Raw genomic sequence first — 115,343 nt, 5'->3', positions numbered from 1 at the left:
TTCGACCCCTTTTCGTCTCCCACGTAAAACGCCGTTTGGCATTGGTGAAAACGTTGCTGAATGGGCAACCGGTTTAAACCAACTTGATAAGTTCTACGCCCAACGCCCCGTTAATGCCGATACCAAAACTTTTCTCCGCTTCACGCTGGATGTCTTAGGTATCGACTATCGTATTGCTCATGGTTCACTCGATTCAGTTCCCAAACAAGGTGCTACCGTCATTGTGGCGAACCATCCGCTTGGTTGTGTGGAAGGCGTGATCTTGGCTGAATTACTGTTGATGGTCAGAGACGATATCCAAATCCTAGCCAATCAATACCTGAAAACCGTGCCGGAGTTAGATCAGCTCTTTATTGGTGTCGATGTATTTGAAGGCAAAGACGCCGTCAAATCGAATATGAAAGCCCTGAGAGCGGCCAATAAACACCTCGCAAGTGGCGGCTTATTGCTTGTCTTTCCTGCCGGCGAGGTTTCCCAGTTAGTCGATGCCAAACAGCAACGCTTGGAAGACAAAGCGTGGAGTCGAAGCGTAAGCAGCCTAATCCGAAAAAACAAAGCAACAACAGTTCCAGTGTTCATCAGTGGTCAGAACTCGAAACGCTTCTATATGGCAGGGAAAATCCATCCACTTTTGCGTACCCTACTGCTTGGTCGAGAGTTGCTAAACAAACATGCGCAAACCATTGATTTATCTTTTGGCCAAGTGATCAAATTCAAAGAGATCAACACACTTAACGATGATCAAGTGGTGAACTATTTGCGGCTCAACACTTACTTGCTCAATCGTGAAACCCATTCAGTGAAGCCTTCTTCTTCATCAGAAATGCTCTCTCCAATAGCGGCAGGGTTACCCGTAGGCGAATTGCTTGAAGAGCTGAACAACTTACCAAAAGAGTCCAAGCTGCTAACAAGTGGTGAGTTCGATGTTTACTGCACGGAGTCGCAGAACATCCCTTCCCTACTGCATGAAATTGGTCGCCTACGTGAGCTCAATTTTCGACAGGTTGGCGAAGGGACAGGACTAGCAATAGACATTGACCATTTCGATCATGATTACCTGCATCTGTTTGTGTGGGACAGAGAAAACCAATGCTTGGTGGGCGCGTATCGTTTAGGTCTAGTTGATCAACTGATTGAAAAGCGCGGCGTAGCAGGTCTGTATTCACGAACGTTGTTTAACTATGACCAACGCTTTATAGACCAAATGGGTAAATCCATCGAAATGGGGCGCTCAGTGATTGCACAGCAATATCAGAAGAGCATGAGCGCGCTACTGTTGCTGTGGAAAGGCATCGCAACCTTCGTTCATCAAAATCCTGATTACACTCACCTATTTGGTCCGGTAAGCATTAGCAACGATTATAGCGATACTGCACGTCAATTACTGGCTCAATCAATGACACTGCACCACTACGACAACAACTGTGCAGAATACGTCACGCCTTCTAACCCACTTCCTGAGCACCACCGTGACTGGAATACCAGCATGCTCACCGCTCTGGGTGATTTACAGCTATTGTCACGTGTCATTGCCAGAATCGATGAAGGGAAAGGAGTGCCCGTTTTGCTGCGTCAGTACTTAAGCCTCAATGGCAAGCTGGTATGCTTCAACATCGACCCTGCATTCAATAACGCTCTAGATGGATTGATTATGGTGGATTTGCGCGATGTTCAAGAAAAGACGTTGGCAAGGTATATGGGACGCGAGCAAGCTCATGACTACCTCGTCTATCATACTAATAGCAACGATGATTAAGAACAGTGATTAAGTAGAGAGTTGGGAATCACAAGAAGAACCGTGTGGCGACTCTCTTTATTTACCCTTTCATCAACTAATTAGGCGTGCTCCGTGAAGTGCGCCGAAAAGACTCTCATAGATACAATCTATCGAAAGATCTAGATAGCATTTATCTCACCAATTCCGTCACAAACTTTCACAAAAAACAAAAACAAATCCAGGTCACACTTTAAATCCACCACAACTCAATACAAAACGTGACATTGATCATTACAAGTATTTAATTCGAATTTCAAAAAAAATCAAAAGTGATCAAAGTCACAAAGTATTTTAATTTTAAATTTGTCAGAAGATCGGATTGATCACTAAGATTTTTATTGACAGATTTGAAAGTGGCTTTTTGTTATTAAGTTACAAGTTAATAAGTTGAACTTGGTCACTTAAAAACCGTTTCTCAGCCTAAGAAATGCGGGCGTAGATCACGAAAAACCCGTTGTCAGTTCCAATTGGAAAATGTGTGGTAAATTGATTGGGTACTAAGCAATCAAACAAACGGTTTTGGCGAACCGTTTACTACAACAAGATTCATCAGAACATCGAACGGGGAATTGTTATGATATCACCAGATGCCAAGATCAAGATACAAAATTTTGGTCGTTTTCTGTCAAACATGGTAATGCCAAACATCGGCGCGTTTATCGCGTGGGGCTTTATCACTGCTCTATTTATCCCAACTGGATGGCTACCAAACGAAACGTTAGCCTCTATGGTTGGCCCAATGATTACCTACTTGCTGCCACTACTTATCGGTTACACCGGTGGTAAATTAGTTGGCGGCGATCGTGGTGCGGTAGTCGGTGCAATCACAACAATGGGTGTGATTGTCGGCACAGACATCCCAATGTTTATGGGGGCAATGATGGTCGGCCCAATGGGCGGCTGGGCTATCAAGAAATTCGATAACTACATCGATGGTAAAGTAAAAAGTGGCTTCGAGATGTTGGTTAACAACTTCTCTGCGGGCATCATCGGCATGCTATGTGCGATCCTTGCCTTCATCTTTATCGGTCCATTCGTAAAAATTCTTTCTGGTGGCTTGGCGGCTGGCGTTAACTTCCTAGTTTCTGCTCACCTACTACCACTGACTTCAATCTTCGTTGAACCTGCGAAGATCCTGTTCCTAAATAACGCGATCAACCACGGTATCTTCTCTCCACTGGGTATCCAACAAGCGTCTGAGACAGGTCAATCGATCTTCTTCCTAATCGAAGCAAACCCTGGTCCTGGTCTAGGTATCCTGCTAGCTTACATGGTGTTTGGTAAAGGTACGGCTCGTCAAACTGCAGGTGGTGCATCAATCATCCACTTCTTCGGCGGTATCCACGAGATTTACTTCCCATACATCCTAATGAACCCTCGCCTAATCCTTGCGGCTATCGCAGGTGGTATGACTGGCGTATTCGTTCTAACTATCTTTAACGCAGGTATCGTTTCTCCAGCATCACCAGGTTCAATCTTTGCAATCTTGTTGATGACTCAGAAAGGCTCAATCGTTGGTGTTCTAGCGTCTATCGCAGCAGCAACAGGCGTGTCATTCGCCGTAGCAGCACTGCTAATGAAGACTCAAACGTCAACAGAAGAAGACGGTGATGAAGCAGCACTAGAAAAAGCAACATCACAAATGAAAGACATGAAATCTGCATCTAAAAACGATGCGGTGGTAAACAACCAAAGCAAAGGTGACGTAGACCTAGCGACAGTACAAAGCATCATTGTCGCTTGTGATGCGGGCATGGGCTCGAGTGCAATGGGCGCGAGCATGCTACGCAAAAAGGTTCAAGACGCAGGTCTGAACATCCACGTAACCAACCTTGCCATTAACAGCTTACCAGAGAGTGCAGATATCGTGATTACTCATAAAGACTTAACGGATCGTGCACGTAAGCATGCTCCAAACGCACACCACATTTCATTGACTAACTTCCTAGACAGCGAGATGTACAACCAGCTAGTCACCAAACTACTAGCAGCGCAAAACCAATCCGCAGCCAATGACGACCAAATGGTAAAAGTTTCGCTCGTGGCAGCAAACGACGACAACTTCGAGCCACAGCAAACGTCGGTGTTCCAAATCCAGCGTGAAAACATTCACCTAGGTTTGAAAGCTGCCAACAAAGAAGAAGCGATTCGCTTCGCGGGCAACAAGTTGGTCGAACTTGGCTACGCAGAACCAGAATACGTAGACGCGATGTTTGAGCGTGAAGCATTGGTTTCTACTTACCTAGGCGAATCTATCGCAGTACCTCACGGCACGGTAGAAGCGAAAGACCGCGTGAAGAAAACCGGCATTGTAATCTGCCAATACCCATCGGGTATCCAATTTACTGAAGACGACGATGATGTAGCGAAACTGGTTATCGGCATTGCCGCTAAGAACGATGAGCACATCCAGGTGATTACCACCATTACGAACGCGCTCGATGAGCCGGAGGCAATTGAGAAGCTAACCAGCACCAACGATGTGGAAGAGATTCTGAACATCCTTGGCGGTCAACAAGCGGCTTAATTACCCCTTTAATTTGCTCCTGAGGCAAATGAGGTCAGCTGTCACCCCCTATGCGGTTGGCCTCCCCCTAGTTTCGTAAGTCAACATTTTAGACATTGGTAGGTAAGAATTATGAAAAACGCAGTTCATTTTGGCGCAGGTAACATTGGTCGTGGCTTCATCGGAAAACTCTTAGCAGATGCAGAAGTCGAGGTCACATTTGCAGACGTTGACGCTCCACTCGTAGACCAACTGAGTCACAAGCAAGAATACAAAGTAAAAGTGGTCGGTACTGAGTGCCAAATCGACACAGTAACTCACGTCACCGCGGTAAACTCAGCCAGTGAAGATGTCATCGACCGCATTGTAAAAACCGACTTGGTAACAACAGCGGTTGGCCCTAACGTACTGGACATCATTGCAAAAACCATCGCTACCGGCATTGCTAAACGCTTTGCAGCAGGTAACGATAAACCATTGAACATCATCGCGTGCGAAAACATGGTTCGTGGCACAACTCACCTAAAAGGTGAAGTGTACAAACATTTGGATGAATCATTACACGCGAAAGCAGACGAGCTAGTTGGCTTCGTCGACTCCGCAGTGGACCGCATCGTACCACCAGCAGAAGCGGCGAACGATGACCCACTAGAAGTCACTGTAGAGAGCTTTAGCGAATGGATTGTGGATGAGCAGCAATTCAAGGGCGAAATCCCTGACATCGCAGGCATGGAAAAAACCAACAACCTAATGGCGTTTGTAGAGCGTAAGCTGTTCACTCTCAATACAGGTCACTGCATTACCGCTTACCTAGGTTGCTTAAAAGGCCATCGCACTATTCGTGAAGCGATCGAAGACCCAAGTATTCATTCTGAAGTAAAACAGGCGATGCAAGAGAGTGGTGAAGTGCTGATCAAACGTTACGGCTTCGACCGTGACATGCACAACGCCTACATCGAGAAGATTCTGGGACGCTTTGCCAACCCATACTTAGTGGATGAGGTGGATCGCGTAGGTCGTCAACCAATTCGAAAATTGGGTGCAAACGATAGATTAGTGAAGCCTTTACTCGGTACAATTGAGTATGGCACTGAAAATCAAACACTTTTGAAAGGCATTGCCGCTGCGTTGAAGTACACTAACGACACTGACCCACAAGCCGTAGAGCTACAAAACTCATTAAAAGAAGTGGGTGTGAAGAAGACGCTAGCGACATACACAGGTCTTGCAGAAGACAGTGCTGAAGTGGCTCAAATCGAGACACTTTACAACCAACTTTGATTTACCTAGGGGAGCTCGGCTCCCCTTCTATGTCCTTCTCTGCTTGAAGAGTTGGGATAGCTAATAATTAGAAATGTATTCAGTATATGGCAGATAACATCAACGAAACCGAGATCATTGAGCGATTAAACAGCGCCCCATCGGTACGAGGCTTTTTCATTGCAGCAGTCGACGTTTTTAACGATTCGATCGACGGGTTGGTGCAAAGAATCTTTCGTAAAGATAACTTCGCTGTTCAATCGGTTGTCGGTCCGCTGCTACAAGACTCTGGACCGCTGGGCGATCTATCTGTTCGTTTGAAGTTATTGTTTGGCTTGGGAGTGCTCCCCGATGACATTTACCACGACATCGAAGACATCATCAAACTCAAAAACCAACTCAATAGTGACGCTTCAGATTACGAATTCACTGACCCGAATATTCTAGAACCAATTAAGAAACTGCACTTGGTGAAGAAAATGGGCATGGTGCAACTGGAAGTCAGCGAACCAGATGACGACATCGACCTTGAGTTTTATCAGCTACAGCTGCAACGTCAACAACAAATCATTAAGTCAGGGCTCTCACTTGCCATTGTCGAGATTTGCAATGAGCTCGGCAAAGACAGCCCTTTTTAATCGAAAAACTGGCAAGGAAGCCTCCTCAACTCGCCCCTCTTTTTGCACATTCTTCTATACAACGTGCGTGAAAGCCATCACAGTCCATATTCCGATGTCTCTGTAACATCAGACCAATCTATCGCTAGTATTGAAACGGTATCGCATGCTTTCAATCGAAGACACTAAAACTAAGTGGGAGTTTTTCCAGAAACACCACTGGGTATCTCCAGAATTTTCCCGCACTCCCGTCCTCGAGTCGTGGGAGCGTTGCATAAAGCAATGCAGCCCTTACACTTGGTCAAAACCACATATTGCCTCTGGATTTACCTTCTCATCTCTAATGAAGCGCAACGAACATCTCATCGAATGCGCCACGACCGTACTTGAAGACACTTACGACATGCTAGGGGACGAAGACCTGGTATTGATGGTGACTGACGGCAACGGCTGCGTTCTATCTGTTGTGGGACATAACTCAATGCAACAAGAGATGCAGGCGCTCGGTATTAAACAAGGCTGCTTTCTCTCCGAAGGAAAGATAGGCACAAATGCAGTCAATCTCTGTATCAATACTCATATCCCGTGTGAAGTTTTTGCTGCCGAACATTTCAATCGCCACTTGCACTCTTATGCCTCTGTAGCGGCGCCTGTTTTTGACCAATTTGGCAAATTACGCGGTACAACATGCCTTTTCAGAAAAGCGGAAAGCTATAAGAAAGAAGACTTAGTCATCATCGCGTCGAGCGCGAAAGAAGTCAGCTTGCAAATCCACATTCAGTCGGAACAAGAAAACATGAACCGCCTTACTTGTGCGCACAACGCAACGTTAGAATGCATGGATGACGGCCTTCTGGCCTGGGATGAAGAAAGCCGTATAACCATGGTAAATCACCAGTCCGAGCGTTTGTTAAACATTGAAGCCAGTCAGGTCTTGGATAAAGAAGTCTTTGCTGTTTTGCGCTTCCCACCGAATGTCCTTACTAGTATTGAGTCAGGTGCGAGCATAAACCGTAAACTCACAACGGTAGAGGTTCGTGGCGAGTTTGTTGAAGCGATCATCACCTTGCGTCCACTCAACGACGGCACACACTTATTGTTCTTGCACCCTATCGATAAAATTCGCGAACTTGCTCAACAACAAATAGGTGGCAGTGCGCGCTATACGTTCAGCACTTTGCCTGTCATTTCACGAAAAATGAAGCATGTCATTACCGTTGCAAAACGGGCCATAAAGTCCAAATCACCGATTCTAATTACGGGTGAAGAAGGTGTAGGAAAAGCCACTCTCGCCATGGCGATCCATAACGAAAGCACTTACAAAGAAGGGCCGTTCATTACGCTCAACTGCCGCTCCATCAATACAGAGCAACTGGTCAAAGAAACCCTAGGCTACGACGAAGGGCAAGGCATGCCTTCTAAGTTTGAACTCGCCCATGGCGGTACGCTCTTTTTAGAAAAGGTGGAATATCTGTCGCCCGATTTACAAGCCGTGCTACTTAAGTTGTTAAAAACTGGACTCGTCAGCCGCAGCGACAGTTTGCGATTGATCCCCGTAGACTTTCAACTTATTACCAGCACCGCTTCAGAGATCAGCGAGTATGTCACTCAGCGCTCATTTGGTCGGCAACTTTATTATGAAATCTCCTCGAACGAGCTGCATATTCCGCCACTACGAAAGCGTAAAGAAGACATTGAATTTCTCGTCCAGCAGCTTATCAGCCATTATGAACGCCGCCACAATGTGACGATCTCGATAGAGCCAGTCGCACTGGAAGCGTTGATGAATTTTCGTTGGTCAGGCAACAATTCTGAATTAAGAAACCGAACTGAGCGAATTTTGCTGAACCGCAGTTCCAACTTAATCAAGCTGAACGATATTCCTGAAGACATTAAACTGAATTCTCGCCATACCGCAGAAAATACGCCAGTAATCACGTTAGAAGAAGCCGAGAGAAGAGCGATTGTTCAGGCTTGGAATCAGTGTGATGGCAAAATGCATGATATGGCGAAAGCATTGCAAATTGGCCGCACGACCTTATGGAGAAAAATTAATAAGTTTGGGCTGCAGGAGCAAATGAAGCTGTATTAAGTCGTGAATTGGCGTTCCTATAACAAAAGTAAAACCGGCGTAAGCACGCCGGTATAGATGAACTAACGATACGGTTTCGATTAAACATCGACAGACAGCTGACGAATCTGCGCTTTTAGTCCCGGGAGCATACTCGAACTGGCGCTGAATTTTCGCAACCCCACGCGAAGCAATGTTTCTGTGGCATTTGGATCGCCAGCCATCTCACCACACATACTAACCGGTATGCCCGCGCGATCGCCTGCTGCACACGTGAGCTCAATGGCTTTTAGTACCGATGGTTCAAAGTAGTTCACCAATTCAGCAACAGCGGCGTTACCTCGATCGGCAGCCATAACATATTGAGTCAAATCATTGGTGCCAATAGAGAAAAAGTCGACTTCTTGGGCTAACGCATCAGCATTTAACACCGCGGCTGGTACCTCAATCATAATACCAACGGGCAAATGAGTCACATCCAAGCCGAGTTGGTTTGCTTGATGCGCCAACAGCACTTTTACTTTTCTCACTTCTTCAACCTGAGCCACCATCGGTATCATCAATTGAATATTCGGTTGCTCGTGAAAGGCTCTCAGAATGGCTCGAAGTTGAGCGGTAAACAATGACTCATGTTGAAGGCACAACCGCACCCCTCTCAAACCTAAAAATGGATTATCTTCCGCTGGCATAGGATAAGCGGCTAAAGGCTTATCACCGCCAACATCTAGACTACGAATCGTAAGTGGCTTATCACCAAGTGCGGCGGCAATATCACGATACACTTGGTATTGCGCTTCCTCAGTTGGCAACTCATCACTGTTTTGAAATAGAAACTCAGTCCGAAATAGACCAACGCCCTCAGCTCCTGATGTTAGTGCATCATCAATATCTTTCGGTCCACCAATATTGGCGAGTACTGGAATATGGACACCATCACAGGTGACTGCGGCTTGCTGAGCACTCGCTAGTGCACTTTGTCGGGTGCTTTGCCACTCAATTTGTTGCGCTTCTAATTCCTGCTGTATGGCATCTGAAGGAGAGAACCATAAATGCCCTCGAAAGCCATCAATAGTCACCACTTGACCAGCACGCACAGCATCAAGGCAGCCCTGAGCTTTAACGATGGCAGGAATCCCCATCGCACGGGCAAGAATCGCACTGTGAGAGGTTTTCCCTCCCTCACTCAAACAGATACCAAGCACTTTCGATTTATCAAGCCCGGCCACATCAGAAGGCATCAGGTCGCGGGCCAACAAAATACTCGGTTCCTGAATGTCGATGGCATTAGGCGTTACGCCTGTCATTTCGACCATAACTTGGCGTGCGATATCATGCACATCTGCTTCGCGCTCCCGCATGTACTGACTTTCTGCCTGGCGAAACTCTTCGGCCAACGTTTGTAGTGATTCTATCCAAGCTTGCTCGGCTATCATGCCCGTTTGAATTCGCGACTCGACCGATGCCCATAATTCTGGGTCACTGAGCATCATGCTATGAGCGGAAAATATTTCCCCTTTCGGCTGCTTCGCTTGCTCCTGCAAATGTTGAACAACCACACCTATCGCACGCTTAACCCGTTCAATTTCATCTTGTTCACTTTGGAAATCACGTTCAGGCACTGCTGGCATTTCATGAGTAAAAAGGACAGCAGGAGCAGTAGCGATACCGTCATTGACTCGAATACCAACAACAGCACCTTCAATCTGACTTGAGGCCATGCCATCGAGCAGAGTATCTGAACTTTCTTCAGGTTCGACAATGCCTTGCTCAACCGCCTCTTTTTCTCCGAAGTGCTCACTAGCTAAGGCCTCAAATGCCTTGATTGCTTCACTGGATTGAGAGCCGAGTGCGCACAGCGTGATCGTCTCTTGGCTACGAACGCCAAGTTTCGCAATGCTGTTTAAGCTTTTCGCGTTCACATGGCGCTCGCCTTTTTTCAACCATAATTGGCAGTCAAAAGGCGCGAGTGCACCAACAATGGCCGCAGCGGGACGAGCATGTAACCCATGCGGATTTTGCACTACCCAATCAAATGTCCGCTCTTGCTCAAAGTTCTCTGATACTGGCACTATCTCCGCGGATGTTAGTGGCTGCTCACCAAGGTGCTCTCGTTTTACGCTTAACGCATTCTGTGCCTCTTCGACTACCGTCGATAAAGGTAGTCCGGCAACAGCAGCCACCGACGCCGCCATGGTTCCTTCAACAATAGGTGCCGAGATAAGGGTGACATTTTCCCTCACATGATCATCAATCAGGTCCAGAGCCATTTCCGTGCTAAGCAACGCGCTGCCAAGATCCATCAACACAACAACCCCTTGTTGATCTTGTACCTGCTCAATCGCTTCCATCACGGCAATGGCATCGGTTCCGATCGGGTTCTCTGGATCATCAATCCCAGCAGCAATCGCAAGCTTGGCTTTGCCTTGCGTCATTTGGGTGGCAAGTTCTGCCACCCCTTCTGCAAGTCGACGACTATGAGATACAACTACAATTCCCACCATCTTAATTACCTGCTATTGCCTGCTGGAGTGCTTTAATCATTAACAAAGAAGAGGTTGCACCGGGATCTTGGTGACCAATACTACGTTCCCCCAGATAGCTTGCTCGCCCTTTTTTCGCCAACATTTCAATCGTGGCAACCGCGCTCGTTTCTGCTAGTTCAACCATTTCATTCAGTAAGTGATCGGCGCTCATGCCATTTTCTAACGACGCCTTCACGCTAACTAAAACGGGTAACCAAACATCACACATGGTTTTATCACCCAGTTCCGCTTTACCACGAGACACTACGCCATCTACACCGCTTTTTAGTGCATCCACTAACTCTTCAAATGTTAATTGCTCTCGAGTTCCGACAGCGGCAGCCGTGCGAATAAACAGCGTGCCATACAGCGGGCCACTTGCCCCACCAACACTAGAAAGTAAGGTCATGCCCGTATTCTTGAGAATGCTGCCGATATTTTGGTCCGCAAATTGCGGCAGTTTTTCAGCAACTTTTTTAAAGCCACGGTTCATATTGAGACCATGGTCTGCGTCACCAATATCACGATCAAGGTCGGTCAGAAAATCTTGATTCTCTTGATACGTTTTTGCACATAACTCTAACCAGTGAACGATATGTTGTTTTTCAATTTGCATGTTTGCTCCCCCCTCTTACCACTTGATCGCGGCCGTATCGACAGGAGCATCAAACAGCTCCAACATCTCTTTGTCTGCCTTCAGCAACGTAATCGAAACGCCTTCCATATCGAGTGACGTACAGAAGTTACCAACCATATTACGCACGATACGGAACCCTGCTTGCTCGCAGTTATGAGCCAGACGGCGGTACACTCCGTAAAGCTCTGAAGTTGGCGTACCACCCATACCATTCACCATCACGATGTAGTCGTGTTCAGCGGCGAAAGGCTCAATGCTGGATTCCACTTCATCCCATTCACCTTCGTCACGATTCCAAATACGCAATGTGCGCTGATAAGGTGTGTTTTCAGCAACTTCAGCAAACATTTCATCCACTAACGTATCGACATCGGTGTATTTCACTCGCTTGATACCTGGCTCACCATGGATACCAACACCAAACTCCACTTCATCATCTTCCAGAACAAAAGATGGTTTACCTGCTGCGGGTACAACACAAGCATTAAGCGCCACGCCAAATGAACGACAGTGATTATTAACGCGACGAGCCAGTGCTTCACATTGCTCCAACGAATAACCTTTGCTCGCGGCAGCCCCAACTAACTTTTCAACCAATACCGTTCCAGCTACGCCACGGCGACCAGCGGTATACAGGCTGTCTTTGACTGCAACATCGTCATCCACCAACACCGACCCAACTTTGATGCCATCGGTATGAAGCAGCTCCACAGCCGTTTCAAAGTTCAACACATCGCCGGTGTAGTTTTTAATGATAAACAGCACGCCCTCACCGGTATTCACTTGGTTGCCACATTCGTACATTTGATCTGGCGTTGGTGAAGTAAATACCTCTCCAGGGCAGGCGCCTGTCAGCATGCCTTTACCAATAAAACCTGCGTGCAAAGGTTCATGACCACAGCCACCACCAGAAACCACTGCCACTTGCCCCGGTGTTTCCTCGTGCCACATGTAACGAGGTTCGTAGTTCACTTTTAGCTCTGGGCGAGATAAAGCCAGACCTTCCATTTGCTGCAATACAACATCATCAACTTGGTTAATTAACTTTTTCATCGTTCTATCTCATTCCATTTATATTTTTATGTAGGGTATGAATTCATCTTAAACAGAGAAAAAGCGTGCTCAACAAAAATCAATCCGTTTCATATTGAAACAAAAACTTCGGCATTATTGTTTCAATATGAAACGAAAAACGACAAATTTTCCTGAATAGTGATCGTCGCCATAAAGCATGCTGATGCTTATTACTTCTGACAGTCGGTTTGACACAGAGGTCATAAAAGCATGGAACAAAACCAGAGATATCCTTCACCACCTACCACACCAAACCTAATATAAACCTTATCCCTACAATGGATATTCATTGCAGTCCAAAACACACATAAAAAGGTTAAAGGTTTGAATTATGGACAAAATTATTATCAGCCCAAGCAAATACGTCCAAGGTGAACAAGTACTTACATCTATCGCTCACTATGTGAAAACATTGGGTGAACGTCCGTTAGTAATTGCCGATGAGTTCGTGACTAACCTGGTTGGTGATGACGTCAAGCAAAGTTTTGCTGACGAAAAGCTTCCACTCACTATGAACATTTTTGGTGGCGAATGTTCGCGCGTTGAGATTGAACGCATCACGGACATTTGTGCGACTCAAAAACACGATGTCATTGTCGGTATTGGTGGCGGTAAAACGTTAGATACAGCAAAGGCTGTTGCGTTTTACACCAAAATTCCTGTCGTGGTGGTTCCTACGATTGCCTCGACTGATGCGCCAACCTCAGCGCTTGCGGTGATATACACACCTGAAGGTGAATTTGCAGAATATTTGATGATCCCTAAAAACCCAGACATGGTCATCATGGATACGTCAGTCATCGCCAAAGCCCCTGTTCGCTTGCTTGTATCGGGGATGGGCGACGCGCTTTCCACCTACTTTGAAGCTCGTGCCAACATGACTTCTGGTAAGGCAACAATGGCTGGTGGGTTAGCGACGCGTTCAGCACAAGCGCTTGCGAAACTTTGCTATGAAACCTTGCTTGAAGATGGTGTAAAAGCAAAAGCTGCGGTAGAAAATGGTGTGAGCACCAAAGCGGTAGAAAACATTATTGAAGCCAATACATACCTAAGCGGTATCGGTTTTGAAAGCAGTGGCCTAGCAGGCGCTCACGCTATTCATAACGGCCTAACCAAGCTCGAAGAGTGTCACCATCTCTATCATGGTGAGAAAGTCGCGTTCGGCACACTTGTTCAGCTGGTACTAGAAAACGCAGCGATGGAAGAGATTAATACGGTTCTTGCATTCTGCCGCTCTGTAGGTCTACCAACCAACTTATTTGATATGGGCGTTAAAGAGCTTAACCACGCTAAGTTGCGCGAGGTCGCCGAAGCCTCAACGGCCGAGGGAGAAACCATCCACAATATGCCATTCCCAGTGACGGCAGAAAATGTCTACTCTGCAATTCTAACCGCTCACCAGTTGGGTCAATAACTCACAAACCTTAAATGGGTTTAAATAAAAAAGCGGCACATACTCTCGCATGTGCCGCTCAGGATCTTTGCTGTTAAGCGTAATTACTCAACCGTTACCGCTTTCGCTAGGTTACGTGGTTGGTCTACGTCCGTACCTTTGATCAGTGCTACGTAGTAAGACAGCAACTGCATTGGGATGGTGTAGTAGATCGCCGCCGTGATTTCACTAACGTGAGGCATAGTGATGATCTTCATTGTTTCATCGCCTTCGAAGCCTGCGTCTGCATCTGCGAATACGTATAGAAGGCCGCCACGCGCACGCACTTCTTCAACGTTTGATTTTAGCTTTTCAAGTAGGTCGTTGCTTGGTGCAACCACAACAACTGGCATGTCAGCATCAATTAGAGCCAGAGGACCGTGTTTCAGTTCACCCGCCGCGTACGCTTCTGCGTGGATGTACGAGATCTCTTTCAGTTTTAGAGACGCTTCCATCGCGATTGGGTAGAACTCGCCACGGCCTAGGAACAATGTGTGGTGCTTGTCTGCAAAATCCGTTGCTAGTGCTTCAATTTCTTTCTCGAAAGAAAGTGCCGCGTTTATTTGCTTAGGAAGTGCCTGCAGCGCTTCAACGATCTCTTTTTCTTTCTCTTTGCTGATGCGGCCTTGCTCTTTACCTAGTGCCGTTACCAGCATAAGTAGTGCAGAAAGTTGAGTCGTGAACGCTTTGGTTGAAGCCACACCGATTTCAACACCAGCGCGAGTCATGAACGCAAAATCTGATTCACGAACCAGAGAAGAGCCAGCTACGTTACAAATGGTCATCGCCGCCATGTAACCTTTCTCTTTTGCTAGGCGAAGTGCTGCTAGCGTATCAGCGGTTTCACCAGACTGAGACAACGTGATCAATAGGCTGTTTGGGCGAGTCACAAACTTGCGGTAACGGAACTCAGACGCGATTTCTACATCACAGCTAACGCCAGCAATGTCTTCAAACCAGTAACGCGCTGTCATACCTGCGTTGTAAGACGTACCACACGCCACGATTTGTACGTGTTCTACTTTGCTTAGAATGTCTGCCGCGTGCACACCGATCGCGTCTGTCACAACAGAATCTGACGTGATACGACCTTCCATTGTGTTGATCAACGCTTTAGGTTGCTCATAGATTTCTTTTTGCATGAAGTGACGGTATTGACCTTTATCACCTGCATCATGCTCTGCATTAGATTCAACAATTTCACGCTCAACTGGCTCACCCGTTGCATCAAACACAGTGACTTCACGGCGAGTAATTTCTGCTACGTCCCCTTCTTCTAGGTACATGAAACGGCGCGTAACGTTAAGTAATGCAAGTTGGTCAGACGCTAGGAAGTTTTCACCCACACCAAAACCGATCACGATCGGGCTGCCTGAACGCGCTACTACGATGCGTGAAGGATCTTTGCGATCCAACGCTACGGTGCCGTATGCGCCTTCAAGTTGTTTTGCTGTTTTTTGTACCGCTTCTAATAGCGTTTCTGAAGTACGAAGTTCCCACTCAACCATGTGTGCGATAACTTCTGTATCCGTTTGCGATTCAAACACGTAGCCACGAGATTGAAGCAACTCACGCAGCTCTTCATGGTTTTCGATGATGCCGTTATGGACCACTGCGATATCACCAGACATGTGTGGGTGAGCGTTGATTTCAGAAGGTTCACCGTGCGTCGCCCAACGAGTGTGCGCAATACCAGTTCCGCCGATCACTTTTGCTTCTTCTACTGCATCAGCCAATTCTTGTACTTTACCCAAGCGACGAACGCGCGTTAGGTTTGATTCGCCATCAACAACCGCAACGCCAGCAGAGTCGTAACCGCGGTACTCTAAGCGGCGTAGACCTTCAACCAAAATTTCTGCAACATCTCGTTGTGCTACTGCACCTACGATTCCACACATGTGTTTATCTCCGTTTGTAGTTTTGTTCTTCCCTAGCCATGATTTCAAATAGAGGCAGCAAGCAAAGGCCTTTATCCAGAGGGAAGTAAAATATGAAACTGATTACATTATTAGGCGCAAATGACTTTCACGCCATGTTGTTCAATCTGTACTTTATGCTCTGCTTGGATATCTGCATCGGTCACCAACACATCAACTTGATGCCAAGCGAGCTCTAAGTTTGGGATCTTACGGCCGATTTTTTCGGACTCGATCATTACGATCACTTCACGTGACGCTTCTGCCATTACCTTACTTAAGCCAACCAACTCATTAAATGTCGTGGTTCCACGCTCGAGATCAATGCCATCCGCACCGATGAATAGTTGGTCAAAGTCGTAAGCTCGTAATACAGATTCGGCCACTTTGCCTTGAAAGGACTCTGAGTGCGTATCCCAAGTACCGCCAGTCATCAGCAGTGTCGGTTCGCTCTCTAATTCATTTAGGGCGTTAGCAACATGCAACGAGTTGGTCATGACCACTAAGCCACGTTTGTCATTCAACTGTTGAATCAGCGCGGCAGTCGTGCTGCCACTGTCGATCACGATGCGATTATGATCGCGAATCAATGATGCAGCTGCTTTTGCTAAGCTTAACTTTCGAGTCGAAACATTAGCGCCCAATTCTTCGTGAATGACTTCCTTTGGGATAGCAATCGCACCGCCATAGCGGCGTAGAAGTTGGCCGTTTTTCTCTAAAGAAGCTAAATCCTTTCTAATCGTGACCTCTGAGGTTTCGAATTTCTGAGCAAGTTCATCAACGCTGACTTCTCCTAGTTCAGAAACCAAGTTAGAAATGGCGTGTCTTCTTAATTGAGTATTTCGTTTCGACATTTAAGTTTTGATTTTAAGTTTCGATGTGAAACTTATTATAGTCAAACCGAAACTTTTAAGTCCATTTATTTCGATCCAAAAAATTAATATTTCTCGATAAAACCTTGTCCTAAGACAATTCTTAAACAGTGATATTGGATTCATTCAGTGGTAGAATTCGCCACCGAAAAGAAAAAAAATTACAGAATTGAAGGCTATTTTTTTGCAACTTTCTGCATATAAAGTGGGATTGGTCACAAAAAGGTAACCAAAATCGCCGATCTTTTAGTCATAAAATGACTAAACTTGGTGAAAGACTTTCAGAATCTGAAGTTCTAATAATGAGACGAAAAATCGGTGGGTGACAGGTACTAAATGTCATCAAAAACGTCCTGACTTCAGAGTAAATAACCGACTTTCAAATTGTAACTATACTTACCGGAGAGTATCTTCCATGAAAAAGACCAAAATCGTATGTACGATTGGCCCTAAAACAGAATCTGTAGAGAAGCTAACTGAACTAGTTAACGCAGGCATGAACGTAATGCGCCTTAACTTCTCTCACGGTGACTACGAAGAACACGGCACTCGTATCGCGAACTTCCGTAAAGTAATGGAAGCTACTGGCAAACCACTAGCAATTCTTCTAGATACTAAAGGTCCAGAAATCCGCACTATCAAGCTAGAAGGCGGTAACGATGTTGATCTAGTAGCAGGTCAAGAATTCACTTTCACAACTGACACTTCAGTTGTAGGTAACAAAGATAAAGTTGCAGTAACTTACGCTGGTTTCGCAGCCGACCTAAACGTAGGTAACACTATCCTAGTAGACGACGGTCTAATCGAGATGGAAGTTATCTCTAAGACTGAAACTGAAGTTAAATGTAAAGTTCTTAACAACGGTGCACTAGGCGAAAACAAAGGTGTTAACCTTCCTGGCGTTTCTGTAAACCTACCTGCACTATCTGAAAAAGATAAGAACGACCTTAAATTTGGTTGTGAGCAAGGCGTTGACTTCGTAGCAGCTTCTTTCATCCGTAAAGCGTCTGACGTTCAAGAAATCCGTGAAGTACTTGCTGCAAACGGCGGCGAGAACATCCACATCATCTCTAAGATCGAAAACCAAGAAGGTGTTGATAACTTCGACGAGATCCTAGAGCTTTCTGACGGCATCATGGTTGCTCGTGGTGACCTAGGTGTTGAAATCCCAGCTGAAGAAGTAATCTTCGCTCAGAAAATGATGATCGAGAAGTGTAACCGTGCACGTAAGATGGTTATCACTGCAACTCAAATGCTTGATTCTATGATCAACAACCCACGTCCTACTCGTGCGGAAGCAGGCGACGTTGCTAACGCAGTAATGGACGGTACTGACGCAGTAATGCTTTCTGGTGAAACGGCGAAAGGTAAATACCCTGTTGAAGCGGTAACTATCATGGCTCAAATCGCGAACCGTACTGACTCAGCGCTAAAAGCTGAACTAGGTTCTCGTCTAGACAGCCCACGTCTTCGCATCACTGAAGCAGTATGTAAAGGCGCTGTAGACACAGCTGAGAAACTAGCTGCTCCACTTATCGTTGTTGCAACTGAAGGCGGTAAGTCTGCACGTTCAGTACGTAAGTACTTCCCAACTGCAAACATTCTAGCGCTAACAACTAACAAGAAAACTGCTGCACAGCTAGTTCTAACTAAAGGTGTTACTCCTGTAGTTGTTGATTCAATCGAAAGCACTGACGCATTCTACGTAGCGGGTAAAGAACTTGCTCTAGAATCAGGTCTAGGTAACAAAGGCGATATCGTTGTTATGGTTTCTGGCGCTCTAGTTGCTTCAGGTACTACGAACACAGCTTCTGTACACGTGCTATAAGACTGAACTTTTAACACTTCAGTTTCTTGAGAAGGAGGGCTTATGCCCTCCTTTTTTATATGGCTTTCTTGCTCTCATAATAGGCTAATTGTATTATTTACCTCTATCAGAATTTCGTACTGTTTAATTTTATCGTCACGATTAAAGTTTCTATGAGGTGTATGTGTCTAGTCCCACTCTTACCGACAAAGTATTAAGAATGATCCGTCAGGATATTCTCGATGGCGAGCTTAAACCAGGTCAAAAACTCGTGGTTGCCGAACTCAAAGAGAAGTACAACGTAGGAGCGTCACCCATTCGAGAAGCATTGGTGCAATTATCTTGGAGCAAATACGTCAAACTCGAGCCGCAAAAAGGCTGCTGGGTTGCACCTGTATGTAAAGATGAGTTACATGACTTGTACGAAAGCCTGCAAATGGTCTCCGCATGCTTACTCAGTAAGGCAATTATGATTGGCGATGAAAAATGGGAACTGGATGTACTAACTGCTTATCACAAGTTATCCCGAGTAAAACCTGGCGAAAGCTTTTGTTGGAGGGAATGGGAAGAGCGCCAAAATCAGTTTCTTACTGCGCTGTTTGAAGGTGCTGGCTCTGTCAATATGTTTGGTTTTTTCCGCGATCTACTCACGCAAATTAAACGCTACCAATACTTCGCGATGCAGATTTTAGGCACAGGGAACCCTGGGCACTGTAATCTCGATGAGCAAGAAATACTGATGAAGGCATCGCTAGACAAAAAGAGTCAGGATGCTTTAGGTTATCTAGAGCGTTATTTGAGACAGTCAATACAGTGTATCGAAGCCGCCATCGACAACCAATGTCGCATACTGGCTAGCGAATAACGCTGAGACTAAAAAGCGGGGGTCTATCCCCGTTTTTTCGTTTTTGTAAAAGCACTAAGCAATATCATCATAACTATGACATAGCGATACGCAGTTACGCCCTGCACTTTTTGACTCATACAAAGCAATATCAGCACATTTATACGTTCTTGTACGATCAGAGGTTAAATCACTATACCCAGCACTGACAGTAATGCCTCTATCACTACGCATTTGAACCGCGACACGTAGCCTGTTCAATACAATTTCAGCCTCTTCTAGTGTTGTATGCGGCATAATCACTGCAAATTCCTCACCACCGACACGAGATACAAAGTCTGTGCTGCGGACTTCTTCTAGGAGGGTTTCTGCGACACTACAAATCACCTTGTCTCCTTCGTCGTGGCCAAGCTCGTCATTAATACGTTTAAAATGGTCAATATCAAACAACGCCAAACAAGCAGGAGGGCTATCAGGATAGCGTTCAATAATCCCCGCATATTGCGCCAATTGCTCTTCAAATTTTCGGCGGTTCCACAACCCCGTCAAGCCATCTTTTTCGCTTAGGTTTCGTAATTTTTCTTCTAACTCTTTTTGCCCAGAGATATCCACTAGCGACGTAATGTAATAACTCACTTTACCTGATTTGGTTAAATTCGCCTGAATACGCATTATTGCAGTAAAGACTTGATTAAACTTAGTTCGACAACGAATCTCCCCTTCCCATACGTGTTCACTCTTCAGTGTTTTCCAGATACTCAGGTTTGCTTCGAGATCTTCAGGTAGAAAAATTAAATGATGTGCACTCCAACCTTGGGCATGCTTGGTTGAGTAACCCATCATGTTTTCAAACTCTTGATTAACCATGATGATTCTATGTGAAGCATCCGAGATCATCACCGCAGTCATACCATCAAGAGCAGCTCGAGCCAACTTCGATTCCATACTATGACGCCGATAATGCAGAGCAAGGGCTGCCGTCGGCAAAGTGAAGCCGAGCACCAAACTTAGAACAAAAAACGCTTCTTGGATTAAGTCATCAATATCCCTCTGAGCTCGGGATAATAACTGCTCATTGGTAAGATCAATAACCAGATGAAGAGGTTCGCTAGAAACAAACTGGATGGTGCGATACGCGACCAAATTCGAACCATTGTAAGCATAGCCCGAATCTTTTGAATTTAAACTACGCCAAATGTTTGGGTACATCCGGCCAAAATTAAATTGAGAGCGAGCGGGAATTATATGGCCATACAAACGAGCTGATTTAGGGCTATCAATGTAAAATCCGTCACTCTTAATCAGCTCAATATGGAAATCAAGCACTGACGAATAGTTGAGTCGAGAGGATAAATAGTCAATATCAACATTAAGCACAAGATACCCTTCGCGCTTTCCGTTAAGCGAAATAGGCATCAAAATACGCAGTGACGGGCTATAGGGATAGACTAACTCGCCATACTCTCGTTCTAAACCTATCCCCCACGAAGCGATTTCGCCATCGTCTAAGTTCTTAGCGAATTGAAAGTAATCTCGCTCTGACTTATTTTGCAATTTGATCGCGGGCAACGCAGCGCCTGTTTCAATCTCATAATTAATCCTCACTTTTTCTCGACCAGAAACATCAAGAAAGCGAATTTGCTTATACAACTTTTGATTGATTGCGACCGAGATCCACATGTCTTCTAAGATGGAACGGTTCACCCGGTTAGGTTGGCGCAGATATTCATACAGACTTTGGCTGTGACCAAGTAGGTCACTGATCGTTTCGATTTGATCCTGAATATTGCTGTATTCACGGCCAGTATAGGCCAATTGATGTAACGCTTCTTGAGCGGTGTTCTCAACATTGTTTTCTAACAACGTCAGATATTTCTGATAGTAGTAAGCGGCAGTGAGTGCACTAAAAAATAGTGCTGTCGCCAATAAGGTGCCGACTCGCTTAGGTACTTTCACACGTCTAATGCCTATCATGCTTACTAAAACGACAATTATATCATTAATTGTTATTTTCTAAACAAAAAAGCCACTTAGATTAAGTGGCTTTTCTATATGCAATCAGAGAGTTAAGGTTTGAGGGCTCGCTCTCCTCGCGCAATGCCAACGACACCACTACGAGCAACTTCGACAACTTCGGTCACTTCGGATATCGCTTGAATGAAGGCATCTAGCTTTTCACTCGTACCCGCAAGTTGTACGGTGTATTGGGAAGCCGTGACATCCACGATCTGGCCACGGAAGATGTCTGCCGTCCGCTTCACTTCTGCTCGCGCAAAACCACTGGCTTTCACTTTCACCATCATCAGTTCACGCTCAATGTGCTCATACTCGGTGACTTCTTGTACTTTCAGCACATCGATCAATTTGTGTAACTGCTTCTGAATTTGTTCCAACTGCATCTCATCAGATGTCGTGGTAATGTTCATTCGCGACAAGGTTTCATCATCAGTCGGTGACACCGTCAAAGATTCAATGTTGTAACCACGTTGAGAGAACAAACCAACAACACGAGACAACGCACCTGGTTGGTTTTCCAATAGCAATGAAATAATGTGTCTCATATTAAGTTCTCTCCGTTTTGCTTAGCCACATTTTATCCATACCCTCACCTTTGATTTGCATCGGGTATACGTGTTCGGTTTCGTCTACGTTGATGTCCACAAACACCAGACGATCTTTCATATCCAACGCTTTTTGTAGCCCTTCTTCGAGCTGATCAGGCGTTTCGATACGAATACCGACGTGACCATAAGCTTCTGCAATCGCTGCAAAATCAGGAACAGAACTCATGTAAGAATTAGAGTGACGGCCTTGATAAATAATGTCTTGCCACTGTTTTACCATGCCTAAGAATCGGTTGTTCAGGTTGATGATCTTCACTGGAATGTCGTATTGCATGGCTGTCGACAATTCTTGAATATTCATCTGAATACTGCCGTCACCAGTCACAACCACGACCTCTTCTTGTGGCATGGCAAACTTCACGCCCATGCCAGCCGGAAGACCAAATCCCATGGTGCCAAGACCACCAGAGTTTATCCAACGGCGCGGCTTATTGAATGGGTAGTACAGTGCCGCAAACATCTGATGCTGGCCCACATCAGACGCCACATACGCGTCGCCATTAGTTAGCTTGTGCAGCGTTTCAATTACTTGCTGTGGCTTGATTCGTTCTGGAGACGTTTCATAAGACAAGCAGTTGCGATCACGCCACACTTGAATGTCATCCCACCATGCGGTGATAGCATCTTGATCATTTTCACTACCTTGCTCTGCAAGCAGCCCGAGCATGGTTGTCAGCACTTTTTCCGCAGAACCTACGATCGGCAAATCCACTTTCACGTTTTTCGAGATCGATGACGGATCGATATCAATATGCATCACTTTTGCGTTTGGGCAGTACTTTTCAAGGTTGTTGGTTGTACGGTCATCAAAACGCACACCGATACCAAAAATAAGATCCGCTTCATGCATTGCCATATTAGCTTCGTAAGTGCCGTGCATACCCAACATGCCCAGTGAGTTTTTATGTGTACCCGGGAATGCCCCCAAGCCCATCAAAGTACTCACTACTGGTAGGTTCAGTTTGTCGGAAAGCTCTAAAATATGTTCATGGGCGCCAGAAATCACTGCACCACCACCGATATAAAGCACTGGTTTTTTCGCTTCTAATAGCGATTTAAGCGCTTTTTTAATCTGGCCTTTATGGCCCGAAGTTGTCGGCTTGTAAGAACGCATTGAAAGCGTTTCTGGATATTGATAAGGCAGTTTGATTTGCGGGTTCATCACATCTTTTGGCAAATCAATCACAACTGGACCAGGTCGACCCGTAGTCGCAATATAAAACGCTTTTTTGATTGTTTCAGGAATATCTTCCGCTTTTTTTACTAAAAAGCTGTGTTTGACCACTGGGCGGGAGACACCGACGATGTCACACTCTTGGAAAGCATCATTACCAATTAGGCTATTCGGTACGTTACCCGAGATAACGATCATTGGGATAGAGTCCATATATGCTGTTGCAATACCCGTAATGGTATTGGTCGCGCCCGGCCCCGAGCACACAAGTACGACACCCGGTTTACCGGTAGCTCGAGCGTAACCATCTGCCATATGAGTGGCGGCTTGCTCATGCCTTACAAGTACGTGTTTGATTTGATCGGTTTTGGCATGCAGTGCATCGTAGATATCCAAAACAGAGCCACCTGGGTAGCCAAAGATCTGCTCTACGTGCTCTTCTATCAGAGATTGAACCACCATCTCTGCGCCTGACAACATTGCTGTCATAATTGCTCTCCTTAGCCAGTTTCCTCACCGTAAGGTCAACGGATTGGTCTGGTTTTACATAGTCTAGGTCTTATTCGTAGCCTAATCGAAATACTTCCACGTTTTCGGCTATGTCTTGCGTTCGTCATAACATCCCGCAAGGTTACCCAACAAATGTAACGTTTTATTATCAAAGGGTCTAATGAGAGATTGGTCTACTTTTTAAACAAGATACTAGTAATTAGAATGTTAGTAGGAATAGCAGCCACACATCTCCTATTTCACAGTACAACCTAAAAAATTAACGCTTAAAAAAAGAACATTATTTCATAAGCTTTTAGCTACAGGGTGCTAAATAGCGTTATTTGACGAGCAGAACAGAAAAAATCAATACAAACAAAAATCCCCAGCAATGCGCGATCACATCACTGGGGATTTTTTCATCAATATAAAATCTAAGTCAGCTTAAGTTACTTTTTATCCGACTTTTCCTTATACATTTCTTCAATTTCATCTTGGTATTTGTCATTGATGACTTTACGACGAAGTTTTTGAGTTGGCGTTAACTCACCATCATCCATAGAGAAAGCTCTTGGTAACAGTTTAAACTTCTTCACTTGTTCAAACTTTGCCAACTCTTTTTGAAGATCGTTCACACGCTTCTCAAGCATTTCGACCACCTGGTGGTGCTTAATCAACTCAACGCGATCGTGATATTTGATATTCAGCTCTTTCGCGTACTCTTCTAGCGAGTCATAACAAGGCACGATAAGCGCAGAAACAAACTTACGAGTATCCGCAATGACTGCGATTTGCTCGATAAAGTGGTCTTTACCAATCGCACCTTCAATCATTTGTGGAGCGATGTATTTACCACCTGAAGTTTTCATCAACTCTTTGATACGATCGGTGATGAACAAATTGCCATTTTCATCAATGTAACCAGCGTCGCCCGTTTTTAGGAAACCGTGCTCATCAAAGGTCTTTTCCGTCTCTTCTGGCATTTTGTAATAGCCACGCATCACCATTGGACCACGAACCAGAATCTCGTTGTTTTCGCCGATCTTAACCTGTGCGCCAGGCATCGACATACCAATAGAGTCGGGGTTAAAACATTTATCATCCCAACACGATACTGTCGCAGTGGTTTCAGTCATGCCGTAGCCCAACTTAACGTTGATACCAATCGCATGGAAGAATCGACCGATGGTTTCATCCAACTTTGCACCGCCACAAGGCATAAAGTTGATTTGCCCGCCAAGTAGCGCACGCAGTTTGCTCAGAACCAACTTATCCGCCAAAGCGTATGACTTACGCAGCAAGAGCGATGGCTGACGTTTTTCTTGATGACAAGCGGCCATTTTTGCGCCCATGTTGACTGCCCAAGTAAACATGATCTTACGGTGAATCGGCGCGCGAGACACTTTCTCGTGAATCGCAGAGAAGATCTTCTCATAGAAACGCGGTACGGCACACATCACGGTAGGTCGCACCTGGCTCAGTGCATCACGTACTTGCATGGTGTCTTGCAAATAGCAGTTGGTCGCCCCTTTGTACAATACATAAAAGGTCCAAGCGCGCTCAAATACGTGTGACAACGGAAGGAAACATAATGACACGTCACTTTGAGAAAGGCTCAAGCGCTGATCGTGCCCTTCCAATTGCGCCGCAATGTTTGCGTAGTCCAACATAACGCCTTTTGGCTGTCCTGTTGTACCCGAGGTGTAGATGAGCGTGAGTAGATCATCTTCTTTTGCCTGATCTAAACGCGCGTCCAATTCAACTTGATATGTAGTGTCGCCTTTGGCAACAAATGCTTGCCAAGAGATAACGAAATCATGATCGCCAAGTTCTATATCATCAGACATCGCAACAATGAGCTCTAACTGTTCGCACTGGTCGAAAATGCTCACTGCTGCATCAAATTGAGGCTGTTCACCAACAAACAGAACTTTGACGTCTGCATTGTTAATGATGTACGCCGACTGAGCGGCAGTATTGGTTGGGTAAATAGGTACTGTCACGCTGCGTAATTGCAGTGCTGCGATATCAGCGATCGTCCATTGCGGCATGTTGTTCGAGAAAATGCCGATCTTATCTTGGACTCCTAATCCCTGAGCCAAAAGTGCAAGTGATAAAGCATCAACTTGCTGACCAAATTGCGTCCACGTAATACCTTGCCACTCCTCACCCACTTTATGCTTGAGTGCAACGCGTGTACCACCGTTCGCAATTTGTTCACGAATACGTTTAACGATATGAAAATCTAACTTGGCCATTCTTTTACTTACCTTTTGGCTTACAGGCGTAAGCTAATTGAGCGAACAAGTGTACTCACGGCTTGCTAAAACGCAACTGACCAGTATCAAACTTATCACTAATAAGAGACAACTATCACTTATACGTCGCGAACGTACCTCAAATTGCTGAATGATTACTCTATTTAACTTACTGTTTCGATTGTTGATTACGAAAACAAAAAGCCCCGAGAGACAAAAATCGCTCGGGGACCAATGAATTGTAAAAATTGATGATTACCAATATGGTCTAATCGAGAAGACCAAACGTCATCTTATTTTGCGGCAACGACTTCACCACAAGTGATCATCAGTTGATCGCGTAGCCAAATGTGGCCTTTATCTTTTTCACTTGATTCATGCCAGCTTAAGAAGCCGCTGATTTCTTTGTTCGCAAATGGGAAATCAAGAATTTGCAGTTGATCGCTGTTTACCGCATTTTCCGCCATCCAACGTGGTGCAATAGTCACAAGCTCAGATTGACCCACCACGTATAGTAGGTTGCTTAAACTAGAACCTTCATACGCCGCTTGGCAATCCAGTTCACGGTACGCTTGCTCTGAGAAACTACGTTGGCCATGCACTTTCGATAACTTCGCATGCTTTTCGTTAAGCAGTTGCTCAGCCGTCACACCACCTTGAATGCGTGGGTGGGTTTTTGATGCGATAACCACTAATTCATCTTTGAAGATTTCAGTACTTGAGAAACCTTGCTCATCAAAACGAGCGTAGTCGATCACGAAATCAATTTCTTGGTAGCGCATACGCTCAGACAACAAACGGTCAAATTCTGCATCTAGATGAAGCTGAACGTTTGGTGCTTGTTGATTCACTTTTGCCATGATCTTCGGAGCAAAACGCATGTCACAAGGGCTGCAAATCGCAAGCTTGAATAAGCGAGTCGAAGATTCTGGCTGGAATACGGAGCTAGGAAGTTCATTGCGAATCAGCTGCAGTGCTTGGCGAATAGGACCAAACAGTTGACGTGCTCGTTGCGTAGGCTGAATACCACGGCCTTGGCGCATGAATAGCTCGTCGTTAAACATCACTTTTAAGCGTGCCACGGCGTTACTTACCGCCGGTTGAGACATGCCTAGGTTATGTGCTGCACGAGTAATATTTTGCTCTTGCATTACAGCATCAAATACTGTCAGTAGGTTTAAATCTACACCACGCAAAGTGCTTTCCATACGGTAGCTAGCAATTGCGCTCATCGCGTCTTTCTTCTCTAACATTGAGTGCGCCTCTTTTGTAATCGTCAACTTTGTTCATTAAATTCATAACGAATAGAATCCCATCTCGCACAAAAGACGGCGGCTGGATTCGAATCATTTTACGAATAGATAACCTAACTTTTTATTATATTTATCGTCCGGATACTTCCGGCTCGAACTGTACTATCAACTAATCGATTGCGGTTTCGCAACTAGATTGATATTTAATCAGTAAATTTTAGCCAATTAGGTATTTATTTGTTAAATAACAAAGGCTTGATAAAAACATAAAAAACTATAAAACACGTAAAAATGCATTCTTTGAGGACGTATTTAGCAAATTGATAGGACAGGCGGTCAACACAAGCATGCATTTAGCTCAGTTATTAGTTGAAATAAGAACAACAGATGACAGCTATATCTCTGATTGAATTTTGCACTTATCAGTCAAATTATCAGCAAATACACACTGAATAGAAATGAGAGAGGAAGAATAAAAATGCAGCCTTCCAAACAGAAAGGCTGCAACAAAATCGTGTCAAAAATGGAAGGAACAATGTACTTAGAACAACGTACTTAAATGTTCGACACGTAACTTGGAAAATCAACCTGCTCCCACAGTTGTCTGGATAACTCTGCTTTTGAATCCCATGCACCTTGCAGTACCCAATGAACAATAGCCTGAGCAACATCTGGGTATTTCACACTTTCGGCTTGTTGCTCCTTTAGCCACTGGCGTACTGCGGAAATGTCTAAGCTCTCCATCGACATCGCAAGCCCTAAGTCTTCTAAGGTCGCAACATTGCTCTGCTGCTCGAATTGACCCGCGAGTGGCTTTAGTAACAATTTTTTCCCCAAAGACAAGGCTTCTGAAGGAAGCTCAAACCCACCATTAGCAATGACACCACTACAGCGATGCAAATGATGCTGGAAGTTGCTGTGGCATAAAGGGCGCAGTTCTATGTTTTCTACCTGCTCACATTCGATCACACCCGGGTGATAACAGATAAACGCTTGTTGATTAAAGTGGAACAATAAGTCCGAGATATCTTCAATCGATTCGAACGGTAGATACACCAACACGAAGTCGTCGTTTTCTGCTTGGCTATCGACGGTATGCACTATTGGTGGTAACAAAGGTTGATCAAAATGATGCCAATGCAAACCAAGGTGGTGTTGAGAAGGCGCAAAGTATTCAATGACGGATTTATCTAACCAACTTGCTCCCTTTAGTGGCACCGGATAACGGAAAGCATTTTGGTGGCTGATACCAATAGAAGGCTTATTTTGTTGTCTCGCTGCCCACGCAGTCACAGGTTCGAAATCATTAATGATAAGATCGTAGGACGACAGATCGAGTTGCTTAACTTCTTTGAAAAACTGCACCAAATTGTTATTCAATGCTGTTTTCGCGTAGTTTACAGAGCCTTTTTCGGTAATAAAGGTGAAGCCTCGGCGAGTCTGGTAATCGCCAAATGCTTCCATTGAAAAGTATTTTTCCGGCGCTCGCCCAGAAAACAAAAAGTCGACCTCAACATCGTGCTCTTTAAACGCATGACTCATCGCCCTTGCGCGTGCAATATGTCCGTTTCCTGTCCCTTGAACACCGTACAAGATTTTCATCAATTAGCCTCCTAACATCGCAATCGCTAATCCACCACAAAGACTGCCAAGCAGTGCACCAATGATGACATCGGTAAAAAAGTGCACACCCAATAAGATTCGCGCGGTTCCGATTAAACTTGCCCAAAAGAATGCAGCAACGCCTAGGCTCGGATAGAAATGGTCAATCAGCGTCGCCATGACAAACGCAGCGGCAGTGTGTCCTGAAGGAAGACTATAGCGATCAGAGGGGGTAATAAAAGCAGGAAGGAGTGCATTAAGCTCTTCAGGGCGACGACGCTTAAAACTATTTTTCAGCGTCCAATAAATTGGTAGCTCGATAGCAAAAGCAAGTAAACCCGCCAGTAAAAACCAGACTCCTTGCTCCTTATCTAAATACCAAGCTAATAACCCCAACACCAAGTAAAGATGCCCGTCACCACTGTGGGAAACTCCTTTACTGATATTGGCGACTTGTTGATTAAAACGGTGCTTAAGACAAACACTAGAGAGCGCTAAATCAAACTTAGCAATGGTTGCAATTGGCTGTGTAATTGTCTCTATGGTTCGCATGTGACCTTTCCTTACTTTGACAACGCCTTTGTGTGAAAAGTAGGAGGTTTAGGTGACAACAGCATGACGGGAGTTTGGACAATTAATGACAAAGGCCAAATTAAGGTGCGCCCAACAATTTATCTATTGGGCATAACCATAAAAATAGAACATTAAGAAGGGTTTGATAGTTGCGGTTGAGGGGTGTCTATATACCAGACTTTTCTCTTCTTGCGGCAGGCGCGCAAAGAGCCCGTCGTCATGTCGCCATCTTTTGTAAGCTCATAGCTCAGTGAGCGGCAAGTATAGTTTCCCGACAGTTCATGCTCTATACTCGTTTGCTCCGTTTTACTCGAGTTAGGCTCTAGTAAAGGGTTAGGCTGTGTAGATAAAATGTCACGATTTATCACATTGCTGCGCGCATAATCCTTATGGACATAACCTTTTATCACTCCTTTCTGTTCAACGAGAAACCAAGGTTGATCAACTACTTTTGCTAGCACATTAAAGACTTCCCCTTTCGATAATACGCCAAGCTTTTCCCCTTCAAGACTCGGTTTGGAGCGTAGGTTTAATGTGGTCTTAGAGCGGTAAGAGACATCCATAAACTCTACTGGGTTTGAGGTATCGACACCTTCAGTGGTTGGTCGGAAAACTTCCGCTTGCTGTTTCTCACTAGGTTGAACACGGATCTTCCACCAAGAATACGTTTCCGGATCTTTACCTTTAAACTTATTTCGGCTGTCAGACTCAAGGGCAACAAGCATCTGATTCAAGAACGATTCGCGTCCTTCATAACTCAAAAATCGATCCATTTGATCATTGATGACCATGACGCTCTGTGAGTGATCATTCATAACAACGGGGGAAGCCACTTCCACATAGGTCTGCGATTGAAACAGCTGACAACCCGACAAGCTGACCAGAGTAAGTACTATGGCTGAACGTCCAAATTGTTTTGTTAACCTCATTCTTTCCCTAACCCTTATATTTCTTTTACCTAGTGCAACTGCACTACTATAAATGGTCATTCAAAACTTTTGCCAAACAATTCGGACCTTTGTGTGACAAGTCGCAATCCCGATGCTTGTTTTGGTAATGAAACGTCGCAAACTTGATGAGAACTTACTTCTTCTAGCACGTTTCTATCGCATCATGTCGTTTCACTTAGTGCATCATTTTTTTCAAGCAAACGAAAAGACTCATCCGATATGAATAAAAAATCGACTTTAGGGTTGACGCGCTTCATGGAGTGCGGTACTAATTTGTTAACTTAATTATGTGGAAAGCTTAACAACTATGTCAGCTCATTTTTCTATCCTGCTTAGCCTCCTCCTGATCGTGACCAGTTCGCGCGGGTAGGCTGTGGAAGAAAAATAACCACACCAATTTCTAAGAACCCGCATGAGAATGCGGGTTTTTTTATATCTAAATACTGGAAGTAAACGATTCACTTGCGCGAAAGTGCAGAAATCAGGAAGGAAGCAAACATGAACGATCAGGTCATTATATTCGACACCACATTGCGTGATGGCGAGCAAGCGTTGTCAGCAAGCTTGACGGTTAAAGAAAAACTGCAGATTGCCTATGCGCTGGAAAGACTCGGCGTTGATGTTATCGAAGCTGGCTTCCCAATCTCTTCACCAGGTGATTTCGAGTCTGTACAAACCATCGCAAAAAACATAAAAAACAGTCGAGTTTGTGCCCTTTCGCGTGCCGTTGCGAAAGACATTGATGCTGCCGCTGAAGCATTAAAAGTGGCTGACCAATTCCGTATTCACACGTTTTTAGCCACTTCCACCATTCACGTAGAAGACAAACTACGCCGCAGCTACGACGATGTACTAGAAATGGCAGTCAACGCCGTTAAACATGCACGTAACTACACTGATGATGTCGAGTTTTCTTGTGAAGATGCTGGTCGTACTCCAATCGACAACCTATGTCGCATGGTAGAAGCCGCCATCAATGCAGGTGCGAGTACAATCAACATTCCAGATACCGTTGGCTACACCGTACCAAGTGAGTTTGGTGGGATTATTGAAACCCTATTTAACCGCGTTCCGAACATTGATAAAGCGATCATCTCCGTTCACTGTCACGACGATTTGGGGATGTCAGTTGCCAACTCTATTGCCGCCGTTCAAGCTGGCGCACGTCAGATAGAAGGCACGATCAATGGCATTGGAGAGCGAGCGGGTAACTGTTCACTTGAAGAGATCGCAATGATCATCAAGACTCGTCAAGAGTTTTTGGGCGTTCACACTGGCATTAAGCATGATGAAATTCACCGCACCAGTAAGTTGGTTAGCCAGCTATGCAATATGCCTATTCAAAGCAACAAAGCAATTGTGGGTGCAAATGCGTTTAGCCACTCTTCAGGCATCCACCAAGATGGCATGTTGAAGAATAAGAATACCTACGAAATCATGACCCCTGAGTCTATTGGCCTAAAAAACCAAGCTCTGAACCTAACCAGCCGCAGCGGTCGCGCTGCCGTGAAGAGCCATATGGATACCATGGGTTACAACGAAGACGAGTACAACCTAGACGCGCTGTATGCGGATTTCTTGAAACTTGCTGATCGCAAAGGCCAAGTGTTCGATTACGACCTAGAAGCCCTAATGCACTTCTCGAACTTGCGTGAAGAAGATGACTTCTACAAATTGAGCTACCTAAGCGTGCAGTCTGGCAGCGTAATGGCTACCACCAGCATCAAAATGCAATGCGGTGATGAAGAAATGTGTGAAGCAGCGGTCGGTAATGGCCCAGTTGATGCGCTATACCAATGTATCTACCGCGTGACAGGCTACGACATCGTTCTGGATAAATTCGACCTAACCGCGAAAGGTGAAGGTGAAGATGGTTTGGGTCAAGCAGACATCATTGCCAACTACAAAGGTCGCAAATACCACGGTACGGGTGTTTCCACCGACATCGTTGAGGCTTCCGGCCAAGCATTATTGCACGTTATTAACAGCATTCATCGTGCAGATAAAATCGAAGAAATGAAGCAGAAAAAGATTGCGACTGTGTAATAACAACCGGGCTACACGGCTCAGGAAAGAACACGCTCGTTGAAATAATTAAGCTCAAAATTAGAAAACTTAAAGGATTAACATGACAGACAAATCGTACAAAATTGCCGTCCTACCCGGTGACGGCATTGGCCCGGAAGTAATGGCGCAGGCACATAAAGTATTGGATGCAATCGAAAAGAAACATGGTATTGCGTTTGAGCGTGACGAGCATGATGTCGGTGGTATCGCGATCGACAATCACGGTTGCCCACTTCCAGAGAGCACAATAAAAGCATGTGAAGAGTCTGATGCAGTCCTATTCGGCTCGGTTGGCGGCCCTAAGTGGGAGCACTTACCACCAAATGACCAACCTGAACGCGGTGCCCTACTGCCACTACGCAAACACTTCCAACTGTTCTGTAACTTACGTCCAGCGCAAATTCACTCAGGTCTTGAAGCTTTCTCACCGCTACGTGCAGACATCTCGGGTCGCGGCTTTGACATCGTGGTAGTCCGTGAACTGACGGGTGGTATCTACTTCGGCCAACCGAAAGGTCGTGAAGGTGAAGGCGCAACAGAAAAAGCATTTGATACTGAGGTGTACCACCGCTTTGAGATCGAACGTATTGCAAAAATCGCTTTTGAATCTGCTCGTCTACGTCGCAAGAAAGTGTGCTCTATCGACAAAGCGAACGTTCTACAAAGCTCTATCTTATGGCGTGAAGTAGTCGAAGAAATCGCAAAAGACTACCCAGATGTCGAGTTGTCACATATGTACATTGATAACGCGACTATGCAGCTTATCAAAGACCCTGCTCAGTTCGACGTAATGCTGTGTTCAAACATCTTCGGCGACATCATTTCTGATGAATGCGCGATGATCACAGGCTCTATGGGTATGTTGCCATCAGCAAGTCTAAACGAAAGCAAATTCGGTCTGTACGAGCCAGCAGGTGGCAGTGCACCAGATATCGCAGGTAAGAACATCGCTAACCCTGTGGCACAAATCCTGTCTGCGGCACTGATGCTACGTTATAGCCTAGGTGAGGAAACGGCGGCACAAGACATTGAAGCGGCAGTTTCAAAAGCACTATCAGCGGGTGAGCTTACGGGTGACCTTGCTGGTGACAACCCAGCACTTTCGACGTCTGAGATGGGCGATAAGATCGCTGAGTACATCTTAAACTCTTAATACAGAACAGATTCATAATAAATACTAAATCCTCTATCCACCAATGACTTACCTCTAAGTCATTGGTGCTAAAACAAAGCAACAAGGATAACGAGGAAAGGAAGCAAACAATGGGCAAAACATTATACGAAAAAGTCTACGACGCACACGTTGCCGTCGCAGCAGAAGGGGAAAACCCAATCTTGTACATCGACCGTCACTTGGTACATGAAGTGACGTCTCCGCAAGCATTTGACGGCTTGCGTGAAAAAGGTCGCAAAGTGCGTCAGGTCAGCAAAACTTTTGCCACCATGGACCACAACGTCTCCACAACAACCAAAGACATCAACGCATCCGGTGAGATGGCACGTATCCAGATGGAAACGCTATCGAAAAACTGTGAAGAATTTGGCGTTACGCTTTACGACATTAACCACAAATACCAAGGTATTGTGCACGTTATGGGCCCAGAGCTTGGTATTACCCTACCGGGAATGACCATTGTTTGTGGTGACTCGCACACGGCTACACACGGTGCGTTCGGTTCTCTCGCTTTTGGTATTGGTACATCTGAAGTTGAGCACGTATTAGCAACTCAAACGCTAAAACAAGCGCGCGCTAAAACGATGAAGATCGAAGTAAAAGGCAAAGTGGCTCCGGGTATCACGGCTAAAGATATCGTGCTAGCCATCATCGGTGAAACCACAGCTGCTGGCGGTACAGGTTACGTAGTTGAATTCTGCGGTGAAGCGATCACAGACCTTTCAATGGAAGGCCGCATGACCGTATGTAACATGGCGATTGAGCTAGGAGCGAAAGCCGGTTTGATTGCACCAGATGAAACCACGTTCGAATACATCAAAGGCCGTAAATTCTCACCTCAAGGTGCGGATTTTGATGCAGCAGTAGAGTACTGGAAGACATTAAAAACGGACGATGATGCTCAGTTTGATGCAGTCGTGACACTAAACGCAGCGGATATCAAACCACAAGTCACTTGGGGTACTAACCCAGGCCAAGTGATCGCAGTAGATCAACCTATCCCAGCACCAGAAAGCTTTGCCGACCCAGTAGAAAAAGCATCGGCAGAAAAAGCATTGGCTTACATGGGCCTAGAGGCAGGCAAGTCATTGTCTGATTACAACGTCGATAAAGTCTTCGTTGGTTCTTGTACTAACTCACGTATCGAAGACATGCGCGCAGCCGCTGAAGTAGCGAAAGGTCGCAAAGTCGCGCCTCACGTTCAAGCGCTAATCGTTCCTGGCTCTGAGCAAGTAAAAGCGCAAGCAGAAGCGGAAGGCTTGGACGTTATCTTTAAAGAAGCGGGCTTTGAGTGGCGCCTGCCAGGTTGCTCGATGTGTCTAGCAATGAACAATGACCGTTTGGGTCCACATGAACGTTGTGCGTCTACTTCAAACCGTAACTTTGAAGGCCGCCAAGGTCGTGATGGCCGTACCCACCTAGTGAGCCCTGCGATGGCAGCGGCGGCAGCAATTGCTGGTCACTTTGTAGATATTCGTGAACTAGACTAAGGAGCAAACCAATGTCAGGCTTTAAACAACACACAGGCTTAGTTGTTCCTCTAGATGCAGCGAACGTTGATACTGATGCCATCATTCCAAAGCAGTTCCTACAAAAGGTCTCCCGCCTAGGGTTTGGTAAGCACCTATTCCATGACTGGCGCTTCCTAGACGATGCTGGCGAACAGCCAAATCCAGAGTTCGTGATGAACGCACCTCGCTACCAAGGCGCGTCTATCTTGCTGGCTCGTGAGAACTTCGGCTGTGGCTCATCTCGTGAGCACGCACCGTGGGCACTAGCGGATTACGGCATCAAAGCGATGATCGCACCAAGCTTTGCCGATATTTTTTACGGCAACTCGATCAACAACCAAATGGTACCAGTTCGCTTGACTGAGCAAGAAGTGGATGAAATCTTCCATTTTGTTGAGGCGAATGAAGGCGCAGAAGTGGAAGTAGACCTAGAAGCGAATGTGGTTCGCGCCAACGGCAAAGAGTACAGCTTTGAAATCGATTCGTTCCGTCGTCATTGCTTGCTAAACGGTTTGGACAACATTGGTCTAACCCTTCAGCACGAAGATAAGATTGCCGAGTACGAAGCGAATATTCCAAGCTTCTTGCGTTAAGACGCGTTAGTAAATACACAAATCAAGGGCTGGCAATTGTCGGCCCTTTTAATGTTTTGGGTAACTGTTCTCATATCGCTTTGCTTACAGAATACCGAACGCCTCTGTTGAAATTCGTCATCCTGAGCAGCGACGAAGGAGTGTAATTCAGGATCTACTGCCAGAGCGCACTGTGCAGATTCATACTGTCTTTACTCAAGAGTTTGTGGGTATTAGATTCCTGATATCGCTTATGCTCCTCAGAATGACGGCGAATAAAGACCACTGATTACTGAAAGAAAACAAGCACTAAACTGGTCTACACTATCAACAATATCTCATTCAAAGGTATCTCTATGAAGCGTCTGTTATTGCTGTTGTGTGCTCTGGTTTCTTTCTCGACATTTTCCGCTCCAAAATCCGACTTATGGCCATATTGGAAACAATCGAATCAAGCCAACCAAACCCAAATTTCTCATCAAGAATGGCAACAACTACTCGATACTTATTTAGTTGAACAAGGCGAGAATACCTTGTTTCGTTACAGCCAAGTCTCCTCTGTCGATAAAACCAAGCTGAAACAATACATCCAGCGTTTGGCAAAACTAGACCCTCTACAATACAGCCAAGCAGAGCAATATGCCTATTGGGTAAATCTTTACAACGCCATCACGGTAGATCTTATTTTGGATAACTATCCAGTCGAATCAATCACCAAGCTAGGTGGTTTATTTAGCTTTGGTCCTTGGGGAGACGATGTGGTCGTGGTCAACGGGAAGGATCTAACTTTAAACGATATTGAACATCGAATTTTGCGTCCAATTTGGAATGACCCAAGAACGCATTACGCCGTAAATTGTGCAAGTTTGGGATGCCCTAACCTACAAGCTCAAGCATTCACTGCTGACAACACGCAAGCTCTACTGGATAGTGCCGCCAAAACATTTATCAACAGCAGCAAAGGCGTATCTATCCAAGGTAACACGGCACAGCTGTCTTCTATTTATGATTGGTTTGCAACGGACTTTGGTGGAGAAAAACAAATCTTCAAACACATCGCAAAGTACGCACCGCAATACAAAAACTTCTCTGGCAAAGTGAAATACGAATACGATTGGGACTTGAATCAAGCCAACTAAACTGGGGGATGTGAGGTCAATTAGCATTAGGGACATAATAGGCCAAAAGCTAAAGACACCGGCAACTCAAAGACTAAGACATGAAAAAAAAAGGGCACTGAGTGCCCTTTTTTACATCCAAATGTTTGATAGAAAACGTCCGACTACTTAAAGCCTTTGACTTTCTTAATCAGATCGTAAGCGTTTTGAATCTCTTGAGATTTCTCTTTCGCAACGTTCATCATCTCTGGTGGCAAACCTTTTGCCATCAATTTATCTGGGTGATGCTCGTTCATTAGTTTACGATAAGCACGCTTAACGGTTTTACTGTCTGCATCTGAAGACACATCCAGAATTTTGTACGCGTCGGCCAACTGATCCGCTTGTGAAGCTTGTTGCCAGCTACCACCTGAAGATTGGCCTTGATGCTGACCATGAAAACCGCCCTGGCTTTGGAAACGAAATGCGGCTTCTTGCATTTGCAAACGACGCTCTAATTGCTCAGAAGAGAAACCCAAACCACGTGCAATCTTGTGTAGTACATTTCGTTCACTCGGGTGGATCGAGCCATCTGCAAAGGCCGCCGAGATTTGCAGCTCTAAGAAAAATTGCAACAAGTCAAAGCGACCAGCTGTCGAAATTTTCACACGAACAAGAACATCTTCTAACGGAAAGTCGCTGTCTTTACCTTCACGAAACGCGTCTTGCGCTGCGCGACGCTGTTCGCCATGCAAATTCATGCGGTCCATCATGGCAGAAGCCAGTTGGATTTCCTCTTTGGTGACTTGGCCTTTCGCTTTTGCCACATGTCCCATTACCGCAAACGCCGCTTTAAAAAACTCTTCTTGGCGCTGAGCTTGACTTGGCCCTTTTCCAAAGCCGCCAGTAGAGAACCCGGCTTGACTCAAGCGACGTGCTTTATCGAATTGATGGCCAATAAATAAGCCAAAGAGTAAACCTAGCGGCCCGCCAAGTAACAAGCCAAAAAAGGCACCCAGAATTTTGCCAAAAATATGCATTATGTGTTCTCTATCAATGAATTTTTATCGACGACGGCGGTCTTATAGTGCCGGATGCAACGATTTCCTTTATGATAATGGAATTAGTTTTATTTCGGCTAGGCCATTTCGCCTGCTTATCTTTGCAGCTATTTTGTCGTCATTATGCCACAGTGAATCAATACGCTGGGATAAATGCGACTATAGTTGATTCATTTGGCTATTACGCTAGGGTACAACAAGCCCTATAGCCATCGAGTAGTAGTGACACAGGAAAGTTCAATTCAATGCAACATTTCTCCCGCACATTTTTAGCGGCCTCTATCAGCACCGCCTTGTTTGTACCCACCACTCAAGCTGAAGCGAATATCCATGATAGTGTGCAGGAAATGCCCGCCACAGATCAATGTTTGGTCGATACAAGTGGCGAGGAGGACGCTCTTAATACCCCAGTAGTGGTAGAAGCTGACACCCTGCAAGCCATCAATGGTGACAAAGCTCAGTACTCAGGTAATGTACAAGTCACCCAAGGCCAGAAGAAAATTACCGCAGATAGCGTAACGCTGCACCAACAAGACAACGTCGTGGTTGCCGAAGGCAACGTGACTTTCAATGACGGCCAAGTCAAAGCTCGATCTGATCGTGTTACTAACGACATTAATCAAGATACGTTTTCACTTGAGAACACCGATTATCAGTTCCTTTGCCAACAAGGCCGAGGCACTGCAGCCTATATCGCTCGCACAGGTCAGTCGGTTTATGAACTCGAAGACGGCTCTATCACATCGTGCCCTCAAGGCGATAATTCATGGCGATTGGTTGCGTCAGGCATCGATGTTGACCAAGATGAAGAGACAGCGACGCTGCACCACCCTCGATTTGAAGTGTTAGATGTGCCTGTTTTCTATGTGCCGTATCTAACCATGCCAATTGGAGATACGCGTAAAACGGGTTTCCTCTTCCCTTCTTTATCGTACGGTTCTAGTGATGGTATGGAAGTCGAGGTGCCATTCTATTGGAACATCGCGCCTCAATATGACATGACACTCACCACGCTCTATATGCAGCAACGTGGTACAAAACTCGATACTGATTTCCGCTACCTAACAGATGGTTGGGGAAATGGGGAAATCAAAGGCGAATACCTCAATAGTGATCGCAAATATCAGGACGAGTCTCGTTGGGGCTACCAAGTTAAACACGACGGTATCATCAATAAACAGTGGATAGTCAAAGTCGATTACTCAAAAGTGAGTGATATTGATTACTTCCTCGATCTCGACTCCGACATTGGTAACCGTGAAGATGGTCAACTGGTTCAAGAAGGACAAGTACAATATCGTTCTGACTTCTGGGATGCCTCGTTAACCGTTCGTGACTTCCAAATCTTATTGAAAGAAGAGAACCGCCCTTATCGCCTGCTTCCTCAGTTAGACTTGAACTACTACACGCCGTTGTGGGGAGATTACCTTAACTTTGACGTGAAGAGCCAAGTCAGCCGCTTCGATACGAGCGATGCTGCGCGACCAAATGCGACCCGTGTTCACATTGAACCAGGGCTTACATTACCACTCTCAAACTCATGGGCAACGTGGACAACAGAAGCGCGTGTGCTCTCTACGTATTACTCTCAAGACTTAACGGGTTTGACAGATGTAAACTTGCAAAACCAGTTGGATGATGAAGTTTCTCGTGTTATTCCTGAGTTCCGTACGCATGCGCAACTTTACTTAGAGCGAGATACAAGCTGGATCAAGGGCTACACACAAACACTGGAGCCTCAGCTGCAGTACTTGTACGTACCTGAAGAAGATCAAACCAACATCTACAACTACGATACCACCTTGCTACAAACCGACTACTACGGGCTATTCCGCAGTCGTAAGTACAGTGGCATTGATAAAATCGCCTCGGCGAACCAGTTAAGCTACGGTGCGAGTACTCGCTTCTTTGATGATGACTATAAAGAGCGTCTTAACGTTTCATTTGGTCAGATTTACTACTTCGATAAAAAGACCAAACTGAGCAACAGCCCAAATCTTCCGGATGAGACAACCAATTACTCATCATGGGCAATTGAAGCTGATTTCAACTACAACGATTACTTGTTCTATCACGGTGGAATTCAATACGATATTGATTTGAGCTCCATGCAGTTGGCAAACAGTACCTTGGAATACCAATTCAACGGCGGCTTTATTCAGGGTAACTATCGCTACGTTACGCGTGAATACATCGAAGATACGATCATTCTCGAAAACCTAGACACAATTACTCGTAAAGGTATTTCTCAAGCAGGTATTGTAGCGGCCTACGAGTTCAACCCGAACTGGTCTGCGAGTGGTCAATACTACTACGACCTCAATGAAAATGCGGACCTAGAATGGTTAGCGAGCCTACGTTACCAATCTGACTGTTGGTACATTGGCGTCACTTACTCAAACCAATTGCTTGGTTGGGAAGACCAAGCTATCGGCAGCACCGGGGCATCACCTGAATACGAAAATAACTTCAGCGTTAACTTCGGTATTCAAGGCTTTGCGACCAACCAGCGTGAAGACACTGCTGTCAAAGAACTGGATGGTTCTGACAACGCGATTAAGTACGGCCGCCCATTCTATCTGAACAATTAATCAAAATAGGCGTCTTAAATGAATAAGACGCCTATTCAAAAATACTGACGGAATTTTAAATGAAAATTTGGAAATCAATCTTATTCACGACCCTACTCTCTTGCGGAGCGGTTGCAGCACCAGTAGAGATCGATAAGGTTGCGGTCATCGTGAACGACGGTGTAGTTCTACAAAGCGACATCGAAACAGCGATGAAAACGCTGCAAGCCAACGCACGTCAAAGTGGAAAGAGCTTACCTTCTACCAGCGTATTAAAAGAACAAGTTGTTGAAAAACTTATTATTGACACGTTGCAAGGCCAAGAAGCAGACCGTATTGGTGTGCGTATTGACGACAACCGTTTAAACCAAGCGATTGCAGAGATCGCACGTAATAATGAGCAAACAGTAGAACAACTCGCCGCTTCTGTAGAAAGTGAAGGTTTAAGTTACCCAGAATTCCGCGAACAAATTCGTAAGGAAATCGCCGCATCAGAAGCCCGCAATGCACTGGTTCGTCGCCGTATTAATATCCTTCCAGCAGAGGTAGATAGCCTTGCTGAGCAACTATCACAAGAAACCAATGCGACTGTTCAATACAAAATTGGACACATTCAACTGCGCTTCTCTGACGATAAAGAAAAATCTGCTGTAGAAGCAGAAGCTAAAGCGCTCGCGAAAAAGCTAAACGAAGGTGCAGATTTTACGGAGATGGCCTACACCTACTCTAAAGGTCCTAAAGCTTTACAAGGTGGTGATTGGGGCTGGATGCGTAAAGAAGAGATGCCAACCATCTTTGCTGATCAGATCAAGATGCAAAACAAAGGCAGCATTATTGGTCCATTCCGTAGTGGCGTTGGTTTCCACATCCTAAAAATAGAGGATGTCAAAGGCCTAGAAACGGTTGCGGTAACGGAAGTAAATGCGCGTCATATTTTGATTAAACCAACCGTGATTCTGAGCGACGAAGGGGCGAAGAAGCAACTGAATGAATTTGTACGCCGCATCAAAGCCGGTGAAGCAACGTTCGCTCAATTGGCAACACAATACAGTCAAGATCCTGGCTCGGCAGCACAAGACGGTGAACTAGGTTATCAAACACCAGATCTTTACGTGCCAGAATTCAAGCACCAAGTAGAAACTCTGCCAGTTGGCTCAATCAGCGAACCGTTCAAAACCGTTCACGGCTGGCATATCGTTGAAGTGTTGGATCGTCGCCAAGTTGACCGTACTGACTCAGCGATGAAGAATAAAGCTTACCGCATTCTATTTAACCGTAAATTTAATGAAGAAGCGGGCGCATGGATGCAAGAGCTACGCGCAAGTGCGTTTGTTGAAATCGTGGATGACAACAATGACAACTAATACAATTCGTAGAATTGTCGTAACCGCAGGGGAACCTGCGGGTATCGGCCCAGACTTAGTGCTTGCCCTATCGAAAGAAGATTGGGCGCACCAAATTGTCGTCTGTGCCGATAAGAATATGCTGACGGAGCGAGCCAAGCAGCTTGGCATCGAAGTCCAACTGTCTGATTACAATCCAGAAGAAGCACCTAAAGCACAAAAAGCGGGCACGCTTATCGTTGACCATATCCAAATATCGGAACCTGCGGTCGCAGGTGAGCTCAATGAAGCGAATGGCCACTATGTACTAAAAACGCTAGAAAGAGCGGCTTTAGGCTGTATGAATGATGAATTTGATGCTATTGTCACCGGCCCTGTTCATAAGGGGGTGATTAATCGCGCAGGTGTTGCATTCAGTGGTCATACTGAATTTTTCGCCGAGAAGTCACAAACGCCGCTAGTTGTAATGATGCTAGCAACGGAAGGACTACGCGTGGCGCTGGTTACAACACATATTCCTTTAGCTTATGTGTCCAAAGCTGTCACCGAAGAGCGATTAGAAAAAATCATCGATATTCTTCATAAAGACCTTGTAGAAAAGTTTGCTATCGCACAACCAAACATCTACGTTTGCGGGCTTAACCCTCATGCTGGCGAAGATGGCTGCTTAGGTCGTGAAGAGATCGAAACCATCACTCCAACACTGGAAAAAATTCGACAAGAAAAAGGTATCAACCTGATCGGCCCTCTGCCGGCTGATACCATTTTCAATGAAAAATATTTAAATGATGCTGATGCTGTTTTAGGCATGTACCATGATCAAGTATTGCCAGTATTAAAATACAAAGGCTTTGGTCGTTCAGTAAACATTACTCTTGGTCTACCTTTTATTAGAACATCGGTGGACCACGGTACTGCATTAGATCTGGCAGGGACAGGTCAAGCGGATACAGGGAGTTTCCGAACAGCGCTCACGCATGCGATAGATTTGGTAGAGAAGAAACAATGAGAAATGATGTCCATTTAGGACACAAAGCGCGTAAACGTTTTGGTCAAAACTTCCTGAACGATCCATACATTATTGATGGGATCGTATCAGCGATTAACCCAAAACCAGGTCAAAACCTGGTTGAAATCGGTCCTGGTCTTGGTGCAATCACTGAGCCGGTAGGTCGTGAAGTAGATAAGTTCACAGTTATCGAATTAGACCGCGATCTGGCGGAACGCCTACGTACTCACCCTGAACTGGCAGATAAGTTGACCATCCATGAGGGTGACGCTATGCGTTTTGACTTCACTCAACTAGTGAAGCCAAACAACAAGCTGCGCATTTTTGGTAACTTGCCATACAACATCTCTACACCATTGATGTTCCACCTTTTTGAGTTCCATAAAGACATTCAAGACATGCACTTTATGCTGCAAAAAGAAGTGGTAAACCGCTTAGCCGCCGGCCCTGGCAGCAAAGCTTACGGCCGTTTAACGGTAATGGCTCAGTACTACTGTAAAGTGGTACCGGTACTGGAAGTACCGCCAACGGCATTCGTTCCACCACCGAAAGTGGATTCTGCCGTTGTTCGTTTAGTGCCTTACGAAGAGCTGCCATGCCCGGCAAAAGATCTGCGTTTGCTCGATCGCGTTTGTCGTGAAGGCTTTAACCAACGTCGTAAAACCGTTCGTAACTGCTACAAATCGTTGTTAAGCACAGAAGTACTAGAAGAGCTAGGTGTTAATCCAAGCATGCGTCCAGAGAACCTGACGCTAGAACAATTCGTCGCAATGGCGAACTGGCTTGCGGATAACCCGCAGCACTAAGAACTCAAACAATGAGCCAAACCCTTGTAGGTTTGGCTTATTATTATTGGGATATTACGTTTCTGAGGAGTGCACATGGACGTCATTCAACCTTGCATCAAAATTCAAGTTCACACCAAATACATCGAAGAACAGTCCAACCCAGAGCTACAACGCTACGTTTTCGCTTATATCATCACCATCAAAAACCTTAGCCAGCAAACCGTACAGTTAGTGAGCCGCCGCTGGCTAATCACAGACTCGAACGGCAAGCAAATGACGGTTGAAGGTGACGGAGTTGTAGGCCAGCAGCCCTTTATTCCAAGCAATGATGAATACACGTACAGTAGCGGAACCGCGTTAGAAACCCCTGTCGGCGTTATGCAAGGACACTACAAAATGCTGGATGAGAAAGGGCAAGAGTTCATCACCGAAATCGAACCATTTCGCTTGGCTGTTCCAAATGTTTTAAATTAGTAAATTGGAGATTCAGTGGCTACCTATATTGTTGGTGACATCCAAGGCTGTTTTGATGAATTGCAGCGACTACTAGAAAAAGTATCTTTCTCTGCGAAAAAAGACCAACTTTGGCTTGCTGGTGATTTGGTCGCCAGAGGGCCTAAATCACTAGAAACGTTACGCTTTGTGAAGTCACTTGGCGCAAGCGCAATCGTCGTGCTTGGTAATCACGACCTTCACCTTCTTGCAGTGGCTCACGGGATAAAAAAGGTCAAAGACAAAGATAGAACCGCACCTATTTTCACGGCCCCTGACAAAGAGGAACTACTGACATGGCTAGCTCAGCAACCTCTAATGGCCGAGCATGACGAGTTCGTGATGTGTCACGCTGGCATATCACCGCAGTGGAATCTAAAAACAGCGAGAAAGTGTGCCCGTGAAGTTGAGCGCATCATCCAAAGTGAAGAGCTGCCTTGGCTATTAAAAAACATGTACAGCAATCAACCTGATTCCTGGGATGACTCTCTACAGGGTTTGGACCGATACCGTTATATTATCAATGCTTTTACGCGGATGCGCTTTTGTTTCCCTGATGGTCGTTTGGATATGGATTGTAAATTGCCACCGCAACAAGTTTCCGGTAACGAACTTATTCCATGGTTTGAGGTGCCTAAACGTATCCACTTAAACAAAGCGGTGCTCTTTGGGCACTGGGCTGCACTGCAAGGTTATATGAACAACGAAGTCATCGGGCTAGATACTGGCTGCGTTTGGGGCGGAAGCCTGACCATGATCCGTTGGGAAGATAAGAAAATTTTTACTCAGGATGCACTCAGTTAACGGCTCTGATTGCCGGACTAGAAAACAAAAAGCACCGCATTTGCGGTGCTTTTCTTATTCGGCTCAATTTGATTATTTTTCTAAAATCGTAAAACGCATGTTATAAGCGTTTTTCTCATCAGCTTGATATTCTCTAGTGTACGTTTCTTGGAATTCATCATCCCATTGAGGAAATTGAGTATCTCCCTCAACATCAGCATCAATAAAAGTTAGATACAACTTATCAGCTTTATCAAGAAATGCTTCATAGATACTACCACCGCCGATAATCATAACCTCATTATGACCTTTGGCAGCTTCTAGAGCCTCTAAAGTAGAGCTCACTACTATTACGTCTTCTGCTGCATAAGATCGGTCTCTGGTAATGACTATATTGAGTCTATTTGGTAGAGCTTTACCAATTGACTCAAAAGTCTTACGCCCCATGACCACAGGCTTACCTAGTGTATGTTCTTTGAACCAAGCAAAGTCTGCAGGAAGGTGCCAAGGCATTGAGTTATTGTTACCGATGATCATTGGCTTTTCTTTATCAATAGCACCGTTATGTGCCATTGCCGCAATCATGCTAATCATAGAAATACTTTACCTTGAAGAAATTTGAGCGCAAATTATACCTAAATAACACTTTAGAACAAACGATCGCCTAAACAATTGGTCTTCTTCGATAAAAAAGTAACCCAGGAACCGCAAGACCAACTGCTAAACCTGCAATAATAAACATGGCCTTAAGAAAGTTTTCCATACAGGTTGCGACAAGCTCGGGTGAGTAGCCAACATGATTGATTTCTACCATAGCGATCATTGCTTTGTACGCAAACACACCCGGCACCATCGGGATCAAAGCAGCCACAGTAAACACTTTTGGATGCGCGAGAAAACAGTGAGACCAGTACACACCAATCATCCCAACTAACGTCGCAGCAAAAAAGGTTGCCCACTCAATAGGAATGCCAAACTGCATCATCAAGTAGCGGCTACCATGACCAATCGCGCCACCAACAGCGCAATACACTAAAGCTCTTTGTGGTACGTTAAAAACCAATGCAAATCCTACGGCGGGAATCGCCGCAAAAAACATGTCATTCAACAGGCCAAACATCAAATCAAATAAACTCATTAGATAGCCCACCCCCAAATTCCAGTTACACTCATCGCAGCAACGATCCCCAAACATGTCGCCAACGTTAGTAAACTAGCCATCACAAATCGAGCAATGCCCATATTAATGTGGCCTTTCAACATATCTGCGACAGAGTTAATGAGTGGGAAACCAGGTACAAGCATTAATACCGACGATGCCATTGCTACGGTAGGTAGATTACCGATTTGGTAAATTTCCGCCTGTGCTGAAATTAAGGTAGTCACAAAAGCGGTCGCAGCAAAGTTCAATAGAGGGTTGAAATGACGATGACCAATTTCTTGGCGAACGATCATGCCACCAGCTGAAGCTAAAAAGGTCATGATGAAGACTCCCCAATCACCACCAGCTAGATGACTGAATGCCGCACAAGACAAGCCAATCATAAACACCACCAACCAGCGGTTATAACGCTCTGGACTGATAGCGTTCAGCTTTTTCTGCGCCATGGTTGAATCGAGCAAACCACGTTCCATCATGATACAGATTCGTTGAATTTGCGTAATAACGCGCATATTGATGCCACGATCAGCGCAGCTTCGGGTGGTGGTGATGCAATGCCCATCCATTACCGTCGTCACAACCAATGCATTAGCTGATAGTGCTACCGCAACTTCATTCACCCCACAAGCAAGGCCAATACGACGCATAATATCGCTCACAAGAGTACTTTCAGCACCATGAGCAAGTAGCATTTGTCCGGCTTGGGCGACAAGACGAGAAATCGATCGTTGAGTAGATACCGCCAACTCTCTAGGCGGTATGGTTTCTAGAGTCATAAATAAGTCTAATTCCTTTTAGGGTGTTACTCATTCATACGCGCGAGGGCCAAACTAACCCTCAAAAAACACGACGTATCGGTTATTGTGCCGTAAATCACATCACCTAAATATGATTTAGATACAAAAAAAGCCGCAATAGATAATTGCGGCTTAATGAATTATAGGCAAACAGGCATTGTTTGACCGTTCTGATTAGTCACGAACGTAGACAACGTGACCGTCATCTTCTTCATCGTCCCAGTCATCCCAATCGTCGTCGTCATCTTCAGTGATAACGTCTTTACCCGCCATCGCATCTTTATGGTAATCATCCCACATGAAGTTAACTTTATCTTCTTCAGCCACTTCTTCCTCTTCGCGAGGTAGGTTATCCATAAAGTCAGCCAGTTTGTAACAAAGCTCTTTAGTACCGTTACGATTGATCGCCGAGATCTTAAAGTACTCGTCTTCCCAACCTAGTGCGTCTAAGATTTCTTGGATCTTCTCATTCGCTTCTTCTTCAGGCATTAGATCAACTTTGTTGAACACTAACCAGCGCGGCTTACTTGCCAGTTTTTCGCTGTATTGTTCTAGTTCATCAATGATCGTCAATGCATTTTGCACCGGATCGGACTGATCAATTGGCATAATATCGATCATGTGCAGCAACACTCGACAACGCTCTAAGTGCTTCAAGAATCGAATACCAAGGCCAGCGCCATCTGCTGCACCCTCGATCAAACCAGGGATGTCTGCAACAACAAAACTTTTCTCTGGTACGACACTTACGACACCCAAGCTTGGGATCAAAGTCGTGAATGGGTAATCAGCGACTTTCGGTTTTGCTGCTGATACTGCGCGGATAAAGGTTGATTTACCAGCATTAGGTAGACCAAGCATACCCACATCAGCAAGAAGCAATAGCTCAAGGCGAATTTCGCGTACTTCACCCTTTGTACCCAATGTTCTCTGACGAGGCGCGCGGTTTACTGAAGATTTGAAACGCGTGTTACCTAGACCGTGCCAACCGCCTTTTGCGATCATCACTTTCTTACCGTGTTCAGCAACTTCCGCCACGATTTCATTTGTGTGGATATCCACAGCGCGCGTACCCACAGGTACACGAAGAACGATGTCTTTACCACGCTTACCTGTACAGTTACCACCGCGACCGTTTTCACCACGCTCAGCTTCGTAGAAGCGCTGGAAACGGTAATCAATCAGAGTATTTAGGTTTTCATCGGCTTGGATATAAACATCACCACCGTCACCGCCATCACCGCCATCAGGGCCACCTTTAGTGATGAATTTTTCACGCCAGAAACTGACAACGCCACTACCGCCATCACCAGCCTGAACTTTTACTACCGCTTCATCTACGAACTTCATCTTTTACTCCGACTACTTCGTGCGTGGATTAAATCTTACTATGTCATCCGACAATTTTAGCAGATGACAGATCTAAGCTCCCAGATTCAAATCGCTTAGGATCTTAGCGAGAAACTTCGATATGTCGACTGCCACAAATAAAAAACCCCGCCGATTCGGCAGGGCTTTTGAATTCAGCTTAAAGCTATTAAATAATTTGGTTAAAAACCTAATTACTCAGCTTCGATGCTTACAAACTTACGGTTCTTAGGACCTTTCACTTCGAACTTCACTTTACCTTCAGTAAGAGCGAATAGAGTGTGGTCTTTACCGATACCTACGTTGTTACCAGCGTGGAACTTAGTACCACGTTGACGAACGATGATGTTACCTGCAAGTACAGATTCACCACCGAAACGCTTAACACCTAGACGTTTGCTTTCTGAATCGCGGCCGTTACGAGTAGAACCACCAGCTTTTTTGTGTGCCATTGTTAAACTCTCCTAATAGATTAAGCGTTGATACCAGTGATCTTCACTTCAGTGAACCACTGACGGTGACCCTGTTGCTTACGAGAGTGCTTACGACGACGGAACTTAACGATTTTAACTTTATCGCCACGACCGTGTTGTACAACTTCAGCAACAATTTTGCCGCCCTCTACAAGAGGAGCACCAACTTTGATGTCTTCGCCGTTAGCAACAAGAAGAACTTTATCAAATTCTACAGTTGCACCAGTTTCAACGTCTAATTTCTCTAAACGAAGAGTTTGACCTTCGCTTACACGGTGTTGTTTACCACCAGATTGGAAAACAGCGTACATATTTTACTCCGCTTTTTCCGCACAGCCTTTCTTGAGGGTGTGCGCTAAACTAATCATCAATAGGGCGCAGATTCTACAGAATAGATGCTCCTATGACAAGCCATATTTTGAAAAAATTGGCGAAAAGCTAATCGCCAAAGAAAAGTGCGGCAATCATGCCCTTTAGTAATGTATTAATCAACGTTTTTTAGTGTATTATTCGACAATTATATAAATCGAATAAGCCTTGCAGGGTCTAACTTCAGCCGGATATACGATGGATTTTAAAACTATCCAAGCGCTTACTGCCGATGACATGGCAAAAGTGAATGAAACAATTCAAGCCCAACTTAATTCTGATGTCTCTTTAATCAACCAGCTCGGTTTTTATATCGTGAGTGGTGGAGGCAAACGTCTAAGACCGCTTTTAGCGATACTGTCAGCCCGTGCACTTGGTTACCAAGGCAATGGTCATACAATGGCAGCTGCGTTTATTGAGTTCATCCATACAGCGACTTTGCTGCATGATGACGTGGTAGATGAATCAGACATGCGCCGTGGTAAAGCCACTGCGAATGCAGCATTTGGCAATGCGGCTAGCGTATTAGTTGGGGACTTTATCTATACACGCTCATTTCAGATGATGACGGAACTAGGATCCATGAAGATCCTTAAACTAATGAGCAATGCCGTAAACGTGATCGCCGAAGGTGAAGTACAGCAGTTGATGAACTGTAACGACCCTGACACGACAGAAGAAAGCTACATGCAAGTCATCTACTCTAAGACTGCGCGCTTATTTGAATCCGCAACTCAAATCGGTGCAATCTTAAATGATGCTCCTGAGCATGTGGAAATCGCAATGCAAAATTACGGTAAGTATCTAGGCACTGCGTTTCAGCTCATTGATGACGTCATGGATTACACTTCTGATGGCGAAGACATGGGTAAAAATGTGGGTGATGACTTGGCCGAAGGCAAGCCAACTTTACCTCTACTCCATGCTATGCGTAATACCACACCAGAAAACGCCATCATGATTCGTGAAGCGATTGAGAAAGCGAATGGCATGGATCGCTTAGAAGAAATTCTTGCGGTCATGAAAGAAGCAGGCTCTCTGGAATACACAACGCAAAAAGCTCTAGAAGAAGCAGACAAAGCAATCGCAGAACTATCAGTGTTGCCAGAGTCTGAATACAAACAAGCGCTTGTTACTCTGGCTCATGTCGCTGTACAACGCACGAAGTAATCAATAGCTACCCATAACGCAAGGCTTATAGCTAAAAGGAAGAGCATGCTCTTCCTTTTTTACGTTTGATACCTAATGACGACGCCCCGAGGCGCTAGTAATATCTGTCACTACCGCCATGCAGTTGTGGATCATCTTCTATTTCATCAAAGCTAACGGCGAGCTGCTGTTCAGTCCCTTGTTTGGACAATAATACTGTCTCTGCTTCATGATCGACCACTAATATCGTACCGACGCCTTGTTGGCACTCAACAACCATGCCTTTACGGATTCGACTCGCTTCCATCATCTTCTCCTTCACTACGTGGTTTTATTCGACCATTTTTACGAAGTTGAGAAATCAAGGATCAAAAAAGCCGATCAAAATGATCGGCTTTCTTCTTATATAGGCTTTCTAGATTACTTTGCGAATTCAACACCAATGTTGATGTCGCCATTTAGTGTTTCTAGCATACCGTCTAATGCAGACTTTTCGTAATCGCTGAGTTTGCCGTAGCTTAGTACTTCTTCAACGCCTTCTTTACCCAGTTTCACAGGTTGCGCGAAGTAAGTCGCGTGTTCGCCGTCGCCTTCAACGTAAGCGCACTCAACTACGCCTTCTTCACCTTGAAGAGCACGAACCAGAGACAGACCAAAGCGACATGCAGCTTGGCCCATTGATAGTGTTGCACTACCACCACCCGCTTTAGCTTCTACAACTTCAGTACCTGCATTTTGAATACGTTTCGTTAATGCTTCTACTTCTTCAGCTGTAAACTCAACACCTTCTACTTGAGACAGTAGAGGTAAGATCGTTACGCCAGAGTGACCACCAATAACTGGCACGCGAACGTCACCTGGATCTTTGTCTTTAAGCTCAGCAACAAACGTTTCTGAACGGATAACATCCAACGTTGTTACACCAAATAGACGACGCTTATCATAAACACCCGCTTTTTTAAGAACTTCAGCAGCAATTGGCACTGTTGTATTTACAGGGTTTGTGATGATACCAACACAAGCTTTCGGACAAACAACCGCAATCTTCTCCGCTAGCGATTTAACGATACCAGCGTTTACATTAAATAGATCCGCACGATCCATACCTGGCTTACGCGCAACACCAGCAGAAATTAGCACAACATCCGCGCCTTCTAGTGCTGGAGTAGGATCTTCACCAGCGTAACCTTTGATAGAAACTGGCGTAGGGATGTGGCTAAGATCAGCGGCCACACCAGGAGTTACTGGAGCAATATCATATAGGGCTAGATCAGAACCAGCAGGAAGACGGTTCTTAAGTAGAAGGGCCAGGGCTTGACCGATGCCACCAGCGGCACCAATAACGGCTACTTTCATGTAGTTCTCCTTGAGAGTATTTCTCTTATAAACGTATTCGTAGGGTAGTTTGTAACCAACTTAAATAAAGCTATCGGAATCACAACTTGATTACAATCAATTAACGCTAGCTTTGCGACCTCGCGCAACTCGCTGTTACCGTGCTACAAATGGGGCTTGGATTATTCTTTTATTCTGTTGAAATGACAAGGAATTCAAGAAAACAGATACAGCCCTACTTCAGCGCGCTAAAGAATTCTATGTGGTATATAGTTTACAGTGACGCATCTAACATAATCCTGGGACTCTTTGGCACCGCCTGAATATATATGCGAGAATATGCAAAATTGCTGACCCGTAATAAGAGATTTGTAATGACTATGCGCAATTCAGAAAAACAAGACAACTTAGTTCGCGCCTTTAAAGCCCTGTTAAAAGAAGAAAGCTTTGGCTCACAGGGCGAGATTGTTGACGCACTCAAACAGCAAGGGTTTGAGAGTATCAACCAATCTAAAGTCTCACGTATGCTGACTAAATTTGGCGCCGTCCGTACGCGCAATGCAAAAATGGAAATGGTTTACTGTCTTCCTGCTGAGCTAGGTGTCCCAACAGTCAGCAGCTCTCTGCGTGAACTGGTACTAGACATCGATCGTAATGCAGCGTTAGTGGTAATTCACACCGGCCCAGGTGCAGCACAGTTGATTGCTCGCTTGCTTGATTCACTCGGTAAATCCGAAGGTATTCTTGGCGTTGTCGCAGGTGACGATACCATTTTCATTACGCCAACCATGGCAATTACGACTGAGCAACTCTTCAAATCAGTGTGCGAGCTGTTCGAATATACTGGTTAAGTTCTATAAAGCTTCAATCAGCTAACTCATTGTGGGTTATAAAAGAAGTCTCATTTTGTAGCCCATAATTTATGTAAATTTTTTGCTTACTCCGCTCATTATTTAACCGCCCATTTTGTGATTAACATCACGCAATTGATCTTTTTCATTTCAGTCACTAAACGTCAATTAAGTAATTGTTATAAAAAGAATTAAATCACAAATTGAATCCTATCCCCTGATACAAAATTCAGACTTATCAACTATAACATTTAACAATTGGATAATTTTCTGCCAAATTTTTGTTATGATTCGCTCGCTTTTTCAAACGATTGGATTGAAAAAGGTGCCGTTTCCAAATAGGAAACTCCAGAAGTGATTTATGGTTATTTCCGGGTAAATAATGAATATAAGGAAGGGAAATTCATGGCATTTAACAAACTTCTCAAAGTAGGCGCTATCGCTGCAGCCGTAATGGGCGCAGGCGCAGTTAACGCTCAAGAGTTTATTACCATCGGTACTGGCTCTGTGACTGGTGTTTACTACCCAACTGGTGGTGCTATCTGTAAGTTGGTAAATAAAGGTCGTAAAGACCACAACATCCGTTGTTCAGTAGAATCAACTGGTGGCTCAATTTACAACGTTAACACTATCCGTGCAGGCGAATTAGATTTTGGTATCGTGCAATCGGATTGGCAGTACCACGGCTACAACGGTACGAGCAAGTTTGAAGAACAAGGCCCGTACAAGAAGCTACGCGCAATGTTCTCTCTTCATACAGAACCTTTCAACATCATTGCGCGTGCAGATTCAGGTATTGAAAATGTTGAAGACCTGAAAGGTAAGCGAGTAAACATCGGTAACCCAGGCTCTGGTGACCGTGCAACGATGGGCGTTGTCATGGAAGCGATGGGTTGGACAAACGACAGCTTCAAATTGGCGTCTGAGCTAAAAGGCTCTGAACGCTCTCAGGCACTTTGTGATAACAAAATTGACGCCTTCATTTACATGGTCGGCCACCCGAACGGTTCAATCAAAGAAGCAACCACATCATGTGATGCGAAGCTAGTTTCAGCAACAGGCCCTAAAATCGATAAAATTGTTGCCGACAACCCATACTACGCCTTTAGCTCAGTACCGGCTGGTATGTACCGCGGTACAGACAAAGACGTAAACAGCTTTGGTGTTGCAGCAACAATGGTAACGACCTCTGATGTTTCAGACGATGTCGCTTACAACGTGGCAAAAGCTGTGTTTGAAAACTTTGATACCTTCAAACGTCTACACCCTGCATTCGCAAACTTGAAGAAAGAAGACATGGTGAAAGCTGGTCTTTCTATTCCTCTTCACCCAGGTGCAGAAAAATACTACAAAGAAATGGGTCTAATTAAGTAATTACCTCAGACTCTACATACAGGCAGGAAAGAATATTTTCTGCCTGTTTGAGCATACAGGTTGTAGCACGTTCTAACTGTATGCTTCATTCGCCAGTTTTCTTCTGAAAACTGCGAGCTCATACCCAAGAAAACTTAAACGCCGCCTAACAGAGTATCCAACAATCAACACTTTGAGTTCAGGCAGCAAAATACTCGAAAGCAAACTTCGCTCCATTCACTACACTGATAGAGGCGAAGTGTGGTTCTCGATAAAAATCAGACAGGACCATCAATAATAAGGAAAAAGTACATGGCGACGAATCAAGCTCCGTCACAAGATGTGCAAGAAATGGTGGCTCAGGCAGACACAGGTGCACGTAGCCCTTCGGGAATGCAAGGACGAATCCTTTGGTTTGTTCCTCTGTGTTGGTCACTATTTCAATTATGGTACGCATCCCCGTTACCATTTATTTTCAATTTTGGCGTACTGAACGACACGGAAGCGCGATCTATCCACCTTACTTTCGCGATCTTTTTGGCTTTCACTGCTTATCCAGCGATGAAGAATTCTCCTCGCGATCATATCCCTCTTGTTGATTGGATACTCGCGTTGGCTGGCAGCTTTTCAGCAGCCTATATATACCTTTTTTATACCGAGCTAGCAGGACGCTCAGGCGCACCGACAACGGTTGATATCGTTGTTGCTGTTATCGGTATGATCCTCCTTTTAGAAGCAACACGCCGAGCTCTTGGTCCACCATTAATGGTCGTGGCTGCTGTTTTCCTTACTTACACCTTTGCAGGCCCTTACATGCCTGACGTTATCGCGCACAAAGGGGCAAGCTTGAACAAGGCCATGTCTCACTTGTGGCTAACAACAGAAGGCGTATTTGGGGTTGCGCTAGGTGTTTCTACCTCTTTTGTCTTCTTGTTTGTATTGTTTGGAGCAATGCTGGAACGCGCTGGTGCTGGTGCTTACTTCATTAAAGTTGCCTTCTCGTTGCTTGGCCATATGAAAGGTGGTCCAGCTAAAGCGGCCGTTGTTGCATCAGGTTTATCTGGTCTGGTTTCTGGTTCTTCAATCGCAAACGTAGTAACAACTGGCACCTTTACCATTCCACTGATGAAGCGTGTTGGCTTTCCCGGCACAAAAGCGGGTGCGGTAGAGGTAGCGGCTTCAACCAATGGTCAGTTAACACCGCCAATCATGGGTGCAGCAGCATTTTTGATGGTGGAATACGTCGGTATCTCCTACGTTGAGGTGATTAAAGCTGCCCTACTTCCAGCGCTAATCTCTTATATTGCTTTAATTTACATTGTTCACCTTGAAGCATGTAAAGCAGGCATGACGGGCCTTCCTCGTCGCCACAACCCAACACTAGTACAAAGTCTGCTGTCCTTTACTGGCACAATCTTAGGATTGTGTGTGATCAGCGCATTGGTTTACTACGGAGTGGGTTGGACAAAAGACGTCTTTGGTGATGCCGCGACACCAATTGTTACCGTCGCACTATTAATCGCGTACGTTGGGTTGGTGAAAGTCTCAGCAAATCACGTGCAAGATGGCGCAATTGAGATTGATGCAGAATTAACAGAAGTACCTGATCCTGGCCCAACCGTTAAGTCAGGCTTGCACTACCTACTCCCTATCGTCGTATTAGTTTGGTGTTTGACTGTCGAACGTTTCTCACCTGGCCTTTCGGCATTCTGGGCAACGGTATTCATGATTTTCATTTTGCTTACTCAACGTCCGTTGATTGCACTGCTGTCAAAGCAAGGTGACATGCTTCAGCAAACCAAAGATGGCTTTGTCGATCTTGCCGAGAGCTTAGTTTCTGGTGCGCGCAATATGATTGGTATCGGCGTTGCAACCGCGGCAGCGGGCACCGTTGTTGGTGTTGTTACACTAACGGGTATCGGCCTAGTGATGACCGACTTCGTCGAGTTTATCTCTGGTGGCAGCATCATTCTTATGCTGCTGTTTACCGCCATCATTAGCTTGGTTCTGGGGATGGGTCTGCCAACAACGGCGAACTACATCGTGGTCTCTACGCTAATGGCGCCGGTTATTGTTACGCTCGGCGCGGCGCATGGCTTGATTATTCCGTTGATAGCGGTGCACTTGTTCGTTTTCTACTTTGGTATTTTGGCCGACGATACCCCACCTGTAGGTCTTGCAGCTTTTGCAGCAGCCGCAATTGCGAAATCAGATCCAATTCGTACCGGTATCCAAGGTTTTACTTACGATATTCGAACCGCTATTTTGCCGTTCATGTTTGTGTTCAATACCCAGTTATTGTTAATGGGGATCGACTCTTGGTGGCATTTGGCACTCACGGTCATCTCATCGATCATTGCAATGCTGATTTTCTCTGCGGCAACTCAAGGGTGGTGGTTCACGCGTAACAAGTGGTGGGAAACAGTCCTATTATTAGTACTGACGTTTTCGTTTTTCCGTCCAGGTTTTTGGTGGGACATGCTGTACCCAGCGAAAGTTCTTTCTCCTGGCGTTGAGGTAGCTCAAATCACGGAAACACTAAATGTAGGAGAATCATTGGAGTTACGTGTTGCCGGTGAAAACCTTGAGGGCGACTACATTGAGAAAACGGTTCGTCTTCCATTCGAAGACAGTGCGACAACAGCAGACGCACGTATTTCATCTATGGGTCTGATGCTGACCGAAAGTGACAACAAAATGATTGTCGATATGGTTGAATTTGGTAGTCCAGCAGAGTCCGCAGGTATCGACTTTGATTGGGAAATCAAGTGGGTTATCCTGGATGCAGACCGTCCAATGAAAGAGTGGGTGTTTGTACCATGCTTAATGATTTTGCTGGTGCTTGCAATGAACCAAAAACGTCGTGCTCGTAAGGAACAATTGAGCGCATAACCGATTTGGCCCCGAGGATAAAGGGGCCTTAATGAGAGACATTGAATGTACAAACAAATTCTTGTTCCGGTTGATCTAAATGACCAAGGCTTTTCAGACCGAGCGGTTGAACTAGCGGTTTGGCAGGCAAAGCAAGCAAATGCTCAAATCCATCTTCTGACTGTACTACCTGGTATTCACATGTCGATGGTTGCCACATACTTTCCGAAAGATGCTGCGGCCAAAATGAAGCAAGACGTGAAGCAGCAACTAAAAACTTTCGCTAATGAGCATATTGCTGAAGATGTGGTTTACCAAGTGCATGTTGCTGAAGGCAAGGCCTACGCGACCATTCTTGATTATGCAGAACGTTTAGGCGCTGATCTCATCATTATGCCAAGCCACAAGCGCTCTAAAATCAATAAAGTAATGCTTGGCTCTGTCGCGAGTAAGGTTGTGGAATATTCTCCAATCAATGTGATGGTCGTAAAACCGCAAGGCTAAGTAAATACAGAAACGAAAAAGGACGCTAACATTAGCGTCCTTTTTATATGAAACAAGTAAGGGTTATGCCATCACTGGGTAATCGGTATAACCTTCTGCTCCGCCCAAATAAAAGTGTTCTGGTTTCGCCTCATTAAGAGGTGCATTTTTCTTAAATCGCTCAACTAAATCTGGGTTTGCGATAAAGGGAACGCCAAATGCGACCACATCAACTTTGTTTTCTGCAATTGCTGTTGCCGCTTCTTGTGCACTGTAGCCCACGTTCGCCATTAAGTGACCTTGATAGTTTTCGCGTGCTGGCTTGAGAACATCTGCTTTTTGTACGCCTTTCAGATCCGCACGCATCACGTGCCAATAAGCAAGATCGAAAGAATTAAGTTGCTCTGCTAAGTAACGCACCAAACCAACTGGATCACTGTCTTTCATGTCATTAAATCCATTTAGCGGAGATGTACGCAGACCGACTCTTCCGGGTCCCCACACCTCAACGACTTCTTTCACTATCTCAAGTAAAAATCGAGCACGATTTTCAACCGAGCCACCGTATTCATCGGTACGTAAATTTGAGCCGTCACGAAGGAAGTTATCAATAAGATAACCATTGGCGCCATGTATCTCGACCCCATCAAAGCCGGCTTTCTTGGCGTTTTCTGCACCTTGTTTAAACGCCGCAACAATGGAAGCTATCTCATCCACTTCGAGTGCTCGTGGTACCGTATATGCTTGCTTACCCGAAGGGGTATGGACTAATTCATCACGAATGGCCAATGCGCTCGCCGCTACAGGTGTTTTTCCTTCATTCAGATCAGGATGACAAGCTCGTCCCGCATGCCAAATTTGCAGTACAATCTTACCGCCTCTCTCATGAACCGCATCCGTTACCTTTTTCCAAGCTGCGATTTGCTCTTCGTTGTAAATGCCCGGCTCTGCCATGAAAGCAGACGTACCTTCCATCACCATGGTGCATTCAGCAATGATAAGTCCGGCACTCGCACGTTGAGCGTAGTATTCAACCATAAGGTCATTAGGAATATGGTCCGCACCAGCACGAGCTCGCGTTAAAGGCGCCATAATGGCACGGTTATCTAATGCTAATTGACCGAGTTCGATAGGAGAAAATAAGTCTACAGAGTTGGACATGTTGTTTACCTCAAATGACAATAACTTGATGGCTAAGGATGAGGTGCCAGACTATAATCAGATTAATATTGAAACAATATGGATAATTGAAAGTGATTGTTCGCAATTTAGAAACAATTGACTTTAGAACGCTTTCTATCTTTGTCACAAGCTGTCGACTACTGAGCTTAACCAAGTGCGCGCTGGAGTTAAACCTACCAAAATCTACTGTTAGCAAAGCCATAACCAAACTCGAACAACACTTTGAAGCCAAACTCCTAGAGCGCACAACCCGAAAGTTAGTGATCACCGAAGCTGGCCAAATGGTTTTAGAGCGTGCTGCAAGCTTAGTTGAGGAATTCCACTCAATTGGCCATGACGTACAGGAGATGGAACAACAGATCCAAGGCCGGCTGCGTATTTCCGCGCCACCAGCGTTGGATGCGTATATGGCGGAACACATCTTTTTGCCATTTTTAAAACAATGGCCAAAAGTACAAATTGCGTTAGAAGCATCGAACGATTTTGTTGATCTGTTTTCACACGGCTTTGATATGGCAATTAGAGTCGGTCAGATAGTTGATGATCGATTAATCGCGAAAAAATTAGGCTATACCACTCGAGTCCTGGCTGCTAGCCCTGAGTATTTAGCTGAGTTCGGCGTACCTGAAACGCCAGAAGACCTGACAAAACATAACTGTTTGAGGTATCAATATGTTTCAGAAATAGGACCTTGGACGCTGATCTCACACGATAATACCGTCAATGTTTCAATAACCAGTAACTTCTCAAGTACAACTGTAGAAGCAATATTGAAAGGCGCACTTAAAGGACTAGGCATCGCGAACTTACCTGTGCAGAACATGACGCAAGAGCTAGAAAGTGGCACCTTAGTCAGAGTGTTACCGCAATGGCACACGGTACCAATGCCTATTTATTTAGTGTATCGTCCTGGAGCAAACCGCCCACGGCGTGTACAAGCAATGATTGACCATATCATGAGCTTAAGATCTCAATTTGAATTTGGCCCTCGGCATGGTTTGTGTTGCGGAGAAGCATAACCTAGCAACTATCAGGCACTAGCATGCGGCTCGGATAAATGCCGCAAGCTTCTCACTAGCATGCTGTTCACTCAATGCAGACATATCACCCGCGGCTTCCACTTTACCATCTGCCACAAACACAAAGTGGCTGGCAATCGCTTTGGCATCGCTTAAATGGTGCGTGACCATCAATACAGTTATTCCCCGCTCTGCTGCGAGTTTTTTTACCAAGCTCAGCATCTCTTCACGCAACAGCGGATCAAGCGCCGAGAACGGCTCATCCAATAGCCACATGGGATGAGGCTGAACAAAACAACGCGCTAAGGCAACACGTTGACGCTGGCCACCAGAAAGATGCTCTGGCAAACGGTCGAGGTACTCTGCAACACCAACTTGCTGCGCGGCTTGTTCAATCTGACGATTTTGGTCCACCGTAAGCTTTAGCCCTGGGTGTAAGCCCAAACCGATGTTGTCACGCACCGATAAGTGAGCAAACAAATTGTGCTCTTGGAACAACATAGAGAACGGACGCAGATAAGGCTCTTTACGCACAATGGACTCACCATCAACACAAATATCACCACGGTCAGGATGGATGAATCCTGCCACCAACGCCAGCAAGGTTGACTTCCCTGCCCCACTTGGTCCCATCAGCGACACAATCTGTCCTTGCTCAATCGTTAAGTCAAAACGAAACAGTTCACGTTGGTAGGTGTACTGCACATCATCCAACACTAACATTACGCTCTCTCCTTCGTTTTCAATACTTTCTCAATCAAGGCAAAACAGCCCACACTCAACAACAATAGGGTCACCGATACCACCGCAGCTGCGTCCATCTGATAACTGCCAAGCAACTGGAACAAATACAGAGGTAAGGTACGAAACTCTTGTCCACCAAACAGTGCTATGGCACTTAAATCCCCTATTGCAAACATAAAGCTGATCGCAAACGCATGTGCAAACGGCTTGCGTAGCGCCTGCCACTCCACCACTTTAAACCGTTGCCAGCCACGCATGCCTAAGCTGGCACATACATACTGATACTGTTGTTCAATGTGCAGCATTGGCTGCGCTAGCGTTTTGATCACGTAAGGCAAAGCCATCAAACCGTTCACCAAAATCACGACAAAAAATGCCAAGCTAAAAACATCGGTAAATGCGCGCAGTAGTAAGAATAAACCGGTGCTAATCACCAGACCTGGAGTCACCAAAATAACGGTGCCGATTAACTCAATCTGATCGGCTCGCGTGTTTTTGTACTGCAACCGCCAACGGCGACTGGTCAATAGTATGGACACCCCTGCAGCGACCGCAAGCGCGCTAGCGACACAGGCGACTTTGAGGGAGTTCAATAGCGCAGACCAAAAACGCTCATCGGTTAATACTGTCCAAACTTGTTGGTTGATGCCACTCAGTAACACCATCAATAACGGCGGTATTACCAGTAAAAAGGCACCTATGATCCAAAAGCTATCCCAAGCTTTTGACCACCCATGATCCTTCGTTAAATATTGCTGTACCGATGTGCTTCCAGCACTGATAGAAACAGGCCTTGTTAACTTCTGCACTCCAATAGCAAGCAGTCCACATAACAGCATCTGCCACAGCGCCAATAACGCCCCAGCTTGTAAATCAAAATCAAACTTAATCGCTTGGTAAATGGCCAATTCAATGGTGGTGGATTTTGGCCCGCCCCCCAACGCCATTACAGTGGCAAAACTGGTAAAGCACAACATAAACACCAACCCACAAACGTGGGGAAGCTGCTGCCTTAAACGCGGCCATTCTACCCAACGAAACTTATCCCAATGGCTCATCCCAAGATGCGCGCAAAGCTTATGCTGCTCGGCAGGAATAGACTCCAAGGCTTGCAGAAGCAATCGTGCCGCGTAAGGTAAATTAAAGAACACATGGGCGAGTAAAATGCCGTTCAAACCGTAAATAGAGAATGGCAGTTTAGTGTCGAAACTTTGCAACCACTGCGCCAACAAACCACTGTTGCCATAAATCGCTAACAGCCCAAAAACACCAACCAAAACCGGCAAAACCAGTGTCGATGCAAACAGCTTAAGCAGTAATGATTTACCAATAAATTGGCGACGCGAAAGTGCGTGCGCTACTGGAATGGCAAAGCCAACACTGAGCAATGTGGAAAGAAACGCTTGGTAGAAACTGAACTTGGTGACATGTTGATAGTACGGGTCGCCCCATACCACAGACACATCAAGTGAAGGGGCTTGAACAATCAAAGCACCTAGGGCAGAAATAACAAAGGTCGCGATGATCATCGCGACCCCTAAACCTATTTTTGGAACAGAATTCAAAGGTAAAACCTATCTCATTCAGATGAGGATGGAAACGTCAGCTAAAACGTCAATGCGCTTTGCCATTCGCGAATCCAAGACTTACGCATTTTTGCCACTTCATCAGCACTAAAGCTCAACGACTTGCTTGGAACACTCAAAGTTTCAAAACCTTTAGGTAACTCAACGTCAGTGACTGGGTACATCCAGTTACCCGTTGGCATCGCCGATTGGAACTCATCACTTAAAATGAAACTCATAAATTGATCAGCAAGTTCTGAATTTTTTGCCCCTTTCACTTTGGCGGCTACTTCAACTTGCATGTAGTGGCCTTCAGCAAAATTCGCCGTAGCAAACTTCGAATCGTTTTCCGCAATTAAGTGGTACGCAGGTGAAGTGGTGTAAGAAAGCACTAAATCGGACTCACCATTGAGGAACATAGAATACGCCTCAGACCAACCTTTCGTGACCGTTACGGTTTTGCTCGCTAGCTTCTGCCACGCTTGCGTCACATCGTCGCCATAAATAGATTTCATCCATAGCATTAAGCCTTGGCCCGGCGTTGAAGTCCGCGGATCTTGGTAAATCACTTTCAGATCGTCGCGCGTTTCCACCAGCTCTTTCATGCTTTTCGGCGGATTAGCCAGTTTCTCTTTGTTGTACACAAACGCGAAGTAGCCGTAATCGTACGGTACAAACGTCGTGTCACTCCAACCGTTTGGTAACACTGTGTTAGCCGTATCCACATTGTGCTCGGCAAGCAGACCGGTTTTCTTCGCTTCTGCCATCAGATTGTTATCCAAACCTAACACGATGTCGGCTTTGCTATTACCGCCTTCAAGACGAAGACGATTCAGGATCGACACACCATCGTCTAATGCCACGAAGTTAACGTCACAGCCACATTTTGCTTCAAAAGCTTGCTCGATTTTAGGACCCGGCCCCCAATCTGCGGCAAAAGAGTCGTAGGTATAGATGGTTAATGTGTTTTCAGCGGCAAACGCTGAAGTAGAAGTGATTGCAGCTAGGGCAATCAGATTTAGAGTGGTTTTCACTGCTCGCTCTCCATGAGTATTTCAGAGAAATAAGTTGAGCGGCACAGGGTTTGAGGCGGCTATTAAGGATTTCCAATATCCAGACTCAATTCCTACGCCAGCATTATCTGGTTCAGGTAATACGGGTCCCTAGTTAAACACTTAGGTCTCAGCGCCCCAATGCATTGATTGACTCAATGCTAAATGGGTTTGCTCCCCGATGAGTTGGATGGATTGTAAAGGTATTTGAGTGGTTACACAATCAGCTCACGAGCGCTGGTCATAACCCCAACGAGGCACCAAACCTTGCTCAATACCTAAGTGGTCAAGAATTCTTGCCACCATAAAATCCACTAAGTCTTCAATGCTCTTTGGCTGATGGTAGAAGCCCGGAGCTGCTGGCATGATGGTGACGCCCATTTGCGACAGTTTGTGCATGTTCTCCAGATGTAGCGTTGAAAATGGTGTTTCGCGAACCACGAGCAACAGCTGCCCGCGCTCTTTCATTACTACATCAGCGGCCCGTTCGATCAAGTTGTCCGACATACCGTGTGCTATGGCCGCAACGCTTCCTGCTGAGCATGGGCAAACCACCATTTGCTTAGGTGCAGCAGAACCAGACGCAACCGGTGAGAACCAGTCATCTTTACCGCAAACGGTGATGTTATCGGGATTGCAGTTCAGGTGCTCTACCAACGCTTGCTTTGCGGCTTCTGGCCCACTTGGCAGCTTAAGGTTGTGTTCGGTTGCCATCACGACACGAGCCGCCGAAGAAATCAGAACGTAGACATGATAATCCGCCGCAACCAAGCATTCTAAAAGACGAAGGCCGTAGGGAGCACCAGAAGCCCCCGTTAATGCCAACGTGATGGCTTTTTTGTGAGAGGGTTGTGTTTTGTTTTGCATATCAATCAGGCTTTTTGTTTTAACTGCTCAAGAAGTTTTCCGTGAATACCACCAAAGCCACCGTTGCTCATGACTAGAATTTGGTCACCTGGTCGCGCACGTTCGACGATCTTGGCTACAAAGTTATCTATATCCGCATCGACAAACGCTGGCTGTTTGCATTGGTCGGCAATGTCTTGCACAGACCACTCGATATTATCTGGCTGGAACAAGAAGACTTCATCTGCACTGTGTAGTGACTCTGCAAGTGTGTTTTTGTGTACACCACGCTTCATGGTGGCAGACCGCGGCTCTAACACAGCAAGGATGCGTTTTTCACCTACCTTGTTACGCAAACCACCGACAGTAAGTTCAATTGCCGTTGGGTGATGCGCAAAATCATCGTAAACCGTCACACCTTGTTCTTCACCTTTCAGCTCTAAACGGCGCTTGGTATTGATGAAACGCCCTAATGCCTGGCAAGCAAGATCCGGAGTGACTCCAACATGTCGTGCAGCAGCGATTGCCATCAGCGCATTATCCACATTGTGGTCACCCACCAAATTCCATTCGACGGTACCAACCTTCTCGCCTTGCAACGCAACGTCAAATTTTGAGCCATCAAGCACTAATTTGTGCGCTTGCCAGTCACCATTCTCACCAGAGAACTGTTTTTCAGTCCAGCAGCCACGCTCTAATACATCCGCTAACGCTTGATCTTTCCTCGGCGCTAAGATCAATCCATTGCCCGGTACAGTTCGCACTAAATGATGGAATTGGCGCTTGATCGCTTCTAGATCATCGAAGATATCAGCATGATCGAACTCAAGGTTATTCATGATTAAAGTGCGAGGATGGTAATGCACAAACTTAGAACGCTTATCGAAAAAAGCACTGTCATATTCGTCGGCTTCAACGACAAAAAACATGCTTTCACCCAAACGAGCAGACACTCCGAAGTTACCGAGTACCCCACCGACTAAGAAACCTGGTTGATAACCACAATCTTCAAGTATCCAGGCAAGCATGCTCGACGTGGTCGTTTTCCCATGTGTACCCGATACCGCCAATACCCAACGATCATGCAGCAAAAACTCGTTGAGCCACTGCGGGCCAGAGGTGTAACGCATGTTAGTGTTGAGCACATGCTCGACACAAGGGTTGCCACGGCTCATCGCATTACCAATCACCACAAGATCTGGTTGAGGGTCGAGTTGAGACGGGTCAAAGCCTTCAATAATTTCAATACCTTGAGACTCAAGCAGTGTGCTCATTGGCGGATAAACGTTGGCATCAGAACCAGTGACTTTATGTCCTAATTGGCGCGCTAGAATCGCTGCGCCGCCCATAAATGTGCCACAGATACCCAAGATATGAATGTGCATAAACTAAACCTTGTAATGCGTTTTTTAATGCTTTCATTATCGCGATTACCGCCTGAAAAGCGAGTGACTTTAGCCTTCTTCTTGCAGTCCCTTTCACAAATATGACAAGGTTGAACACAGACTGTACAACCTCTTGCTTACTGATGAATCCCTCAAACAAGTCTACAAATAAATTGAGATCTCAAACAGTTACTTCATTACCATTAAAAAGATCTGCGACTTAAACTTACATCCAGCGCAATCGTTTAACATCCATAAAGAGATGCTCACTTGCGCACTACCCCCAATGAAATGAAAATGTAAGGATTAACCATGTCAGGACTGCGCACCCTAGGCGAGTTCATTGTCGAAAAACAAGCGGATTTCCCCCACGCTAGCGGTGATCTATCATCCCTTTTAGCCTCCATTCGTTTAGCTGCAAAAATCGTTAACCGCGAAATCAATGCAGCGGGTCTCGGTGATATCACTGGTGCTGTAGGCACGGAAAATGTCCAAGGTGAAGATCAGCAAAAGCTCGATGTTTACGCGAACGATAAGTTCAAAGCCGCGCTTGAAGCTCGTGATCAAGTGTGTGGCGTTGCCAGTGAAGAAGAAGACGAAGCAGTTGCGTTCAATAAAGAACTCAACCAAAACGCCAAATATGTAGTACTGATGGACCCACTTGATGGTTCTTCTAACATCGATGTGAACGTCTCTGTTGGTACTATCTTCTCGATTTACCGTCGTGTTTCTCCAATCGGTACTCCACCAACTGAAGAAGACTTCCTACAACCTGGTCACAAACAAGTGGCTGCGGGCTACGTAATTTACGGCTCCTCCACCATGTTGGTATACACAACTGGTAACGGCGTAAACGGCTTTACTTACGACCCATCTATCGGCAGCTTCTGTCTTTCTCATGAAAACATGATGATTCCTGATGATGGTAAGATCTACTCCATCAACGAAGGTAATTACATTCGTTTCCCTCAAGGGGTGAAGAAGTACATCAAGTACTGCCAAGAAAACGTGCCAGAAGACGGTCGCCCATACACTTCTCGCTACATTGGCTCGCTGGTTGCTGATTTCCACCGCAACCTACTGAAAGGTGGTATCTACCTTTACCCAAGCACACAAAGCCACCCACAAGGCAAGCTACGCCTGCTTTACGAATGTAACCCTATGGCATTCCTCATTGAGCAAGCTGGCGGCATTGCATCGGACGGCGTGAATCGCATTATGGACATCAAGCCTACTGAGTTGCACCAGCGTGTACCTTTCTTTGTGGGTTCGAAGAACATGGTTCGCAAAGTTGAAGAGTTCCTTGAACTGCACCGCGACGAAGAATAATTTCAGACCTTTGTCCAACGCGGCAGGTGTTTACCTGCCGCGTTTTTGTCGCTAAAGTGAAACGCGAATTTATCATCAGATGAAGCCGCTTTTGTGTGACTCATCGTTAATGAAAAGGAATATTCTAATGAGCTTAAACCATGTACCAGCAGGCAAGTCGCTGCCTGAAGATATCTATGTCGTTATCGAAATTCCTGCAAATGCAGATCCAATCAAGTACGAAGTAGATAAAGACTCTGGTGCTGTATTTGTCGACCGTTTCATGTCTGCACCAATGTTCTACCCATGCAACTATGGCTATGTGAACAATACCCTGTCTCTTGATGGCGACCCAGTCGACGTATTGGTACCAACACCATACCCACTCATGCCAGGTTCAGTCATTCGCTGCCGTCCTGTTGGCGTTTTGAAGATGACAGATGAATCGGGTGAAGATGCAAAAGTGTTTGCGGTTCCCCACTCAAAAATCTCGAAAGAGTACGAGCACATCCAAGATGTGGACGATATCCCAGAACTACTGAAAGCGCAGATCACGCAATTCTTTGAGCGTTACAAAGAGCTTGAAGCAGGCAAATGGGTGAAAGTGGATGGTTGGGCAGATGTTGCTGCCGCTAAAGCTGAGATCCTAGAATCTTACGAGCGCGCTCAGAAAAAATAAACATCACTGCTGATACAAAATTAAAAAGAGCTGCTCTAGGGCAGCTCTTTTGCTTTCATCTTACCTGTGTCAACTAGATAGGTGCGCCTGCTGAAGACATTCGTCCAGCGTCGTAGTCATGTTGAAAGAAGGGGTCAACATCATCACAAATGCCAAAATACGGACGCCCGATAACACCGAGCATATAAGCACTTTGCTCACAATACTCTTGTTTGCCTTGCTGGTAACCCGCTTGATAAGCCATTATCAGTTCTGGCGTCGCATGGTTAACATCATCCAGCTTCGCAATTCGCTCCTCAGATAACTCCCGTAATCCATCTAAAGCTGACTGCTTACCAAACACTTGCCAATCGGTCACATTATTCGAAATCGGTAGTGTTGTTTGTGCGCATGCAGCAAGAAGCAACGCCATTACTCCAATTACGAATGTTTTCATCGTGACTCCTTAGTGTTTAGCTCGTTGCTATTGATAATGTCAGTATAGCTCACACCTTTTGACACCAATCGCCGGAAGCGATTTCTTCGGTTAACTGCTCAGTATCTTGATATAAGTAGATCCAAGCTTGGCCAAAAGGCGTAACGATGCTCTCTCGGCGATATTCCACTGGCACATCTTCCAACTTATCTAGCTCGGATAAGGTTTCATCATCAATCAGATACACTTCACCTTGAATCGAGCGTTGCCCAACAGACAACGCTGGATAAGGGCCTAAGTCATACATTGCAAATTGAGCATCCGTTTCATGTAAACCAAGAAACTGCGCCGAGCGCAAATACTGATGGTTGTACTCTCCCTTACGTAACGTGCCGTAGACAAAAATCAAATGCTGCATAACCACTCCTTAGTCATGACTGTGTATGCTTAGGTTAAAGCACTTTAATCGAACTCAAACTGATAGAGTAGGTCAACGGCGCTATCTACACCAGATACCGCTTCTAAATACAAGTCTTGCATCAATCGGTAACGCACAGTGAACTCACCTAGGGAGTTAAATATGCCGACACCATATTTCACCTGCAAACCTGGCAGAATATAACCACTCACCGTCACTTGCGAATCATCGCCCGACCCAGCAGTGTCCAGCTGTAAATCCTGTACGCCAAAGGCTTCACCGATTTCACCAACCACACGACCACTCTTCGCCAAGCTTAAACCAATTAAGGTAGTCGTCATTGCATTACCACCGGCTTCACCATCAATATCTTGACCACGAAGTAGATAAGAAAGTGCATTGGCTTGGTTCATCGCGGGCTCTGAGAAAATTTCTATACTCGGATCAGATGCTGGGCCCGACACTTGTACCCCCGCAATGACATCATCTTGGGTATTGTCTGGATTACGAATCGCTTTGATAGACAAGTAAGGTTGATCTGGTGGACCATTCATCAGAATCTTACCTTCTTTAATCAATAAGTCCTGACCAAACGAACGATAAGAACCATCGACAACATTCACTTCACCAACGATGAAAGGACCTTTGTCTTTTTGTGTCACGTTTAGGTTCCCTTTCAACCCACCTTTTAAACCAAAAGCGGCAAGTTGGAAGTCATCACCAATTTTAATGTTGATGTTCGTTTCCACATCAAACGGCATCGCAGCCACATCCTCCACTGGCTGCGAGTTTTTATCAAGAATAACGGTATCACTCGATACGCCTACCGCACTTGGTGGAAGCTCTTCGACGACAATTCTGCCCCATGGCAAATTAATATCACCCTCAATTTTCGCAAGCTGAGGAGTCACATCTATTGTCATGTCAGGCTCCACTTTGATTTTTACCATTGGAGGCACATCAACATTGAGCTCTTTAGCAAATACACGCGCTTTAGTGCGCCAGTTCTGTAAGTCCTGCCAGTCGGCATCACCGGTAACGTTCAACTCACCATCCGGGGTTAAAATTCCGGCATCCAAGTCCGCTTGATGGCCTTTAAAGTTGATGACGACCTGCCCTGAGTTTATATCTATCGGTGTGACTTCACCCTGTAGCTTCATTTGGTCAATCAAGAACTGACCGTTCACCTTCGGATGCATAACGTCACCTGATATCGCTAGGTCAGTATTCATGTTTGCTTTAAACAAGCTGTACTCACCAATCAACGGTGCCAAGAAGTCCAAGTGGAACGTAGAGAGTGAAACCTTACCATCAATAGTGGGCTTTTCAGTCGAGACATTCAGTAAAGAAACCTTACCAGACAAGTCACCGTTATCTTTCACATCAAATAGCCACTCGGCATCAAGCTTGTCTTTCGCTAATGCTGCTTTAAAGTTGAAGCTTTCCCAACCGACTTTAATTGGCTGTTCAAGCGCTTGTTCAACTTGGCCTTTTGGCATATTGACACTTAAGGTTACTTCAGGCTTTTTCTCTGGTGCCCATTTAGCAAAAGCCTGTGCATTAACCGAGCCTTGCAGCTTGGTTTCTGGCGGCAGGAATTGTTTGATTTGGTCAAAATCAAAATCATTGATGGCTAACTTCGCCTGGCCACTCTTACCGACACTAATGTCTTCGGTTAGACATACGCTCGACTCCGCTTGCAACCAACAATGCGCTTGAACGTTCGCGATCTGTTTGTCGATATTGACCTTCACCGCGGTCGATTTTTGCAACGCCCACGGGCCTTGTTGCGAGCTCAGCGTCAAGCGGCGCAGCGCCCCATCCCAAATCATTTCTGGTTTCTGCTGGAATGTCCCTTCAATTTCTAAACTGGTCGACACTAGGTCAGACACTACATCGAGCGTAAGTTGATGCAGTTTTTCATCCCCAGAGACTTCAAGGTCAGCACTATCAACTTTTATGTCGTCATAGGTAATGTTGTTCGCAATAAGGCTTATGTTCGCTTTTGGTGCTGGCAGAGGCTTCACATCACCCTTTAAAGTGATCGTTTCTACGTTCGCCTGTTGCTGCCAGTTTATCTGATTTAAAGCGAGATCAAGATTGATGTCTGGTTCTTTCAAGCTACCACGTAGTGCGACTTTACCTTGCATTTTACCTGCAAGATCCGGAACACTTTTCGCAAAATCAGGGAAGTTAACCTCAACATCCATCAGAATTTGCTTATCGATCTTACCCTTTGCACTGAGTTGGTTCGGGCCATGAGAAAGCGCTAGACCCTGAGTGGTAAGTTGGATGTCTTCGCCTTTGCCGTTCTTATCAGACGCTTCAAGTTGCCCTTCAACATTCAGCGGATACCCTCGCAAAATGCCGTCGATGTCTAACTTAGGCAAACTGACTTGCCAACCGCCTTGTTCTGTTAACGATCCCGAAGTCGAAAGGTTACCGCTGATATCCCCTTCAGCTTCTTTCCATTGTAAACCTGGTTGAATATTTTTCAGGTTCAAGTCAGCTTGCCAGTTGATTGGCGCGGCCCAATTGGCCATGACTTTCCCAGAGAGTTCGCCTCCCAGGGTTTTCACTACAAGGCTTTCGAGGTCAATTTGCTCTAACGTACCTTTGCCGTTTAGTGCGACATCAACGGCGGGAATATCTTTGCCCGAAGCTTTGGTTTCTAATGCGACTTCGTAGCCATCAAGTGAGCCTTTTGCCGCCAAGCTTGGTACAGAAACCTGGTAATCGCTTTGTCCAAATAGCGGCCATTGCGCCTGTACATTTTTAATCGCGACATCAAACGGTAACTGCGTTTTAAGCAGTTGAATATCACCTTTGATCTCCGCTTGTACAAGCTCAGAAAGCGTAGCATTTAGTGACAAATCACCAACCGAACCCGAGACCGAAAGCGACAGTTTTTGTCCCTTCGCATCCGCTTGCTTCACTAACGCGTCCAATTGCGCTTTGATAGGGTAATCAGAAGAAAGCGTCACTTGTGTGCTCAACTTGCCTTCCACTTCTGGCATGTCGAGCTCTAACGTTTTGACATCAACACGTTCACCGCCTGCTCTTGCAACCAAACCAAGATGATTGACGATCACTGGCGTTTCACCCGCCAGTTTGAAGTTGTGAATATCAAGACGACGCGCTTCCACCGTCAGTGGAATCCATACTTCGGGTAACACAATATCTTGCGGCGTAGCATCGGCTTCTTTCGGCTCTTCAACAACCGCTTCTGGGGCCGCTTCACTTGGTGCTAAAGCCACATTAATGTCTTTCAACGCGGTAGGTGCGATCACCAAACGATCGCCTTGCATCGACAAAGCGGTCGAGAATGTTTGCCAATCAATTTGATTGCCCAGCACATTGACATTGATATCATTAAAGCTGACTTTATTAACAAAAATTGGCACTGGCGTACTGATAGAACGCAGTGGTGGTGTTTCCTCTTGCTCCTCGCTTGCTGGCGGTAGCTCTGGCATCTTAAAGTCAAGCCCCTGCAGTCTTAACTCATCGACACAGACCTTAGGGTCAAAGAAACAGCGGAAGTTCACTGCCAATGCTAAACGCTCGACGTTGGCGTCGATATTCAAAGACTCATCGACAAAACTGACGTTATGCAGTTCGAAGCGAGGAAACAATGAACCCTGCACTTTTTCAATCTGCAATTGTGGTAGTGCTTTTTCAGCTCCCCACAAGGCAAATTTGAGGCCTGGGTGGGTAAATAAAACTGTCGCGACAATAATGATGAGCAACAGCAATAGACCAATCAAACTGAGCGACAGCCATTTGGTCCACTTAAACATCATTTTGATCATAGCTCAGGCCCCAATGAAAAGTGGATACGAAACTCTCGTTCTGGTTTTGCATCCAACCCCCATGCAAAATCAAAACTAACAGGGCCCACCGGAGACGCCCAGCGGATACCAACACCAGCACCTGATTTCCAATCTGGTGTTTCATTAAACGCATCACCAATATCGTAAAACGTTGCAGCCCACCAGTTTCCATAAACACGATATTGGTATTCTAATGTACTGCTAACAATGTATTTACCACCCGTCAAAGCACCACTCTCATCCACAGGTGAAATAGATTCATAGCCGTAACCACGAATATTATTGTCACCACCAGCGAAGAAACGCAGCGACGGTGATAGTTTTTCAAGTTCATCGGTAATATTCGCACCACCTTCTAAGCGGAACAAACCACGATGATTCTCTCCAATACCACGAATCCAAGAAGTCGAGCCAATTAAGCGGAGCACTCTAGTTTCAGAAAGCATAGCGGTATCACCATACTCAATAGTGATGCTTTGCTTGTCTCCCCACATTGGCATATTGCCCCCTCGAACCCTAGTCCGAGAAAATGTCGCACCTGGAAGTACGAAGTTGAATTCATCATCTTGTAAACCTTGCGTAAAGCTCTCGTACAAATGACGAACATAAACGGTATTATGCCAACCACCGTCTGCTAACCAATGACGTTCCACTGCAAGGTTAGACTCGATACTCTGCGTGTCACGGTTGTCTAGATTTTTAAGCCCATATTGAACTTGATAATAATCGTTAGCGACATCTTCTAAAGGAATTTTGTAAGAAGCAGTCACGGTTTGCTCTGGCTTAGATAGGGATAAAGCAGTGTTGAAACTGTGTCCTCGGGAGCTCACCCAAGGTTTCTTCCACTTCAACGTTCCTCGAACGCCGACATCCGTTGAGTAACCAATACCCGTCTCGATCTGATTCTTAGAAGCAGGAGATAAAGACACTTTAATTGGCAAGTCTCGGCCATCATCAAGCCTATCCAATTCAGGCTCAACAAAAACTGAGGAAAACCACTCCGTATTTGATAGCTTCTGGTTAAACTCGCCCAGCTTCGAAACGTTGTATGGGTCCCCTTCTTTAAAAGGTTGTAGTGATGCGACACGGTCTTCCCAGATGTGGTTGCCAATAAAAGAAACGTCGCCAAAATTGAAACGTATTCCACTGCTGTAGTGCAAACGGACATTAGCTTCGTTCAGATCAGGGATAACCTCTAATCGGCTTAGCGTAAACTCACCATTGAAGTAACCACGCTGAAGCGCCAAGTTACGAATGCCTGACTTAAGGCTGTCGTATTGGCCTTGATTCAAAACTTGGCCAACTTTGAGCGGAGAGCGCTCAATAAGTTTTGCAAATTCTTCATCGTCCTTGGCCTCTCCAGTGATGACCACATCCATGACTTTCACTTTCACTGGCAAGCCCGGCTTGATGAGCACAATTAACTCATCATTCGCTTCAGGAATAGAGTATGAAATTTTTGCATGATAATACCCAAGCGCGTTAAGCGCTTCAGTGATACTTTGATCTAATCTCGCTTGAAAACGCAGAGAAGTGGAGTAATCCTTCTCTGGAATAGATGATAGATACACACTGACATTCTCTTCTAAAGCGCCATCAATGCCTTTCAAAGTCAAAGAAACATCGGCATAGGCACCATGAGAAAAGGCAAACAGGCCAACAATGGTGGGGAGAGCTTTTTTTATCATGCTTTTATGGCTGAATGAGGTTAAGTAAAAGTAAATAATGATAACGCCAATTAGATTCTAAGTCTGTAATATTAATAGGTTTAACGCGGTCTATGTCATCACAGCATCAGATACAGACGAAATGAAAAAGTTCGCAAATTTAAGACACGTATTGAAGGACAAATACCATGCTCAACAAACAAACATTGATCAGTATAGAAGATGCCTTGCCAGGTAGAGATCAACCAATGCAGATTGACGATCATCATTTTGTAAATAAATCTAACCTAAAGGCGCCTCTGACGTCACACCAACAGCAGATCTTGCTCGGAATGGGCTGTTTTTGGGGCGCTGAGCGCGTATTTTGGCAACTCGACGGCGTTGTATCTACTTCGGTCGGTTACGCTGGGGGTTACACACCCAATCCCACCTATGAAGAAGTCTGTACGGGTAAAACGGGTCATACAGAAGTCGTACGAGTCGTTTTCGATGAACGCGTCATCTCATTAGAAAAGCTACTGGCTGTTTTTTGGGAAAAACACGACCCAACTCAGGGAATGCGTCAAGGTAACGACTTAGGTACTCAATATCGTTCTGCAATTTACACTTATTCGACGGAGCAGCTCGAGAGCGCAGAGAAATCGAAACTCTTGTATCAGCAAGCACTGCAAGAAGAGCAACGCGCGAACATCACCACCGAAATACAACCAGCAGGTCCGTATTACTTTGCGGAAACCTACCACCAGCAATATTTGGCGAAAAACCCTGATGGTTACTGTGGTATCGGAGGAACGGGAGTTTGCTTCCCACCAAGCCTCCAAGGATAAACCTAGCCAGCAACAAAAAGAGCGACCGATATGGTCGCTCTTTTCTAAATCTAAGTGGGTACCAAGCTAACTAAGCCGATAATGATGCTATCACTTGGTTGACTTCTTTAAAGATGGTGAGCCTTTTATGATCGTTGACGTCAGGTAGTAACACTTTGCCATTGTCGAACTGAAAACAGCCAACCCCAACAATAAAAAATTGACCTTTGAACAACGTTTTAACAAAACGGGCCACTTGTAATGGTCGATATACAGCAAACTCACGTAGCATAACTCACCTCAATTCCTTTGAGAAAACACGGATTGCTTATTTTTCCTCTGCAATCTTAATGCGCAATTTGCGACGGAACTCATTTTAGCAAATTCTAAATATAACGCAAGATTACACCACTCCATACGTTAAATAAATGTTATCAACGGTCCTACAAATTTCTAGGATCTGGATATATACTGGAAGCTTCCAAACCTCGTACGGAATATAACAATATGAAAACTAAGACTCTCCTACCTCTACTACTGGCCTTAACGCCAAGCTTGACCTTTGCACACAACTTGTCAGTGGGAAAAAGCGTTCCTCCTGTCAATGTTGCCGCTTACGGCGAGATTGTTTTACAAGGCGAAGGCGTTGCATACCAACCCTGGGCAACTCAACATATGCAAGGCAAAGTTCGTGTCATTCAAGCCATTGCAGGCCGTAGCAGTTCAAAAGAGATGAATGCCCCTTTAATGTCAGCAATAACAGCGGCAAATTTTCCACAAGAAAGCTACCAGACGACGACTATCATCAACCAAGATGATGCAATTTGGGGGACAGGCTCTTTCGTGAAGTCTTCAGCTCAAGACAGTAAAAAAGAGTTTCCTTGGTCATCCATGGTTCTTGATGAAAATGGCGTAGTTGCTAATACTTGGGACCTGAAAGAAGAAAGTTCGGCCATTATTGTTCAAGACAAAACGGGCAAAATTCTGTTCGTCAAAGAGGGCGCACTTGAGCAAGATGAGATAACAAAAGTCATTGAGCTTATTAAACAGAACATCTAGCTTCATTGAATGGCTCCTTGCTCTTGTTGTAAGGAGCTATATGAATTTGATTAGAAGCATGGGCAGTGATAACTCTGCTCTTTATAAGTGCGACACTTCCATCAGAGAGTATTACCAATATTTTTCGGCACGTATGTGTGGAGTTAAATTTTTCTGCTAGCCAACAAAAGAGTGAACTTTTATTCATTATGGGTGTTATATTATAACAGTCGGTAAGAGGAGCTCAGATGTACCACCACCAGCAAAAAACACTAAGATATTGGTATCGCACTGCTTTATTTTTCAGTGTTGCGTTGCTGATCGCTTGGAACTTTGCGGTTGTACTTCATCAAGTCGATCTGACGCCCGACCATCATACCCATCATCATTGCCAATTATTTTCTGGTGTTCAGCACGGTATAGCAAAGGTACAACCTACCCTCTCTACACCGACTTTTACGCGCGCCCAGCATCATCATGTTTTTTTGCATCTCGTGTACGGCGAAGAAGTTCTTGGCGCTGCTCGTGCCCCTCCTTATTTTGCTTAATTTCCAAACTATTCCACACTCAAAATTATTGAGTTCATTTCCGCACCTAGTGTGTCAGGAACAATAACTTAGTGAAACTCGAATCTGAGCAATACCGCCTTTGGTTAATGCCAGTAAAATTAGGAAAAATACAATGTCATCAAAACACGTTTTAGCCCTTGCTATTGGCCTCACTTTATCGACAGCAGCGAATGCAAACGAATACCGCCAGCATGGTGCTCATGTGCATGGTCACGTCGAGTTTAATATCGCCCAAGATGGCAAAGATCTGTTAGTAGAGATCACAGCTCCTGGAGCTGATGTTGTGGGTTTCGAACATGCTCCAGAAAACGCGCAACAAGAGCAAGCGCTTAAACAAGCCGTCGCTACACTCGAAGACAGCAACGCATTGTTCGCTATTAACTCACAAGCTGATTGTAATGTTGAAGAAGCTTACGTGAGCCACAACCTAAGCGAAACTCATGAGGAACATGATCATAGTGAGCACGACCATGATGACCATGCACATCACGATCATGAAGGGCACGAACACCATGATCATAATGAACATCATGATAAACATGACCACCATGACGCTCATGATGAGGCGCACGATCATGGCGGTCACGGTGAATTTTCGGTGCAATATCGCTTCAGTTGCGAACAAGTTAATCAGCTTAGCCAAATCCAAACCGATTGGTTTAACCAGTTCCCAACTACAGAGTCCATCAGCGTCAATATATTCACTGATACCATGCAATCAGCAATTAAATTAAGCAAAGATAACACCCAAATCGTAATCAAATAACACGAGTGGCGTGTAAGTACCTACTTACACGCCAAAGCTTTGGTGATTTAATATGACTGAAACCACACCAAATGTTGTCGAGCTAGAGGATGCCCAATTTTTCTGGCCCGGTTCAATCAACGCAACCATCCACATCCCTAAATTACACATTACACAAGGCGAGCATGTGTTTATCAAAGGTCCAAGTGGCTGCGGTAAATCGACCTTGCTCGCTTTGTTGACGGGGATTAACACATTAACTTCAGGCTCTCTATCTGTACTCGATACTGACCTTGCTAGTTTAAGTGCCAGTCAGAGAGACCGCTTTCGCGCCAATCATATTGGCTATATCTTTCAACAGTTCAATTTATTGCCGTACCTTAATGTACTTGAAAACGTATTATTGCCATGTCAGTTCAGTAAAATACGACGTGACCGTGCCCATTTAGGTGCCTCATCTCAAACGTTAAATGAACAGGCTCAGGCCCTACTAGAACGACTGCACCTGCCAAACGAGCTTCATACACGCCCTGTCTCTGAATTGAGTATTGGTCAACAACAACGTGTGGCTGCGGCTCGAGCTCTGATAGGACATCCAGAGTTAGTGATCGCTGACGAACCAACCTCAGCTTTAGACTATGACAATCGCAAAGCATTTATTGAGCTCCTTATGGAGCAAGCGAATCAAGCCAATGCCACACTGGTATTCGTTAGCCACGACCCAACACTCGAACCCTTATTCGATCGCACGCTCAATCTACCCGACATTAATCAAGTATCTAGCCTAGGAGCCATATCATGAGTGCTGTTGTAAAGCTCGCCTGGAAAAGCTTGATGAACCGCAAAGCGACGGCAATTCTAACCATCATGACCGTTGCGATTTCAGTGGTACTCCTCTTGGGCGTCGAGCGTATCCGAACTCAAGCCAAGGATAGCTTCGCTAATACAATTTCAGGCACTGACCTCATTATTGGTGGACGCTCTGGGCAAGTGAACCTATTGCTCTATTCTGTGTTTCGTATTGGTAATGCGACCAACAACATCGATTGGAAAAGCTACCAAGAGTTTGCCAATCATCGTTCAGTCGATTGGGCTATTCCAATCTCGCTTGGCGACTCGCATAAAGGCTTCCGAGTTATGGGAACCAATCACAGTTACTTTGAGCATTACAAGTTTGGAAGTAAGCAACCACTAACATTTAGCAAGGGTAGAGAATTCAATGGTTTATTTGAAACCGTGCTAGGTTCTGATGTCGCTAAACAACTTGGTTATGATATCGGTAGCGAAATCATCATTGCCCACGGCATTAGCGACGTTGGCTTTAGCCGTCATGACAATCTGCCATTTAAAGTTGTCGGTATCCTTGCACCTACAGGAACACCAGTCGACAAAACTGTCCATGTATCATTGGAAGCCATCGAAGCCATTCACGTCGGATGGGAAAGTGGTGCGCGTTTGGGCCCGACACCCAAGGCACAAGATCTCAAAAACAGAGACTTTCAGCCCAAACAAATTACCGCTATGCTCGTTGGTTTGAAATCTCGTATTCAAACTTTCGCCCTGCAAAGACAAATTAACACCTACCCCAAAGAGCCGCTCAGCGCCATTATGCCCGGCGTTGCGTTGCATGAGTTATGGGGAATGATGTCGGTTGCAGAGCAAGCCCTAATGGCAGTATCTGGTTTTGTCGTGATCGCAGGGTTGTTAGGTATGTTAAGCAGTCTATTAACTAGCCTACAGGAACGCCGCCGTGAAATGGCGATTTTGCGTGCCATGGGAGCAAGGCCTCGTCATGTTTTCTCACTCTTAATTAGTGAAGCCAGCTTGCTTACTGCTGCTGGTATTATTACTGGCGTTACTGGGCTGTATGCCATTCTTGCTATCGCGCAGCCGATCATCCAACAGCACTATGGAATACATCTCACCTTAAGCATCTTATCTACTTATGAGTGGATGCTATTAGGTTTCGTACAATGCGCTGGTATTGTGATTGGTTTCATTCCCGCACTCCGCGCCTACCGACAGTCACTGAGTGACGGAATGACAATAAGGATTTAATAAAATGTGGAAAAAAATACTCGCAAGTTGCTTGCTGGTCGTCGCATTCACAGCGCCTGTTATGGCCAGCGAAGAACCATTGAAGCTTGACTGGATTGACCTTGTTCCAGAAAAAGAGCGTAAATTGTTCGACAGTATAGGCATGCCCGCATCTGATCACAGTGGTGGTGCAGCCCAGCAGTCCAAGATTGGTAACGTTCGACCAGAACTGAACGGAAGCCAAGTTAAAATTCCGGGGTTTGTTATCCCACTTGAAGGTGATGCCGATACCGTCACCGAATTTTTATTGGTGCCATATTTTGGAGCTTGTATTCACGTGCCACCACCGCCTCCAAACCAGATCATTTACGTGAAGTTTCCGAAAGGCGCGCCTGTTCAAGAGTTGTGGGATGTCATATATGTGGTTGGAACGTTGAAAACCGAGACGATAAACCACGAACTGGCAGAAACGGCTTACGTTATTGAGGGATCAGAAATAGAAGCCTACGACGATATGTAATTTAAGTCGTCGATAAGCCTCGCTACACCTAAGGCGTCACACTGGCGCCTTTTTTAGCTTTGTGCTACACGATATAACGAGATAAATACGCTAATACGCCCACATAAATAACCAAAAGAAACGCTATCGACAGGTGCTTTTTGAGTTTACCTGCTTCTGAGAACTTCATAGCCCCTCCAAAATAACGATAACAATTTTAACAACTCATTATCATTTTGAATAGCCCTATTCGTTCAAAAACTGAGAACTCCTGTCTGGTCGCTTGGTCAGATAAGGTGTAAATTTAAACGTGCGAACCGCGCAGTTCTTGGTAGGAAAACGAATGGCAGACCCGACAAAGCAACCTGTTGTCATCGAACATCAGTCAGACACAAAAAAAAATACGCAACAAGAAAAGAAACAAGGCTACATAAAAGACAGTGCTAGTAAGGTAAAAACCATAGCCCAAATACACGGTCTTGACGCCTTACTGCAAACCGAACCGCCAGCCAAATCTGCGTTTGAAAGAGCCCAATTGCGAGAGCAAAGACGCCAAGAACAGCGACAAAAAAACTTAGAACAGATTTTAAAATTAGCGCACAGTTCATGCCGAGATGAGACAGCGGGAGAGCCAGACCAAGATTGGTTGCATCGATTTTTTGAGATGGCTCAAGACATCCATAGCAGCGCGATGCAAAAGCTATGGGCTCAAGTGATGAAGCGTGAAGTGACCAATCCGGGTTCAACGTCCATGAAAGCGTTGAAAACCCTCAAGGATATGTCACCAAAGGAAGCACAAACTCTGCAAAGAGCCGCCTCTTTAGCGTGCAGTTTTGGAGGGGATCACAGCAGAAAACTGCTGATTGGTTACAAAGCGCAAGGAGGCATATTTAGCTTCGGCAAGCGAGACGTCGCTAACAGCCTAAATATGGGAAGTTTTCAACTGCCGTATTCAAGCTTGTTGCTCTTAATTGAATTAGGGCTGCTGCACAGTGCCGAACTTGAATCTGGCGAAATTAGTATCGAGACACCATTGGTCCTCACCTACCAAGGTAAAAACTTGTCACTGAACGTAAACAGTAAAGGTGTCCGCCTTTTATATTACCGCTTCACACCCACAGGCAATGAGCTCTGTACCTTGCTCGGAAACAAACCACATGCCGAATACTACGATCAAATGCTTGCACTGTTAAATCATAGATTTAGTGTCCATAGTGAAGCTAAAAGTACGGTTCATCATACCGTCTAGCCAGCTTGAGAAGCATTTGATCACCTATGATCCAAATACTTCTCCAGCTGCTCAAAGAGCTTTAGGTCACCTATGATCTAAATGCTTTTTTATCGGATCACACCGCGTTGTTTAAGATCGATTAAGCACAAATCCACCAGCTCATCGACACTCTTTTCTCCCGCGGGCAAATCGATTTCAGGGTTCTCTGGCGCTTGATATTCCGAATCAATACCAGTGAAATTAGGAATCTCTCCCGCACGGGCTTTACGGTATAAACCCTTAGGATCTCGACCTTCGCAAACCTCTAGAGATGCATTGACATACACTTCGATAAACTCGCCTTCTGGCAATAAATCGCGCACTAACTTCCGCTCTGCACGATGCGGTGAAATAAACGCCGACAGAACAATTAAACCCGCATCTGCCATCAACTTCGCCAGTTCACCAATACGACGAATGTTCTCGCGACGGTCCTGTTCAGAAAAACCTAAATCGCTACACAAACCATGTCGTACATTGTCACCATCCAATAAATAGGTGTGGTAACCCAATGCTGCAAGGCGATTTTCCAACGCCCCCGCTACGGTTGATTTACCCGCTCCAGATAAGCCAGTGAACCACAATACGGCAGGTTTTTGCTTCTTTAATTCAGCACGAAACTGTTTATCAACCGAATGCTGGTGCCAAACAATGTTTTCATCTTTTACCGTCGTTTCGGCAGTCATAACGTATCCTTGTAAATATCGGAATTAAAACGGGAAAAAGACCGGGATCAAAGTAAGTACTAATACAGAGTACACAATCGAAATTGGCACTCCAATTCTCACGTAGTCGGTCAATTTGTAATTTCCTATGCTGTACACCAGCAGGTTAGTTTGGTAACCGTAGGGAGAGATAAAGCTCGCACTCGCGCCGAACAAAACCGCCATGATGAATGGCATCGGATCCACGCCATAACCCACCGCCATGCTATAGCCGATAGGAAAAGAAAGCGCAGCCGCGGCATTGTTTGTCACCAATTCAGTGAGTACCAATGTCATGATATAAGTCGCCACCAAGGCACCAAATACTCCCCAGCCATTAAACGCTTCAATAAACATCACTCCCATTCTTTCTGACAATCCAGAAGAGATCATCAGTTGAGCAATAGACAAAGCGGAACCGACAATCACGACGATATCGATCGGAAAACGGCGGCGCAGTTCTGAAATCTGCACAATACCAAACGCAATAAGCGCGATAAGGTACGCAGCTAGACCTTTAATAATTGGCACTAACTCTAATAGAGCGCATCCAATTACGGCTGCAAAGCCCAGTAATACAATGGAAGACTTATTGGTATCAAGCCGAGCGCTAGAGTCCAAGTCATGCACTAAGACAAACTCTTTACGATGAGCTCGGCGTTCAGACTCAAAACGCTTGCCTGGAACCAGAACTAACGTGTCCCCTGGCGCTAAGGTAATACTACCCAAGCCACCTTCTAGGCGTTCGTGGCCTCGGCGAATCGCCACAACAACGGCATCGAATCGGTCGCGGAATCGGCTCTCTTTGAGGGTTTTGTAGCAAAATGTCGCCGACGAGCTCACCACAACTTCGATAAAGTTTTGCCCATTTAAGTGCTGCTGACCAAACAACTTGAGGCCCGGAATTTCTTGCAGGGTCGCGACGCTCTCAACATCGCCACAAAATAACAGGCGGTCTTTTGCATTGAGCACAAAATCCGGTCCCACAGAAGAAACAGTAACACCATCGCGCACCACTTCTGCAAGAAACAGTTTGCGCAGAGCACGTAAATTATTCTCGCTGATCGTACGCCCAACTAGCGGTGAGCCTGGCTCAACGCGAGACTCAAGAAAGTAAGGTAAATCTTCTTGGTTTTGATCATCATAATTCGGTAGCAAGTAGCTGAGCGGGATAAGAATCAGCATCCCCCCCACCAGCACAGCCAAACCTATCATCGTAGGTGTAAAAAAGCTCAGGCTCGGTAAGCCTGCGTCTTCGACAAAGCTGTTGATGATTAAGTTAGTCGACGTACCAATCAAAGTTAACGTGCCACCAAAAATGGCGGCGTAAGACAAGGGAATAAGTAATTTCGAAGGTGCATGCTGCTGATTACGCTTAATCGCCCCAATCAATGAGACAACCACAGCGGTATTATTCGTAAATGAAGAAAGCAAGGCGGTCGACACACCGAGCTTAGCAATCACGCTGCCTAACTGGCCCTCAGAGATACTTCGGCTCACCCAACTGATCAGCAGTGTTTTTTCTAGAGCACAGGATGCAAGAATCAATAAAACCAGGGTTAACAATGAAGAGTTGGTAAAATTGGATGCGATAGTGGCTGAATCCATCATCCCAGCCATGAATGCAATAAAAGCGGCACCCGCAAAGACGTAACTAGGCTTAATTTTCGTGACAAGCAAGCAAGTGATAATGCCAAGCAAAATCGCTAACACAAACCCTTGTTCCCACATAGCCTTTCCTTACCAAATAGCCCAAAGGGCACAACAACGACTCATTTATCCATGAAACACCGACAAACGAGTAAACAGACAAAAATCAGCGCAAGCGAAAAGAACATCAGAATGCTCGGTTTTCTTGGGCTCCACCGAAGCATTCTGGTATTAGGAGAATACCTAACGACATTTCGCAATTCAGTTAGGTAGCGACGCCTCAAGTACAACAGCAGACAGAGCCTGAAATTATCGTACTTGGGTAAGCCAGTTACTTTTTCAGAAACTGGCTGACGTCTTTTGCTTCCCAGTGTGGGAAGTGTTTACGGACAAGCGCATTAAGCTCAACTTCAAACGCAGAGATGTCCGTCAAATCGCGCTCAACCACGGCGAGGCTCTCTTTAACCATGCCAGCACCAACCGTCACGTTTGTCAGACGATCGATAATGATAAAGCCACCGGTATCTGCACAGTCTTGATAATTGTCCAGCGCGACTGACTCATTAAGAGACCATTCACACAAACCAATACCATTCAATGGCAGCTCTGCCGAGCTATGAGTCGAGAGATTATTAATGTCATATTGATGACGAATCGCTTCAACATGACCTACGGTTTTCTTACCTGCGATTTTGATGTCATAGTCACGACCCGGTTGCAGGGGTTGCTCTGTCATCCACACCACATCGGCAAGCAAATGGTTTGTGGTTTCCACTTGAGCATTATCTAGAACAATTAAGTCGCCACGGCTAATATCGATCTCATCGCTTAGCGTCAGAGTGACAGCTAATCCGGCACGAGCTTCTTCGATATCACCATCAAAGGTCACAATACGAGCCACAGTTGACGTTTTACCCGATGGCAATGCTTTAATGGCATCACCGACTTTGATCGAACCAGAAGAAATGGTCCCCGCAAAACCACGGAAATCGAGGTTAGGACGATTAACGTATTGCACAGGGAAGCGGAATTCACCCGCGCCTTTTTCTTGATCCACATCGACCGTTTCAAGAAGCTCAAGCAATGATGGGCCTTTAAACCAAGTCAGGTTTTGGCCTTTATCCACCACATTGTCCCCTTCAAGCGCTGAGATCGGGATGATTTGAATATCAATATCCCCTGTCAGATTCTCAGAGAACTTCAAATACTCGTCGCGGATCTCTTCAAAGCGCTCTTGGGAGTAATCCACTAAGTCCATCTTGTTGATCGCCACAACAAAGTGCTTCAAACCCAACAGGTTGGAAATGAAAGAGTGACGACGAGTTTGATCGAGAATGCCCTTACGTGCATCAACCAGAATCACAGCTAAGTCACATGTCGATGCACCTGTAGCCATGTTACGTGTGTACTGCTCGTGTCCAGGAGTATCTGCAATGATGAATTTACGTTTCTGCGTCGAGAAATAGCGGTAAGCCACATCAATCGTGATCCCCTGCTCGCGCTCAGCTTGTAAGCCATCGACCAACAACGCAAGGTCAGGTTTTTCACCCGTGGTGCCCACACGTTGGCTGTCTGAGTGCACTGCCGCTAGCTGATCTTCATAAATTTGTTTTGAGTCATGGAGTAAGCGACCGATTAATGTACTTTTACCGTCATCCACCGAGCCACAAGTCAAGAATCTAAGTAACGACTTGTACTGGTGTTGTGTTAAATAGCCTTCGATACCAAGCTCGGCTAATTGAGCTTCAACTGCACTGTTCATTATCTTTCCTTAGATCCTTTAGAAGTAACCTTGACGTTTCTTAAGCTCCATCGATCCTGACTGATCGTGGTCGATCGCTCGGCCTTGGCGCTCACTCGACGTTGCCACCAGCATCTCTTCGATAATGCCAGTTAAAGTGTTTGCTTCAGACTCGATGGCCCCAGTCAATGGATAACAACCAAGGGTACGGAAGCGCACACTCTTCTCTTCAATCACTTCACCCGGTTGAAGCTCCATACGATCATCATCAACCATGATCAGCATGCCATCGCGTTCAACAACTGGGCGTTTGTCCGCGAGGTAAAGCGGCACGATCTCGATGTTTTCTAAATAGATGTATTGCCAGATATCAAGCTCAGTCCAGTTAGACAGCGGGAATACACGAATGCTCTCACCCTTATTGACCTGGCCGTTGTACGTCTTCCATAGCTCAGGACGTTGGTTTTTAGGATCCCATGTATGGTTCTTATCGCGGAATGAATACACGCGCTCTTTCGCCCGTGATTTCTCTTCGTCGCGGCGCGCACCACCAAAGGCCGCATCAAAACCGTACTTGTTCAGCGCTTGTTTTAAGCCTTGAGTCTTCATGATGTCAGTGTGCTTAGAAGAACCATGAACAAACGGACTACAGCCCATGGCTAGACCTTCTGGATTCTTATGTACCAAAAGCTCAAAACCGTATTTGGCCGCGGTGCGATCACGAAATTCAATCATCTCGCGGAACTTCCAATCGGTGTCAACATGCAGCAATGGAAATGGAATCTTACCTGGGTAAAAAGCTTTACGCGCAAGGTGCAGCATCACTGATGAGTCTTTACCAATCGAATACATCATGACTGGGTTATCAAACTCAGCCGCAACTTCACGGATGATGTGGATACTCTCCGCTTCGAGTTGTTTAAGGTGAGTTAAACGTTGTTGGTCCATGTTTTGTATTTCCTTTTTAAGCTTGAAGGCGCATTACGTCTCTAATCTTTGGTCTGAAATTATATGGAGTTGGCAATAGCACTTTTGTTGAATTCAGTACTAGACAAAAACCAGTCTAACTTTTGAGACAGTCGCACTACCTCTCCGACAACAATCAAAGATGGCGACTGTGCTTCCTTCGATAAATCAGAGAGTTGGGAGAGTTCTCCCGTAAATACTTTTTGTTGAATCTGCGTGCCACGCTCAATAATGGCAATCGGAGTCGACGCTGAACGACCATGCTTAATGAGTTGATTCTGAATATAGTGTGATTTCATCAGCCCCATGTAGATCACTAAAGTCTGATTCCCACGCGCCAACGTGGACCAATCCATCTCATCACTTTCTTCTTTCAAGTGGCCAGTCACAAAGATGGCCGATTGCGCATAATCACGATGAGTCAGTGGAATACCAGCATAAGCGGTTGCGCCAGCTGCTGCGGTAATGCCAGGGACAACTTGAAAACGAACGCCGGCATCAGCAAGCACTTCTAACTCTTCACCACCACGACCGAATACAAACGGATCCCCACCTTTAATGCGCACTACTTTGTAGCCCTGCTTGGCAAAATCCACCAAAAGCTGATTCGTCTTCTCCTGCGGCACACTGTGATGCCCAGCTCGCTTCCCAACGCACACCAAAATCGTATCGCTTGGAATCAATGCCATGATTTCTTCAGACACCAAGTAGTCGTACAAAACCACATCAGCTTGCTGCAAGCAGTTCAGTGCTTTCACCGTCAGAAGTTCAGGATCGCCTGGTCCTGCACCTACTAAGGCGACTTCACCAGGCTGTAGCGATTGCTTTGCAAAACGAGTAACACCAGCGACTGGGTTGTCAGAAACTAACCGGGGCTTTGGTTTAGGAAAAGAAGTGACTGAATCGTTCGTTGCCATGTGCTTGCTCATCGTCCATTGATATCGTTATGCAAGCATTATGGCGGGGCGTTTATATTACCTGAAATTCTAAAATTTCATTTTTTATTCAAAAATCTGCTAAGAAGTTTTTGTTTGGTCTCATTCAAAAGCGTGAAAAAGTCGGCGGTTAATATGAATAAGGTTCAGTAAACTGATTAATGTTCACAGTTTTCTGTATCTTTATCATCGAGTTGCATCTGTGTTTGATACATTACGCAGTACGATTTCCCCTTATCATTGAATTGGAGCACCAAATGAAAGTGGCAGTTCATCCTATTTCCCTCGCAGTATTAAGTGGCATGCTAACGCTTGCTGGCCCAGCAATGGCCGATACCATCAAGCTTCGTATTATCGAAACTACCGACATTCACACCAACGTGATGGATTACGATTACTACAAAGACCAACCATCACAGCAAATCGGTTTAAGTCGCGCAGCGACAATAGTGAAACAAGCTAAGTCCGAGACAGAAAACACGGTACTAGTAGATAACGGTGATTTAATTCAGGGCAGCCCAATGGGCGATTACATGGCGGCAAAGGGGATTAATCCCGGCGACGTGCACCCAGTCTACAAAGCGATGAACCAGCTAGACTACGATGTGGGCAACATTGGCAATCATGAGTTCAACGATGGCTTAGATTTCCTACAAACGACGTTGAAGGGGGCAAACTTCCCTTACATCAATGCAAACGTATTTGATAAACAAACCGGTGAGCATTACTTCAAGCCTTACCTCATCAAAACTCACACATTTACAGACACAAACGGCGAAGCGCATCAAATAAAAGTGGGTTACATCGGCTTTGTACCACCACAAATTATGGTGTGGGATAAGAAGAACCTAGAAGGCAAAGTCTTTGCTAAAGACATTAAGGAAACAGCAGAGAAACTGATTCCTCAAATGAAGAAAGAAGGCGCAGACGTTATTGTGGCGATTCCACACTCAGGCATTTCTACTGATCCATACAAACTAGGCGCTGAAAACTCTGTTTACTACCTCACAGAAGTTGAAGGTATTGATGCGATTGCTTTTGGCCACTCTCACGCCGTCTTCCCAGGGAAAGACTTCGCAAACCTACCTGGTGTTGATATAGATAAAGGGACCATCAATGGTGTAACGTCCGTGATGCCGGGCCGCTGGGGAAGTCACGTAGGTGTGATGGATTTGATGCTGAAAGAGAAAGACGGCAGATGGCAAGTCGTCGAAGGCCAAGTAGAAGCACGCCCTATCTTCGATAAAGTAAATAAGAAGTCATTAGCTAAAGCCGATGCAGATATTGTGAAAGCGTTAGAAGAAGATCACAAAGGCACTCGTGAATTTGTAAACCAACCAATCGGCAAAGCAAATGATGTCATGTACAGCTTCTTGGCATTAGTGCAGGACGACCCCACCATTCAAATCGTTAACCTTGCTCAGAAAGACTACGTAGAACGCTTTATTCAAGGCGACCCAGACCTTTCTGACATTCCAGTACTGAGTGCGGCAGCACCATTTAAAGTCGGCGGTCGTAAGAACGATCCGAATAACTTTACAGAAGTAGAATCCGGTCAGCTCACCTTCCGTAATGCGGCCGATCTTTACTTATATCCAAACACCTTGGTTGCGATGAAAGTGAAAGGTAAAGAAGTTCGCGAATGGCTAGAGTGCAGTGCGGGTCAATTCAACCACATCGACATCAACAATCCTAAACCGCAATCTTTGATTGATTGGGATAATTTCCGTACGTACAACTTCGATGTTATTGATGGGGTTAACTACCAAATCGACGTTACCCAACCGCCGAAGTACGATGCGGATTGTAAAGTGATTAATCCAGATTCTCAGCGCATTGTGAATCTGACGTTCAATGGTAAGCCTGTCAATCCGAAGCAAGATTTCATCATCGCAACCAATAACTACCGTGCTTATAGCAATACTTTCCCTGGTACAGGCCCAGATTTCATTGCATTTGACGCACCAGATGAAAACCGCTCTGTCGTCGCCACTTATATTTCTCGCGTGAGTGAAGAAAAAGGAGAAGTGACACCAAGCGCTGACAACAACTGGTCTTTCGCACCGATTAAGTCCGATAACAAGCTAGATATTCGTTTCGAAACCTCCCCTAGCGATAAAGCGGCGCAGTTCATCAAAGAGAAAGGACAATACCCAATGAAACGCGTGTCAACAGACGACATTGGTTTCGCAATTTATCAAATCGATCTGAATAAATAAGGTTGATTTGACAGCAACACTAAGCGGCTCTCATGAGCCGCTTTTTTGTTATCAATAAAACCCGTTAAAATAAAGAAAACCGTTTCCGAGTTATCACATGCACATCGATCTTTTTTCAGACTTAGTCAATCATGGCTTTTTAGAGACAGAAGCCAACCAACTTATTGAAAATGGTGAGTTGCTCGAACTGCCTACACGCCACATTCTTAATCACCAAGGGGAGTTGAGCTCACACCTTTACTTCATCATTGAGGGGTTATGCCACGCAAGCTATCTCACGGAGCACGGCAAAGAATTCAGTAAAGAATTTTATTGGGAGAAGGACTGGGTTATCGGGTTTGAGAGCATAATAAAGGACCAACCTTCGCCTTACTTATTGGAAACGCTGAGCGCTTGTCAGCTATTTTGCTTGCCAATTGAAACGTTGCATCACTGGCGAGCAGAAAAGCACGCCATTTACTTAAAGCTACTCGAAAACCAACTGGTTAATAAAGAGAATAAAGAACGCTTTATGTTGCTCTACTCTCCAGAGGAACGATATCAATTATTTTGCGCTCATTACCCAGATTTAAAGCAACGTATTACCGATAGTCAAATTGCGGCCTACCTGGGCATTACGCCAATCAGTTTGAGTCGAATCAAAGCACGCTTAACCAAAGATCACACTCTCAAATAAACTCAAAAAAGAAAAAAGCTCTTCAAACGAAGAGCTTTTTCTCTGCTATTTGAGCTATTTAAGAATTCGCGCCCGGAACTGGCGCCCTTTCATCTTGCCGTTACTAATGGTTTGTAGAGCCTTTTTAGCCACAGACTTTTCGACGGCAACATAAGCGCGCACAGGGAATAGGTGAATCTTTCCGACTTGAGAGCCTGGAATACCATTTTTTCCTGTCAAACAACCTAAAATATCACCCGGTCGTACTTTCTGTTTCTTACCGCCATCAATGTTAATCGTCACCATTTTCGCTTGGTATGGCTGCTGATTTGATTTGGCAGGCAATGTTGCTGGTACCACGTCCATCTCTAGGTATTCTTCAATACGAGCTACACGTAAACCGTCTTTCTCACCAAAAAAGCTAAACGCTAAACCTTTACTACCCGCACGACCTGTACGACCAATACGGTGCACATGAACCTCAGGATCGCGTGATAGCTCAAAGTTAAAGACAGCATCAAGATTATCAACGTCTAAGCCACGCGCCGCAACGTCTGTTGCAACAAGGATAGACACACTCTTGTTAGCAAACTGCACCAATGCTTGGTCGCGTTCACGCTGCTCTAAGTCCCCATGGATATCGATAACGCTGAATCCTTTGTGATGCAACTCATCTGCGACACTTTGCACTTCTTTTTTGGTATTACAAAAAACCACCGCGGACTCTGGCTGGTGAGTCAGCAGCAAATTCGCCAACGCTTCATCACGTGCTTCCGAGCCTTCAACTTTATAGAAGTACTGCGCAATGCTTGAGGTATCATGCGTCGATTCCACCTTAATCACTTCCGGTGTCTGCATTATACGCTGCGCAATTTGCTCAATTTTCTCTGGAAAAGTAGCACTGAAAAGTAGAGTTTGGCGCTGCTTTGGCGCTGCATCGATGATTGCATCTAATGCGTCTTGGAAACCCATGTCCAACATGCGATCAGCTTCATCTAGCACCAAGGTATTCAGTTCGCTAAGATCAATTCGGCCTTTCTCAAGGTGATCCAAAATACGACCAGGAGTACCAACTAGGATATGCGCACCATGCTCTAACGAACCAATTTGTGGCCCCATTGGCATCCCACCGCAGAGAGTAAGCACTTTAATATTATGAATGCCGCGACCTAAAGTACGAATTTCCTTCGCTACTTGATCTGCAAGCTCACGTGTTGGACACAATACTAATGACTGGACACGAAAGCGTTTGACGTTGAGGTTCGATAAAACCCCTAAACCAAATGCAGCGGTTTTACCTGAGCCCGTTTTACCCTGCCCGATGACATCACGATGTTTTAGGATTGCAGGCAAGCTCAAAGCTTGAATTGGCGTCATGTGGGTATAGTTCAGGGAATCAAGTGTGGCGAGTAACGCTGGGTTCAGCCCAACTTGATCGAATGTTTGTTTGCTCACGGGGATATCCTCAGGTGAGATGGAAAGAGGGCACATTATCACCAGATTTGGTGGGAAAACCAGTGCTAATTAACCTTTGTTAATGAGTATGAGCTCAAAACAAAGTAAAGTCAGTCACTCTATTCTCATTACGGATAACAACATGCTCACTTGGATTACTTTGCCCTTTGCTCAGCTAACAACCACACAGCTGTATGAAATGATGAAATTGCGTGTGGATGTATTCGTTGTTGAACAAACCTGCCCTTACCCTGAACTTGATGGTAAGGACACACTGGAAGGCGTTTATCATCTAATAGGCTATCACGGTGATGAACTGGTTGCTTGCGCAAGATTACTGCCCGCAGGCACTACGTATGACAATGTGAGTATTGGTCGAGTGGTGACAAAGCAGACCGCGCGAGGCGGTGGCTTAGGTCATAAGTTATTGGACAAGGCCTTGGCACAATGCGAAACATTATGGCCAGGACAGACAATAGATATAGGTGCTCAAGAACACCTCATCCAGTTTTATGCTAGTCATGGATTCAAGGTTATCTCAGAGTGCTATCTTGAAGATGGTATCCCTCATGTGGATATGCGGAAAGAATCCGTAGCGCTATAAGTTTCAATTCGATTGGTTACTATGAAAACTAATCGAATTAAAAAACTAACTAAAAAGACGCGATATATTCGCGTCTTTTCATTTGAAGCGTTTACTTGTTACGCCCAAAGGTCCCATCCGACAAACGGAAAAACATAACGGACCGCCCGCTTTTTTCCAGCTGTAGCATATCTAACTCGCCTTCGTCACTAAGCTTAAAGCGAATCAACTGTCCCTGCTTTATTTGGCTTAGCGGCTTATCACTGCCTTCTATTTTGACCAGAGCGCTAAGATCCGCCATAGAGAGCTGATTACTTCTGAAAACCTGCGCTAATGTATCACCATTTTTAACCGTGTACTCTTTCCAATCTTCAGATTTCGGTCCAGAGTTCTGAGAGGTTCTCTGCTGGCTTAAACTCTGCGCGTTCAGCTCAATCGCTACGCGTTGATGATCGACCTCAGTCTGCTCAACTGGTTGATCTGTTTTATTTGGCAAAGGAATAACAAGGAGTACCAGAATCAATGGCACTAAGACCATCAAAGCACGCTGATGAAATTTAGGCAGACGCAACCAAAACTGCTTAACAGGCTGTATACGCTCCAACCATTGCTCTTTGTTGAACGGCTGCTTCCAGTCGATAGCAGCGAATTTTTGTTTAACCAATTCGACATAGTCGACTTGCTGCTTTTTCTTTCTGCGACGATTCATTGTAATGAGTCCCTTAATACTTCTACGGTCAGTATAAAAATACCGACGCGGAGAGTATATGTTTTTCACCAAACTAAAATGGAATTGGGATTAAATTAGCAGAAATTTCACTTGGAGTAAGAGATAAGTCACAACCTGGCCGCCTCAATTAAGCATTCAGTCGCAATCATTTAAACCTAAGCTCGAAACTGATATCCTGTTACCTTTATCACTCCTAATAAGAGCGACATTCATGTCTGAAATTAAATTTGAAACTGCAGAACAAAAAGCAAGCTACGGCATTGGTCTGCAAATGGGTCAGCAACTTGCAGGCTCTGGTCTTGAAGGTCTTAGCGTTGATGCTATCGCAGCAGGTATTGCAACAGCACTAACTGGTGACATGCCATCAATCGAAATTGATGAAATCAACAAAGCACTACAAGAACTTCACACTCGTGCAGAAACAGCTCGCCAAGAAGCAGCAAAAATTGCGGCAGCAGAAGGCGAAGCGTTCCTAAAAGACAACGCTCTACGACCTGAAGTTAACGTTCTAGACTCTGGTCTTCAGTACGAAATCATTTCTGAAGGTACTGGTGCAGTTCCTACAGCAGAAAGCTCAGTTCGCGTTCACTACCACGGTGAGCTAACTGACGGTACTGTATTCGATAGCTCTGTATCTCGCGGTCAACCTGCTGAATTCCCTGTTACAGGTGTAATCAAAGGTTGGGTAGAGGCACTACAACTAATGCCTGTTGGCTCTAAGTGGAAGCTATACGTACCACAAGATCTTGCGTACGGTGAGCGTGGCGCTGGTGCGGCTATCCCTCCATTTGCAGCTTTAGTTTTCGAAGTAGAACTATTAGATATTATCTAATTGAAACCATTTTCAATTATGATTAAATAAAACGGCGCACTAGCGCCGTTTTTTTGTCTAAACTGAATAGACTTTCTCACCTCTGAACCTTTCACTCTGATAGCCTTTAAAAATAAAATCACTTTTAAAAAACGCTCAACCTTTGGAGGTACTATGCGTAAAACACTCCTAACTCTAGCACTCCTATCAATCAACATTGGTAGTGCGCACGCATTCTTAGATTCAGTCACTCAAAAAAGTAAAGAAAGTGGCCTGATGGACATGGTCGGCAGCAGCTTGAACACCGAGTCGTCTCCATTAACAGACATGCTAACTAGCCAATTACCAGTATCCACTGAGCAAGCAGCCGGAGGCAGTGGTGCACTACTCGCTTTGGCTCAAAGCCAGCTTTCGCAAGAAAATAGTAGTGAGTTACAGTCTTTGATTCCTGGACTTTCAAACTTGCAAGGAGCACAAAGCTTACTAGGAAATATTGAGAATATCAGTGCAGTAAAAAGTGCATTCGATACGTTAGGTTTAGACCCATCTATGATCAGTCAGTTTGCTCCAGTAATCTTGGATTACTTGAACAAGCAAGGCGCTAGCGAAGGGCTTCTAAGTTCGTTGGGCGGGTTGTGGAATACTAGTAAATAAGCGCAAGTGATAGTCACTTTTTAAATTGCCAGTCTGCATGGGTTGAAATAAATGCAGGCTGGATATAAAGGTTTACTGAATTACAGATACAAAAAAGCCGAGCTAATGCTCGGCTTTCTCGTTCTTACGAACTGATTACTCAGCAGCTTCTTCAGCAGCTGGGCGATCTACAAGCTCAATGTAAGCCATTGGAGCTTTATCACCAGCACGGAAGCCAGCTTTTAGGATACGAGTGTAACCGCCCTGACGAGCAGCAAAACGTGGACCTAGTTCGTTAAATAGTTTTGCAACTACTTCGTTGTCACGAGTACGTGCAAATGCTAGACGACGGTTAGCAACACTGTCAGTCTTAGCTAGTGTAATCAAAGGCTCAACTACGCGACGTAGCTCTTTTGCTTTTGGCAAAGTAGTCTTGATAACTTCATGACGTACTAGAGAGCTAGCCATGTTGCTGAACATCGCTTTGCGATGTGAGCTGTTGCGGTTGAGTTGACGACCACTCTTACGATGGCGCATGACCTAATCCTTCTAACTAGTATCGATTAATCTTCAGCGATTGATGCAGGTGGCCAGTTTTCTAGGCGCATGCCCAGAGACAGACCACGTGACGCAAGTACGTCTTTAATCTCAGTAAGAGATTTTTTACCAAGGTTAGGCGTTTTAAGTAGCTCAACCTCAGTACGTTGTACTAGATCACCGATGTAGTGAATCGCTTCTGCTTTCAAACAGTTAGCAGAGCGAACTGTTAGTTCAAGATCGTCTACAGGACGCAGTAGGATCGGATCGAATTCTGGCTTCTCTTCCTTCTCCTCAGGAACTCGTACATCACGAAGATCTACGAATGCATCCAATTGTTCAGCTAGGATTGTAGCTGCACGACGGATTGCTTCCTCAGGTTCTAGAGTACCGTTTGTTTCCATATCGATAACAAGCTTGTCTAGATCAGTACGCTGTTCTACACGAGCTGCTTCTACAGCGTAGGCAATTTTGTCTACTGGGCTGTAAGTAGCATCTACTAGTAGGCGACCGATAGGACGCTCGTCTTCTTCGTTATGGATACGCGCAGAAGCTGGAACATAACCACGACCACGTTCAACTTTGATACGCATTGCGATCTCAGCGTTGTCATCCGTCAGGTGACAAATTACGTGTTCAGGGTTAGCGATCTCTACATCACCATCATGGGTGATGTCACCTGCAACCACAGGGCCCGAGCCTGATTTGTTCAAAGTAATGAACACTTCATCTTTGCCTTCGGCAACGCGCACAGCCAAACCTTTAAGGTTTAGAAGAATTTCAAGAATATCTTCTTGAACGCCTTCTTTCGTGCTGTACTCATGAAGTACGCCTTCAATTTCTACTTCTGTTACAGCACAACCTGGCATAGAAGATAGAAGGATGCGGCGAAGTGCATTACCCAGAGTATGACCAAAGCCACGCTCTAATGGCTCAAGAGTTACTTTTGCGTGAGTCGAGCTGATTTGTTCGATGTCAACTAGACGTGGCTTAAGAAATTCTGTTACAGAACCCTGCATTGTGTCCTCTCTTTAGTTTAAACCTTACTTAGAGTAAAGCTCGACGATCAATTGTTCGTTGATGTCAGCTGATAGATCAGAACGTTCAGGCATACGCTTGAATGTACCTTCCATCTTGCCACCATCTACTTCAATCCAAGTTGGTTTTTCACGTTGTTCAGCAACTTCTAGAGCTGCTTTGATACGAGCTTGCTGTTTAGCTTTCTCGCGAATAGAAACAACGTCATTAGCCGCTACTTTGAAAGAAGGAACGTTTACAACTTTACCGTTTACTAGGATAGCTTTGTGGCTAACTAGCTGACGTGCTTCTGCGCGAGTTGCGCCAAAGCCCATGCGGTAAACTACGTTATCAAGACGACCTTCAAGAAGCTGAAGTAGGTTTTCACCAGTGTTGCCTTTTAGGCGAGCAGCTTCTTTGTAGTAGTTACGGAATTGTTTTTCTAGAACGCCGTACATACGACGTACTTTTTGCTTCTCACGAAGCTGAACGCCATACTCAGATAGACGACCGCGACGAGCGCCGTGTACACCTGGTGCGTTATCAATTTTACACTTGGTATCGATCGCGCGAACACCAGACTTAAGGAATAAGTCAGTGCCTTCACGACGGCTAAGCTTCAGCTTAGGACCCAAATATCTTGCCATGATTCTTCTCCAATTGTCCTAGAAACGTTATACGCGACGTTTCTTAGGTGGACGACAACCGTTATGAGGGATTGGTGTAGCATCAACGATGTTTGTGATGCGGAAACCAGCGGCGTTTAGTGCACGAACAGTAGATTCGCGACCTGGACCAGGACCCTTAACCATAACTTCCAAGTTCTTTAGGCCGTATTCTTTAGCCATTTCAGCACAACGCTCAGCAGCAACCTGTGCAGCGAACGGAGTAGACTTACGAGAACCACGGAAACCAGAACCACCTGCAGTAGCCCATGCAAGAGCGTTACCTTGACGGTCAGTAATGGTTACGATTGTGTTATTGAAAGAAGCATGGATGTGCGCAACGCCATCTGCAACTTGCTTGCGTACGCGCTTACGAGCGCGAGTTGGTTGTTTAGCCATTGTACTCTACCTTCCCGATTATTTCTTGATCGGCTTACGCGGACCCTTGCGGGTGCGAGCGTTGGTTTTAGTACGCTGTCCACGTAGTGGTAGACTGCGACGATGACGAAGACCACGGTAACAGCCAAGGTCCATAAGACGCTTGATGTTCATAGATACTTCACGACGTAGATCACCTTCTACAGTGTACTTAGCTACACCATCACGCAGTTGATCGATCTGCTCTTCAGTTAGTTCACTGATCTTAACATTTTCAGCAATACCCACTTCAGCTAGGATAGCTTGAGAGCGAGTTTTACCGATGCCGTAGATCGCTGTTAGAGCGATTACTGCATGTTTCTGATCAGGAATGTTAATGCCTGCTATACGGGCCATTATTCACTCCTAAGTGTTTCTATAAAAGAATTAGCCGCAGCAAAGCCCGTTATGGATACGCTGCGGAATACTACTTCTTTTGCACGCAAAAGGTAGGCCGAGGAATATACTCGACCCAACCTTCATTTTCAAGTAAAAATTTCTGCTAATTAGCCTTGGCGCTGTTTGTGCTTTGGCTCACTGCAAATCACGCGAACGACACCGTTACGCTTGATTACTTTACAGTTACGGCAGATTTTTTTAACGGAAGCACGAACTTTCATTGCTAAACTCCGTAAATGAAACTGAGTCTACCGCCGGATTAACGGCCGTAGCCTTTCAGATTCGCTTTCTTCAACACAGAATCATACTGTTGAGACATCAGATGAGTCTGTACCTGTGCCATAAAGTCCATAATTACAACAACTACGATTAGTAGCGATGTACCGCCGAAGTAGAAACGTACGTTCCACGCGACCATCATGAACTCGGGAATCAGACAGATAAAGGTAATGTACAGTGCACCAGCAAGGGTTAAACGTGTCATTACTTTATCAATGTATTTCGCTGTCTGCTCACCTGGGCGGATACCGGGTACGAATGCACCAGACTTCTTCAAGTTATCTGCTGTTTCACGCGGGTTGAAAACCAACGCCGTGTAGAAGAAACAGAAGAAGATAATTGCTGCTGCATAAAGCATTACATACAACGGTTGACCTGGGCTAAGAGCCAAAGACACGTCAGTTAACCAACCGAACGCGCTGCTCTCACCGTTTTGACCAAACCACTGAGCCAATGTTCCTGGGAACAAGATAATACTTGATGCAAAAATCGCTGGAATTACACCTGCCATGTTAATTTTAAGAGGCAAGTGCGAGCTTTGCGCAGCAAATACTTTACGACCTTGTTGACGTTTCGCATAGTTAACGACGATTCGGCGTTGACCACGTTCCATGAAAACAACGAAGTAAATTACTGCAAAAGCTAATACCGCGATTAGCAACAGAAGAAGTACATGCAATTCACCTTGACGCGCTTGCTCGATTGTTTGACCGATTGCAGAAGGCAATCCAGCAACAATACCTGCAAAAATCAGTATCGAAATACCGTTACCAATTCCGCGCTCTGTAATTTGTTCACCTAACCACATCAAGAACATGGTACCGGTTACTAAACTTACGGTAGCAATTAGCGTAAACATGGTTTGGTTGATAACAACCAGATTGTCGACCATGTTTGGTAGGCCAGTTGCAATACCTATAGCTTGGAAGGTTGCAAGTACAAGCGTGCCGTAGCGTGTGTATTGGCTTATCTTACGACGGCCTGCTTCACCCTCTTTTTTGAGTTCAGCTAACGCTGGATGAACTACAGTTAGCAATTGGACAACAATAGATGCCGAAATATACGGCATGATGCCCAATGCTAATATAGATGCACGCTCAAGAGCACCACCGGAGAACATGTTAAACATTTCAACGATGGTACCTTTTTGCTGTTCGAACAAATCGGCAAGTACAGCAGCGTCAATACCAGGAATCGGCACAAAAGAGCCGGCTCGGAATACTAAAAGTGCACCAATTACGAATAACAAGCGCGACTTTAGTTCACTTAAGCCGCTCTGAGCACTACGAAAATCTTGTCCTGGTTTCTTAGCCATCTGTACCTCGTTCCTCGAGATTATTCCTCGATTTTACCGCCTGCAGCTTCGATTGCAGCTTTAGCGCCTTTAGTCACACGTAGACCTTTAACAGTCACTGCTTTGTTGATTTCACCAGAAAGAACAACTTTTACAAATTCGATGTTCTTAGTGATGATGTTAGCAGCTTTAAGACTGTTTAGATCAACTACGTCACCAGAAACTTTCGCTAGCTCAGCTAGACGAACTTCAGCAGACACTAGGCTCTTACGAGAAGTGAAACCGAATTTTGGTAGACGTTGTTTCAGAGGCATCTGACCGCCTTCGAAACCTGGACGAACACTGCCGCCAGAACGTGATTTTTGACCTTTGTGACCACGGCCACCAGTTTTACCTAGGCCTGAACCGATACCACGACCTACTCGCTTCGCAGAAGTTTTCGCGCCAGCAGCCGGTGCTAGAGTATTCAAACGCATTCTGATTACTCCTCAACTTTAACCATGTAGTAAACCTTGTTGATCATACCGCGAATACACGGAGTATCTTCAAGTTCTACTGTGTGGTTGATTTTACGAAGACCTAGACCGCGCAAAGTAGCTTTGTGCTTTGGCAGACGACCAATTGAGCTTTTAGTTTGAGTTACTTTAATAGTTGCCATGGTGTTCTTACTCCGAAATAGATTCAACAGTTAGACCACGTTTAGCAGCAACCATTTCTGGTGACTTCATGCTACCTAGTGCATCGATCGTTGCACGAACGATGTTGATAGGGTTCGTAGAACCGTACGCTTTAGATAGTACGTTGTGTACACCAGCAACTTCTAGTACTGCACGCATCGCACCACCTGCGATAACACCAGTACCTTCTGCAGCAGGCTGCATGTAAACTTTAGAGCCCGAATGGCGACCTTTCACTGGGTGGTGAAGAGTGCCTTCGTTTAGAGCGATCGTAGTCATGTTACGACGCGCTTTTTCCATTGCTTTTTGAATCGCTGCAGGTACTTCACGAGCTTTGCCGTAACCGAAACCTACACGACCGTTACCGTCACCAACTACTGTTAGTGCAGTGAAGCTCATGATTCGACCACCTTTAACCGTTTTAGAAACACGGTTAACTGCGATTAGCTTTTCTTGCAAATCATTCGCTTGAACTTGTTGTTCTTTAGCCATCTTCCAACCCTACCTTAGAATTTCAGACCAGCTTCGCGAGCAGATTCTGCTAGCGCCGCTACTCGACCGTGGTATTGGAAACCAGAACGATCAAATGCAACTGCAGTTACGCCCTTCTCTAGAGCGCGCTCAGCAATAGCTTTACCCACTGCTTTAGCTGCATCAACGTTACCAGTGTATTTCACTTGCTCACGGATCGCTTTTTCTACAGTAGAAGCTGCTGCGATAACCTCAGAGCCGTTAGCCGCGATAACCTGTGCGTACACGTGACGAGGAGTACGGTGTACAACTAGGCGAGTCGCACCCAGTTCTGCAATCTTACGACGTGCACGTGTAGCACGACGGATGCGAGATGCTTTCTTATCCATAGTGTTACCTTACTTCTTCTTAGCTTCTTTAGTACGCACATTTTCATCTGCGTAACGAACACCTTTGCCTTTGTATGGCTCAGGCTCACGGTAAGAACGAATGTCAGCCGCAACTTGACCAACTAGTTGCTTGTCAGCACCAGTGATCACGATTTCAGTTTGGCTTGGACATTCAGCTTTAATACCCGCTGGCAACTCGTGCTCAACTGGGTGTGAGAAGCCTAGTGTTAGACCTACAGCGTTGCCTTTGATAGCAGCACGGTAACCTACACCTTTAAGAGTTAGCTTCTTAGTAAAGCCTTCAGTAACACCAACAACCATGTTGTTAACTAGAGCGCGAGCAGTACCTGCTTGAGCCCATGCGTTAGCAACACCTTCTTTAGGACCGAAAGTCAGGTTATTTTCTTCCTGAGCGATTACAACTGCGTTGTTAAGAACGCGAGTTAGTTCGCCTTTCGCACCTTTTACAGTGATTTCTTGGCCGTTTAGTTTCACCTCTACGCCAGCTGGAATAGCGACAGGTGCTTTTGCAACACGAGACATAGTCTACTCCTTATTAAGCTACGTAAGCGATGATTTCACCACCAAGACCTGCTTTACGTGCAGCGCGGTCTGACATAAGACCCTTGGAAGTAGAAACGATAGCAATACCAAGACCACCCATTACAGAAGGAAGTTCATCTTTCTTCTTGTAAACACGTAGACCTGGACGAGAAACACGTTTAAGTTGCTCGATTACTGGTTTAGCTTGGAAGTACTTAAGTGTAACTTCTAGCTCAGGTTTTGCTTCGCCTTCAACAGCGAAGTCAACGATGTAACCTTCAGCTTTTAGTAGTGCAGCAATTGCAACTTTAAGCTTTGAAGAAGGCATTTTTACAGCAACTTTGTTTGCTGCCTGACCGTTACGAACGCGGGTCAGCATATCCGAAATCGGATCTTGCATGCTCATATGATTTACTCCAAATGATTAAGTGGCAATTACCAGCTAGCCTTACGAAGACCCGGAATCTCGCCTTTCATGCAAGCTTCACGAACCTTAATACGGCTTAGACCGAACTTACGTAGGTAACCGTGTGGACGACCAGTTTGGTTGCAACGGTTGCGCTGACGTGATGCACTTGAATCACGTGGAAGAGATTGCAGTGTAAGAACCGCGTTCCAACGATCTTCTTCAGATGCGTTTACATCGCTGATGATAGCTTTTAGCGCTGCACGCTTTTCAGCGAACTTAGCTACTAGCTTCGCACGTTTTGCTTCACGTGCTTTCATTGAATTTTTAGCCATAACAGTAACCCTTCACCTTACTTACGGAATGGGAAGTTAAAGGCAGCCAGCAGAGCACGGCCTTCCTCATCAGTACCAGCAGACGTCGTAATAGTGATGTCTAGACCGCGTACTCGATCAACTTTATCAAAGTCGATTTCCGGGAAGATGATTTGCTCGCGAACGCCCATGCTGTAGTTACCGCGACCGTCAAAAGACTTAGCGCTAACACCACGGAAGTCACGTACACGTGGAAGAGCGATGTTAATTAAACGCTCAAGAAAATCCCACATACGTTCGCCACGCAAGGTTACTTTACAACCGATAGGGTAGCCTTCACGGATTTTGAAACCTGCAACAGATTTGCGCGCTTTTGTGATAAGTGGCTTTTGACCAGAGATCGTTGCCATATCAGACGCTGCATTTTCTAGCAGTTTCTTATCGTTGATTGCTTCACCAACACCCATGTTTAGGGTGATTTTCTCGATTCTAGGGACTTGCATGACGCTTGTGTAACCGAACTGTTTGGTCAGTTCAGCGACTACAGACGACTTGTAGTAATCATGCAGTTTCGCCATAGTAGAACTCCAAATTACTTCTATTAGTTAGAAACGGTTTCGCCGTTAGACTTGAAGAAACGAACTTTTTTGCCGTCTTCAAAACGGAAACCGATACGGTCAGCTTTACCAGTAGCTGCGTTAAAGATAGCCACGTTAGAAACGTCGATAGCTGCTTCTTGCTCTACGATACCGCCTTGGATACCCATAGCTGGAACAGGTTTCTGATGTTTCTTAACTAGGTTGATACCTTCAACGATAACTTTACCAGTTGCTAGAACCTTAGTTACTTTACCTTTCTTGCCTTTGTCTTTACCAGCAAGAACGATTACTTCGTCATTACGACGGATTTTAGCTGCCATTTCTACGTGCTCCTTACAGAACTTCTGGAGCCAGTGAAACGATCTTCATGAACTTATCGCCACGAAGTTCGCGTGTCACAGGACCAAAGATACGTGTACCGATTGGTTGCTCAGTATTGTCGTTTAGCAATACGCAAGCATTTCGGTCGAAGCGAATGACAGAACCGTCAGGACGACGTACGCCTTTACGGGTGCGCACTACCACCGCCTTCAGAACATCACCTTTTTTAACTTTACCGCGAGGGATTGCTTCCTTCACAGTAACTTTGATGACGTCACCGATATGTGCATAACGGCGGTGAGAGCCACCCAGAACCTTAATACACATTACGCTGCGTGCGCCTGAGTTATCAGCTGCGTCCAGCATACTTTGCATTTGGATCATGTTAGTGCTCCGCTAAATATTAATAACTAGACCCATCACGGGTCGGGCTGCCTCTTTAAAAGGGACGCGAATTGTACCACCCTTTTTTGTGATTGGGTAGTCAAAAAATAAACGGCTCCAAAAATATTTTGGAGCCGCTTTAGTTTCATAGAATTAACGAGATTAAATCTTCGCCTTTTCTAGAACTTTTACCAAAGTCCAAGACTTAGTCTTAGACAGTGGACGACACTCTGCGATTTCAACTGTGTCGCCTAGGCCACACTCGTTGTTCTCGTCATGTGCGTGTACTTTAGTCGTACGTTTTACGTATTTACCGTAGATTGGGTGTTTTACGAAACGTTCGATAGCAACAGTGATAGACTTGTCCATCTTGTCGCTAACAACACGACCTTGTTGAGTACGTTTTACTTCGCTCATTATGCGCCTGCCTTCTCAGTCAAAACAGTTTTCACACGTGCGATATCACGGCGTACAGCTTTCAGAGTATGAGTTTGCTGTAGTTGACCAGTCGCAGCTTGCATGCGCAAGTTGAACTGTTCGCGTAGCAAATTCATTAGCTCAGCGTTAAGCTCTTCAACGCTTTTCTCGCGTAGATCTTGTGCTTTCATCACATCACCTGCTTAGTTACAAATGTAGTTTTGAAAGGCAGTTTACGTGCCGCAAGACGGAACGCTTCACGTGCCAATTCTTCAGGTACACCACCCATTTCGTACATAACCTTACCAGGTTGGATTTGGGCTACCCAGTACTCAACGTTACCTTTACCCTTACCTTGACGAACTTCAAGTGGTTTTTCTGTGATTGGTTTGTCTGGGAACACACGGATCCAGATTTTACCTTGACGCTTAACGTGACGTGTCATTGCACGACGTGCCGCTTCGATTTGACGAGCAGTTAGACGACCACGGCCAACAGCTTTAAGACCGAATTCGCCGAAGCTTACATCAGTACCTTTAGCTAGACCACGGTTACGACCAGTCTGAACCTTACGGAACTTAGTACGTTTAGGTTGTAGCATCTGTCGACTCCTTACTTACGGCCTTTACGCTGCTTCTTAGGCTTGTCGCCTTTAGGCTCTACAGCGTTAGCTGCTGGCATACCACCTAGGATTTCACCTTTGAAGATCCAAGTTTTAATGCCGATCACACCGTATTGAGTGTGAGCCGAAGAAGTTGCGTAATCAATGTCAGCACGTAGAGTGTGTAGAGGCACACGGCCTTCACGGTACCACTCTGAACGTGCGATTTCAGCGCCGCCTAGACGACCGCTTACTTCCACTTTGATACCTTTAGCGCCTAGGCGCATTGCGTTTTGTACTGCGCGCTTCATAGCACGACGGAACATAACACGACGCTCTAGCTGAGACGCGATGCTGTCACCAACAAGTTGCGCATCTAGTTCAGGCTTACGTACTTCAGCGATGTTAATTTGCGCTGGTACACCTGCAATTTTAGCTACAGCTGCGCGTAGCTTCTCAACGTCTTCACCTTTCTTACCGATAACAACGCCTGGACGAGCAGTGTGAATAGTCACACGGATGCTCTTAGCAGGACGCTCGATAACGATACGTGATAGAGACGCTTTTTTCAGTTCACTTGTAAGGAACTGACGTACCTTGAAGTCGCCGTCTAGGTTGTCAGCGAAATCTTTGGTGTTAGCAAACCATGTAGCATTCCAAGGCTTAACGATGCCTAGACGAATACCATTTGGATGTACTTTTTGACCCATTGCTTACTCTCCTAGTCTCTAGCGATCTGCTACAACAACAGTGATGTGGCTTGAACGCTTCAAGATACGATCCGCACGACCTTTAGCACGAGGCATAATACGCTTCATGGTTGGGCCTTCATCTACAAAGATTTTTGCGACATTCAGATCGTCAATATCTGCACCTTCGTTGTGCTCCGCGTTAGCGATAGCAGACTCTAGAACTTTCTTAACTAGTGCAGCAGCTTTTTTGTTGCTGAACGTTAGGATTTCTAGAGCTTGGTCAACAGATTTACCACGGATTAGATCCGCAACTAAGCGAGCTTTCTGAGGCGAAATGCGAGCAAAGTTATGTTTAGCAATTGCTTCCATTATCTACTCCTTAGCGCTTCTTAGCTTTCTTATCCGCAGCGTGACCGCGGTAAGTACGTGTTGGTGCGAATTCACCCAGTTTGTGACCGATCATTTCATCAGTTACAAATACTGGTACGTGCTGACGACCATTATGGACAGCGATGGTCAAACCGATCATCGTAGGGATGATCATTGAACGACGGGACCAAGTCTTAATAGGCTTTTTGTCTCCGCTTTCCACCGCTTTCTCTACCTTCTTCAGCAAGTGTAGGTCAATAAAAGGACCTTTCTTGAGAGAACGTGGCATGGCGATTCCTCTTTATATAGATTACTTGTTACGACGACGTACGATGTACTTGTCAGTGCGTTTGTTCTTACGAGTCTTGAAGCCTTTAGTAGGCATACCCCAAGGAGATACTGGGTGACGACCACCAGAAGTACGACCTTCACCACCACCATGTGGGTGGTCAATCGGGTTCATTACAACACCACGAACCGTTGGACGGATACCGCGATGACGTGATGCACCTGCTTTACCAAGTTCACGTAGCATGTGCTCAGAGTTACCAACTTCACCGATTGTTGCACGGCCTTCAGAAAGAACTTTGCGCATCTCGCCAGAACGTAGACGGATAGTTACGTACGCACCGTCGCGAGCAACGATTTGAGCGTAAGCACCAGCCGAACGAGCTAGCTGACCACCTTTACCAGGCTTAAGTTCAACGTTATGTACTGTTGAACCTACTGGGATATTACGCATTGGTAGAGTGTTACCAGCTTTGATTGGTGCATCAACACCAGACTGAATAACATCACCAGCTACAACACCTTTAGGTGCTAGGATGTAGCGACGCTCACCGTCTTTGTAAAGAACTAGAGCAATGTTTGCGCTACGGTTTGGATCGTATTCAAGACGCTCAACTGTCGCTGGAATACCATCTTTAGTACGTTTGAAGTCAACTACACGGTAGTGGTGCTTGTGACCACCGCCGATGTGACGTACTGTGATACGACCCTTGTTGTTACGACCACCGTTCTTAGAGTTTTTCTCTAGAAGAGGTGCGTATGGCTTGCCCTTGTGTAGGTCAGCGTTAACAACTTTAACAACGTGACGACGACCAGGGGAAGTCGGCTTACATTTAACAATAGCCATTTTTAACTACTCCTGTTATTCCGCGCCGCCAACGAAGTCAAGATCTTGACCTTCTTTCAAAGTAACGTACGCTTTCTTAACGTCGCTGCGGCGACCTTGGCGTAGACCTTGACGTTTGGTCTTACCCTTAGTGATAAGAGTATTTACAGACTTAACTTCAACTTCAAATAGCTTTTCTACAGCTGCTTTGATCTCTTTTTTAGTCGCATCTTTAGCGACTTTGAAAACGATAGTGTTCGCTTTCTCAGCTGCCATAGTTGCTTTTTCAGAGATGTGCGGTGCACGTAGAACTTTTAGGATACGCTCTTCAGTGATCATGCTAGCATTTCCTCTACTTGCTTAACTGCTTCTGCAGTCATTACAACTTTGTCAAACGCGATTAGAGATACTGGATCGATACCAGCAACATCACGTGCGTCAACTTTGTATAGGTTACGAGCAGCTAGGAATAGATTCTCATCTACTTCGCTAGTCACGATTAGAGCGTCAGTTAGCTCAAGCTCTTTAAGCTTAGCAACTAGCTCTTTAGTCTTTGGTGCTTCAACTGAGAAGTTATCAACAACGATTAGACGCTCTTGACGAACAAGCTCAGAAAGAATGCTCTTCATAGCACCACGGTACATTTTTTTGTTTACTTTTTGGCTGTGATCTTGTGGTTTCGCAGCAAAAGTAACACCACCTGTACGCCAGATTGGGCTACGGATTGTACCAGCACGCGCACGGCCAGTACCTTTTTGACGCCATGGCTTAGCGCCACCGCCAGAAACTTCTGAACGTGTTTTTTGAGCACGAGTACCTTGACGAGCACCTGCTGCGTACGCAACAACTACTTGGTGTACAAGAGCTTCGTTAAACTCACGTCCGAAAGTAGTTTCGGAAACAGTTAGTGCATCGGCACCTTTAACCATTAGTTCCATTACTTACTCCTGAGACGTTATGCTTTAACAGCTGGTTTAACGATCACGTTGCCGCCAGTTGCGCCTGGGACTGCACCTTTAATAAGAAGCAGGTTGCGCTCAGCGTCAACACGTACGATCTCTAGGTTTTGAGTCGTTACACGCTCAGCACCCATGTGACCTGCCATTTTCTTGCCTTTAAATACGCGACCTGGAGTCTGACATTGACCGATAGAACCAGGAGCACGGTGAGACAATGAGTTACCGTGAGTCATATCTTGAGTACGGAAGTTCCAACGCTTAACAGCGCCTTGGAAACCTTTACCCTTAGATGTACCAGTAACGTCTACTTTCTTAGTTTCGTTGAATAGTTCAACAGTTAGTTCTGAACCAACTTCGAACTCTTCGCCGTTTTCTAAACGGAATTCCCAAAGACCGCGACCAGCTTCAACGCCAGCTTTAGCAAAGTGACCTGCTTCAGCTTTGTTTACACGGTTAGCTTTCTTAGAACCAGCTGTAACCTGGATTGCTGCGTAGCCGTCAGTTTCAAGAGTTTTCACTTGAGAAACACGGTTAGCTTCAACCTCAACAACTGTTACTGGGATAGAAACGCCTTCTTCAGTAAATACGCGGGTCATGCCCACTTTACGACCGATTAGACCAATCATACTTCTAATCTCCCTTAACCTAGGCTAATTTGAACGTCAACGCCCGCAGCAAGGTCTAGACGCATTAGAGCATCAACAGTCTTGTCTGTTGGCTCAACGATGTCGATTAGACGCTTGTGAGTACGGATTTCGTACTGGTCACGTGCTTTCTTGTTAACGTGTGGAGAGATAAGAACTGTGAAACGCTCTTTACGAGTTGGCAGTGGGATTGGACCACGAACCTGTGCGCCAGTGCGCTTAGCTGTTTCAACGATTTCCGCTGTAGAAGCATCGATTAGTTTGTAATCGAAAGCTTTTAGGCGGATACGGATACGTTGGTTCTGCATGAGACAGAGCTCCAAATTTAATAAATTACACAAACAATATCGCCACTCAAACTCGTCAAGACGAGAGAATGCCGATTGATTTATGTGAAACCGTAGCATCCAAGATTAGGACGCATTGTCAGTTAATTTTCGATTAACTATCCCTATATGCCAAAGTCACCTTTGAGGATAGTTTTTCCGAAGAAAAGATAGCTAATTGTATTAACCGCGAACATAAGCTGAGTATACATTACCTCACAAATCCTTAGATTTGCTCGCTCCTCACTGCTCATTGGTTCACAACTGGCTTAACCAGTGCGCTGCATTATACAGATCACACTTTAGGTTGCAAGCGCTGAGTGAAAAATAATCGGGAATATTCCAAACCCCATACATTCCTCTTCGCTTGGTAGCCATTAAAACAAAAAGGACGCCGAAGCGTCCTTTTCTAAACTGTAATCGTAATAGCGGCTGCTATTATTTCTTACCGCTTGATAGTGCACCGAAACGCTTGTTGAAGCGATCAACACGGCCGCCTGTATCAACGATACGTTGCTTACCAGTGTAGAATGGGTGACACTTGTCACATACGTCTAGGTGGATAGACTCTTTACCTAGAGTAGAGTTGAACTCAAAAGAGTTGCCGCAAGAACAAGTCGCTTTTACTGCTTTGTATTCTGGGTGGATACCAGCTTTCATGGGATAACCTCAATAGTAGGCCGTGTCGCTATACGAATCTAAGCCGCACACCACACGCAATTAATAATAAAATGGGATACCGCATCAACTAATTGCCGAAGCCATATCTCAAGGCGCGATATAGTAAAGAATCACATTGCTCGGATCAACACATTTGGCAACTTTTTCGCCACTTTTTTAGCCAGACTAATCATAGAGGCACGATTCACGCTGAATCGCATTGCTTTACTCGAATTTCCATACCGATTTTAATAGACTCTCATTTCCTTTCCCTCTTTTTTAATAGCTAAGAATTTATGCGTCCAACCATTGCTAGAGTGGCATTACCCGTTCCGCTCGACAAACAATTTGATTACGCCATTCCGGGGCACCTGTTTCCGATCATTGGTGGACGCGTTTCCGTACCTTTTGGACGCCAAACGTTAGTTGGCATCGTCACCGCGATGGTTAATCACTCGGACTTTCCCAAAGATCAACTCAAGCCAATCAAAGCAGTTCTTGATTCTCAGCCGATATGGTCTGAAAAGCTTTATTCGTTGCTGACTTGGTGCAGCCAGTTCTACCAATACCCACTTGGAGATACGCTACACAATGCGATGCCAGCAGCTCTACGTAAAGGAAAGCCTGCAGATTTTGCGACGCTACAAGAGTGGCAAATTACCGAATCCGGTAAAGACAAGCTGATGCAAGGGCTTGATCGTCGAGCAGTCAAACAACAGAAGGTCTTGCAAATGTTGGTTAACGGCGCTTTGCCTCACCAGGAATTTGTCGACCAAGAGATAGCCTCAACAGTACTAAAGTCTTTAGAAGAGAAAGGCTGGATTGAACGTATCGAGAAGAAGCCTGTAATCACCCAGTGGGGACAGCACGTTGAATGCGACGTCGAGAAGCCAAAGCTCAACCACGAACAAGCACTCGCTATTGCAAGTGTAAATAGCCAAACAGGCTTTGCTTGCTATTTATTAGAGGGAGTAACTGGCTCTGGTAAAACAGAAGTTTACTTAAACCTTATCAAGCCGGTCTTAGAGAAAGGTAAACAAGCCTTGGTTTTAGTACCAGAGATTGGCTTAACACCACAAACCATCAACCGCTTTAAACGCCGTTTTAATGTGCCAGTTGACGTCATCCACTCCGGGTTAAACGAGACGGAGCGTCTGAATGCGTGGCTTTCTGCACGCGACAAAGCGGCCGGAATCATTATCGGCACACGCTCTGCCCTACTCGCGCCTTTTGCTGATCTCGGGATTATCATTGTGGACGAGGAACATGACACCTCTTACAAACAGCAAGATAGCTTGCGTTATCATGCACGCGATGTTGCTGTAATGCGCGCTCATAAAGAACAAGTTCCGATTGTTCTGGGCTCAGCCACACCTGCACTGGAGACATTGCACAATGCCTTGTCAGGCAAGTATCACCATTTAACACTAACCCAACGAGCTGGCTCTGCCGTGCCAACCACCAATAAAGTGTTAGATGTAAAAGGTCAGTATTTAGAAAGTGGCTTATCTGCCCAACTGATTGCCGAGATGCGCAAGCATTTAAAAGCTGGCAATCAAGTAATGTTGTTTCTTAACCGCCGAGGCTTTTCGCCCGCTTTGATGTGCCATGAATGCGGTTGGATTGCAGAATGTAAACGCTGTGATGCGTACTATACGTTCCACCATTACAGCAACGAAATACGCTGCCATCACTGCGGCTCACAACAACCGGTGATTCATCAATGTCAGGGGTGTGGTTCAACCCAATTGGTTACCGTCGGCGTAGGAACGGAACAACTCGAACAACAATTGGCTCAGTTATTTCCAGAATACAACGCCATTCGCATCGACAGAGACAGCACACGTCGCAAAGGTAGTTTGGAAGATGCCCTTGAATCGATTCGTAAAGGTGAACATCAAATTCTGATTGGCACCCAAATGCTGGCTAAGGGGCACCATTTTCCAAATGTAACGCTCGTTGCTCTTTTGGATGTTGATGGCTCTCTCTATAGTAGTGACTTCCGCGCTTCCGAGCGACTAGCGCAGTTGTTTATTCAAGTCGCAGGTCGTGCCGGCCGCGCAAGTAAACCTGGCGAGGTTATCCTACAAACCCACCATCCTGAGCACAGCTTGCTGCAGGCCCTGCTTCAAAAAGACTATCGCCACTTTGCTATGACTGCTCTGGAAGAACGCAAATTGGCTCAGCTTCCGCCTTATAGTTTCTTGACTCTGTTTAAAGCAGAGGCGAACCAAAGTGAGGTAGTTGAAGACTTCCTGCGTCAGGTTCGCTTTACGTTAGAGTCACACCCTCTGTTCGATGATTCCTGCATGGTGTTAGGCCCTACTCCTTCACCTTTGGCCAAGCGGGCTGGTAAATACCGTTGGCAACTATTACTGCAAACTCAGCATCGTTCATTGATGCAAAAGTTATTAACCAGTGCCAAACCTGCTATTGAGTTGTTGCCAAATGCTAAGAAAGTACGCTGGAATTTAGACATAGAACCACAAGATCTCAGCTAGCAAACGTTTAACTATGTAATGAATTACCATTTAATGTGACCAGAATCACACCAAGATTACAATTTTTGTTAAACAGACCGTAACTTTCACTTTAGAAATGAATAGACTATCCAAATTAGAAAAGTCTAAAGTGACTTGTTTGCACAGGCTTAGATTAAAACAATGACTATTCCCACAAATTGATATCGCGGTGAAGAATCCATTTTCCCACTCGTTAACACGAACTGAGCGAAGAGCAAATACAGCTCTAACTCGGTTTGATTACTCTGATTTCAAACCGGAATAACGTCATCTTGGCAAAAAATAAATGAGAGGTTAAAAACTATGGCGACAATGAAGGATGTTGCCCAGCTTGCGGGAGTGTCTACGGCTACGGTATCTCGAGCCTTAATGAATCCAGAGAAAGTATCTTCTTCTACAAGAAAGAGAGTAGAAGATGCCGTACTTGAAGCGGGTTATTCTCCAAACTCATTAGCGCGTAACTTACGTAGAAACGAATCAAAAACCATTGTTACTATCGTTCCCGACATCTGTGATCCTTATTTTTCTGAAATTATTCGCGGTATTGAAGATGCAGCCATGGAACATGGCTATCTAGTCCTGCTGGGCGATAGCGGACAACAGAAGAAACGCGAAAGCTCTTTCGTTAACCTCGTATTTACTAAGCAGGCAGATGGAATGCTACTGCTTGGTACAGATCTACCATTCGATGTCAGTAAGCCAGAGCAAAAGAACTTACCTCCGATGGTAATGGCGTGTGAATTTGCGCCAGAGCTCGAGCTTCCGACAGTACATATTGATAACCTGACCTCAGCATTTGAAGCGGTGAATTACCTGACTCAATTAGGTCATAAACGCATTGCTCAAATCTCTGGACCAGATACAGCAATATTGTGTCAGTTCCGCCAGCAAGGCTACCAACAAGCCCTGCGCCGTGCCGGCATCAATAAAGATCCACAATATAGTGTCATTACTGAGTTCTCTTTTGATGGCGGAGCAAAAGCCGTTCGTAAACTGCTCGAATTGCCAGAACCACCAACGGCTATTTTCTGTCACTGTGACACAATGGCCATCGGCGCAATTCAAGAAGCGAAAAAGCTTGGCTTACGAGTACCGCAAGATCTCTCTGTTGTGGGCTTTGATGACATTAACTTCGCTCAGTACTGCGATCCACCGTTGACCACCATCTCTCAACCTCGCTATGAGATTGGTCGACAAGCGATGCTAATGATGCTCGAGATGTTAAAAGGCCACGACGTGCATTCAGGCTCGCGTCTGCTTGAAACTAATCTCGTCATTCGTGGAAGTGCAGCGCCACCACAGCGCCCTTAACCTAAAGATTAAGTATTCATCCCCAAAGCGGTGCTAAGGCGCCGCTTTTTTATTTACCCCTCCTGCTTTTTGTGTATCCCTGAATAAATGTAAGTGAGAACGGAAACACACTCTTACACTCGGGCGTTGTCGCGCTTTAGCTATCAAGATTCTATCAATAGGGTGTTTTCTCAACTCGTTCTGGATTAACATATTTGCAAGAATCCTTGATGACCAGAAATAACCGTGGCAAATAGAGATTATGTAAGACGGGGGCGAGGCGCCCCAAAAAAGTCGACAAAAAAACAGCCGCCGAGAAGAAAAAAACCTTGGCGTAGTGGCCTGCTCGCTATCTTGCTTGTGGGCGGTTTTGGCTATGGTCTTTACCTTTTGAGTAGCGACCCAGAACCAAAACAACCTGTCGTAAAACAGCCAACAACCACTGTGAGCAAACCAAAGCCGAAAAAAGATTTGCCGCCACCACCAGAAGAAAAGTGGGAATATGTTGAGTCACTACCGAAACGTGAAGTTGAAGTTGTGGCCAAAGAAATTGAAGTTTCTAAAATTCCTTACATCATGCAATGTGGCGCTTACAAAACCCAGGCGCAAGCAGAAGAGCGTAAACTTGCAATCGCGTTCCAAGGGATGTCGAGCAAGATTCGTAAGAAAGAAGGCAGCTCATGGTATCGCGTGGTGCTAGGTCCGTATAAGTTCAAACGTGATGCAGAACGTGACCGTCACAAGTTGCAACGCGCGAAAATCGAGCCATGTGCGATTTGGAAAGAAAATCTTTAAACTCAGGCCCTAGGAGCTAAGATCCTAGGGCCTTTCTTTTTGCCCCCTTGAATCCCTATTTCCCCTCCCCCATATACTGAATTAAATCCAAAGAGAAATAATCAAGAGGTCGACTGTGACTACCATTGTATCTGTACGTCGAAATAATAAAGTCGTCATCGCGGGTGATGGCCAAGTATCTCTAGGCAATACCGTAATGAAAGGTAATGCGCGCAAAGTTCGCCGCCTATACAACAACCAAGTACTAGCGGGCTTTGCCGGCGGTACTGCGGATGCCTTCACCCTTTTTGAGCGCTTCGAAAGCAAGCTGCAAATGCACCAAGGCCACCTAACTAAGGCTGCGGTTGAGCTAGCCAAAGACTGGCGTAGCGATCGTGCTCTGCGCAAGCTCGAAGCCTTACTTGCCGTTGCCGACGAAACCGCATCGTTAATCATTACTGGTAATGGTGATGTCGTACAGCCAGAACACGACCTGATTGCGATTGGCTCTGGTGGTGCTTACGCACAAGCTGCCGCAACCGCCCTACTAGAAAACACAGATCTAGATGCTCGTGAGATCGCGGAAAAAGCCCTCAATATCGCGGGTGATATTTGTGTCTTCACTAACCATCACCACACGGTAGAAGAGCTAGACTCAACAATAGAGCCTGAAAAACCAACCGCGTAATCGTAACGAAGTAAGGAAAGAATATGTCTGAAATGACGCCTCGCGAAATCGTTCATGAATTGAACCGCCACATTATCGGTCAAGAAAAAGCCAAGCGTTCGGTTGCGATTGCACTTCGTAACCGCTGGCGCCGTATGCAGCTTGAAGAAAGCTTGCGTGCCGAAGTGACGCCAAAAAACATTTTGATGATTGGTCCTACTGGTGTTGGTAAGACTGAAATCGCACGCCGCCTAGCAAAACTGGCAAATGCACCATTCATCAAAGTTGAAGCGACAAAATTCACAGAAGTGGGTTACGTTGGTAAAGAAGTTGAAACCATCATCCGTGACCTGACTGATGTCGCGGTAAAAATGACGCATCAACAAGCGATGGAAAAAGTAAAATTCCGCGCTGAAGAGCAAGCAGAAGAACGCATTCTTGATGCGCTACTGCCACCAGCACGTGATAGCTGGGGTCAAGCAGAACAAACAGAAGAGTCTTCTCACACTCGCCAGATTTTCCGTAAAAAATTGCGTGAAGGCCAACTAGACGATAAAGAAATTGAAATCGACGTAGCCGCACCGCAAATGGGCGTAGAGATCATGGCGCCTCCTGGTATGGAAGAGATGACCAACCAGCTGCAAGGCATGTTCCAAAACCTGGCTGGCGATACTAAGAAAAAGCGTAAGCTGAAAATCAAAGACGCGATGAAAGCGTTAGCGGAAGAAGAAGCGGCGAAATTGGTTAACCAAGAAGAGCTAAAAGAAGCAGCGATTTTCAACGTTGAAAACAACGGCATCGTATTTATCGATGAGATCGACAAGATCTGTAAACGCGGTGAGAGCTCAGGCCCAGACGTTTCACGCGAAGGTGTTCAGCGCGACTTGCTTCCATTGATTGAAGGCAGCACGGTATCAACCAAGCACGGCATGGTAAAAACAGACCACATTCTGTTTGTTGCATCTGGTGCATTCCAAGTGGCAAAACCATCTGACTTGATCCCAGAATTGCAAGGTCGTCTACCAATTCGTGTTGAGCTAGAGGCACTAAGCAGCAACGACTTCAAACGTATTCTGACAGAGCCAAAAGCCTCTCTAACAGAGCAGTACGTTGCGTTGATGAAAACGGAAGATGTGGACATCGAGTTCACAGAAGATGGCATCACGCAAATCGCGGAAGCGGCATGGACGGTCAACGAAAGCACAGAAAACATCGGTGCTCGTCGCTTACACACCGTAATGGAACGCTTGATGGATGAAATCTCTTACGACGCAGCGGAGCAATCTGGCGCTAAATTCGTTATTGATTCCGCTTATGTGAAAGAGCGCCTAGGCGACACGATTGAAGATGAAGATCTAAGCCGCTTTATTCTTTAATCGCAATCTATTTTACCAAAGCCCAGAACCTTGTTTCTGGGCTTTTTTGTTTAGAATGACGGTTACTGTGACAACACCTAGATCAAAAGATCTGGTCATTCTAGCGAGCTCAAGCGAGACTAAGAATCTAGTAACAGCGCACCCTGTTCTTTCCAGCTCACCTTAACCACCGCACAATCGGACGATAGATTCTGAATCACACTCGTTCCTCGTTTTTCAGAATGACGGTTACTTTGACAACATCTAAATCAAAAGATCTCGTCATTCTAAGGGTTCTCATCGAGACTAAGAATCTAGTAACAGCAAACGCCTATTCTTCCGAACTCGCCTTCACCACTACACAATCGGACGATAGATTCTGAATCACACTCGTTCCTCGTTGTTCAGAATGACGGTGGCTTTGACAACATCTAAATCAAAAGATCTGGTCATGCTAGCGAGCTCAAGCGAGACTAAGAATCTAGTAGCAGCACACCCTATTCTTTCCAGCTCACCTTAACCACCGCACAATCGGACGATTGATTCTGAATCACACTCGTTCCTCGTTGTTCAGAATGGCGGTGACTTTGACAACAGCTAAATCAAAAGATCTCGTCATTCTAGCGAGCTCAAGCGAGACTAAGAATCTAATAGCAGCGTTCTCCGTACCCTCCACTTTCCAAAAAGAGGGCTATTTTATCGCCTCAAATATCGAAACTGCTTTCCTTCTACTTCACCCTTTGACTTCTAGTTGAGTTGTTTTAGGTCAATAGCGTATCTGCCTCTTTGTGCTTATACTGGGCACATTGGTTACTAGCACGAAATTTCCATGAAACAATCTCTACAGATCTGGCTTGAAGCCGCTCGCCCAAAAACACTACCTCTGGCGTTAGTCTCTATCTTAACGGGTAGCGTGCTCGCCTACTCGGCGGGTCATTTTTCACTGACAATTGCCATCATGGCTTTCGTAACCGCGACGTTGCTGCAAATTCTGTCCAACCTGGCAAACGACTACGGCGATGCCGTTCAAGGTACAGATAACGACAAACGCCTTGGCCCATTACGAGCGATGCAGTCTGGCGCGGTAAGTGCGAAACAAATGAAACAGGCGATTATCTTTAACATCGTTCTGACCGCCATTTCTGGCTT

Annotated in this window: 115 protein-coding genes and 1 riboswitch (2 of these 116 only partly in view); of the genes, 46 read left to right on the top strand and 69 right to left on the bottom strand. The window is 45.4% G+C overall.

The features are described 5' to 3' along the window. From R7Q41_RS10395 to dhaR, 5 genes are all read left to right on the top strand, one after another. On the top strand, nt 1–1,756 hold the 3' portion of the coding sequence (locus R7Q41_RS10395; protein WP_064377418.1) for a lysophospholipid acyltransferase family protein. 8 nt of this gene lie to the left of the window's left edge; only the last 1,756 of its 1,764 coding nucleotides appear in the window; the start codon falls outside the window, past its left edge; the stop codon is at nt 1,754–1,756. A gap of 595 nt (nt 1,757–2,351) precedes the next feature. Further along, nucleotides 2,352–4,304 (top strand): PTS mannitol transporter subunit IICBA, encoded by a 1,953-nt coding sequence (locus R7Q41_RS10390; RefSeq protein ID WP_213885591.1) that lies wholly within the window; start codon nt 2,352–2,354, stop codon nt 4,302–4,304. Nucleotides 4,305–4,415: 111 nt separating this feature from the next. Beyond that, entirely contained in the window at nt 4,416–5,564 is a 1,149-nt protein-coding gene (locus tag R7Q41_RS10385) for a mannitol-1-phosphate 5-dehydrogenase (RefSeq protein WP_238970181.1), read from the top strand. Nucleotides 5,565–5,650: 86 nt separating this feature from the next. Beyond that, nucleotides 5,651–6,181, top strand: a complete 531-nt coding sequence (locus R7Q41_RS10380; RefSeq protein WP_005379708.1) for an MltR family transcriptional regulator — start codon at nt 5,651–5,653, stop codon at nt 6,179–6,181. Nucleotides 6,182–6,326: 145 nt separating this feature from the next. Continuing rightward, complete coding sequence (dhaR, locus tag R7Q41_RS10375; RefSeq protein WP_238970180.1) at nt 6,327–8,252, top strand: dihydroxyacetone kinase operon transcriptional regulator DhaR; 1,926 nt, start codon at nt 6,327–6,329, stop codon at nt 8,250–8,252. A gap of 80 nt (nt 8,253–8,332) precedes the next feature. Here the strand turns inward: dhaR and ptsP are convergent, their stop codons facing one another. The 3 genes from ptsP to dhaK are packed head-to-tail and all read right to left on the bottom strand — an operon-like array spanning nt 8,333 to nt 12,443. Next, a complete protein-coding gene (gene ptsP, locus R7Q41_RS10370) occupies nt 8,333–10,732 on the bottom strand; it encodes a phosphoenolpyruvate--protein phosphotransferase (RefSeq protein ID WP_258490715.1) in 2,400 nt (799 codons plus the stop codon). Nucleotide 10,733: 1 nt separating this feature from the next. Beyond that, complete coding sequence (gene dhaL / locus R7Q41_RS10365; RefSeq protein ID WP_053304323.1) at nt 10,734–11,369, bottom strand: dihydroxyacetone kinase subunit DhaL; 636 nt, start codon at nt 11,367–11,369, stop codon at nt 10,734–10,736. 15 nt (nt 11,370–11,384) lie between these two features. Continuing rightward, nucleotides 11,385–12,443 carry a dihydroxyacetone kinase subunit DhaK gene (gene dhaK / locus R7Q41_RS10360; RefSeq protein WP_054728463.1) on the bottom strand — a complete coding sequence of 353 codons (1,059 nt, stop codon included), beginning with the start codon at nt 12,441–12,443 and terminating at the stop codon, nt 11,385–11,387. A 352-nt stretch (nt 12,444–12,795) separates the two neighbouring features. Between dhaK and R7Q41_RS10355 the strand changes: the two genes are divergently transcribed. Beyond that, nucleotides 12,796–13,878 (top strand): glycerol dehydrogenase, encoded by a 1,083-nt coding sequence (locus tag R7Q41_RS10355; RefSeq protein ID WP_005379703.1) that lies wholly within the window; start codon nt 12,796–12,798, stop codon nt 13,876–13,878. 83 nt (nt 13,879–13,961) lie between these two features. Here the strand turns inward: R7Q41_RS10355 and glmS are convergent, their stop codons facing one another. Beyond that, nucleotides 13,962–15,794: a glutamine--fructose-6-phosphate transaminase (isomerizing) gene (gene glmS / locus R7Q41_RS10350; RefSeq protein ID WP_318144486.1), complete on the bottom strand. Its 1,833-nt coding sequence runs from the start codon at nt 15,792–15,794 to the stop codon at nt 13,962–13,964. Between the two features lie 110 nt (nt 15,795–15,904). Next, the gene (locus R7Q41_RS10345) at nt 15,905–16,666 is read right to left on the bottom strand and encodes a DeoR/GlpR family DNA-binding transcription regulator (RefSeq protein ID WP_005379701.1); all 762 of its coding nucleotides are present in this window, start codon (nt 16,664–16,666) and stop codon (nt 15,905–15,907) included. A gap of 433 nt (nt 16,667–17,099) precedes the next feature. On the opposite strand from R7Q41_RS10345, the gene pykF reads away from it, so the two are divergent. Then, the gene (gene pykF, locus R7Q41_RS10340; RefSeq protein WP_005392243.1) at nt 17,100–18,512 is read left to right on the top strand and encodes a pyruvate kinase PykF; all 1,413 of its coding nucleotides are present in this window, start codon (nt 17,100–17,102) and stop codon (nt 18,510–18,512) included. 157 nt (nt 18,513–18,669) lie between these two features. Continuing rightward, the gene (locus R7Q41_RS10335; protein WP_080659233.1) at nt 18,670–19,356 is read left to right on the top strand and encodes a GntR family transcriptional regulator; all 687 of its coding nucleotides are present in this window, start codon (nt 18,670–18,672) and stop codon (nt 19,354–19,356) included. Nucleotides 19,357–19,410: 54 nt separating this feature from the next. Here the strand turns inward: R7Q41_RS10335 and R7Q41_RS10330 are convergent, their stop codons facing one another. The 8 genes from R7Q41_RS10330 to R7Q41_RS10295 form a co-directional block, all read right to left on the bottom strand. Continuing rightward, nucleotides 19,411–21,291 (bottom strand): GGDEF domain-containing protein, encoded by a 1,881-nt coding sequence (locus tag R7Q41_RS10330; RefSeq protein ID WP_206953635.1) that lies wholly within the window; start codon nt 21,289–21,291, stop codon nt 19,411–19,413. A 110-nt stretch (nt 21,292–21,401) separates the two neighbouring features. Then, on the bottom strand, nt 21,402–21,896 hold the full coding sequence (gene ilvN, locus R7Q41_RS10325; protein ID WP_005379697.1) for an acetolactate synthase small subunit: 495 nt from the start codon (nt 21,894–21,896) through the stop codon (nt 21,402–21,404). Between the two features lies 1 nt (nt 21,897). Then, complete coding sequence (locus R7Q41_RS10320; RefSeq protein ID WP_005383061.1) at nt 21,898–23,622, bottom strand: acetolactate synthase 3 large subunit; 1,725 nt, start codon at nt 23,620–23,622, stop codon at nt 21,898–21,900. Nucleotides 23,623–24,071: 449 nt separating this feature from the next. Then, nucleotides 24,072–25,880, bottom strand: a complete 1,809-nt coding sequence (locus tag R7Q41_RS10315; RefSeq protein WP_033906039.1) for an AMP-dependent synthetase/ligase — start codon at nt 25,878–25,880, stop codon at nt 24,072–24,074. Nucleotides 25,881–26,173: 293 nt separating this feature from the next. After that, a complete protein-coding gene (calR, locus tag R7Q41_RS10310) occupies nt 26,174–27,133 on the bottom strand; it encodes a LysR family transcriptional regulator CalR (protein WP_005379693.1) in 960 nt (319 codons plus the stop codon). 555 nt (nt 27,134–27,688) lie between these two features. Further along, on the bottom strand, nt 27,689–28,735 hold the full coding sequence (locus R7Q41_RS10305; protein ID WP_318108349.1) for an MJ1255/VC2487 family glycosyltransferase: 1,047 nt from the start codon (nt 28,733–28,735) through the stop codon (nt 27,689–27,691). Between the two features lie 3 nt (nt 28,736–28,738). Then, nucleotides 28,739–29,287 carry a phosphatase PAP2 family protein gene (locus R7Q41_RS10300; protein WP_033906038.1) on the bottom strand — a complete coding sequence of 183 codons (549 nt, stop codon included), beginning with the start codon at nt 29,285–29,287 and terminating at the stop codon, nt 28,739–28,741. Between the two features lie 152 nt (nt 29,288–29,439). Then, complete coding sequence (locus R7Q41_RS10295; RefSeq protein ID WP_053303329.1) at nt 29,440–30,237, bottom strand: SH3 domain-containing protein; 798 nt, start codon at nt 30,235–30,237, stop codon at nt 29,440–29,442. Nucleotides 30,238–30,756: 519 nt separating this feature from the next. Here R7Q41_RS10295 and leuA point away from each other — a divergent pair. The 5 genes from leuA (at nt 30,757) to R7Q41_RS10270 (ending at nt 36,721) form a co-directional block, all read left to right on the top strand. Continuing rightward, complete coding sequence (leuA, locus tag R7Q41_RS10290) at nt 30,757–32,304, top strand: 2-isopropylmalate synthase (protein WP_005379685.1); 1,548 nt, start codon at nt 30,757–30,759, stop codon at nt 32,302–32,304. Between the two features lie 82 nt (nt 32,305–32,386). Further along, complete coding sequence (leuB, locus tag R7Q41_RS10285) at nt 32,387–33,478, top strand: 3-isopropylmalate dehydrogenase (protein ID WP_005379683.1); 1,092 nt, start codon at nt 32,387–32,389, stop codon at nt 33,476–33,478. 110 nt (nt 33,479–33,588) lie between these two features. Next, nucleotides 33,589–34,989 carry a 3-isopropylmalate dehydratase large subunit gene (leuC, locus tag R7Q41_RS10280; protein ID WP_005379681.1) on the top strand — a complete coding sequence of 467 codons (1,401 nt, stop codon included), beginning with the start codon at nt 33,589–33,591 and terminating at the stop codon, nt 34,987–34,989. Nucleotides 34,990–35,000: 11 nt separating this feature from the next. After that, nucleotides 35,001–35,603 (top strand): 3-isopropylmalate dehydratase small subunit, encoded by a 603-nt coding sequence (gene leuD / locus R7Q41_RS10275; RefSeq protein ID WP_042522424.1) that lies wholly within the window; start codon nt 35,001–35,003, stop codon nt 35,601–35,603. A gap of 335 nt (nt 35,604–35,938) precedes the next feature. Continuing rightward, nucleotides 35,939–36,721 carry a DUF547 domain-containing protein gene (locus R7Q41_RS10270; RefSeq protein ID WP_170893667.1) on the top strand — a complete coding sequence of 261 codons (783 nt, stop codon included), beginning with the start codon at nt 35,939–35,941 and terminating at the stop codon, nt 36,719–36,721. Nucleotides 36,722–36,864: 143 nt separating this feature from the next. Here the strand turns inward: R7Q41_RS10270 and djlA are convergent, their stop codons facing one another. Next, nucleotides 36,865–37,719 carry a co-chaperone DjlA gene (gene djlA / locus R7Q41_RS10265; protein ID WP_005383076.1) on the bottom strand — a complete coding sequence of 285 codons (855 nt, stop codon included), beginning with the start codon at nt 37,717–37,719 and terminating at the stop codon, nt 36,865–36,867. 266 nt (nt 37,720–37,985) lie between these two features. Here djlA and lptD point away from each other — a divergent pair, with 266 nt between their 5' ends. The 6 genes from lptD to apaH all read left to right on the top strand — a co-directional run bounded on the left by lptD (nt 37,986) and on the right by apaH (nt 44,746). Beyond that, the gene (gene lptD / locus R7Q41_RS10260) at nt 37,986–40,331 is read left to right on the top strand and encodes an LPS assembly protein LptD (protein WP_005379673.1); all 2,346 of its coding nucleotides are present in this window, start codon (nt 37,986–37,988) and stop codon (nt 40,329–40,331) included. Between the two features lie 59 nt (nt 40,332–40,390). Next, nucleotides 40,391–41,674, top strand: a complete 1,284-nt coding sequence (surA, locus tag R7Q41_RS10255) for a peptidylprolyl isomerase SurA (RefSeq protein ID WP_053306855.1) — start codon at nt 40,391–40,393, stop codon at nt 41,672–41,674. Then, nucleotides 41,664–42,662 carry a 4-hydroxythreonine-4-phosphate dehydrogenase PdxA gene (gene pdxA / locus R7Q41_RS10250; RefSeq protein ID WP_005383085.1) on the top strand — a complete coding sequence of 333 codons (999 nt, stop codon included), beginning with the start codon at nt 41,664–41,666 and terminating at the stop codon, nt 42,660–42,662. The genes surA and pdxA overlap by 11 nt, the downstream gene beginning before the upstream one ends. Further along, entirely contained in the window at nt 42,659–43,468 is an 810-nt protein-coding gene (gene rsmA / locus R7Q41_RS10245; RefSeq protein ID WP_005379669.1) for a 16S rRNA (adenine(1518)-N(6)/adenine(1519)-N(6))-dimethyltransferase RsmA, read from the top strand. The genes pdxA and rsmA overlap by 4 nt, the downstream gene beginning before the upstream one ends. 75 nt (nt 43,469–43,543) lie before the next feature. After that, nucleotides 43,544–43,924 (top strand): Co2+/Mg2+ efflux protein ApaG, encoded by a 381-nt coding sequence (gene apaG / locus R7Q41_RS10240; protein ID WP_005379668.1) that lies wholly within the window; start codon nt 43,544–43,546, stop codon nt 43,922–43,924. Between the two features lie 15 nt (nt 43,925–43,939). Continuing rightward, nucleotides 43,940–44,746 carry a bis(5'-nucleosyl)-tetraphosphatase (symmetrical) ApaH gene (gene apaH, locus R7Q41_RS10235; protein WP_169644226.1) on the top strand — a complete coding sequence of 269 codons (807 nt, stop codon included), beginning with the start codon at nt 43,940–43,942 and terminating at the stop codon, nt 44,744–44,746. A gap of 72 nt (nt 44,747–44,818) precedes the next feature. Here apaH and folA read toward each other — a convergent pair whose 3' ends face one another. From folA to rplU, 6 genes are all read right to left on the bottom strand, one after another. After that, nucleotides 44,819–45,319: a type 3 dihydrofolate reductase gene (folA, locus tag R7Q41_RS10230; RefSeq protein ID WP_017633464.1), complete on the bottom strand. Its 501-nt coding sequence runs from the start codon at nt 45,317–45,319 to the stop codon at nt 44,819–44,821. A 70-nt stretch (nt 45,320–45,389) separates the two neighbouring features. After that, complete coding sequence (locus tag R7Q41_RS10225; RefSeq protein ID WP_318108355.1) at nt 45,390–45,863, bottom strand: threonine/serine exporter family protein; 474 nt, start codon at nt 45,861–45,863, stop codon at nt 45,390–45,392. Next, entirely contained in the window at nt 45,863–46,663 is an 801-nt protein-coding gene (locus R7Q41_RS10220) for a threonine/serine exporter family protein (protein ID WP_005379664.1), read from the bottom strand. Before R7Q41_RS10220 ends, R7Q41_RS10225 begins: the two co-directional genes overlap by 1 nt. 195 nt (nt 46,664–46,858) lie before the next feature. Then, on the bottom strand, nt 46,859–48,034 hold the full coding sequence (gene cgtA, locus R7Q41_RS10215) for an Obg family GTPase CgtA (protein ID WP_005383091.1): 1,176 nt from the start codon (nt 48,032–48,034) through the stop codon (nt 46,859–46,861). 212 nt (nt 48,035–48,246) lie between these two features. Next, a complete protein-coding gene (gene rpmA, locus R7Q41_RS10210; RefSeq protein ID WP_005383095.1) occupies nt 48,247–48,504 on the bottom strand; it encodes a 50S ribosomal protein L27 in 258 nt (85 codons plus the stop codon). A 20-nt stretch (nt 48,505–48,524) separates the two neighbouring features. Further along, the gene (gene rplU, locus R7Q41_RS10205) at nt 48,525–48,836 is read right to left on the bottom strand and encodes a 50S ribosomal protein L21 (RefSeq protein WP_005383096.1); all 312 of its coding nucleotides are present in this window, start codon (nt 48,834–48,836) and stop codon (nt 48,525–48,527) included. 256 nt (nt 48,837–49,092) lie between these two features. Between rplU and ispB the strand changes: the two genes are divergently transcribed. Then, complete coding sequence (gene ispB, locus R7Q41_RS10200; protein ID WP_005383097.1) at nt 49,093–50,064, top strand: octaprenyl diphosphate synthase; 972 nt, start codon at nt 49,093–49,095, stop codon at nt 50,062–50,064. A 94-nt stretch (nt 50,065–50,158) separates the two neighbouring features. On the opposite strand, the gene R7Q41_RS10195 is transcribed toward ispB, so the two are convergent. Together R7Q41_RS10195 and mdh are read right to left on the bottom strand one after the other, a co-directional pair. Next, entirely contained in the window at nt 50,159–50,350 is a 192-nt protein-coding gene (locus tag R7Q41_RS10195; RefSeq protein WP_005379661.1) for a hypothetical protein, read from the bottom strand. Nucleotides 50,351–50,463: 113 nt separating this feature from the next. Beyond that, the gene (gene mdh, locus R7Q41_RS10190) at nt 50,464–51,399 is read right to left on the bottom strand and encodes a malate dehydrogenase (protein ID WP_005379660.1); all 936 of its coding nucleotides are present in this window, start codon (nt 51,397–51,399) and stop codon (nt 50,464–50,466) included. Between the two features lie 359 nt (nt 51,400–51,758). Here mdh and argR point away from each other — a divergent pair, with 359 nt between their 5' ends. The 4 genes from argR (at nt 51,759) to R7Q41_RS10170 (ending at nt 56,957) form a co-directional block, all read left to right on the top strand. After that, nucleotides 51,759–52,229 carry a transcriptional regulator ArgR gene (argR, locus tag R7Q41_RS10185; RefSeq protein ID WP_005379659.1) on the top strand — a complete coding sequence of 157 codons (471 nt, stop codon included), beginning with the start codon at nt 51,759–51,761 and terminating at the stop codon, nt 52,227–52,229. 405 nt (nt 52,230–52,634) lie between these two features. Then, nucleotides 52,635–53,603 (top strand): TAXI family TRAP transporter solute-binding subunit, encoded by a 969-nt coding sequence (locus tag R7Q41_RS10180; RefSeq protein WP_005379657.1) that lies wholly within the window; start codon nt 52,635–52,637, stop codon nt 53,601–53,603. A 291-nt stretch (nt 53,604–53,894) separates the two neighbouring features. Continuing rightward, nucleotides 53,895–56,474, top strand: a complete 2,580-nt coding sequence (locus tag R7Q41_RS10175; protein ID WP_262602493.1) for a TRAP transporter permease — start codon at nt 53,895–53,897, stop codon at nt 56,472–56,474. Between the two features lie 45 nt (nt 56,475–56,519). Continuing rightward, nucleotides 56,520–56,957 (top strand): universal stress protein, encoded by a 438-nt coding sequence (locus tag R7Q41_RS10170; protein WP_005379654.1) that lies wholly within the window; start codon nt 56,520–56,522, stop codon nt 56,955–56,957. Between the two features lie 63 nt (nt 56,958–57,020). Here R7Q41_RS10170 and R7Q41_RS10165 read toward each other — a convergent pair whose 3' ends face one another. Then, on the bottom strand, nt 57,021–58,097 hold the full coding sequence (locus R7Q41_RS10165; RefSeq protein ID WP_025768366.1) for an alkene reductase: 1,077 nt from the start codon (nt 58,095–58,097) through the stop codon (nt 57,021–57,023). 92 nt (nt 58,098–58,189) lie between these two features. On the opposite strand from R7Q41_RS10165, the gene R7Q41_RS10160 reads away from it, so the two are divergent. Further along, nucleotides 58,190–59,137, top strand: coding sequence for a LysR family transcriptional regulator (locus tag R7Q41_RS10160; protein WP_005379650.1), 948 nt, complete (start codon nt 58,190–58,192; stop codon nt 59,135–59,137). An 18-nt stretch (nt 59,138–59,155) separates the two neighbouring features. Here R7Q41_RS10160 and thiQ read toward each other — a convergent pair whose 3' ends face one another. The 5 genes from thiQ to mpl all read right to left on the bottom strand — a co-directional run bounded on the left by thiQ (nt 59,156) and on the right by mpl (nt 64,729). Next, nucleotides 59,156–59,860 carry a thiamine ABC transporter ATP-binding protein gene (gene thiQ / locus R7Q41_RS10155; protein ID WP_318144485.1) on the bottom strand — a complete coding sequence of 235 codons (705 nt, stop codon included), beginning with the start codon at nt 59,858–59,860 and terminating at the stop codon, nt 59,156–59,158. Continuing rightward, entirely contained in the window at nt 59,860–61,446 is a 1,587-nt protein-coding gene (thiP, locus tag R7Q41_RS10150) for a thiamine/thiamine pyrophosphate ABC transporter permease ThiP (RefSeq protein ID WP_017820277.1), read from the bottom strand. Before thiP ends, thiQ begins: the two co-directional genes overlap by 1 nt. Nucleotides 61,447–61,487: 41 nt before the next feature. Then, complete coding sequence (gene thiB, locus R7Q41_RS10145) at nt 61,488–62,480, bottom strand: thiamine ABC transporter substrate binding subunit (protein ID WP_213869771.1); 993 nt, start codon at nt 62,478–62,480, stop codon at nt 61,488–61,490. Nucleotides 62,481–62,552: 72 nt separating this feature from the next. Further along, nucleotides 62,553–62,689, bottom strand: a riboswitch (TPP riboswitch). A gap of 37 nt (nt 62,690–62,726) precedes the next feature. Continuing rightward, nucleotides 62,727–63,365, bottom strand: coding sequence for a flavin prenyltransferase UbiX (locus R7Q41_RS10140; RefSeq protein ID WP_206946787.1), 639 nt, complete (start codon nt 63,363–63,365; stop codon nt 62,727–62,729). Between the two features lie 5 nt (nt 63,366–63,370). Then, nucleotides 63,371–64,729 (bottom strand): UDP-N-acetylmuramate:L-alanyl-gamma-D-glutamyl-meso-diaminopimelate ligase, encoded by a 1,359-nt coding sequence (gene mpl, locus R7Q41_RS10135; RefSeq protein WP_017820280.1) that lies wholly within the window; start codon nt 64,727–64,729, stop codon nt 63,371–63,373. 312 nt (nt 64,730–65,041) lie between these two features. On the opposite strand from mpl, the gene fbp reads away from it, so the two are divergent. Both fbp and ppa read left to right on the top strand, forming a co-directional pair. Next, nucleotides 65,042–66,058: a class 1 fructose-bisphosphatase gene (gene fbp, locus R7Q41_RS10130; RefSeq protein ID WP_005383114.1), complete on the top strand. Its 1,017-nt coding sequence runs from the start codon at nt 65,042–65,044 to the stop codon at nt 66,056–66,058. Nucleotides 66,059–66,185: 127 nt separating this feature from the next. Next, on the top strand, nt 66,186–66,716 hold the full coding sequence (gene ppa, locus R7Q41_RS10125; protein ID WP_005379635.1) for an inorganic diphosphatase: 531 nt from the start codon (nt 66,186–66,188) through the stop codon (nt 66,714–66,716). A gap of 73 nt (nt 66,717–66,789) precedes the next feature. Here the strand turns inward: ppa and R7Q41_RS10120 are convergent, their stop codons facing one another. The 4 genes from R7Q41_RS10120 to R7Q41_RS10105 are packed head-to-tail and all read right to left on the bottom strand — an operon-like array spanning nt 66,790 to nt 73,067. Continuing rightward, nucleotides 66,790–67,152 (bottom strand): DUF2799 domain-containing protein, encoded by a 363-nt coding sequence (locus tag R7Q41_RS10120; protein WP_318144484.1) that lies wholly within the window; start codon nt 67,150–67,152, stop codon nt 66,790–66,792. A 49-nt stretch (nt 67,153–67,201) separates the two neighbouring features. After that, nucleotides 67,202–67,549, bottom strand: coding sequence for a gamma-glutamylcyclotransferase (locus tag R7Q41_RS10115; protein WP_064368958.1), 348 nt, complete (start codon nt 67,547–67,549; stop codon nt 67,202–67,204). Nucleotides 67,550–67,593: 44 nt separating this feature from the next. Then, a complete protein-coding gene (locus R7Q41_RS10110; RefSeq protein ID WP_318144483.1) occupies nt 67,594–71,358 on the bottom strand; it encodes a translocation/assembly module TamB domain-containing protein in 3,765 nt (1,254 codons plus the stop codon). Then, complete coding sequence (locus tag R7Q41_RS10105; RefSeq protein WP_149191998.1) at nt 71,355–73,067, bottom strand: autotransporter assembly complex protein TamA; 1,713 nt, start codon at nt 73,065–73,067, stop codon at nt 71,355–71,357. The genes R7Q41_RS10110 and R7Q41_RS10105 overlap by 4 nt, the downstream gene beginning before the upstream one ends. Before the next feature lie 167 nt (nt 73,068–73,234). On the opposite strand from R7Q41_RS10105, the gene msrA reads away from it, so the two are divergent. After that, complete coding sequence (msrA, locus tag R7Q41_RS10100) at nt 73,235–73,873, top strand: peptide-methionine (S)-S-oxide reductase MsrA (RefSeq protein ID WP_017633451.1); 639 nt, start codon at nt 73,235–73,237, stop codon at nt 73,871–73,873. Nucleotides 73,874–73,943: 70 nt separating this feature from the next. Here msrA and R7Q41_RS10095 read toward each other — a convergent pair whose 3' ends face one another. Further along, nucleotides 73,944–74,144 carry a DUF1107 domain-containing protein gene (locus R7Q41_RS10095; RefSeq protein WP_005379612.1) on the bottom strand — a complete coding sequence of 67 codons (201 nt, stop codon included), beginning with the start codon at nt 74,142–74,144 and terminating at the stop codon, nt 73,944–73,946. Nucleotides 74,145–74,359: 215 nt separating this feature from the next. On the opposite strand from R7Q41_RS10095, the gene R7Q41_RS10090 reads away from it, so the two are divergent. The 7 genes from R7Q41_RS10090 (at nt 74,360) to R7Q41_RS10060 (ending at nt 79,989) form a co-directional block, all read left to right on the top strand. Further along, complete coding sequence (locus tag R7Q41_RS10090; protein WP_005379610.1) at nt 74,360–74,911, top strand: YtfJ family protein; 552 nt, start codon at nt 74,360–74,362, stop codon at nt 74,909–74,911. Nucleotides 74,912–75,138: 227 nt separating this feature from the next. Further along, nucleotides 75,139–75,438 carry a DUF2607 family protein gene (locus tag R7Q41_RS10085; RefSeq protein ID WP_005379608.1) on the top strand — a complete coding sequence of 100 codons (300 nt, stop codon included), beginning with the start codon at nt 75,139–75,141 and terminating at the stop codon, nt 75,436–75,438. Nucleotides 75,439–75,571: 133 nt separating this feature from the next. Further along, nucleotides 75,572–76,225: a zinc uptake protein ZrgA gene (zrgA, locus tag R7Q41_RS10080; protein WP_318144482.1), complete on the top strand. Its 654-nt coding sequence runs from the start codon at nt 75,572–75,574 to the stop codon at nt 76,223–76,225. Nucleotides 76,226–76,277: 52 nt separating this feature from the next. Beyond that, nucleotides 76,278–77,006, top strand: coding sequence for an ABC transporter ATP-binding protein (locus R7Q41_RS10075; RefSeq protein WP_017820286.1), 729 nt, complete (start codon nt 76,278–76,280; stop codon nt 77,004–77,006). Then, nucleotides 77,003–78,262, top strand: coding sequence for an ABC transporter permease (locus tag R7Q41_RS10070; protein WP_005379602.1), 1,260 nt, complete (start codon nt 77,003–77,005; stop codon nt 78,260–78,262). Before R7Q41_RS10075 ends, R7Q41_RS10070 begins: the two co-directional genes overlap by 4 nt. Before the next feature lie 4 nt (nt 78,263–78,266). Next, a complete protein-coding gene (locus R7Q41_RS10065; RefSeq protein WP_005379600.1) occupies nt 78,267–78,761 on the top strand; it encodes a DUF3299 domain-containing protein in 495 nt (164 codons plus the stop codon). A 322-nt stretch (nt 78,762–79,083) separates the two neighbouring features. Continuing rightward, nucleotides 79,084–79,989, top strand: coding sequence for a TIGR03899 family protein (locus R7Q41_RS10060; protein ID WP_318144481.1), 906 nt, complete (start codon nt 79,084–79,086; stop codon nt 79,987–79,989). Nucleotides 79,990–80,078: 89 nt separating this feature from the next. Here R7Q41_RS10060 and cysC read toward each other — a convergent pair whose 3' ends face one another. From cysC to cobA, 5 genes are all read right to left on the bottom strand, one after another. Further along, nucleotides 80,079–80,696, bottom strand: coding sequence for an adenylyl-sulfate kinase (gene cysC / locus R7Q41_RS10055; RefSeq protein ID WP_005379598.1), 618 nt, complete (start codon nt 80,694–80,696; stop codon nt 80,079–80,081). Nucleotides 80,697–80,720: 24 nt separating this feature from the next. Further along, nucleotides 80,721–82,445 carry an SLC13 family permease gene (locus R7Q41_RS10050; protein ID WP_064368953.1) on the bottom strand — a complete coding sequence of 575 codons (1,725 nt, stop codon included), beginning with the start codon at nt 82,443–82,445 and terminating at the stop codon, nt 80,721–80,723. A 250-nt stretch (nt 82,446–82,695) separates the two neighbouring features. Continuing rightward, nucleotides 82,696–84,126 carry a sulfate adenylyltransferase subunit CysN gene (cysN, locus tag R7Q41_RS10045; protein ID WP_017633444.1) on the bottom strand — a complete coding sequence of 477 codons (1,431 nt, stop codon included), beginning with the start codon at nt 84,124–84,126 and terminating at the stop codon, nt 82,696–82,698. Between the two features lie 18 nt (nt 84,127–84,144). Continuing rightward, nucleotides 84,145–85,053, bottom strand: coding sequence for a sulfate adenylyltransferase subunit CysD (gene cysD / locus R7Q41_RS10040; RefSeq protein WP_005379592.1), 909 nt, complete (start codon nt 85,051–85,053; stop codon nt 84,145–84,147). Nucleotides 85,054–85,112: 59 nt separating this feature from the next. Next, the gene (gene cobA, locus R7Q41_RS10035; RefSeq protein WP_031780800.1) at nt 85,113–85,988 is read right to left on the bottom strand and encodes a uroporphyrinogen-III C-methyltransferase; all 876 of its coding nucleotides are present in this window, start codon (nt 85,986–85,988) and stop codon (nt 85,113–85,115) included. Nucleotides 85,989–86,263: 275 nt separating this feature from the next. Here cobA and cpdB point away from each other — a divergent pair, with 275 nt between their 5' ends. Next, complete coding sequence (gene cpdB / locus R7Q41_RS10030) at nt 86,264–88,225, top strand: 2',3'-cyclic-nucleotide 2'-phosphodiesterase (RefSeq protein ID WP_318144480.1); 1,962 nt, start codon at nt 86,264–86,266, stop codon at nt 88,223–88,225. Between the two features lie 97 nt (nt 88,226–88,322). After that, complete coding sequence (locus R7Q41_RS10025) at nt 88,323–88,901, top strand: Crp/Fnr family transcriptional regulator (RefSeq protein ID WP_005379584.1); 579 nt, start codon at nt 88,323–88,325, stop codon at nt 88,899–88,901. Nucleotides 88,902–88,955: 54 nt separating this feature from the next. Here the strand turns inward: R7Q41_RS10025 and dbpA are convergent, their stop codons facing one another. Next, nucleotides 88,956–90,335: an ATP-dependent RNA helicase DbpA gene (dbpA, locus tag R7Q41_RS10020; RefSeq protein ID WP_005379583.1), complete on the bottom strand. Its 1,380-nt coding sequence runs from the start codon at nt 90,333–90,335 to the stop codon at nt 88,956–88,958. Between the two features lie 142 nt (nt 90,336–90,477). Here dbpA and R7Q41_RS10015 point away from each other — a divergent pair, with 142 nt between their 5' ends. Next, entirely contained in the window at nt 90,478–90,939 is a 462-nt protein-coding gene (locus tag R7Q41_RS10015; RefSeq protein WP_017820295.1) for a GNAT family N-acetyltransferase, read from the top strand. Between the two features lie 91 nt (nt 90,940–91,030). Here the strand turns inward: R7Q41_RS10015 and R7Q41_RS10010 are convergent, their stop codons facing one another. Continuing rightward, entirely contained in the window at nt 91,031–91,627 is a 597-nt protein-coding gene (locus tag R7Q41_RS10010; RefSeq protein ID WP_017820296.1) for a LysM-like peptidoglycan-binding domain-containing protein, read from the bottom strand. 232 nt (nt 91,628–91,859) lie between these two features. Between R7Q41_RS10010 and R7Q41_RS10005 the strand changes: the two genes are divergently transcribed. Then, nucleotides 91,860–92,480, top strand: coding sequence for an FKBP-type peptidyl-prolyl cis-trans isomerase (locus tag R7Q41_RS10005; RefSeq protein WP_005383137.1), 621 nt, complete (start codon nt 91,860–91,862; stop codon nt 92,478–92,480). Nucleotides 92,481–92,633: 153 nt separating this feature from the next. Then, nucleotides 92,634–93,113: a DUF2780 domain-containing protein gene (locus R7Q41_RS10000; RefSeq protein WP_017820297.1), complete on the top strand. Its 480-nt coding sequence runs from the start codon at nt 92,634–92,636 to the stop codon at nt 93,111–93,113. 135 nt (nt 93,114–93,248) lie between these two features. On the opposite strand, the gene rplQ is transcribed toward R7Q41_RS10000, so the two are convergent. The 29 genes from rplQ to rpmE form a co-directional block, all read right to left on the bottom strand. Next, nucleotides 93,249–93,629 (bottom strand): 50S ribosomal protein L17, encoded by a 381-nt coding sequence (gene rplQ / locus R7Q41_RS09995; RefSeq protein WP_005383141.1) that lies wholly within the window; start codon nt 93,627–93,629, stop codon nt 93,249–93,251. A 26-nt stretch (nt 93,630–93,655) separates the two neighbouring features. Next, a complete protein-coding gene (locus R7Q41_RS09990; RefSeq protein WP_005383143.1) occupies nt 93,656–94,648 on the bottom strand; it encodes a DNA-directed RNA polymerase subunit alpha in 993 nt (330 codons plus the stop codon). Between the two features lie 24 nt (nt 94,649–94,672). Then, the gene (gene rpsD / locus R7Q41_RS09985) at nt 94,673–95,293 is read right to left on the bottom strand and encodes a 30S ribosomal protein S4 (RefSeq protein WP_005383146.1); all 621 of its coding nucleotides are present in this window, start codon (nt 95,291–95,293) and stop codon (nt 94,673–94,675) included. Nucleotides 95,294–95,320: 27 nt separating this feature from the next. After that, nucleotides 95,321–95,710, bottom strand: coding sequence for a 30S ribosomal protein S11 (gene rpsK, locus R7Q41_RS09980; RefSeq protein ID WP_001118870.1), 390 nt, complete (start codon nt 95,708–95,710; stop codon nt 95,321–95,323). A gap of 18 nt (nt 95,711–95,728) precedes the next feature. Continuing rightward, nucleotides 95,729–96,085 carry a 30S ribosomal protein S13 gene (gene rpsM / locus R7Q41_RS09975; RefSeq protein ID WP_005383154.1) on the bottom strand — a complete coding sequence of 119 codons (357 nt, stop codon included), beginning with the start codon at nt 96,083–96,085 and terminating at the stop codon, nt 95,729–95,731. A gap of 149 nt (nt 96,086–96,234) precedes the next feature. Further along, nucleotides 96,235–96,348 carry a 50S ribosomal protein L36 gene (gene rpmJ / locus R7Q41_RS09970; protein WP_000868186.1) on the bottom strand — a complete coding sequence of 38 codons (114 nt, stop codon included), beginning with the start codon at nt 96,346–96,348 and terminating at the stop codon, nt 96,235–96,237. Nucleotides 96,349–96,386: 38 nt separating this feature from the next. Then, complete coding sequence (gene secY, locus R7Q41_RS09965) at nt 96,387–97,721, bottom strand: preprotein translocase subunit SecY (RefSeq protein WP_005379562.1); 1,335 nt, start codon at nt 97,719–97,721, stop codon at nt 96,387–96,389. Nucleotides 97,722–97,741: 20 nt separating this feature from the next. Continuing rightward, complete coding sequence (rplO, locus tag R7Q41_RS09960; RefSeq protein ID WP_005383155.1) at nt 97,742–98,176, bottom strand: 50S ribosomal protein L15; 435 nt, start codon at nt 98,174–98,176, stop codon at nt 97,742–97,744. 5 nt (nt 98,177–98,181) lie between these two features. Further along, the gene (gene rpmD / locus R7Q41_RS09955) at nt 98,182–98,358 is read right to left on the bottom strand and encodes a 50S ribosomal protein L30 (protein WP_005379565.1); all 177 of its coding nucleotides are present in this window, start codon (nt 98,356–98,358) and stop codon (nt 98,182–98,184) included. 7 nt (nt 98,359–98,365) lie between these two features. Beyond that, on the bottom strand, nt 98,366–98,869 hold the full coding sequence (gene rpsE, locus R7Q41_RS09950; protein ID WP_004745894.1) for a 30S ribosomal protein S5: 504 nt from the start codon (nt 98,867–98,869) through the stop codon (nt 98,366–98,368). 14 nt (nt 98,870–98,883) lie between these two features. Beyond that, complete coding sequence (gene rplR / locus R7Q41_RS09945; RefSeq protein WP_005379568.1) at nt 98,884–99,237, bottom strand: 50S ribosomal protein L18; 354 nt, start codon at nt 99,235–99,237, stop codon at nt 98,884–98,886. Between the two features lie 9 nt (nt 99,238–99,246). Continuing rightward, nucleotides 99,247–99,780, bottom strand: a complete 534-nt coding sequence (gene rplF, locus R7Q41_RS09940) for a 50S ribosomal protein L6 (RefSeq protein ID WP_005379570.1) — start codon at nt 99,778–99,780, stop codon at nt 99,247–99,249. A gap of 13 nt (nt 99,781–99,793) precedes the next feature. Beyond that, nucleotides 99,794–100,186 (bottom strand): 30S ribosomal protein S8, encoded by a 393-nt coding sequence (gene rpsH / locus R7Q41_RS09935; protein ID WP_005379572.1) that lies wholly within the window; start codon nt 100,184–100,186, stop codon nt 99,794–99,796. A gap of 29 nt (nt 100,187–100,215) precedes the next feature. Beyond that, complete coding sequence (gene rpsN / locus R7Q41_RS09930; RefSeq protein WP_004410442.1) at nt 100,216–100,521, bottom strand: 30S ribosomal protein S14; 306 nt, start codon at nt 100,519–100,521, stop codon at nt 100,216–100,218. A 17-nt stretch (nt 100,522–100,538) separates the two neighbouring features. Beyond that, nucleotides 100,539–101,078, bottom strand: coding sequence for a 50S ribosomal protein L5 (gene rplE / locus R7Q41_RS09925; RefSeq protein WP_005379573.1), 540 nt, complete (start codon nt 101,076–101,078; stop codon nt 100,539–100,541). 23 nt (nt 101,079–101,101) lie between these two features. Then, nucleotides 101,102–101,419, bottom strand: a complete 318-nt coding sequence (gene rplX / locus R7Q41_RS09920) for a 50S ribosomal protein L24 (RefSeq protein WP_005379574.1) — start codon at nt 101,417–101,419, stop codon at nt 101,102–101,104. Nucleotides 101,420–101,432: 13 nt separating this feature from the next. Beyond that, entirely contained in the window at nt 101,433–101,804 is a 372-nt protein-coding gene (rplN, locus tag R7Q41_RS09915; protein ID WP_004410450.1) for a 50S ribosomal protein L14, read from the bottom strand. 162 nt (nt 101,805–101,966) lie between these two features. Continuing rightward, nucleotides 101,967–102,221, bottom strand: coding sequence for a 30S ribosomal protein S17 (gene rpsQ, locus R7Q41_RS09910; protein WP_005379575.1), 255 nt, complete (start codon nt 102,219–102,221; stop codon nt 101,967–101,969). After that, nucleotides 102,221–102,412, bottom strand: coding sequence for a 50S ribosomal protein L29 (rpmC, locus tag R7Q41_RS09905; protein WP_005379576.1), 192 nt, complete (start codon nt 102,410–102,412; stop codon nt 102,221–102,223). Before rpmC ends, rpsQ begins: the two co-directional genes overlap by 1 nt. Further along, the gene (gene rplP / locus R7Q41_RS09900) at nt 102,412–102,822 is read right to left on the bottom strand and encodes a 50S ribosomal protein L16 (RefSeq protein WP_005379577.1); all 411 of its coding nucleotides are present in this window, start codon (nt 102,820–102,822) and stop codon (nt 102,412–102,414) included. The genes rpmC and rplP overlap by 1 nt, the downstream gene beginning before the upstream one ends. 11 nt (nt 102,823–102,833) lie before the next feature. Next, nucleotides 102,834–103,532 carry a 30S ribosomal protein S3 gene (gene rpsC, locus R7Q41_RS09895; protein ID WP_005383161.1) on the bottom strand — a complete coding sequence of 233 codons (699 nt, stop codon included), beginning with the start codon at nt 103,530–103,532 and terminating at the stop codon, nt 102,834–102,836. Nucleotides 103,533–103,550: 18 nt separating this feature from the next. Beyond that, nucleotides 103,551–103,883: a 50S ribosomal protein L22 gene (gene rplV / locus R7Q41_RS09890; protein ID WP_005383164.1), complete on the bottom strand. Its 333-nt coding sequence runs from the start codon at nt 103,881–103,883 to the stop codon at nt 103,551–103,553. 10 nt (nt 103,884–103,893) lie between these two features. Beyond that, complete coding sequence (gene rpsS / locus R7Q41_RS09885; RefSeq protein WP_004394525.1) at nt 103,894–104,172, bottom strand: 30S ribosomal protein S19; 279 nt, start codon at nt 104,170–104,172, stop codon at nt 103,894–103,896. Nucleotides 104,173–104,193: 21 nt separating this feature from the next. Continuing rightward, entirely contained in the window at nt 104,194–105,018 is an 825-nt protein-coding gene (rplB, locus tag R7Q41_RS09880) for a 50S ribosomal protein L2 (protein ID WP_005383168.1), read from the bottom strand. Between the two features lie 15 nt (nt 105,019–105,033). Further along, nucleotides 105,034–105,336, bottom strand: coding sequence for a 50S ribosomal protein L23 (gene rplW, locus R7Q41_RS09875; protein WP_004398471.1), 303 nt, complete (start codon nt 105,334–105,336; stop codon nt 105,034–105,036). Continuing rightward, complete coding sequence (gene rplD / locus R7Q41_RS09870) at nt 105,333–105,935, bottom strand: 50S ribosomal protein L4 (RefSeq protein WP_005379556.1); 603 nt, start codon at nt 105,933–105,935, stop codon at nt 105,333–105,335. The genes rplW and rplD overlap by 4 nt, the downstream gene beginning before the upstream one ends. Before the next feature lie 17 nt (nt 105,936–105,952). After that, on the bottom strand, nt 105,953–106,582 hold the full coding sequence (gene rplC, locus R7Q41_RS09865; RefSeq protein WP_005379555.1) for a 50S ribosomal protein L3: 630 nt from the start codon (nt 106,580–106,582) through the stop codon (nt 105,953–105,955). Nucleotides 106,583–106,596: 14 nt separating this feature from the next. After that, on the bottom strand, nt 106,597–106,908 hold the full coding sequence (gene rpsJ / locus R7Q41_RS09860) for a 30S ribosomal protein S10 (protein WP_004410492.1): 312 nt from the start codon (nt 106,906–106,908) through the stop codon (nt 106,597–106,599). Nucleotides 106,909–107,364: 456 nt separating this feature from the next. Then, a complete protein-coding gene (gene rpmE / locus R7Q41_RS09855; RefSeq protein WP_005379546.1) occupies nt 107,365–107,586 on the bottom strand; it encodes a 50S ribosomal protein L31 in 222 nt (73 codons plus the stop codon). 296 nt (nt 107,587–107,882) lie between these two features. Between rpmE and priA the strand changes: the two genes are divergently transcribed. The 6 genes from priA to R7Q41_RS09825 form a co-directional block, all read left to right on the top strand. After that, nucleotides 107,883–110,087, top strand: a complete 2,205-nt coding sequence (gene priA, locus R7Q41_RS09850) for a primosomal protein N' (RefSeq protein WP_186584494.1) — start codon at nt 107,883–107,885, stop codon at nt 110,085–110,087. Between the two features lie 303 nt (nt 110,088–110,390). Then, nucleotides 110,391–111,419, top strand: a complete 1,029-nt coding sequence (gene cytR / locus R7Q41_RS09845) for a DNA-binding transcriptional regulator CytR (RefSeq protein ID WP_254901949.1) — start codon at nt 110,391–110,393, stop codon at nt 111,417–111,419. Nucleotides 111,420–111,644: 225 nt separating this feature from the next. After that, the gene (gene ftsN / locus R7Q41_RS09840; RefSeq protein WP_017820300.1) at nt 111,645–112,193 is read left to right on the top strand and encodes a cell division protein FtsN; all 549 of its coding nucleotides are present in this window, start codon (nt 111,645–111,647) and stop codon (nt 112,191–112,193) included. A 115-nt stretch (nt 112,194–112,308) separates the two neighbouring features. Next, complete coding sequence (gene hslV / locus R7Q41_RS09835; RefSeq protein WP_033905999.1) at nt 112,309–112,860, top strand: ATP-dependent protease subunit HslV; 552 nt, start codon at nt 112,309–112,311, stop codon at nt 112,858–112,860. Between the two features lie 23 nt (nt 112,861–112,883). Continuing rightward, entirely contained in the window at nt 112,884–114,215 is a 1,332-nt protein-coding gene (gene hslU / locus R7Q41_RS09830) for an HslU--HslV peptidase ATPase subunit (protein WP_005397950.1), read from the top strand. Between the two features lie 808 nt (nt 114,216–115,023). Next, nucleotides 115,024–115,343 carry the 5' end (the start) of a 1,4-dihydroxy-2-naphthoate polyprenyltransferase gene (locus R7Q41_RS09825; RefSeq protein WP_005397953.1) on the top strand. 598 nt of this gene lie beyond the right edge of the window, so only the first 320 of its 918 coding nucleotides appear in the window; it begins with the start codon at nt 115,024–115,026; the stop codon falls past the right edge of the window.

Source organism: Vibrio sp. 2096 (assembly GCF_033339595.1).
Classification (GTDB): Bacteria; Pseudomonadota; Gammaproteobacteria; order Enterobacterales; family Vibrionaceae; genus Vibrio; species Vibrio alginolyticus.
This window is presented reverse-complemented; position numbering and strand designations above follow the sequence as displayed.

Bases quoted from the DNA above. Each gene is read 5' to 3' on its own strand.
- R7Q41_RS10390 (WP_213885591.1), top strand. From the start codon at position 2,352: ATGATATCACCAGATGCCAAGATCAAGATACAAAATTTTGGTCGTTTT.
- R7Q41_RS10385 (WP_238970181.1), top strand. From the start codon at position 4,416: ATGAAAAACGCAGTTCATTTTGGCGCAGGTAACATTGGTCGTGGCTTC.
- R7Q41_RS10380 (WP_005379708.1), top strand. From the start codon at position 5,651: ATGGCAGATAACATCAACGAAACCGAGATCATTGAGCGATTAAACAGC.
- dhaR (WP_238970180.1), top strand. From the start codon at position 6,327: ATGCTTTCAATCGAAGACACTAAAACTAAGTGGGAGTTTTTCCAGAAA.
- ptsP (WP_258490715.1), bottom strand. From the start codon at position 10,732: ATGGTGGGAATTGTAGTTGTATCTCATAGTCGTCGACTTGCAGAAGGG.
- dhaL (WP_053304323.1), bottom strand. From the start codon at position 11,369: ATGCAAATTGAAAAACAACATATCGTTCACTGGTTAGAGTTATGTGCA.
- dhaK (WP_054728463.1), bottom strand. From the start codon at position 12,443: ATGAAAAAGTTAATTAACCAAGTTGATGATGTTGTATTGCAGCAAATG.
- R7Q41_RS10355 (WP_005379703.1), top strand. From the start codon at position 12,796: ATGGACAAAATTATTATCAGCCCAAGCAAATACGTCCAAGGTGAACAA.
- glmS (WP_318144486.1), bottom strand. From the start codon at position 15,794: ATGTGTGGAATCGTAGGTGCAGTAGCACAACGAGATGTTGCAGAAATT.
- R7Q41_RS10345 (WP_005379701.1), bottom strand. From the start codon at position 16,666: ATGTCGAAACGAAATACTCAATTAAGAAGACACGCCATTTCTAACTTG.
- pykF (WP_005392243.1), top strand. From the start codon at position 17,100: ATGAAAAAGACCAAAATCGTATGTACGATTGGCCCTAAAACAGAATCT.
- ilvN (WP_005379697.1), bottom strand. From the start codon at position 21,896: ATGAGACACATTATTTCATTGCTATTGGAAAACCAACCAGGTGCGTTG.
- R7Q41_RS10320 (WP_005383061.1), bottom strand. From the start codon at position 23,622: ATGACAGCAATGTTGTCAGGCGCAGAGATGGTGGTTCAATCTCTGATA.
- R7Q41_RS10315 (WP_033906039.1), bottom strand. From the start codon at position 25,880: ATGGCCAAGTTAGATTTTCATATCGTTAAACGTATTCGTGAACAAATT.
- calR (WP_005379693.1), bottom strand. From the start codon at position 27,133: ATGTTAGAGAAGAAAGACGCGATGAGCGCAATTGCTAGCTACCGTATG.
- R7Q41_RS10305 (WP_318108349.1), bottom strand. From the start codon at position 28,735: ATGAAAATCTTGTACGGTGTTCAAGGGACAGGAAACGGACATATTGCA.
- R7Q41_RS10300 (WP_033906038.1), bottom strand. From the start codon at position 29,287: ATGCGAACCATAGAGACAATTACACAGCCAATTGCAACCATTGCTAAG.
- R7Q41_RS10295 (WP_053303329.1), bottom strand. From the start codon at position 30,237: ATGAGGTTAACAAAACAATTTGGACGTTCAGCCATAGTACTTACTCTG.
- leuA (WP_005379685.1), top strand. From the start codon at position 30,757: ATGAACGATCAGGTCATTATATTCGACACCACATTGCGTGATGGCGAG.
- leuB (WP_005379683.1), top strand. From the start codon at position 32,387: ATGACAGACAAATCGTACAAAATTGCCGTCCTACCCGGTGACGGCATT.
- leuC (WP_005379681.1), top strand. From the start codon at position 33,589: ATGGGCAAAACATTATACGAAAAAGTCTACGACGCACACGTTGCCGTC.
- leuD (WP_042522424.1), top strand. From the start codon at position 35,001: ATGTCAGGCTTTAAACAACACACAGGCTTAGTTGTTCCTCTAGATGCA.
- R7Q41_RS10270 (WP_170893667.1), top strand. From the start codon at position 35,939: ATGAAGCGTCTGTTATTGCTGTTGTGTGCTCTGGTTTCTTTCTCGACA.
- djlA (WP_005383076.1), bottom strand. From the start codon at position 37,719: ATGCATATTTTTGGCAAAATTCTGGGTGCCTTTTTTGGCTTGTTACTT.
- lptD (WP_005379673.1), top strand. From the start codon at position 37,986: ATGCAACATTTCTCCCGCACATTTTTAGCGGCCTCTATCAGCACCGCC.
- surA (WP_053306855.1), top strand. From the start codon at position 40,391: ATGAAAATTTGGAAATCAATCTTATTCACGACCCTACTCTCTTGCGGA.
- pdxA (WP_005383085.1), top strand. From the start codon at position 41,664: ATGACAACTAATACAATTCGTAGAATTGTCGTAACCGCAGGGGAACCT.
- rsmA (WP_005379669.1), top strand. From the start codon at position 42,659: ATGAGAAATGATGTCCATTTAGGACACAAAGCGCGTAAACGTTTTGGT.
- apaG (WP_005379668.1), top strand. From the start codon at position 43,544: ATGGACGTCATTCAACCTTGCATCAAAATTCAAGTTCACACCAAATAC.
- folA (WP_017633464.1), bottom strand. From the start codon at position 45,319: ATGATTAGCATGATTGCGGCAATGGCACATAACGGTGCTATTGATAAA.
- R7Q41_RS10225 (WP_318108355.1), bottom strand. From the start codon at position 45,863: ATGAGTTTATTTGATTTGATGTTTGGCCTGTTGAATGACATGTTTTTT.
- R7Q41_RS10220 (WP_005379664.1), bottom strand. From the start codon at position 46,663: ATGACTCTAGAAACCATACCGCCTAGAGAGTTGGCGGTATCTACTCAA.
- cgtA (WP_005383091.1), bottom strand. From the start codon at position 48,034: ATGAAGTTCGTAGATGAAGCGGTAGTAAAAGTTCAGGCTGGTGATGGC.
- rpmA (WP_005383095.1), bottom strand. From the start codon at position 48,504: ATGGCACACAAAAAAGCTGGTGGTTCTACTCGTAACGGCCGCGATTCA.
- rplU (WP_005383096.1), bottom strand. From the start codon at position 48,836: ATGTACGCTGTTTTCCAATCTGGTGGTAAACAACACCGTGTAAGCGAA.
- ispB (WP_005383097.1), top strand. From the start codon at position 49,093: ATGGATTTTAAAACTATCCAAGCGCTTACTGCCGATGACATGGCAAAA.
- R7Q41_RS10195 (WP_005379661.1), bottom strand. From the start codon at position 50,350: ATGGAAGCGAGTCGAATCCGTAAAGGCATGGTTGTTGAGTGCCAACAA.
- mdh (WP_005379660.1), bottom strand. From the start codon at position 51,399: ATGAAAGTAGCCGTTATTGGTGCCGCTGGTGGCATCGGTCAAGCCCTG.
- argR (WP_005379659.1), top strand. From the start codon at position 51,759: ATGCGCAATTCAGAAAAACAAGACAACTTAGTTCGCGCCTTTAAAGCC.
- R7Q41_RS10180 (WP_005379657.1), top strand. From the start codon at position 52,635: ATGGCATTTAACAAACTTCTCAAAGTAGGCGCTATCGCTGCAGCCGTA.
- R7Q41_RS10175 (WP_262602493.1), top strand. From the start codon at position 53,895: ATGGCGACGAATCAAGCTCCGTCACAAGATGTGCAAGAAATGGTGGCT.
- R7Q41_RS10170 (WP_005379654.1), top strand. From the start codon at position 56,520: ATGTACAAACAAATTCTTGTTCCGGTTGATCTAAATGACCAAGGCTTT.
- R7Q41_RS10165 (WP_025768366.1), bottom strand. From the start codon at position 58,097: ATGTCCAACTCTGTAGACTTATTTTCTCCTATCGAACTCGGTCAATTA.
- thiQ (WP_318144485.1), bottom strand. From the start codon at position 59,860: ATGTTAGTGTTGGATGATGTGCAGTACACCTACCAACGTGAACTGTTT.
- R7Q41_RS10140 (WP_206946787.1), bottom strand. From the start codon at position 63,365: ATGCAAAACAAAACACAACCCTCTCACAAAAAAGCCATCACGTTGGCA.
- mpl (WP_017820280.1), bottom strand. From the start codon at position 64,729: ATGCACATTCATATCTTGGGTATCTGTGGCACATTTATGGGCGGCGCA.
- fbp (WP_005383114.1), top strand. From the start codon at position 65,042: ATGTCAGGACTGCGCACCCTAGGCGAGTTCATTGTCGAAAAACAAGCG.
- ppa (WP_005379635.1), top strand. From the start codon at position 66,186: ATGAGCTTAAACCATGTACCAGCAGGCAAGTCGCTGCCTGAAGATATC.
- R7Q41_RS10120 (WP_318144484.1), bottom strand. From the start codon at position 67,152: ATGAAAACATTCGTAATTGGAGTAATGGCGTTGCTTCTTGCTGCATGC.
- R7Q41_RS10115 (WP_064368958.1), bottom strand. From the start codon at position 67,549: ATGCAGCATTTGATTTTTGTCTACGGCACGTTACGTAAGGGAGAGTAC.
- R7Q41_RS10110 (WP_318144483.1), bottom strand. From the start codon at position 71,358: ATGATCAAAATGATGTTTAAGTGGACCAAATGGCTGTCGCTCAGTTTG.
- R7Q41_RS10105 (WP_149191998.1), bottom strand. From the start codon at position 73,067: ATGATAAAAAAAGCTCTCCCCACCATTGTTGGCCTGTTTGCCTTTTCT.
- msrA (WP_017633451.1), top strand. From the start codon at position 73,235: ATGCTCAACAAACAAACATTGATCAGTATAGAAGATGCCTTGCCAGGT.
- R7Q41_RS10095 (WP_005379612.1), bottom strand. From the start codon at position 74,144: ATGCTACGTGAGTTTGCTGTATATCGACCATTACAAGTGGCCCGTTTT.
- R7Q41_RS10090 (WP_005379610.1), top strand. From the start codon at position 74,360: ATGAAAACTAAGACTCTCCTACCTCTACTACTGGCCTTAACGCCAAGC.
- R7Q41_RS10085 (WP_005379608.1), top strand. From the start codon at position 75,139: ATGTACCACCACCAGCAAAAAACACTAAGATATTGGTATCGCACTGCT.
- zrgA (WP_318144482.1), top strand. From the start codon at position 75,572: ATGTCATCAAAACACGTTTTAGCCCTTGCTATTGGCCTCACTTTATCG.
- R7Q41_RS10075 (WP_017820286.1), top strand. From the start codon at position 76,278: ATGACTGAAACCACACCAAATGTTGTCGAGCTAGAGGATGCCCAATTT.
- R7Q41_RS10070 (WP_005379602.1), top strand. From the start codon at position 77,003: ATGAGTGCTGTTGTAAAGCTCGCCTGGAAAAGCTTGATGAACCGCAAA.
- R7Q41_RS10065 (WP_005379600.1), top strand. From the start codon at position 78,267: ATGTGGAAAAAAATACTCGCAAGTTGCTTGCTGGTCGTCGCATTCACA.
- R7Q41_RS10060 (WP_318144481.1), top strand. From the start codon at position 79,084: ATGGCAGACCCGACAAAGCAACCTGTTGTCATCGAACATCAGTCAGAC.
- cysC (WP_005379598.1), bottom strand. From the start codon at position 80,696: ATGACTGCCGAAACGACGGTAAAAGATGAAAACATTGTTTGGCACCAG.
- R7Q41_RS10050 (WP_064368953.1), bottom strand. From the start codon at position 82,445: ATGTGGGAACAAGGGTTTGTGTTAGCGATTTTGCTTGGCATTATCACT.
- cysN (WP_017633444.1), bottom strand. From the start codon at position 84,126: ATGAACAGTGCAGTTGAAGCTCAATTAGCCGAGCTTGGTATCGAAGGC.
- cysD (WP_005379592.1), bottom strand. From the start codon at position 85,053: ATGGACCAACAACGTTTAACTCACCTTAAACAACTCGAAGCGGAGAGT.
- cobA (WP_031780800.1), bottom strand. From the start codon at position 85,988: ATGGCAACGAACGATTCAGTCACTTCTTTTCCTAAACCAAAGCCCCGG.
- cpdB (WP_318144480.1), top strand. From the start codon at position 86,264: ATGAAAGTGGCAGTTCATCCTATTTCCCTCGCAGTATTAAGTGGCATG.
- R7Q41_RS10025 (WP_005379584.1), top strand. From the start codon at position 88,323: ATGCACATCGATCTTTTTTCAGACTTAGTCAATCATGGCTTTTTAGAG.
- R7Q41_RS10015 (WP_017820295.1), top strand. From the start codon at position 90,478: ATGCTCACTTGGATTACTTTGCCCTTTGCTCAGCTAACAACCACACAG.
- R7Q41_RS10010 (WP_017820296.1), bottom strand. From the start codon at position 91,627: ATGAATCGTCGCAGAAAGAAAAAGCAGCAAGTCGACTATGTCGAATTG.
- R7Q41_RS10005 (WP_005383137.1), top strand. From the start codon at position 91,860: ATGTCTGAAATTAAATTTGAAACTGCAGAACAAAAAGCAAGCTACGGC.
- R7Q41_RS10000 (WP_017820297.1), top strand. From the start codon at position 92,634: ATGCGTAAAACACTCCTAACTCTAGCACTCCTATCAATCAACATTGGT.
- rplQ (WP_005383141.1), bottom strand. From the start codon at position 93,629: ATGCGCCATCGTAAGAGTGGTCGTCAACTCAACCGCAACAGCTCACAT.
- R7Q41_RS09990 (WP_005383143.1), bottom strand. From the start codon at position 94,648: ATGCAGGGTTCTGTAACAGAATTTCTTAAGCCACGTCTAGTTGACATC.
- rpsD (WP_005383146.1), bottom strand. From the start codon at position 95,293: ATGGCAAGATATTTGGGTCCTAAGCTGAAGCTTAGCCGTCGTGAAGGC.
- rpsK (WP_001118870.1), bottom strand. From the start codon at position 95,710: ATGGCTAAACAACCAACTCGCGCTCGTAAGCGCGTACGCAAGCAAGTT.
- rpsM (WP_005383154.1), bottom strand. From the start codon at position 96,085: ATGGCCCGTATAGCAGGCATTAACATTCCTGATCAGAAACATGCAGTA.
- rpmJ (WP_000868186.1), bottom strand. From the start codon at position 96,348: ATGAAAGTTCGTGCTTCCGTTAAAAAAATCTGCCGTAACTGTAAAGTA.
- secY (WP_005379562.1), bottom strand. From the start codon at position 97,721: ATGGCTAAGAAACCAGGACAAGATTTTCGTAGTGCTCAGAGCGGCTTA.
- rplO (WP_005383155.1), bottom strand. From the start codon at position 98,176: ATGCGTTTGAATACTCTAGCACCGGCTGCTGGCGCGAAAACTTCTGCG.
- rpmD (WP_005379565.1), bottom strand. From the start codon at position 98,358: ATGGCAACTATTAAAGTAACTCAAACTAAAAGCTCAATTGGTCGTCTG.
- rpsE (WP_004745894.1), bottom strand. From the start codon at position 98,869: ATGGCTAAAGAACAACAAGTTCAAGCGAATGATTTGCAAGAAAAGCTA.
- rplR (WP_005379568.1), bottom strand. From the start codon at position 99,237: ATGGATAAGAAAGCATCTCGCATCCGTCGTGCTACACGTGCACGTCGT.
- rplF (WP_005379570.1), bottom strand. From the start codon at position 99,780: ATGTCTCGTGTTGCAAAAGCACCTGTCGCTATTCCAGCTGGCGTAGAG.
- rpsH (WP_005379572.1), bottom strand. From the start codon at position 100,186: ATGAGCATGCAAGATCCGATTTCGGATATGCTGACCCGCGTTCGTAAC.
- rpsN (WP_004410442.1), bottom strand. From the start codon at position 100,521: ATGGCTAAAAATTCAATGAAAGCACGTGAAGCAAAACGTGCGAAGCTA.
- rplE (WP_005379573.1), bottom strand. From the start codon at position 101,078: ATGGCGAAACTGCATGATTACTACAAGTCGTCTGTAGTCGCTGAACTG.
- rplX (WP_005379574.1), bottom strand. From the start codon at position 101,419: ATGGCAGCTAAAATCCGTCGTAATGACGAAGTAATCGTTCTTGCTGGT.
- rplN (WP_004410450.1), bottom strand. From the start codon at position 101,804: ATGATCCAAATGCAAAGTATGCTGGACGCAGCTGATAACTCAGGCGCA.
- rpsQ (WP_005379575.1), bottom strand. From the start codon at position 102,221: ATGAGCGAAGTAAAACGTACTCAACAAGGTCGTGTTGTTAGCGACAAG.
- rpmC (WP_005379576.1), bottom strand. From the start codon at position 102,412: ATGAAAGCACAAGATCTACGCGAGAAAAGCGTTGAAGAGCTTAACGCT.
- rplP (WP_005379577.1), bottom strand. From the start codon at position 102,822: ATGCTACAACCTAAACGTACTAAGTTCCGTAAGGTTCAGACTGGTCGT.
- rpsC (WP_005383161.1), bottom strand. From the start codon at position 103,532: ATGGGTCAAAAAGTACATCCAAATGGTATTCGTCTAGGCATCGTTAAG.
- rplV (WP_005383164.1), bottom strand. From the start codon at position 103,883: ATGGAAGCAATTGCTAAACATAACTTTGCTCGCATTTCGCCTCAGAAA.
- rpsS (WP_004394525.1), bottom strand. From the start codon at position 104,172: ATGCCACGTTCTCTCAAGAAAGGTCCTTTTATTGACCTACACTTGCTG.
- rplB (WP_005383168.1), bottom strand. From the start codon at position 105,018: ATGGCTATTGTTAAATGTAAGCCGACTTCCCCTGGTCGTCGTCACGTT.
- rplW (WP_004398471.1), bottom strand. From the start codon at position 105,336: ATGATCACTGAAGAGCGTATCCTAAAAGTTCTACGTGCACCGCACATC.
- rplD (WP_005379556.1), bottom strand. From the start codon at position 105,935: ATGGAACTAATGGTTAAAGGTGCCGATGCACTAACTGTTTCCGAAACT.
- rplC (WP_005379555.1), bottom strand. From the start codon at position 106,582: ATGATTGGTCTAATCGGTCGTAAAGTGGGCATGACCCGCGTATTTACT.
- rpsJ (WP_004410492.1), bottom strand. From the start codon at position 106,908: ATGCAGAACCAACGTATCCGTATCCGCCTAAAAGCTTTCGATTACAAA.
- rpmE (WP_005379546.1), bottom strand. From the start codon at position 107,586: ATGAAAGCTGGTATCCACCCAGAATACAAAGCAGTAAAAGCGACTTGT.
- priA (WP_186584494.1), top strand. From the start codon at position 107,883: ATGCGTCCAACCATTGCTAGAGTGGCATTACCCGTTCCGCTCGACAAA.
- hslU (WP_005397950.1), top strand. From the start codon at position 112,884: ATGTCTGAAATGACGCCTCGCGAAATCGTTCATGAATTGAACCGCCAC.